The organism is Pseudomonas lini, assembly GCF_001042905.1.
In the GTDB taxonomy this organism is placed as follows: Bacteria; Pseudomonadota; Gammaproteobacteria; order Pseudomonadales; family Pseudomonadaceae; genus Aquipseudomonas; species Aquipseudomonas lini.
Window position 1 is genome coordinate 115,344 of sequence record NZ_JYLB01000008.1, and the last position, 115,343, is coordinate 230,686.

Sequence of the window (115,343 nt, forward strand, 5' to 3'; positions counted from 1 at the left end):
CGTACGGGAAGGATTCGCCCGGGATGTTGTCACCAGCCGCCGCGTACAGACCTTGCGGATCACGCTCGGCACAGACCGTCGGAGAGGCCTGGACGTAGACCGTCAGCAGACGCTCCTTGCCGATCAGGTCCTTGGCCTGTTCACGACCTTCGGCACTCGGCGCAACGAATGCAGCCAGGGTCAGCAGACCAGCTTCGTTGAACTGACGCGCAACGTGCGCCGCACGACGCCAGTTCTCGGTACGCCCGGCGCGATCCTGCGGCAGACCTTTATTGAGGTCGTGACGCAAGTTCTGGCCATCGAGTACAAACACCGCACGACCCAGGTCGAACAGCTTGCGTTCAACCGCGTAGGCCAGGGTGCTTTTGCCAGCGCCCGACAAGCCGCTGAACAACACGGTGGCCGGTTGCTGACCAAAGCGCTGGGCACGTTCTTCGGTAGCCACGTGAGCCAGTTTGCCGTGATGGGTGCTGGTGCCATGGCTCAACGGCTGGGCGATGATCATGCCGGCCGCGACCGTACCGTTGGTCAGTCGATCGATGACGATGAACGAACCGGTGGTGCGGTTGCTGTCGTAACCGTCCAGCGCGATGGCGGCGTCGAGGCTGATCTTGACCCGACCGATCTCGTTCAGCTGCAGCGAGCTCGCCGGCCCTTCGGCCAAGGTGTTCACGTCCACGCGATTGACGATGCTGGTGATCGAACCCGGCACGTAAGTCGTGGCGCGCTTGATGTCGTATTTCTTGCCCGGCAGCATCGGCTCTTCGGCCATCCACACCAGCATGGCGTCGAAGGCGTCAGTCACTTGCGGCTGGTTGTCGGCATGCACCAGCAAGTCGCCGCGGGAGATGTCGATTTCGTCTTCCATGGTCAGCGTCACCGCTTGACCAGGACCTGCATGCTCCAGCTCACCTTCGAAGGTGACAATGGATTTCACACGGCTGCTCTTGCCCGACGGCAACACAACGACTTCGTCGCCCTTGTGCACGATGCCGCTGGCCAGGGTGCCGGCAAAACCACGGAAGTTCAGGTTCGGACGGTTGACGTACTGCACCGGGAAACGCAAATCGGTGTAGTTACGGTCATTGGCGATTTCGACGGTTTCGAGGATTTCCATCAGCGACTGGCCGGTGTACCACGGCGAGCGCTCGGACTTGTTCACGACGTTGTCGCCCTTGAGAGCGGACATCGGCACGAACGCCATGGTGGTCGGCTTGAACGCGATGCCTTCGGCGAACTTCAGGTAATCGGCCTTGATCGACTCGAACACGCTTTCGTCGAAGCCGTTGAGGTCCATCTTGTTGATGGCGACAACGATGTGCTTGATGCCCAGCAACGAGGCGATAAAGCTGTGGCGACGGGTCTGGGTCTGCACGCCGTAACGGGCGTCGACCAGAATGATCGCCAGGTCACAGGTGGATGCACCGGTGGCCATGTTGCGTGTGTACTGCTCATGGCCGGGGGTGTCGGCGATGATGAATTTGCGCTTGGCGGTGGAGAAATAGCGGTAGGCGACATCAATGGTGATGCCCTGCTCACGCTCGGCCTGCAAGCCGTCGACCAGCAACGCCAGGTCGATATCTTCACCGGTGGTGCCGACTTTTTTCGAGTCGCGGGTGATGGCTTCCAGATGATCTTCGTAGATCATTTTGGAGTCGTGCAGCAGGCGCCCGATCAGGGTGCTCTTGCCGTCGTCGACGTTGCCACAGGTAAGAAAGCGCAGCATTTCCTTGCGTTCGTGCTGGCCCAGATAGGCGAGGATGTCCTCGCTGATCAAATCAGATGCGTGCGACATGACAACCCCTTAGAAATAACCCTGACGTTTCTTTTCTTCCATCGAACCTGCGCCATCGTGATCGATGACTCGGCCCTGGCGTTCGGAAGTTCGCGTCAGGAGCATTTCCTGAATGATGTCGGTCAGGCTGGTGGCCTCGGACTCGACCGCACCGGTCAACGGGTAGTCGCCCAGCGTACGGAAACGGACCTTTTTCTTGACGATGCGCGCCTTGTCTTCGTCGCTCAAGTGATTGAGCAGGCGTTCGTCGTCGATCATGATCCAGGTGCCATTCATCTCGATAACGTCGCGCTCAGCGGCGAAATACAGCGGCACGATCGGGATACCTTCGAGGTAGATGTACTGCCAGATGTCCAGCTCGGTCCAGTTCGACAACGGGAATACGCGGATCGATTCGCCCTTGTTGACCTTGCCGTTGTAGACGTTCCACAACTCGGGACGCTGGTTTTTCGGATCCCAGCGGTGCTTGGTATCACGGAAGGAATACACGCGCTCTTTGGCCCGGGATTTCTCTTCGTCGCGACGGGCACCACCGAATGCCGCATCGAAGCCGTACTTGTCGAGGGCCTGTTTAAGGCCTTCGGTCTTCATGATGTCGGTGTGCTTGGCACTGCCGTGGGTGAGCGGGTTGATACCCTGCGCAACACCCTCGGGATTCACGTGCACCAGCAGGTCCAGGCCGAGCTCTTCGACCATGCGGTCGCGGAACGCGTACATTTCCTTGAACTTCCACTGGGTGTCGACGTGCATCACCGGAAACGGAAGTTTGCCCGGGAAGAATGCTTTGCGCGCGAGGTGCAACATCACGGCGGAGTCTTTACCGACGGAGTACAGCATCACCGGGTTATCGAACTCGGCGGCGACCTCGCGGATGATGTGGATGCTTTCGGCCTCCAGCTGTTTCAGATGCGTCAGTTTGTCGACCATGGCTACTCACGAAAACGATCTTATGGACGGCCTGCGGGCCGTGTTCGAGCGGGGAATCCTAGCACAGCGCCCCCTTCTAATCAGGACGCTGGCTAGATCGAAAGGGTATATGAATATACCCCCTCGTTTGGGGCTCTCCAGATTGGAAACCCACCCTGTGTAGGAGCTGCCGAAGGCTGCGATCTTTTGATCTTGATCTTTAAAATCAAAAGATCGCAGCCTTCGGCAGCTCCTACAGAGGTGACCGCATTGCAGTCCGAAATCAGATGGGGTTCGGGCAATCGATGAAGATGTGCTCGAGGGCGAAACGTCGCGCCAGGTAATCGCCCAAAGCCTGCACACCGTAACGCTCGGTGGCGTGGTGACCGGCGGCGATGAAGCTGATGTCGTTTTCCCGGGCGCTGTGGAACGTCTGCTCGGAGGCCTCGCCGCTGAGGTACAGATCGACGCCAGCCAGCACCGCCTGATCAATGTAACCCTGGCCGCCACCGGTGCACCAGCCGACCCGACGAATCATCTCGCTGCCTTCGATCAACAATGGCTCGCGCCCCATGACTTCCTGCACGCGACGGGCGAAATCGCGCGGGGTCATCGGTTCGCTCAACGAACCGACCAGACCAACGATTTTCAGATTGTCCGGGTCCAGCGGGCCTTCAACCGTGATATCCAGTTGCCGGGCAAGCTGCACGTTGTTACCGACTTCCGGGTGCAGATCCAGCGGCAAGTGATAGGACAGCAGGCTGATATCGTGCTTGAGCAGGGTTTTCAACCGGCGCTGCTTCATGCCGGTGATGCACGGGTTTTCGCCTTTCCAGAAATAGCCGTGATGCACCAGCACCAGATCGGCCTGGGCCTCTACCGCGGCGTCCAGCAACGCCTGGCTGGCGGTGACGCCGCTAACGATGCGCATCACTTGTGGCCGGCCTTCGACCTGCAAACCATTGGGGCAGTAATCGGCGATCTTCGCACTTGCCAGGTAGCGGTCGGCTTCTTCGACCAGGGTGCTCAGGGCAACGGCCATAAAAGACTCCTAAATATCCCGTTCAGAGGCACGCGCGGCCTCGTATAATGCGCGACATTATGGGCGGTCTCACACCGCCTGCAACCTCTGTAGGACTTGCTTAATGCTCAAGGCGCTGCGTTTTTCCGGCTGGCCGCTGTTGGCCGGTGTGCTTATCGCTCTATTGATTATGCAGCGTTACCCGGAATGGGTCGGGCTACCGAACCTGGACGTCAATCTGCAGCAAGCCCCGCAAACCCTCGGTCTGCAGCAGGGCCCGGTGTCCTATGCCGACGCGGTGACCACGGCCGCGCCGTCGGTGGTCAACCTGTACACCACCAAAGTGGTCAACAAGCCCAGCCATCCGCTGTTCGAAGATCCGCAGTTCCGCCGCTTCTTCGGCGACAACTCGCCCAAGCAGAAGCGCATGGAGTCGAGCCTCGGTTCGGGCGTGATCATGAGCCCGGAAGGTTACCTGCTGACCAACAACCATGTGACCAGCGGTGCCGACCAGATCGTGGTGGCGCTCAAGGATGGCCGTGAAACCCTGGCCCGAGTCATCGGCAGCGACCCGGAAACCGACCTCGCGGTATTGAAGATTGACCTGAAAAACCTGCCGTCGATCACCGTCGGCCGTTCCGACAATATCCGCATCGGCGACGTGGCCCTGGCCATCGGCAACCCCTTCGGCGTCGGCCAGACCGTGACCATGGGCATCATCAGCGCCACCGGGCGCAATCAGCTCGGGCTGAACAACTACGAAGACTTCATCCAGACCGACGCTGCGATCAACCCCGGCAACTCCGGCGGTGCGCTGGTCGACGCCAACGGCAACCTGACCGGCATCAACACGGCGATCTTCTCCAAGTCCGGCGGTTCTCAGGGCATCGGTTTCGCGATCCCGGTGAAGCTGGCGATGGAAGTGATGAAGTCGATCATCGAACACGGCCAGGTGATTCGCGGCTGGCTCGGCATCGAAGTACAACCGTTGAGTCAGGAACTGGCGGAATCGTTTGGTCTGTCCGGACGTCCGGGGATTGTGGTCGCGGGGATTTTCCGTGACGGTCCGGCGCAGAAGGCCGGCCTGCAATTGGGCGACGTGATCCTCAGCATCGACGGTGAACCGGCCGGCGACGGTCGCCGTTCGATGAACCAGGTGGCGCGGATCAAGCCAACCGACAAGGTCACCATTCAGGTGATGCGCAACGGTAAAGAGCTCAAGCTCACGGCAGAAATCGGTTTGCGCCCGCCACCCGCGCCGATCAAGGAAAAAGAAGAGTAGGAGCTGCCGAAGGTTGCGATCTTGACGCCCTCGGCCGCTCCACAACTCCGAAATCGTTAACAGTATATATTCTCATTAGCCATGTTATATTGTTTCAATATCACTATTGGAACAACATAACATGTCGTCTCGAACAATGGCTTCCCTCGCAGGCCTGGCCCTCGGTTTACTGGGGGATCCGGTCTTCGCCGAAGAGTCGCAAACCGTTGAACTGGACGCCATCAGCGTCACCTCCGAGTACGAATCCCCCACCGGCCCGGTCAAGGGTTACCGCGCCACGCGCTCTGCCAGCGCAACCAAGACCGACACGGCCATTCGCGATATCCCGCAATCGATCAGTGTGATTCCCGTCAGTGTGCTCAAGGATCTGGGCAGCACCAGCGTCGAGCGCGCGCTGGATTTTGCCGGTGGCGTGTCGAAGCAGAACAACTTCGGCGGCTTGACGCTCTACGAATACAGCGTGCGCGGCTTCACCACGTCGGAGTTCTACAAGGACGGCTTCAGTGCCAACCGCGGCTATCCAAGCACGCCGGACGTGGCCAACATCGAACGCATCGAAGTGCTCAAAGGCCCAGCCGCCAGCCTTTATGGTCGTGGCGATCCAGGCGGTACGGTGAACATCGTCACCAAGAAACCCCAGCCGGAAGCCTTCACCACACTGCAAACCAGCGCCGGCAGCTGGGATCGCTACCGCACCGCCGTGGACGTCAACACGCCGCTGGATGATGACGGTAACGTTCTGTCCCGGGTGAACCTGGCGGTAGAGGACAACCACAGCTTCCGCGATCACGTCGACAGTCAGCGAGTGTTCGTTGCGCCTTCGTTCAGCTGGCAACTGAACCCGGACACCAGCCTGTTGGTGGAGAGCGAGTTCGTGCGCCACAGCTCGACCTTCGATCGCGGTGTCGTCGCGCCGAACAATAAATGGAGCGGCGTCTCCCGTTCGACCTTCCTTGGCGAACCCAACGACGGCAACATCGACAACCACAACAATCTGCTGCAAGCCGCCCTCGAACATCAACTCAACGATAGCTGGAAACTGCGCCTCGCCAGTCATTACAAGGAAGGCAAACTCTGGGGCTTCGCCTCCGAAAATCGTCCCTTGAATGCCGACGGCCATACCGTCAACCGTCGCTATCGCGAGCGCGATACCAACTGGCACGACAGCATCACCCAACTCGAACTGCGCGGTTTGTTCGACATCGGCAGTTGGCAACACGAACTGCTGATCGGCAGCGAATACGAGAATTTCCGTAAGAACGAACGGGTCACGACCATTGCCGGCGGCCCGTACGCCATCGATATCTATCGGCCGATTTACGGCCAGCCGAAACCCAATGGCGCACGCTCCGGGACCGACTTCTTCGAGCACGTCGAAAGCCAGGCGCTGAACCTTCAGGACCAGATCGTTTTCACCGACAAACTACGCGGCATGCTCGGTGCGCGCTTCGAACATTTCGAACAAAGCATCGACGATCACAGCCGCAACGCGACCAGCCGCCAGCGCCACGACGCACTGACTCAGCGAGCCGGCCTGCTCTACCAACTGACGCCTGAAGTGGGGTTATTCGCCAACGCCTCCACCTCGTTCAAACCGAACAACGGGCTGGACGCCGCCGGCAAATCCTTCGACCCGGAAGAAGGCGTCGGTTATGAAGTCGGGATCAAGAGCGAGCTGTTCGACGACCGCTTGAGCACCACCCTCGCCGCCTTCCATATCGAAAAGGAAAACGTCCTGGCGCTCGATCCGAGCATCGATTCCAGCCGCACCATGGGCAAGGCCCGCAGCCAGGGTGTCGACCTGCAAGTCACCGGGCAAGTGACCGATGCCGTGCGAGTGATCGGTGCTTTCGCTTACATCGACGCTGAAGTCACCCAAGGCGACAAAGTGATCCCCACTGGCAGCCGAATTCTCGGCGTGGCCAAACGCAGCGGCAGTCTGTTGGGTGTTTATGAATTTCAGGATGGCCATTTACGCGGTTCGGACCTTGGTGCAGCGATCACCTATGTCGGCGATCGCTCGGGTGAAGCCGGCAGCGATTTCGAACTGCCGGCCTACCACACCGTCGATCTGCTGGCGCATTATAAAGCCAGCGAAAACGTCACCCTCGGCCTGAACCTGAACAACCTGTTCGACGAGAAATATTTCGAGCGTTCCTACAGCAACTACTGGGTCAATCCCGGTGAGCCGCGCAATTTCACTGTCAGCCTGACACTCAATCTGTAAAAGGAAAAATCTCCATGCAACAAGGCAAATCACTGGCTCTGCTGGGTCTGTTCGGCGCGATGTTCGCCACCCACGTTTCGGCCCATGGCCTATGGACCGAACAACGTCGCGGCAATATCGAAGCCATCTACGGTGATGGCGCTGAGGACAATGCTTTCAAGGCGCAGAAAATCAGCGGCGCCTGGGCCTACGACACCGAAGGAAAAATGATCCCGGTTACCGTGGAACGCTTGGCCGACCATGCGCGTCTGCAACCACTCAAACCGCCCGCGGCGCTAGCAGTCGCGCTGGACAATGGCATGTGGTCGCTGACCGCCGACAAAAAGTGGATCAACGAAGGACGCAGTAAGGTGCCAGGATCGATCGAGTCGACCGAGACGTTCAAATACAGCCTGGCCATTTACCAGCCGGGGGCGAAGTTGCCGAAGCTCGATCAGATGAAACTGGTGATTTTGCCGGAAGTCGATCCGCTGACGGTCGGGCCGGGCAAGTCGTTGCCGGTTCGAGTGCTATTGGACGGCAAGCCGGCGGCGGGCGTGAAGTTGGTGGGCGACTATCGCAGCGCGCCGAGTACCATGAGCACCGAAACCGATGCAGACGGCCGGGCGCAGGTTCTGGTGCGCAATGAAGGGTTGAACGTGATTGCGGCGCAGGTGGAAGTGCCTGTGAAAAATAGCCCGGATGTGAGCACTCGCGGACTGTTCACGTCACTGACCTTCCTTGGCGAACCGCATCACGAGTAACACACAGAACCTTGTGGGAGCGTGGCTTGCCCGCGATGGGGACACCGCGGTGCAACAGGTAGACCGCGTTATCGTTTATCGCGGGCAAGCCACGCTCCCACAGGATCGGGGAAGCCTTACAGGTCGCCGAGGCCGTCGATCAGCGCCTGATTCTGCTCCGGCGCGCCGATGGAAATACGCAGGAACTGGGCAATCCGCTCTTGCTTGAAGTGCCGAACGATCACGCCCTGTTCGCGCAACTTCGCCGCCAGCCCTGCAGCATCGTGCTGCGGGTGACGGGCGAAAATGAAGTTTGCTGCCGACGGCAACACCTCAAACCCCTTCGCCTCCAGCTGCGCGACCACCTTCTCGCGACTCTCGATGACCAACCGGCAGGTCTTGTCGAAATACTCGCGATCCTCGAACGCCGCCGCAGCCCCCACAATCGCCAAGCGATCCAGCGGGTAGGAGTTGAAGCTGTTCTTGATCCGCTCCAGCGCCTCGATCAGGTCCGGATGCCCCACCGCCAGGCCAACCCGCAGGCCTGCCAGCGAACGGGACTTGGACAGGGTCTGAGTCACCAGCAGGTTCGGATAACGGTCCACCAGCGTGATCGCCGTTTCACCGCCAAAATCAATGTAAGCCTCATCCACCACGACCACCGAATCCGGGCAGGCCTTGAGGATTTGCTCAACCGCGTCCAGCGCCAGGAGGCAGCCGGTCGGCGCGTTCGGGTTAGGGAAAATAATCCCGCCGTTCGGCTTGGTGTAGTCCGCCGGGTTGATCTGGAATTGCTCATCCAGCGGCACCGCGTCGAATGCGATGCCATACAACCCGCAGTAAACCGGGTAGAAGCTGTAGCTGATATCCGGGAACAACAACGGCTGATCGTGTTGCAGCAAACCGTGGAAAATGTGTGCCAGGACTTCATCGGAACCGTTGCCGAGGAACACCTGATTGCCCTGCACGCCGTAGTACTTGGCAACAGCCTGCTTGAGCAGGTCGCTGTTCGGGTCCGGGTACAGACGCAGGTTATCGTTCAGTTCGGTTTGCATCGCAGCCAAAGCTTTAGGCGATGGACCGTACGGGTTTTCGTTGGTGTTGAGTTTCACCAGTTTCGCCAGCTTCGGCTGCTCGCCCGGCACGTAAGGCACCAGGCTTTTGACGAAGGGACTCCAGAATTTACTCATGCTTAGTTCCCCTGCCCTTCATTAAAGAGCTCGTCAACGATGCGGTATTCGGCGCTGCGGGCGTGAGCGGTCAGCGACTCGCCACGGGCCAGCACGGAAGCGGTTTTGCCCAGTTCGGAGGCACCCTGCTCGGAGCAGAAGATGATCGACGAGCGTTTCTGGAAGTCGTAAACACCCAGCGGCGAAGAGAAGCGCGCAGTGCCGGACGTCGGCAACACGTGGTTTGGACCAGCGCAATAGTCGCCCAGGGCTTCGGACGTATGACGGCCCATGAAGATCGCGCCGGCGTGGCGGATCTGCGGCAACCAGGCCTGCGGATCGGCGACCGACAACTCCAGGTGTTCTGGCGCAATACGGTTGGCGACTTCGATGGCTTGTTCCATGTCGCGAACCTTGATCAGCGCACCGCGACCATTAATCGAGGTTTCGATGATTTCGGCGCGTTCCATGGTCGGCAGCAATTTGGCGATGCTGGCGGCGACCTTGTCGAGGAACTCGGCATCCGGGCTGACCAGAATCGCCTGGGCGTCTTCGTCGTGCTCGGCCTGGGAGAACAGGTCCATGGCAATCCAGTCCGGATCGGTCTGGCCGTCACACACGACGAGGATCTCCGACGGCCCGGCGATCATGTCGATGCCGACCTGACCGAACACGTGGCGCTTGGCGGTAGCGACATAGATGTTGCCAGGGCCAACAACCTTATCGACCTTCGGCACGCTTTCGGTGCCGTAAGCCAGCGCCGCAACGGCCTGGGCGCCGCCGATGGTGAACACCCGGTCAACGCCGGCAATGCAGGCTGCGGCCAGCACCAGTTCGTTGATTTCGCCGCGCGGCGTCGGCACGACCATGACCACTTCGGTCACGCCGGCAACCTTGGCCGGAATTGCGTTCATCAGCACCGAGGACGGGTACGACGCCTTGCCGCCTGGCACATACAGACCGGCGCGATCCAGCGGCGTGACCTTCTGGCCCAGCACCGTGCCGTCGGCTTCGGTGTAGCTCCAAGAATCCTGTTTCTGTTTTTCGTGGTAGCTGCGCACGCGGGCCGCGGCTTTTTCCAGGGCTTCGCGCTGAGGCACGGTGATGCGGGTCAAGGCCAGTTCCAGACGTTCGCGCGGCAAAATCAGGTCTGCCATGGAGGCGACTTGCAGGCCGTCGAACTTCTGGGTGAATTCCACCAGCGCCGCGTCGCCACGCTCGCGCACAGCCTTGATGATGTCCAGCACCCGCTGATTGACCGAGTCGTCAGACACACTTTCCCAGCTCAGCAGATGATCCAGATGATGTGCGAAATCCGGATCAGCAGCGTTGAGTCGGCGAATTGCAGTCGGTGCGGTCATAGCGAGAGCCTCATAGGAATGGCAAAAACTCAGGCGCCCGAAGCTAACATTCGATCCGCTTGGGCACCTGAGAATTCTGGCTATGAGGCGGATAGACGGCGCGACTCAAGGTCGCGCAGGTAAATCAGCCGCGGTGTCGAGACTCCACTGCCTTGCGCAGGGTGTCGATCAACGCCTGGATACGGGCGTGCTGCATTTTCATCGACGCTTTGTTGACGATCAGCCGCGAGCTGATGTCGGCAATGAAGTCCTGGGGTTCCAGGCCATTGGCACGCAGAGTGTTACCGGTGTCGACCACGTCGATGATCTTGTCCGCCAGACCGATCAGCGGCGCCAGCTCCATCGAGCCGTAGAGCTTGATGATGTCGACCTGACGACCCTGCTCGGCGTAGTAACGCTTGGCGACGTTGACGAATTTGGTCGCCACCCGCAGACGGCCCTTGGGCTCGACATCGCCGACACGGCCGGCGGTCATCAGCTTGCAGAGGGCAATTCGCAGATCCAGAGGCTCGTACAGACCCTGGCCGCCATATTCCATCAGCACATCTTTACCGGCGACGCCCAGGTCCGCGGCACCATGCTCGACATAAGTCGGCACATCGGTGGCGCGCACGATCAGCAGGCGCACATCGGCCTGGGTCGTGGGGATGATCAGCTTGCGGCTCTTGTCCGGATTCTCGGTCGGCACGATGCCCGCTTCAGCCAGAAGCGGCAGGGTGTCGTCAAGGATGCGGCCCTTGGACAGTGCGATGGTCAACATGGGAAACGTCAGTCCTTATCAAGGTACTCATGCCCGGTCGCAAATGGCGCCGGACACACATCGAGGGTGTCACCACCCTCGATTCATAACAAACTCAGTAGGCGCGTCCTTGCGCCCATATGGCAACTACTAGCCCGGAACGCGACGGATCTTGGCGCCGAGCATCTGCAGTTTCTCTTCGATGCACTCGTAACCACGGTCGATGTGGTAGATGCGGTCGATCAGGGTATCGCCTTCAGCGATCAGCGCCGAGATCACCAGACTGGCCGAAGCACGCAGGTCGGTGGCCATTACTGGCGCGCCCTTGAGCTTCTCGATGCCGGTGACGATGGCGGTGTTACCTTCGACCTGGATATGAGCGCCCATGCGGTGCAGTTCGTATACGTGCATGAAGCGGTTTTCGAAGATCGTCTCGATCACCGCACCCGTGCCTTCGGCAATGGCGTTGAGGGAGATGAACTGCGCCTGCATGTCGGTCGGGAACGCCGGGTATGGAGCGGTCCGCACGTTAACGGCTTTTGGCCGCTTGCCGTGCATGTTCAGCTCGATCCAGTCTTCGCCGCAGGTGATTTCAGCACCCGATTCGCGGAGTTTTTCCAGAACGGCTTCGAGGATGGTCGGATCAGTGTCCTTGACCTTCACACGCCCGCCAGTTACCGCTGCCGCCACCAGGTAGGTGCCGGTCTCGATACGGTCAGGCATCACCTTGTAAGTGGTCGGGTGCAGACGCTCGACGCCATCGATGGTGATGGTGTCGGTGCCGGCGCCAGTGATCTTGGCGCCCATGGCGTTCAGGAAGTTCGCCAGGTCGATGACTTCAGGCTCGCGAGCGGCGTTCGCCAGCACGCTACGGCCCTTGGCCAGAGCGGCCGCCATCATGATGTTCTCGGTACCGGTCACACTGACGGTGTCGAAGAAGAAGTGCGCACCGCGCAGGCCGCCCTCAGGGGCCTTGGCCTTGATGTAGCCGCCTTCAACGTCGATGACCGCGCCCATGGCTTCGAGGCCACGGATGTGCAGGTCGACCGGACGCGAACCGATGGCGCAACCGCCAGGCAGTGCGACTTCGGCTTCGCCGAAACGGGCAACCATCGGGCCCAGCACCAGGATCGAGGCACGCATGGTTTTCACCAGTTCGTACGGCGCGATCAGGGTCTTGATGGTGCGCGGGTCGATTTCGACGCTGAGCTTCTCGTCGATCACCGGCTCGATGCCCATGCGACCGAACAGCTCGATCATGGTGGTGATGTCGTGCAGGTGCGGCAGGTTGGCAACGGTAACCGGGCCATCGCACAGCAGGGTTGCAGCCAGGATCGGCAGGGCAGAGTTCTTTGCCCCGGAGATGCGGATTTCGCCATCAAGACGAACGCCACCGGTAATAATCAATTTATCCATAAGAATCTCGACGCCCTTGGGCTCAGGTGCGCTCGGCCCAGGCCGCGCTGCTGAAAAATTTCATAGTGACCGCATGGATGCTGCCATCGGTGATCCATGGGTTCAAATGGGCATAGATCTGCTGCTGACGCTTCACCGGGCTCAACGCCGCCAGTTCATCGCTAATCACGTTCAGCTGAAAGTTGCAGCCTTCGCCCTCAACTTCTACCTGCACTTGTGACAGAGAATCGGACAGCTTTCCTTCAAGGAAGCTCTTTACTTCGTTGGCCTGCATGCTCAACCTCAATCGGCGCCCTGTGCGCGCGGGTCGGACATCATACAAAAAAGCCCCGCGCCTGCGAACCCCGCGAAGCAGGACTCTGACGGGGGGCTTCTTTATAGATGCGGTTCAGGGATGCGCCAATAGCTCGGTCAATTCGCTGACCTGAGCGATTTCACGCATATCTTCGGGTATCGCACGAATGCTCAGGGCCTTGCCGGCCGCCTGAGCATCGCGCATGAAGCACAGCAACAGCGACAAGCCGACGCTGCTGGACTTCTCCACCGAGGAGCAATCAATCACCAGCATAGCCGCGTTACTGGACTTGATCAGCGCCTGCCCCTGCTTGCGCAGGTTCGGGCCTGTCCGGTAATCCAGCACGCCACTGAGCAGCAGTTCGCCGGATTCGCTCATGCGAATAGCCGACTCACTCATTGGGTTTGGTTCTCGGTAGATTGTTCGGTGGCTTCCTTGGCTTTGGCGACTTCCCCGGCCCAACCGTTGATGGTTTTGTCCAGGTCGTTGCCATTGCGCTGCATCGCATCAGCGAACTGATCGCGGAACAGCTTGCCGATATTGATGCCATTGATGATCACGTTGCGCAGCTTCCACTCGCCATTGATCTTTTCGAGTGTGTAAGACACAGGATAGATTGCGCCGCTGCTGCTTTTGACCGTCATGCCAACGCTGGTACGGTCTCCCGACTCATCCTTGGCGGGATCGACGACGATGCCCTGGTTGTCGTACTCAAGCAAAGCATTGCCATAGAACTGGAACAGGCCTTTTTTGAAGTTCTCGACAAACTTCTGCATCTGCTCGGGGGTGGCCTTGCGTGAATACTTGACCGTCATGATGCTCTTGGAAATACCTTCGGCATCCACCACAGGACCGACGATGGTATTCAGCGCCGTATAAAAGTCCTGTGGGTCCTGCTTGTACTTTTCTTTGTTGGCGGCAAGATCCGCCAACAACCGGGTGGTGGTGTCCTGTACCAGATCGTGCGCGGAAGGCCCCGCCACGGCGTTAGCCATCAACGGCAAGGCCGCAAGTATCACCAACAGGCCACGTCGCAAGATAGAGATCATTCAAAAGCTCCTCATTTGGCGTCTTTGCTAACGGTATTGAGCAGAAATTTACCGATCAGGTCCTCGAGTACCAGTGACGACTGCGTGTCGTGGATGGTTCCACCCTCCTTGAGCAGGGTTTCCTCCCCGCCCACACTGATACCGATGTATTTCTCACCCAACAGGCCAGCGGTCAGGATAGATGCAGTGGAGTCAGTCGGCAGATTATCTACGCGCTTTTCCAGTTGCATGGTCACCCGACCGGTGAAGCTGTCGCGGTCCAGATCGATCGCCGTGACCTTGCCGATGGTCACACCGGCCATGGTCACTTTAGCTCTGACCGTCAAACCGGCGATATTGTCGAAATACGCATAAAGTTTATAAGTTTCGGTGGTTGCGCTCGGGGACAGACCACTGACCCGCAACGCAAGCAACAGCAAAGCCAGGATGCCAGCCAGCAAGAAAAGGCCGACACCGATTTCCAGGGTGCGGTTTTGCATCAGAAATCTCCAAACATCAAGGCGGTCAAAATAAAGTCCAGGCCGAGTACTGCCAAAGAGGCATACACCACGGTCTTGGTAGTGGCACGACTGATCCCCTCGGAAGTGGGCTCGCAGTCATAGCCTTGGAATACGGCGATCCAGGTCACGACGAAGGCAAAAACGATGCTTTTGATGATGCCGTTGAGCACATCGTCGACAAACGTCACGCTGTTTTGCATGTTCGACCAGTAGGAGCCGTCATAGACACCCAGCCAGTCGACGGCCACCCACGAACCGCCCCAGATACCCACCACGCTGAAAATCATCGTCAGCACCGGCAGGGAAATGAAGCCGGCCCACAGGCGCGGGGCAATGATGTACTTGAGCGGGTCGACCCCGATCATTTCGAGGCTGGACAATTGCTCGGTGGACTTCATGTTGCCGATTTCAGCGGTCAGGGCCGAACCCGCGCGACCGGCGAACAGCAAGGCCGTGACTACCGGGCCCAGTTCACGCAACAGCGTCAGCGCAACCATCTGCCCGACGGCCTGCTCCGAACCGTAGCTGGACAGAATATTAAAGCCCTGCAGCGCCAGCACCATGCCGATGAATACCCCGGAGACCACGATGATCACCAGGGACATCACGCCCACCGAATGCAGTTGCTTGACCAGCAGGCCAAAACCGCCGCCGATGCCGCCACGACCGAGCAAGGCATGATAAAGGAACAGAGCCGAACGCCCGAATACCGCCAGCACATCGATGCCGGCGAAGCCGAAGCGGCGTACTCTTTCTATTAATGAAATCTTGCGCATCAGCGCTTCCCCAGAAGATCTGCGCGGTAATCCGGCGCTGGAAAGTGGTATGCGACCGGGCCGTCGGGTTCGCCAGTCAAGAATTGACGAATACGTGGCTCATCCGATTTCATCAAATCCTTGGGTGTGCCCTGGCCCAACACTTGCCCGTCGCCCACCACAATGAGGTGGTCAGCGATGCTCGCTGTCTCGGCCAGGTCGTGGGAAACCACGATGCTGGTGATGCCCAGCGCATCGTTGAGCAGGCGGATCAGGCGCACCAGTACGCCCATGGCGATCGGGTCCTGGCCGACAAAGGGCTCGTCATACATGAGGATTCGCGGATCGAGCGCAATTGCCCGGGCCAGCGCGACGCGACGTTTCATGCCGCCGGACAATTCGTCAGGCATCAGGTCGATGGCGCCACGCAAGCCCACGGCCTGCAATTTGAGCAAGACAATGTCGCGAATCATTTCTTCCGGCAGCTCGGTATGAACACGCAGCGGAAAGGCAACGTTCTCGAACACATCAAGATCGGTAAACAACGCGCCGCTCTGAAACAACACACCCATGTGCTTGCGCGCATCGAACAGATCGCTGCGCGACAACGTTGGCAGGTTCTGGCCGTTGACCCAGACTTCGCCGCTGGTAGGACGCAATTGTGCGCCTATCAGCCGCAACAGCGTGGTCTTGCCACACCCGGAAGGCCCCATGATGCCGGTGACCTTGCCGCGCGGTATGCGGATATCGACGTTATTGAAAATGCTGCGCGTACCGCGCTTGAAGGTCAGTCCCTTCAGCTCGACCGCGTAGGCGTTATCGGCACTCATCTAAACTCCTTGCGATGCAGCCTCTCACTCGGACGCCTGGCTTTCTGGCGAAAGCACATACCTCCCCCGGGCAGGCCGAACTGGCGGCGAACTATATCACTGCAAAGCTCAAGCGCCCAAGGCCCAAGCCGGGCATGTTCAGCAACATGACCGCCTGAAATCATCTATTTAGAGAGATTCGGTAACAAGGAATGACAAACCGCAACGAACTTGCGTGAGGGTTTTGATCATTACCGTTATAATCGCCGCCTTTTCATCAGGCTATTCGATTTCCGACATGAACCAATCAAGCGACCTGATTCAATCAGCACAACGTACCATCCGCCTCGAACTGGAAGCCGTACAAGGCTTGCTGCCCCATATCGATGCAGATTTCGTACGTGCTTGCGAGATGATTCTGGCCAGCAAAGGCCGAGTGGTCGTGGTCGGCATGGGCAAATCGGGGCACATCGGCAACAAGATTGCCGCCACCCTCGCCAGCACCGGCACCACGGCGTTCTTCGTGCACCCGGCCGAGGCCAGCCATGGCGACATGGGCATGATCACCCGTGATGACATCATTCTGGCGCTGTCGAACTCCGGCTCCACCAATGAAATCGTCACCTTGCTGCCGCTGATCAAGCGCCAGGGCATTCAGATGATCAGCCTGACCGGCAACCCCGAGTCGCCGTTGGCCAAGGCTGCGGAAGTCAACCTCAATGTAAGCGTCGAACACGAAGCCTGTCCGCTGAACCTGGCGCCCACCTCTTCGACCACCGCGGCACTGGTCATGGGCGACGCTCTCGCCGTTGCCTTGCTTGAAGCTCGCGGTTTTACCGCTGAAGATTTCGCTTTTTCCCACCCGGGTGGCGCCCTTGGCCGCCGTTTGTTGCTGAAAGTGGAAAATGTCATGCATGCCGGCACCGAATTGCCGCAAGTGATGTGCGGTACGCTGCTCAAGGATGCCTTGATGGAAATGACCCGCAAGGGGTTGGGCATGACCGTTGTACTGAACACAGATGGAAAGCTCGCCGGGATCTTCACCGACGGCGATCTGCGCCGCACGCTGGACCGCACCATCGATATCCACAGCACGACCATTGATGAAGTGATGACCGCCCACGGCAAGACCGCCCGCGCCGAGATGCTCGCCGCCGAGGCGCTGAAAATCATGGAAGACCACAAGATCAACGCGCTGGTAGTGGTCGACAGCGAAGACCGCCCGGTCGGCGCCTTGAACATGCACGATTTGCTGCGTGCGGGAGTAATGTAATGAGCACGGACCTGCTGCAACGCGGCAAACAGATCAAACTGGCGGTATTCGACGTCGACGGCGTACTGACCGATGGGCGCCTGTACTTCCTCGAAGACGGCAGCGAATTCAAGACTTTCAACACCCTCGACGGCCAGGGCATCAAGATGTTGATGGCAGCCGGAGTGCAGACCGCTATCATCAGCGGCCGCAAGACCCCGGTGGTCGAACGGCGCGCGAAGAACCTCGGTATTCCACACCTTTACCAGGGTCGCGAAGACAAACTGGTGGTACTCGACGAACTTCTTGCCCAGCTAAACCTGAGCTATGAACAAGTGGCCTATCTTGGCGACGACCTGCCAGACCTGCCGGTGATTCGCCGTGTCGGTCTTGGCATGGCGGTAGCCAGCGCTGCCAGTTTCGTGCGCGAACACGCCCACGGCATCACCCTGGCCCGTGGTGGCGAGGGTGCCGCTCGCGAATTCTGCGAATTGATCCTGCGCGCCCAGGGCCGCCTCGATGCGGCCAACGCCGCGTACCTGTGAGCCCATCATGCTGAGCAAAAAGATTCGCAACATCCTGGTGTTCGGTTGCATCGCAGCGATTTTTGCAGCGGTCGGCTACTGGAACATCAGCCCGGAAAGCTTCCTCGACAAGCCAGTGGTGAAGGTCGATGAAAGCGCGATCGACTATTACGCAATCAACGCCCATAGCGTGCAGTACCTGCCCGACGGCAAACTGCAATACGAAATGACGTCGGACAAGGTCGAACACCTGAAAGCGACCGAGGTGACGTTGCTGACCAACCCCGACCTGAACATGTTCCGTGGCACCGAATTCCCCTGGCACGTCCAGAGCGAGCGCGGCGAAGTCAACCCGGACGGCACTCAGGTCGAGCTGATTGATTCGGTACGTATCACGCGTTTCGACGAAAAGAACCGCAAAACCCTGATTACCACCACCCGTATGACAGTGTTCCCGCAGCAGCAATATGCGCAGACCGATCAACCCGTTAGAATCGACGGCGCTGGCGGTGTATCGACAGGCAACGGAATGAAAGCGTACTTGAAAGAAAGCAGGATACACCTGCTATCGAACGTAAGAGGACAGTATGAGGCTCGTTAAAACCCTCCCTATTTTGCTCAGTCTGGGCGCAGCACTGGGAAGCGTGAGCGCCTGGGCTCTGCCGAACGATCAAGAGCAGCCCATCCGCATTCAGGCCGACGATGCCCAACTGGACGACAAGAACGGCGTTGCTACCTATAAAGGCGATGTGATCATTACGCAGGGCTCGATGAAGGTCACCGGCAATACCGTGACCATCACCCGCACCCCGGCCGGCGACATCGACGTGGTGACCTCGGTGGGCAACCTCGCCTACTTCGAGCAACTGCAAACGGCGGGCGATACCAAGCCGGTTCAGGGCTACGGCGTAACTATTCAGTACCACGCCTCGCAGAACCGCGTCGTGTTGATCGATCGCGCCAAAGTCATCGATAAAGACAACAACGTCACCCAAGGCGAGAAAATCGTCTACGACACCGTCAAAAAGCTTGCGAGCGCCGGTCGTGCCACGGGCAACAAGGTCACCGAGTCGCGCCCTCGCATCGACATGGTGATCCAGCCGAAGAAGAAAACCGACGAGCAAAAGGCCCAGTAATGGCAACTCTGAAAGCTCAGCATCTGGCCAAGAGCTACAAGAGCCGTCAGGTCGTGCGCGACGTCAGCCTGTCCATCGACAGCGGTCAGATCGTCGGCCTGCTTGGCCCTAACGGTGCCGGTAAAACCACCTGCTTCTACATGATTGTCGGCCTGGTACAGGCCGATCAGGGTCGCGTGCTGATCGATGACCTGGACGTCAGCCACCAGCCGATGCACGGTCGTGCGAAGGCGGGTATCGGTTATCTTCCGCAAGAAGCGTCGATCTTCCGCAAACTGTCGGTGGCCGACAACATCATGGCGATCCTCGAGACTCGCAAGGAACTCGACAAGGCCGGTCGTCGCAAAGAGCTGGAAAGCCTGCTGCAGGAATTTCACATCCACCACATCCGCGACAACCTCGGCATGAGCCTGTCCGGTGGTGAACGCCGCCGCGTGGAAATCGCCCGGGCACTGGCCACCAATCCGAAATTCATCCTCCTCGACGAACCCTTCGCCGGCGTAGACCCGATTTCGGTGGGCGACATCAAGCAGATCATTCATCATCTCAAGGCCAAAGGCATTGGTGTGCTGATCACGGACCACAACGTCCGCGAAACCCTGGATATCTGCGAAACCGCCTACATCGTCAACGATGGCCAACTGATTGCTGAAGGTGACTCCGCCACCATCCTGGCCAATGAACTGGTCAAGGAAGTGTATCTGGGTCATGAGTTCCGCCTGTAAGCACTGAGGTGCCCGGGTCGCCGAGAGAGCGCTCGCTTCAATAAAAAAATCAATAAGTTTTTATTGTTACAGCGCTCTAGGCAAACACTCCAGTTTCAGGCATATAATTTGCTTATGTTTGGCGCTTCGGCGCCCTGTAGTGGATGGCGCATGTGCGCCGGCGAATAAGGTGTTAAGCCCCTGCCATGAAACCATCGCTAGTCTTGAGAATGGGCCAGCAGCTGACGATGACACCGCAGCTGCAACAGGCCATCCGCCTGCTCCAATTGTCGACCCTGGACCTGCAACAGGAAATCCAGGAGGCCCTGGAGTCCAATCCGATGCTCGAACGCCAGGAAGAAGGCGACGACTTCGATAACGCCGACCCCTTGGCCGATAGCGCCGAACAGAAACCCAACGCCGACATTCAGGAACCCTCCTACCAGGAAACCGCCCCAACGGTGGATAACCTCGAGGAAGGCGACTGGAACGAGCGTATTCCCAACGAATTGCCCGTCGACACTGCCTGGGAGGACGTCTACCAGACCAGCGCCAGCAGCCTGCCGAGCAACGATGACGACGAGTGGGATTTCACCACCCGCACATCGGTCGGTGAAAGCCTGCAAAGCCATTTGCTCTGGCAACTGAACCTGGCACCGATGTCCGACACCGATCGCTTGATCGCCGTGACCCTGATCGACTGCATCAACAATCAGGGCTACCTGGACGAAACCCTCGAGGAAATCCTCGAAGCCTTCGACCCGGAACTGGACATCGAACTGGACGAAATCGAAGCCGTCCTGCACCGCATCCAGCAATTCGAACCCGCTGGCATCGGCGCCCGCAACCTCGGCGAATGCCTGCTGCTGCAACTGCGCCAGCTGCCCGCCAAGACCCCTTGGCTGGCCGAGGCCAAGCGCCTGGTCACCGATTACATCGACCTGCTCGGCAGCCGCGACTACAGCCAGCTGATGCGCCGCATGAAGCTCAAGGAAGATGAACTGCGTCAGGTCATCGAATTGGTCCAGAGCCTCAACCCGCGCCCGGGTTCACAAATCGAGTCCGCCGAAGCCGAATACGTCGTTCCCGACGTGATCGTGCGCAAGGACAACGAGCGCTGGCTGGTGGAGCTGAATCAGGAATCGGTGCCACGCCTGCGGGTCAACGCCCAGTACGCCGGTTTCGTGCGTCGCGCCGATACCAGCGCTGATAACACCTTCATGCGTAATCAGTTGCAGGAAGCTCGCTGGTTCATCAAGAGCCTGCAAAGCCGCAATGAAACCCTGATGAAAGTCGCCACCCAGATCGTCGAGCATCAGCGCGGCTTTCTTGAATACGGTGACGAAGCCATGAAACCGTTGGTGCTGCATGACATCGCCGAAGCGGTGGGCATGCACGAATCGACGATTTCACGGGTGACCACGCAAAAATTCATGCATACCCCACGGGGCATCTATGAACTGAAATACTTTTTTTCCAGCCACGTCAGTACCTCCGAAGGCGGTGAATGCTCGTCCACGGCGATCCGCGCGATCATCAAAAAACTGGTTGCCGCGGAAAATCAGAAAAAGCCGTTGAGTGACAGCAAGATCGCTGGTTTACTGGAGGCACAAGGCATTCAGGTAGCCCGTCGCACCGTCGCCAAGTACCGCGAATCCCTGGGGATCGCGCCTTCCAGCGAACGGAAGCGGTTGATGTAGCCGCCGGGCTCGCCACAGCGTTCCAGTGGCAGGCATTTCTGCCTGCCGCTTTATGCACTGGCAACGAAGGAGAAGCTGTATGCAAGTCAACATCAGTGGACACCAACTGGAAGTGACCGAACCCCTGCGCACCTATATCGGCGAAAAACTCGACCGATTAGAGAGGCATTTCGACAAGATCACCAATGTACAAGTCACGATGAACGTCGAAAAACTGCTGCAGAAGATCGAAGCCACGCTGCATATTCCCGGCGGAGAAGTGGTCGCCAATGCCGAGCATACGGACATGTATGCCGCCATCGACCTGCTGACCGACAAGCTGGATCGCCAACTCAAAAAGCATAAGGAAAAGACCCAGAGCCTCCTCCAGGGCGCAACCGGTCGTTAACCCCCCCAATCCATGATCCGACTAGAAACCATCCTGACCCCCGGCCGTTCTCAAGTGAACGCGCCGGGTGGCAGTAAAAAGAAAGCCCTCGAGCAAATTGCCAACCTTATCCACCGCGAAGTACCGGATCTGGAAATGCAGGACGTCTTCGAGGCCCTGATTGCCCGTGAGAAACTCGGTTCTACCGGTTTCGGCAACGGCATCGCCATCCCCCACTGCCGGCTCAAAGGCTGCACCTCGCCAATCAGTGCGCTGCTGCACCTGGAAGCCCCTATCGATTTCGACGCCATTGATGGCGCCCCGGTTGACCTGCTGTTTGTGCTGCTGGTCCCGGAAGCCGCCACCGATGCACACCTGGAATTGCTCCGCCAGATCGCCAGCATGCTTGATCGCAAGGAGGTGCGTGAAAAACTGCGCAGCGCCCCGAGCAATGAAGCGTTGTATCAGGTTGTCCTGGACGAGCAGAACGGTCACTAATCATGCGCCTGATCATCGTCAGCGGCCGCTCCGGCTCAGGTAAAAGCACCGCCCTCGATGTTCTCGAGGACAACGGCTACTACTGCATCGACAACCTGCCTGCCGGCTTGCTGCCGGAACTGGCCGAACGCGCGCTGATTCACACCGAGTTGGCACAACCGTTGGTGGCCGTGTCCATCGATGCGCGTAACTTGCCAAGCCACCTGTCACGGTTCCCCGAATTGCTGGAAGAGGTCCGCAGCCGGCATATCCAGTGCGATGTGCTGTACCTGGACGCCGACGAAGAAACCTTGCTCAAACGCTTTTCGGAAACCCGCCGTCGTCACCCGCTGAGCAGCGCCAATCGCTCGCTGGCGGAAGCGATAGAGGACGAAACCAATCTGCTGGGGCCTATCGCCGATCTGGCCGACCTCAAGGTCAATACCACCAATCTGAACCTGTATCAGCTACGCGATACCATCAAGCTGCGCCTGCTGAATCAGCCGGAGCCCGGTACTGCGTTCCTGGTGGAGTCTTTCGGGTTCAAGCGTGGCATGCCGGTGGACGCCGATCTGGTGTTCGACGTGCGCTGCCTGCCCAACCCTTATTGGAAGCCGGAGCTACGGGCACAGTCCGGGCTCGATCAACCGGTGGCCGAATACCTGGCGGCACAGCCTGACGTCGAAGAGATGTTCCAGGACATTTCCTCCTACCTGCTCAAGTGGCTGCCCCGCTTCGCCGCCAGCAACCGCGCCTATGTCACCATTGCCATTGGCTGCACCGGCGGGCATCACCGCTCTGTCTACCTGACCGAACGTCTGGGTCAGGTCCTGCAAAAAACCCTGAAGAACGTCCAGGTCCGCCACCGCGACCTCAGCTAAAGGATTCACATCGCGATGCCTGCTCTGGAAATCGAAATCATCAACAAGCTGGGCCTGCATGCCCGCGCGTCTGCAAAATTCGTTGGGGTCGCCGGTCAGTTCAAGGATTGCACGATCAGGGTAGGACGCACGCCAGAATCCGTGGTAGACGGTAAAAGCATCATGGCGATGATGATGCTGGCCGCTGGCAAGGGCACAAAAATCCACCTGAGTACCGAAGGCGAGCAGGAGCAGGAAGCGCTGGATGCACTGGTGGCGCTGATCAACAACTACTTCGACGAAGGCGAATAAAAGCCAAAAGATCGCAGCCTCGTTCCACTCGACAGCTCCTACAGGATCGGCGTAGGAGCTGTCGAGTGGAACGAGGCTGCGATCTTTTGATCTTGTTTTTCAAGCCAACGCCGTATCCATCACCATCATCAGACAAAACCCGATCAGCAGCCCTAGACTGGCCAGTTTGTCGTGACCATGGCGACGCGATTCAGGGATGACTTCGTGAGTCACCACCAGCAGCATCGCACCGGCTGCCAGTGCCAGCCCCAAAGGCAACAGTAGTTCGGCCAGGCTCACCAGCCAGGCGCACAACAGTGCAAAGACCGGCTCGACCAATCCTGACGCAGCACCGATCAGGAACGCCTTGACCCGCGACATCCCTGCTCCGGCCAACACCAACGCAATCACCAGCCCTTCCGGCACATCCTGCAAGGCGATGCCCATGGCCAGGCTGTCGGCGTCAGGCATGCCACCGCCGGCCGAGACGCCGACCGCCATGCCTTCGGGGATGTTGTGGGCGATGATGGCAAACACAAACAACCAGATTCGCGGTGGAATCACCGGTCGCGCCAACGTTCCCACGAGCATTTCAGGCGTAGCGCCGGACACCTTGCGATCCACCAGAAACAACCCGAATGCGCCCAACAGGATACCGAAGCTGATCAGGCCGCTGGCCGCCCAAGGCGTCAGGCCGAGGTTTTCGGCCGCGGCAATGCCCGGCACAATCAGCGAAAACGCCGTCGCCGCGAGCATCACTCCGGCCCCGAAACCGAGCAATATATCGCTGACTATCTGAGGTATCTGCCGAATCACCAGCACCGGCACCGCGCCCAAAGCTGTACCCAAGGCACAAATCGCCCCGCCTTGCAGGGCACGCTGCAGTTTCGGTTCGAGGTCCAGCCAGCTCAGCCCTTGGGCAGCCAATAACGTCATGCCCGCCAGCAGTAACAGCGATCCCAGTGCGTAACGAAACATCCGTCCACTTCCGACCGCCAGTGTTTCAGTGCCCATAGTCAGCCCTGGATTGTTTTATAGAGACTTAGGGGGCGTTCTCAACTAGTTCCCCCTCCGCGTTGTCGCCTTAAAGCGGGCCAGGCAAGGCGCAGGCCGCTGGGAATGGTTGTTCCCTTTCCAAGGCCTGCAACGCAGCCTGGCCCGCTTTAAGGCACAACCCGAAGGGCCGGGCCTGCTGTTGTGCAGGGCTGCGTTGCTCGAAGCTTATTTGGAATGACCAAACCACGCTTCTCGCGCCTTGCCCTGCACAACAGCAGACCCGGCGCGGAGGGGAAACTAGTTGAGAACGCCCCCTAAACCAGCGCAGCCTGATAACGCGCGGCGACTTCGGGCCAATTGATCACGTTGTAGAACGCATTGATGTATTCCGGACGGCGGTTCTGATAACGCAGGTAATAAGCGTGCTCCCAAACGTCCAGGCCGAGAATCGGCGTATTGCCGTTCATCAATGGGCTGTCCTGATTGCCGCTGCTTTCAACGATCAAGGTCTTTTGCGACGTCACGCTCAACCAGGCCCAACCGCTGCCGAAACGGGTCAACGCGGCTTTGGTGAAGGCCTCCTTGAAGTTTTCGAGACCACCCAGCTGTTCGTCGATCGCCCTCGCCAGCACACCTTCAGGCTGGCCACCGCCGTTGGGCACCATGACTTCCCAGAACAACGAATGGTTGGCATGCCCACCGCCCTGATTGATCACCGCCGCGCGAAGTTTTTCCGGCAATTGCTGGACAGCCGCCACCAGTTTTTCCACCGGCCATTCAGCAAATTCAGTGCCTTCGACTGCAGCGTTGAGGTTGTTGATGTAGGTCTGGTGGTGTTTGGTGTAGTGAATTTCCATGGTCTGCGCATCGATGTGCGGTTCCAGGGCGTCGTAGGCGTACGGCAAGGCAGGCAAGGTAAAAGCCATTTCAATGAACTCCATGTTGTAAGGGCGCAGGCTGATGCGAGGGCGAAGCGGTGTCGGTGTGCAACAAACGATGGGTGCGCGGATACTCGCCGTGATCGCTGATGAAATTCAGCAGCTCGACATAGGTTTTGCTGCTCTGGCGCAGCGCGGCTTCACGCAAGGCCGGCGCCAGTCGCGGGTCCTGCATGGTCCGCAACAGTCGTTGATGGATCGCGCACAGGTACTCGGCGCTCTCCTCCGGCTGGTTCAGGCGCAAGTGCAGGTCCGCCAGGTTATGGTGGGAAATCACGCAAGCCGCCACCGCTTCGTCGGCATCCGCCCAGCGCTCGAACAACACCTGAGCCAAGGCCAATGCCTGCAAATAAGCCTCGCGGGCATCAACGAGTTCGCCCAGCATGAAATGGCGGTTGGCCCTTTCGATCGTGCGTTTCCAGTGCTCCATGGTGAGCCTCCAAAGCGGTAGCAATGATTACACGCCGCCTGCGGTGAGCTTCTCTGGGTTGAGCAATTCTTCCAGTTGGCTGCGCGTCAGGTCGGTGTGTTCCAGGGCGACGTCGATCACCGGTCGGCCCTGCTGATAAGCCTTCTTGGCAATCTCAGCGGCTTTTTGGTAACCAATGATCGGGTTGAGTGCAGTGACCAGAATCGGATTGCGCGACAACGCTTCCTTGAGCCGGGCCTCGTTGACCTTGAAGCTGGCGATAGCCTTGTCGCCCAGCAGACGGCTGGCGTTGGCCAGCAACTCGATACTGCTCAGCAGGTTCTGGGCGATGATCGGCAGCATGACGTTTAGCTCGAAGTTGCCCGACTGACCGGCGACGGTAATCACCGTGTCGTTGCCGATCACTTGAGCAGCGACCATCGCGGTAGCTTCCGGGATCACCGGGTTGACCTTGCCGGGCATGATCGACGAGCCCGGCTGCAAGGCTTCGAGTTCGATTTCACCGAGACCGGCCAACGGGCCGGAATTCATCCAGCGCAGATCGTTGGCGATTTTCATCAAGGAAACCGCCGTGGCCTTGAGCTGCCCTGAAACGCTGACCGCCGTGTCCTGCGAGCCGATCAGCGCAAACAGGTCCTTGCCCGGTGTGAACTGCACTTGGGTCAGTTGGCTGAGTTGTTGGCTGAAACGCGCCGCAAATTCCGGATGGGCATTGATCCCGGTGCCCACCGCCGTGCCGCCCTGTGCCAGGGATTGCAGGCTAGGCAGCAGATCCTGCAGGTGACCGATATTGGCCTTGAGTTGTTGCGCCCAACCATTGAGCACCTGGCTCATGCGCACGGGCATGGCGTCCATCAAATGAGTACGCCCGGTTTTGACGAACGGATGAACCTGCTCGGCCTTGCGCTCGATCACCTGCACCAGATGCACCAGCGCCGGCAGCAACTGCTCATGCAAGCTCAATGCGGCGCTGACATGAATGGTGGTCGGGATGATGTCATTGCTGCTTTGGCCGCAATTGACGTGATCGTTGGGATTCACCGGCTCGCCCAGCAAGCGGCTGGCCAGGGTGGCGATCACTTCGTTGGCGTTCATGTTGGAGCTGGTGCCGGAACCGGTCTGGAAGATATCCACCGGGAAGTGCTGCATGAAGTCGCCTTCGAGCAGGCCTTGAGCCGCATCGACGATCGCCTTGCCTTGGGATTCGCTGATCTGTTTGAGCTCGACGTTGGCTCGGGCGGCAGCAGCCTTGGCCAGAATCAGCGCGCGGATGAACTGCACGGGCATCGGTTTGCCGCTGATCGGGAAGTTATCCACCGCGCGTTGGGTTTGCGCGCCGTAAAGGGCGTCCACCGGGACCTGAAGTTCGCCCATGCTGTCGCGTTCGATACGTGTGTTACTCATCGGGAGATCCTTGCACCAGTTCTATGAGAGAAATCGAAGGTTCCAACTCGCAAGTCGCCAGTTGCCAAGCGTAGCTTTGCCAACGTTTGAGGCGGCAGTCGCAGAGTGATTGCCGTTCGAGATCGCGTAGCGGTCGCCAGGCCTGGTCGAGACACAGGCTGCGCCAGTGCCAGGGCAGCGCGACGTCGGCGGCAGTGTCGAGCAATAAACGGAAGGAAGTTTCGGCGATGGTCCAGGGTGAGGTGGCCGTGCAACAGCCCAGATACCGGCCTTCAGCCAGATAATGTTCGATCAGGCGTGGCTCGTCAGGGTCCATGGCGCAACGGATCTGGCGACTCATCCAGCGCCAGCTTTCGAGGTAAGGCTGCTCGTGCAAGGCAGAACTCATGATCCGGGCTCATTCGGTAATGAGATTTATTATTAGATGATAATGAGAACCAAAACAAGCATGTAAATAAAGATCAAAAGATCGCAGCCTTCGGCAGCTCCTACATGGGCTCGGAGTGCATCTTGTAGGAGCTGCCGAAGGCTGCGATCTTTTGATCCACAAAAAAGGCGCACCACCTCATGGGTGGCGCGCCTTTTTGGTGCCGCAGTCGGAGGTTAGCTACCCGCCACTGTCATTCGTTCAATCAACACCGAACCGGTGCGAATGTTGCTGCGCAATTCCAGGTCATTACCGACCGCAATGATCTGCTTGAACATGTCGCGCATGTTGCCGGCGATGGTCACTTCCTGGACCGCGAACTGGATTTCGCCGTTCTCGACCCAGAAACCCGCCGCGCCACGGGAGTAATCGCCAGTGACCATGTTCAGGCCCTGCCCCATCAGTTCGGTGACCAGCAGGCCACGGCCCATACGGCGCAGCAAGGCGGCCTGATCTTCATCGCCATGGGTAACGAACAGGTTGTGCACGCCGCCGGCGTTGGCGGTGCTCGGCATGCCCAGCTTGCGGCCGGAGTAGGTGCCGAGTATGTAGGACACCAACTCGCCCTTCTCCACGAACGGCTTGGCGTAGGTCGCCAAGCCATCGCCGTCGAAGGCCGAACTGCCCAAGGCGCGCATCAGATGTGGACGTTCATCAATGGTCAACCATTCCGGGAACAGCTTCTGCCCCAGCGTGCCTTCGAGGAACGACGATTTGCGGTACAGACTGCCGCCGGAAATCGCCGACAGGAAACTGCCGAACAAACCACCGGCCAATTCCGCGGAAAACAGCACCGGCACTTCACAGGTCGGCACCGGACGCGCGCCCAGACGGCTCGCCGCCCGTTGCGCGGCACGTTGGCCGATGCTCTCCGCAGAGGCCAGCAAATTGCCCTGACGGTTCACGTCGTACCAGTAATCGCGCTGCATCTGGCCATCGGCTTCGGCGATCATCACGCAGCTGAGGCTGTGACGAGTCGAAGCGTAACCACCGATAAAACCGTGGCTGTTGCCGTAAACCCGGCAGCCCTGGTGAGTGCTGAGGGTGGTGCCGTCGGCATTCTTGATCCGGCTGTCGGTGGCAAACGCCGCCGCTTCACAGGCCAGCGCCTGCTCGATGGCTTGCTCCGGGGTAATGTCCCATTGATGGAACAGGTCGAAATCCTGCAGATCCTTGGCCATCAACGCGGCATCCGCCAAGCCCGAGGCTTCGTCTTCGGAGGTGTGCTTGGCAATGGCCAGCGCGGCGGCGACGGTTTCGCGAATTGCTTCCGGACCACTGGCCGAGGTGCTAGCCGAGCCTTTGCGCTGCCCCACATACAAGGTGATGCCAAAGCCCTGATCGCGATTGAACTCAACGGTTTCGACTTCCCGCTGACGCACCGTGGTCGACAGGCCCTGCTCCAGCGACACGGCCACTTCACAGGCACTGGCGCCCTGGCGCTTGGCTTCAGCGATGATCTGCTCGACTTGTTCTTGCAGTGCCGGCAACGCTTGTGGGCCGACGCTTTCAACTGCACTCATGCTGTTCTCCACTCAAATTCTGCTTTCGGCTAGGGCCTTCGAGCGACCGGGCCGGACAAGCGGCCCCCGACTGGTTATCATGGCGGCGTTTCTTTGCGGACGGCCACCATGGTTGATTCTTACGACGACTCCCTCGATACGGGAGAAAAAAGCAAATCCCAGGTTAAACGCGAGCTTCATGCTCTGGTTGACCTCGGCGAGCGCCTTACAACGCTCAAGCCTGACTTGCTGGCAAAACTGCCGTTGACCGACGCTATGCGCCGGGCCCTGGCCGATGCGCCGAAGCACACCGCGAATATCGCGCGTAAACGGCACCTTATGTTCATCGGCAAACTGATGCGCGATCAGGACACTGACGCCATTCTGACTCTGCTCGATCAACTGGATGCCTCCACTCGGCAGTACAACGAACGTTTCCATGGACTGGAACGCTGGCGCGATCGCTTGATCGCGGGCGACGATGCAGTCCTGGAGAAGTTCGTGCTCGACTACCCGGAAGCTGATCGTCAGCAATTGCGCTCCCTGATCCGTCAGGCCCAGCACGAACTGGCGACCAACAAGCCACCGGCCTCGAGCCGTAAAATCTTCAAGTACATCCGTGAGCTGGACGAGACTCAACGCGGTCTGCGTTAAGTCCCGAATCGGGTGAGTTGCCAAGCGGCTCACCCGAAGCTCCATCCCTTCTTACGATCCTGTACCACCTACAGTGATCGCATCGATTTTCAGCGTTGGCTGGCCGACACCCACCGGCACCGACTGCCCATCCTTGCCACACGTTCCCACACCGCTGTCCAGCGCCAGATCGTTACCGACCATCGACACCTTGCTCATGGCTTCCGGCCCGTTGCCGATCAACGTCGCGCCTTTGACCGGGGCAGTAATCTTGCCGTCTTCGATCAGGTACGCCTCGCTGGTGGAGAACACGAACTTGCCGCTGGTGATGTCCACCTGACCGCCGCCGAGGTTCGCGCAGTAGATGCCCTTTTTCACCGAGGCGATGATTTCCGCCGGGTCGCTTTCGCCAGCCAGCATGTAGGTGTTGGTCATGCGCGGCATCGGCAAGTGCGCGTAGGATTCGCGACGACCGTTGCCGGTGCGGGCTACGCCCATCAGGCGCGCATTGAGCTTGTCCTGCATATAACCTTTGAGCACGCCGTTTTCGATCAGTGTGGTGCACTCGGTCGGCGTGCCTTCGTCGTCGACGCTCAGCGAACCACGACGCCCGGCAAGGGTGCCGTCATCGACGATGGTGCAGAGCTTCGAAGCAACCATCTCGCCCATGCGCCCGCTGTAGGCCGAACTGCCCTTGCGGTTGAAATCGCCTTCCAGGCCATGGCCGACGGCTTCGTGCAGCAACACGCCGGACCAACCCGAGCCCAACACCACCGGCAACGTACCGGCCGGGGCCGGAATCGCTTCCAGATTCACCAGCGCCTGACGCAACGCTTCGCGGGCATAGCCCATGGCGCGGTCATCGCTGAGGAAATAGCGGTAATCGGTGCGACCGCCACCGCCATGACCACCGCGCTCACGACGGCCATTTTGCTCGACGATCACGCTGACGTTAAAACGCACCAGCGGCCGCACATCCGCCGCCAGGCCGCCGTCGGTGGAAGCAATCAAGATCCGTTCCCAGACTCCGGCCATGCTCACGGTGACTTGCTGGATACGCGGGTCCAGGGCACGAGTCGCCACATCGATACGCTTGAGCAGCTCGACTTTTTCGGCACGACTCATCACTTCCAGCGGGTTATCCGGCCCGTACAACTGGGCGACATCCTGAGTCGTGAAGGCTTGCACCGTGCCGTTCTGCCCAGCGCGGGAGATCGAACGTGCCGCACGGGCTGCGGCGCCGAGGGCTTCGAGGGTAATGGCATTGCTGTAGGCAAAACCGGTTTTCTCACCCGATTGCGCACGCACGCCGACACCCTGGTCGAGATTGAAGCTGCCTTCCTTGACGATCCCGTCTTCCAGTGCCCAGGACTCGGAAATCTGCCCCTGGAAATACAGGTCGGCGGCATCGATGCCCGGGCCGGCCAGATCGCCGAGCACACCTTGCAGGCTCTCGATCGTTACGCCGCCGGGCGCCAGGAGGTGTTCACTGACGGAGGACAACAACTCGCTCATATGCTTTACGCCTTAAATTCGTCGTTCTGATGCAGGTCGCTGAGCGCCCTGCGAGAAAAAGCGCCGGTGAGTGGACACCGGCATCCGCGCCCTGATGGACGCCTGTTCGCTGCTGTCGCGTTCGGCCAGCAGCACGGCCTCGCCCTGATCCTGTTGTGCCAGCACCCGCCCCCATGGGTCAACGATGGCGGCATGACCAAAGGTTTCTCGTGGCCCCGGATGCGTCCCACCCTGGGCGGCCGCGAGCATGTAACACTGAGTCTCGATGGCCCGCGCGCGAATCAGCACGTCCCAATGAGCCGCGCCGGTCACCGCGGTAAAGGCCGACGGCGCGGTAATCAACTCCGCGCCGGCCGCACGCAATTCACTGTAGAGCTCCGGAAATCTTAAGTCGTAACAGACGGTCAGACCGACTCGACCGACGGGCGTGTCGGCAACCACCACACCACTGCCAAAAGCATAGTCATCGGATTCGCGATAACGCCCGCGATTGTCCGCCACGTCTACGTCGAACAGATGCAGCTTGTCGTACCGCGCCACGGTTTCACCCTGGTCATCGACCAGCAACGAGCATGCATGCACTTTGGCCGTCGGTTGATCCACCGGCGGCAACGGCAATGTGCCGGCCACTATCCATAACTTGAGGTCGCGGGAGGTGTGTTTCAACCATGGCAGGATCGGGCCTTCGCCCAAGGCTTCGGCGCGGCCGATGTCGGCAATGTCGCGACGGCCCATGGCAGCGAAATTTTCCGGCAGCACGGCAAGCCGCGCGCCACCGGTCGCCGCCTGCTCAAGCAGACGACGGGCCTGGGCCAGATTGGCCAGCACGTCGCTCTGGCTGACCATTTGAATCACCGCTACAGACATGGCCTATTCCCTATGTGAAATCTACGCATACCTGTAGGAGCTGCAGAGTGAAACGAGGCTGCGATCTTTTGACCTTGATTTTTAAAGTCAAAAGATCGCAGCCTGCGACAGCTCCTACAGGGGTAAGCGGCGCCGCATAAAAACATGCTACTCCATAGGTGCGCAGGATGGCTTTTCAAAAAGGCTTGTCGAAGGTGATTTTCGGTTCTTTCCATGGGCCTTTGACGGTGTATTTGACGCTGGCAAAGCGCGCCACGCGGTCACCGATCAGCTTATCGATCAGGAACAGCGCCCCGCCGACGGCCGGTGCACCGACGATCAGCGCGGCAATCGGCAGGTTGTTAGTCACCGGTAAAGTCACCAACAACTTGGCATCGACCTGATCACCCACCAGGTCCAGTGTGCCGTTGAGCTCCACATTGCTCGACGGACCGGTCAGCAGAATCGGTTCACGGGTCACGTAGACCCCGTTACTGGCGACCAGCAGGCCTTTGACCCGGTCATAGCTCAAGCCTTTGCCGAACAGGTCGGAAAAGTCCAGGCGCAAGCGGCGGCCGATGGAGTTGAAGTTGAGCAGACCAAATACCCGCAGCGCCTGAGCGCTGCCCTCGACTTCAACAAACTGACCTTTATTGAGTGACGCATCAAGACTGCCGGAGAAGCGCTTGGTCGCCAGCCACGCCGGTGACCCAGGCCAGCGACCGTCGACATCCATATGAAACTCTTCACTGGTGACGCTCGGCGCAAACCCCCAGCCCTTGAGCACGTCGGCAAGGTTCCTGCCACTGACTCGGCCCTTGTACCAACTGCCGGAATTACCCGGCGTGCCTTCCCAGCCACCGCTGCCCCGCAAGAGGATGCCCTTGAGGCCCAGATCAAGGGCATTGAAGGCGACACCCTTGGCGGTCGGTCGAACTTTCAGGTGCCACGCGCCCACCAGATCCGGGCCCTGGAACAGCTGATTGATGGTGACATCCAGCGCCGGGATCTTCGTCGGGTCCACCGTGGCCAGCGGATCCGGCGAATTCTCGTCAGCCAGCGCCGTAGGGTCTCGTGCCGGCAAACGTACGTATTGCAGATTGACCGCAATCGGTGCAGCTTTCGCATCGGGAATTGCGACGCTGCCCTTGGCCTGCTGACTATCGAGTTGCAGGGCCCACGCGGCCGGTTTGCGCGCCAACTGCACCGACGCCTGATCCAGGGTGGTGCCAAAACCGCTGAGCTTGCCAATCTTCAAATCCGCGCCACTGAGCAACTGCTTGGCACTGCCGCCCGGATCCTGGCCAGCATATTTGGTCACCAGATCCTGCCAAGGGGCGACATCCAGCTCGGACAGTACGCCACGCACGCGCAAACCTTTGGCGCCAGGCAACACCGCACTGCCGCCACCGAGAAACAACTCGCCGCGACCGTCGGCGAAATCGCCGGTCGGTGCCGCAAACGTGAAGCTTGCCAGTTCACCATAGGTGGCCCAGTAACGGCGCTCGGCTCCTTGCAGGGTCATGCGGAACACGGTATCGCGCCCGACATCGGCGGCCATGCCGAACGGCGCCGGCAAATCCACCGCCACGCCTTTGAGGTTGGAGCTGACCATCAATTGACTGTCGGCGCCATCAAGGTTTAGCTGCAGCTGATAAGGGATCATCCCCGTCACCGGCAATGGCTGAGTGACATTCAGCCATTCGGTGAGTTTCTTGACCTCGACCTCACCCGATGCGGCAACCCGAGTGTTGAGCTTGCCCGGGCTGCCTTCGGCGAAGATCTGTGCTGTCACCGGCTTGTCGAAGGCTCGCGCCGTGATCTTTTGCCCGCTCAGACCCTTGGTGCTGTCGAAACGGAAATCGCCCTTGAGTTGTGTCAGTTCCAGGGTGGGCTCACTGAGCTTCAAACGGGCCTTGGCGGTCTTGAAGTCGACGAGGATTTTCGGCTGCTCGCCTTTGACCAGCGGGATATCGAGCTTGAGCTTGCCTTGCAGTTCGCCTTCGCCCTCCCAACCGGCGAACGTTTCGGCAGTGCCGATCGGCGCTTCCTGCAAAATCTTCAGGCCATCGCCCAACCCGCCATCAAAGGCGCCGTCGAGGAACAGATGACTGCTCTGCCCAGGGGGCACACGGGGAATATTGACGTAGACATCACGGACCTGAGTGTCGAGCAATTGGCCCTTGCTCGCGAGAATCCGCACACCGCTGTCTTCGATGAACACATCGCCGCTGACCTTGCTGACATGCGGCCAGCCCGGCTGAAACGCCAGCTCGGCATCGTGGACCTTGAAAAACAGGCTGATGCTGCGAGCCGTTTCGGCGGCGCCGTGGTTGAGCGAACCCTGGTACTGGAAGAAACCTTCATCCACCGCGCCTTTGAGAATCGCGGTGCGCAGCCATTCGTCCAGGCCCGGGCTGAGAACCGTTGGCAGGTATTTGGCGGTGTAGCGACCGTCGCCGTCGACCAGGCCGACCCGCAGGTCCATGTAGTCTTCCTGGGTGTGATCGAAATGCAGGCGGATCAGGAAGTCGCCGGCAATCTTGCCCTCCTCGCCCAGCACCTTCAGGTACGGCGAGATCAGGGTGAAACGTTCTTTGTCGAGTTTCCAGGTCAACCGGGCATTGGCCTGAATGTATTGCCATGGCTTGGCGAAAATCGGGTCCAGGTGCAGGGAGAAATCCTTGCTGTCCATGCGCAGCTCACCTTGCCCGAGATCGCCGCTGATGCTGCCACTGACATTTCGCACCGCTGGTGCACCGCGATAAGCGTCGAAGCCGACCTTTTCCAGATTGGCGGCAAAGCTGAATTTGCTGTCATCGGTAGCGGCTGGGCGGAAGTCGATCAGCACGTTGCGCAAAACTCCGGTGACCTTGAGCCGCTCGACCGCCGTGGCGACACCTTCGGGCAGTGGGCCCAGTGCGTTCAGCAGCGGAGTGAGCGGTGTGAGATCGAGACGGTCGGCTTGCAGATGCAAGAGCTCTGGCACCTTGTCTGTCGCGGCAGTTTGTTGAAATTGCAGTTTCGATTCCCAGCGGGTGTCACCCAGGCTCATCGCCAGAGAATCCAGGGTCACCAGAACGCCTGTGGAACTGCGCTGGAAATACCCGTTGAGCGCCAGATTGTTGATCTGGATCGGATTGCGCTCGGCATAGGCGCCCTTGAGTTGCGGCGCGTTCAAACGAATCGCGGCGCGTTGCAGGGTGCCCTTGCTCCAGTTCACCCAGAGCTCGCCACCGGCCTTGATCTCGGAGAAGTTCCATTGCTGGGTCAGGCGCTCGGGCAACCATTTCGACCAATCACTCTGCGGCAGGCTCAGGTAAGCGTCCGCTTCGCCGTCCTTCCATTGAGCAGCGTGCAAACGGGTGCGCAGGCTCATCGCCACCGGCTGGCCGTCGGGCAGGGTCAAACGGGCATCGAGCCGCTGGCGGGATGGACCGGTTTTCAGATTCAGGCCGACGTACGTCAGGGTCAGCGGCGACTCCCCCAGCGGCTGCAAGGTGATCTGGCTGTCGAGTACCGACAGCTGCTGGACCCTCTGCATGCGATTGAGCAACTGCTCCGGGTCCAGCGGCTGGTCTTGCTGCACCGGCAACCCTTCCAGCGCCCAATGACCGTCTTCGCCTTCCTTGAGGCTGATCTTCAGGCCGTTGAGTTCCAGGTGTGCGATGCGCACTTCGCGCGCCAGCAGGCTGGCCCAGAGATCCGGCACCGCGCGCACCTGATCCAGGCGCAAGGCATTGGAACCCTCGCCGACCATCACGTCATGGGCCAGCAGAACCGGAGCGAGGCCGCTCCAGTTGCCTTCCAGCTTGCCGATCTGCAGGGGCATGCCCAAGGCAACGCTGGCGTTGTCTTCGACGTCGGCACGGTACTCGGCCACCAGCGGCGTCAGCTCCCGGCCGAGGCTGACAAACAGCGCCATCAGCACCAAAACCAACGCACACAGGCCCAGACCCCAGCGGGTCAGTGCGGCCAAAATGCGTGTCAGACGGTCCATGTCAGTTGGCTCCCATGGCAAAAATACTGCAAAAAGCTGAGGCCAGCCGTTCTAGTGGAGTTGAAACACAACGATTCAGAGCAACACCACGTCGTATTGTTCCTGGGAATACATGGTTTCCACCTGGAACCGAATAGTGCGTCCGATAAAGCCTTCGAGCTCGGCGACGTTGCCCGACTCTTCGTCGAGCAAACGGTCGACCACTTTCTGATTCGCCAGCACCCGGTAGCCTTCGGCCTGATAAGCCCGGGCCTCACGCAGGATTTCGCGGAAGATCTCGTAGCACACGGTTTCCGGAGTCTTGAGTTTGCCGCGACCCTGGCAGCTGCTGCACGGTTCGCACAGCACTTGCTCAAGACTTTCGCGGGTGCGCTTGCGGGTCATCTGTACCAGGCCCAACTCGGTGATGCCGATGATGTTGGTCTTGGCGTGATCGCGTTCCAGTTGCTTCTCGAGCGTGCGCAACACCTGACGCTGATGCTCTTCATCTTCCATATCGATGAAGTCGATGATGATGATCCCGCCCAGGTTACGCAGGCGCAGCTGACGGGCAATGGCGGTGGCGGCTTCGAGGTTGGTCTTGAAGATGGTTTCTTCGAGGTTGCGATGACCGACGAAGGCCCCGGTATTGACGTCGATGGTGCTCATGGCTTCCGCCGGATCGACCACCAGATAACCGCCGGATTTGAGCGGCACCTTGCGTTCCAGGGCTTTCTGGATTTCGTCTTCGACGCCATATAAGTCGAAGATCGGCCGTTCACCTGGGTAATGCTCCAGACGGTCGGCGATTTCCGGCATCAGTTCGGCGACGAACTGCGTGGTTTTCTGGAAAGTTTCCCGCGAATCGATGCGGATCTTCTCGATCTTCGGGCTCACCAGATCGCGCAAGGTACGCAGCGCGAGGCCGAGGTCTTCGTAGATCACACTCGGCGCGCTGATGGTCTTGATCTGTTCGTTGATCTGGTCCCAGAGCCTGCGCAGGTAGCGGATGTCCATGAGGATTTCATCGGCCCCGGCCCCTTCGGCAGCAGTGCGCAGAATAAAACCGCCGGCTTCCTTGATGCCTTCTTTGGCCACGCAGTCGGTGACCACTTGCTTGAGGCGTTCACGCTCGGCTTCGTCCTCGATCTTCAGGGAAATACCAACGTGGGCGGTGCGCGGCATGTACACCAGATAGCGCGACGGAATCGACAGTTGCGTGGTAAGGCGTGCGCCTTTGGAGCCGATCGGGTCCTTGGTGACTTGCACCACCAGGCTTTGACCTTCATGAACCAGCGCGCTGATGCTTTCCACCGTCGGGCCTTCGCGAAGGGAAATCTCCGAGGCATGAATGAACGCTGCGCGATCCAGCCCGATATCGACGAAGGCCGCCTGCATGCCCGGCAATACCCGCACGACCTTGCCTTTATAGATGTTGCCGACGATCCCGCGCTTTTGCGTGCGCTCGACGTGGACCTCTTGCAGGACACCGTTTTCGACCACCGCCACGCGCGATTCCATCGGCGTGATGTTGATCAGGATCTCTTCACTCATGGCAGGGTCTCGTTCAGGCATGTTCACGATAATGGCCGCATCTTGTCAGTACGACGCTCAGCGCGCGTTAAGGGTTTGCCAACAGGGTATGCCGAAATGGCCGAGCAGCTCGCAGGTTTCGCACAGCGGCAATCCGACCACCGCCGAATAACTGCCGTTGAGCCCGGCGACGAACACCGCGCCCAGCCCTTGAATCCCGTAGCCGCCAGCCTTGTCCCGAGGTTCGCCGCTGGCCCAGTAGGCCGCCGCTTCGTCGCGGTCGATATTGCGAAAACGCACCAGGCTGCGCACCACCAAAGACTCGCAGCGCTCGCCATCGCGCACCGCAATCGCTGTCAGCACTTCATGTTCGCGCCCGGACAACAGCATAAGCATGGCGCATGCGTCGGCTTCGTCCACCGGCTTGCCGAGAATTTTCCCGTCCAGCACTACGGCGGTGTCGGCACCCAGCACGCAGAAATCGGCGTCGGACACGACCGTCCCGTGCCCGGCCTCGGCCTTGCCGCGCGCCAGACGCTCGACATAGGCCGATGGGCATTCTTCAGGTAAAGGGGTTTCATCGATGTCCGCGCTGATGACGGAGAACGACACGCCGATCTGCGTGAGCAGTTCACGCCGACGCGGCGAGCCTGAGGCGAGGTACAGCTGCTTCATCAAGACATCTCCCTGCTAGTGCCCTGTCTCACAAATACTGTTCCTTTTTGGCGAGACAGGGCACCGGCGCGAGCACATGCCTGACCGAATTAATTGATTTTGTAGCGTCGACGCAAACCGCGCAAACCGTAGCTGATCCATGGCCAGAGCAACGCGCTGACCAGTGCCGGCAACACCAGCGCGAGGGTCGGCTGACGATTGCCGGTCAGGGCGCTCAGCCACAACTGAACCAGTTGGGCGAGGCCGAAGATCACCAGGATCACCAGGCTCTGTTGCCACATCGGGAACATGCGCAGGCGCTGTTGCAGCGACAGCACCAGGAAGGTAATGAGCGTGAGGATCAACGCGTTCTGGCCCAGCAACGTGCCATACAGCACGTCTTCGGCCAGCCCCAGGCACCAGGCGGTCACCATGCCGACTTTCTGCGGCAGGGCCAACGCCCAGAAGGCCAACAGCAAGGCCAGCCACAGAGGACGCAGGATTTCCATGAACTGCGGCAATGGCGAAACGCTGAGCAGCATGCCAATGGCGAAGGTCAACCAGACCATCCAGCCGTTTCGGGAGGAAGTTGCACCGCCCATTATTCTCTTCCCCCAGTGGTAGCCGGCGCGGAGACAGGCGGTTTGGCAGCAGGCTTCACGGCAGCGGGCTGAGCCGCCGGTGGTTTGGCGGCGGCTGGTGCCGACGCGGGTGGCTTGCTGGCAGCATGGGCAGCGGCCGGTTTTGCCGGGGTCGCGGCAGCAGGTGCGACAGCAGGCGCAGCGGCCGGAACAGCCGGAGCAGCGACCGCAGCCGGTATCACCGACACGGCAGGTTTGGGCACGGTTGCTGGAATGATCGGCCCACCGCCGTGCTGGTCTAGCGCTTCCTGAGCCTGGGCGGCTTCGTTGGCGCGTTCCTCAGGCGTGCGGCCATCACTGAACACCAACAGCAGATAACGGCTGCGGTTCAACGCGGCGGTCGGCACCGCACGAACGATGGCAAATGGCTGACCGGAATCGTGAATCACTTCCTTGACCGTCGCCACCGGGTAACCCGCAGGGAAACGCTGGCCAAGACCGGAGCTGACCAGCAGATCGCCTTCCTTAATGTCGGCGGTATCAGCCACATGCCGCAGCTCAAGGCGTTCCGGGTTGCCGGTGCCGCTGGCAATCGCCCGCAGACCGTTACGGTTCACCTGCACTGGGATGCTGTGGGTGGTGTCAGTCAGCAACAGTACGCGAGAGGTGTACGGCATCAACTCCACCACCTGCCCCATCAGGCCGCGGGCATCGAGCACCGGCTGACCGAGGACCACGCCGTCGCGCTCACCTTTATTGATGATGATGCGATGGGTAAAGGGGTTGGGGTCCATGCCGATCAACTCGGCCACTTCGACCTTTTCGTTGACCAGCGCGGAAGAGTTGAGCAACTCGCGCAGCCGAACGTTCTGCTCGGTGAGGGCGGCCAGCTTTTGCATGCGCCCCTGCAACAGCAGGTTTTCGGTTTTGAGTTTTTCGTTTTCGGCGACCAGTTCGGTCCGGCTGCCGAATTGGCTGGCCACACCTTGCCATAGCCGCTGCGGTAGATCGGTGATCCAGTAAGACTGCATCAGCACCAGCGACATTTGGCTACGCACTGGCTTGAGCAGTGTGAAGCGGGCATCGACCACCATCAGCGCGACCGATAGCACGGCCAGCACCAACAAGCGCACGCCCAGTGAGGGGCCTTTGGTGAAAAGCGGTTTAATAAGCCGCTCCTCCCAGGCAAATGTTCTCTTTATTCATACGGCATCAAACCGGCCTGGATGCAGACTGACAGAAGATAAACGCCAACAGGCAGCACTGCAAAGTGCTGCCTGTGCGCTCAACAGCATAGAGGCGATCCGGCGACTTATTCGCTGGAAAGCAGATCCATGGTGTGTTTATCCATCATTTCCAATGCACGACCACCGCCGCGAGCAACGCAGGTCAGCGGGTCTTCGGCGACGATCACCGGCAGACCGGTTTCCTGGGCCAGTAACTTGTCGAGGTCGCGCAGCAAGGCGCCACCACCGGTCAGTACCAGGCCACGTTCGGCGATATCCGACGCCAGCTCCGGAGGCGATTGCTCCAATGCACTTTTCACAGCCTGAACGATGGTGGCCAGGGACTCTTGCAGAGCTTCCAGCACTTCATTGGAGTTCAGGGTGAATGCGCGTGGAACGCCTTCGGCCAGGTTACGGCCGCGAACATCGACTTCACGAACTTCGCCGCCCGGGTAGGCCGTACCGATTTCCTGTTTGATACGCTCGGCGGTGGATTCGCCGATCAGGCTGCCGTAGTTGCGACGCACATAGGTGATGATCGCTTCGTCGAAGCGGTCGCCGCCAACCCGTACGGATTCGGCATAAACCACACCGTTGAGGGAGATCAGCGCGATTTCAGTGGTACCGCCACCGATATCGACAACCATCGAACCGCGAGCCTCTTCAACCGGCAGGCCAGCACCGATCGCAGCAGCCATCGGCTCTTCGATCAGGAATACTTCACGGGCACCGGCACCAAGGGCCGATTCACGGATGGCACGACGCTCAACCTGGGTCGATTTGCATGGAACGCAGATCAGCACACGAGGGCTAGGCTGCAGAAAGCTGTTTTCGTGAACCTTGTTGATAAAGTACTGCAGCATTTTTTCGCAGACGCTGAAGTCGGCGATCACACCGTCCTTCATCGGACGAATGGCAGCAATGTTGCCCGGCGTACGGCCGAGCATGCGCTTGGCCTCGGTGCCGACAGCAACGACACTTTTCTGGTTACCGTGTGTCCGAATAGCCACAACGGAGGGCTCATTCAGGACGATACCGCGCTCGCGCACGTAAATAAGGGTGTTGGCAGTGCCCAGGTCAATGGAAAGATCGCTGGAAAACATGCCACGCAGTTTCTTGAACATGGGAAAGGGACCCTAGGCAACGCGTGGGTAAAAAAGTGCGGCAAACTCTAACAACGACAGGGATTTTGGGCAAGGCGCCAATATGTTAAATTGGCCGCTTTTCTGTGCACCAAGCACCACAATCGCGGCCCTGAGACCGTAGATATGCGGTAGTGTTCCGACAATCTAACACACGGACGCGGTCCGTTTTGTTTTCCACTGGAGAATCCCATGGCGCTTGAACGCTCCGACGTGGAAAAAATCGCTCATTTGGCCTGCCTTGGCCTCAATGATGCCGATCTTCCACACATCACTTCGGCCCTGAACAGCATTCTCGGGCTGGTCGACGAAATGCAAGCGGTCAATACCGACGGTATCGAGCCGCTGGCCCACCCACTGGAAGCCAGCCAGCGCCTGCGTGCAGACGTCGTGACCGAAACCAATCATCGCGAGGCCTATCAGTCCATCGCACCAGCGGTCGAAAACGGCCTGTATCTGGTTCCGAAAGTCATCGACTAAAGGGAAAGAGCCTGCAATGCATCAATTGACTCTGGCCGAGATCGCCCGCGGACTCGCCGATAAAAAGTTTTCTTCCGAAGAGCTGACCAAAGTCCTGCTGGCGCGTATCGCCCAGCTCGACCCGCAGCTCAACAGTTTCATCAGCCTCACCGAAGACCTGGCGCTCCAGCAGGCGAAAGCCGCTGACGCTCGTCGGGCCAATGGTGAGAGCGGCGCCCTGCTCGGCGCGCCTATCGCCCACAAAGACCTGTTCTGCACCCAGGGCATCCGCACCAGCTGCGGCTCGAAGATGCTCGACAACTTCAAAGCACCGTACGACGCCACCGTGGTCGCCAAACTGGCTGCTGCCGGGGCCGTGACCCTGGGCAAGACCAACATGGACGAATTCGCCATGGGGTCGGCCAACGAGTCGAGCTACTACGGCGCGGTGAAAAACCCGTGGAACCTGGAACACGTTCCGGGCGGCTCGTCTGGCGGTTCGGCTGCTGCGGTTGCCGCTCGTCTGTTGCCAGCGGCGACGGGCACCGACACTGGCGGTTCGATTCGTCAGCCCGCCGCGCTGACCAACCTCACCGGCCTGAAACCGACGTACGGTCGCGTTTCGCGCTGGGGCATGATCGCCTACGCGTCCAGCCTCGATCAGGGTGGCCCATTGGCCCGCACCGCCGAAGACTGCGCGATCCTGCTGCAAGGCATGGCCGGTTTCGACCCGCAGGACTCCACCAGCATCGATGAGCCCGTGCCTGATTACAGCGCCGGCCTCAACGGTTCGCTGCAAGGCCTGCGCATCGGCGTGCCGAAGGAATACTTCAGCGCCGGTCTGGACCCACGTATCGCCGACCTGGTCATGGCCAGCGTTGAAGAGCTGAAAAAGCTCGGCGCCGTGGTCAAGGAAATCAGCCTGCCGAACATGCAGCACGCCATCCCTGCGTACTACGTGATCGCCCCGGCGGAAGCGTCTTCCAACCTGTCGCGTTTCGACGGCGTGCGTTTCGGCTATCGCTGCGAAGACCCGAAAAACCTGGAAGACCTGTACAAGCGTTCCCGTGGCGAAGGTTTCGGCCCGGAAGTGCAGCGCCGGATCATGGTCGGTGCCTACGCGCTGTCGGCCGGTTACTACGACGCCTACTACCTGAAGGCGCAGAAAATCCGTCGCCTGATCAAGAACGACTTCATGGCTGCCTTTAATGAGGTCGACATCATCCTCGGCCCAACCACGCCGAACCCGGCCTGGAAGCTCGGCGCCAAGAACAGCGACCCGGTCGCTGCGTACCTGGAAGACGTCTACACCATCACCGCCAACCTCGCCGGTCTGCCGGGCTTGTCCATGCCAGCAGGTTTTGTCGATGGGCTGCCGGTCGGCGTGCAGTTACTCGCTCCGTATTTCCAGGAAGGCCGCCTGTTGAACGTTGCCCATCAGTATCAGTTAAACACTGACTGGCACACCCGCACCCCAACCGGCTTCTGAGGAGAAACACATGCAATGGGAAGTCGTGATCGGGCTGGAGATTCATACCCAGCTCACCACCCGGTCGAAAATCTTTTCCGGTAGTTCCACCACCTTCGGTTCCGAGCCGAACACCCAGGCCAGCCTGGTAGACCTCGGCATGCCCGGCGTATTGCCGGTGCTGAACCAGGAAGCGGTGCGCATGGCGGTGATGTTCGGCCTGGCCATCGATGCCGAGATCGGTCAGCACAACGTGTTCGCCCGTAAAAACTATTTCTACCCGGACCTGCCCAAGGGCTACCAGATCAGCCAGATGGAATTGCCGATCGTCGGCAAGGGCCACCTGGACATCGCCATGGAAGACGGCACGATCAAACGTGTCGGCGTGACCCGTGCGCACCTGGAAGAAGACGCCGGCAAAAGCCTGCACGAAGAGTTCAACGGTGCCACCGGCATCGACCTGAACCGTGCCGGTACGCCGCTGCTGGAAATCGTTTCCGAGCCGGACATGCGCAGCGCCAAGGAAGCCGTGGCCTACGTCAAAACGATCCATGCGCTGGTGCGTTACCTCGGCATCTGCGACGGCAACATGGCCGAAGGTTCGCTGCGTTGCGACTGCAACGTGTCGATCCGTCCAAAGGGCCAGGTTGAGTTCGGTACGCGCTGCGAGATCAAGAACGTCAACTCGTTCCGCTTCATCGAGAAGGCAATCAACACCGAAGTGCAGCGTCAGATCGAGCTGATCGAAGACGGCGGCAAGGTGATCCAGCAGACCCGTCTGTACGATCCGAACAAAGACGAAACCCGTCCGATGCGCAGCAAAGAGGAAGCCAACGACTACCGTTACTTCCCCGATCCGGACCTGCTGCCGGTGGTCATCGAGGACTCGTTCCTCAACGACGTGCGCGCCACCCTGCCGGAACTGCCACCGCAGAAGCGCGAGCGTTTCCAGGAACAGTTCGGTCTATCGGTCTACGACGCCAGCGTCCTGGCCACCAGCCGCGAGCAAGCCGATTACTTCGAGAAAGTCGCGAGCATCGGCGGCGACGCCAAACTGGCGGCCAACTGGGTGATGGTTGAACTGGGCAGCCTGTTGAACAAGCAAGGCCTGGACATCGACCAGTCGCCGGTTTCGGCCGAGCAACTGGGCGGCATGCTGCTACGCATCAAGGACAACACCATCTCCGGCAAGATTGCCAAAGTGGTCTTTGAAGCCATGGCCAACGGCGAAGGCAGCGCGGACGAGATCATCGACAAGCGCGGCCTCAAGCAAGTAACCGACACCGGCGCGATCTCGGCGGTGCTGGACGAAATGCTCGCGGCCAACGCCGAGCAGGTCGAACAATACCGCGCGGCAGACGAAGCCAAACGCGGCAAGATGTTCGGCTTCTTCGTCGGCCAGGCCATGAAAGCCTCCAAAGGCAAGGCCAACCCGCAACAGGTCAACGAACTGCTTAAAAGCAAGCTCGAAGGCTGATGAGAATGGAGCCAGCATTCAAACCTGGCTCCATTCCCTGTGGGAGCGGGCTTGCTCGCGAATGCTGTTCGGCACTCAATACAAGGTTGACTGTCAGAATGCATTCGCGAGCAAGCCCGCTCCCACATTTGTTTCCGGGATACCTTTTATGAAGCGTCTGCTCAGTGCCTGTGCCCTGCTCTCTTTGCTGGCTGGTTGCGCCAGCACGGATGTTGTTGATCCACACGGCTACGACAAGACCGGCGTAGCTTCGTATTACGGCGCCAAACACCATGGCAAACGCACCGCCAGCGGCGAGCGTTTCAACCAGCACGGCCTGACCGCCGCCCATCGCCAGTTGCCGTTCGGCACCCGGGTGAAGATTACCAACCTGAATAACGACAGGTCCTGCGTGGTGCGTGTCAACGACCGCGGGCCATACTCTCGTGGGCGCCTGATCGACGTGTCACGTGAAGCGGCCGAACAGTTGGGCATGCTGCGCAGTGGCACCGCGAAAGTTCGCGTGCAAGCCCTCGACGATTGATTAGACGGAGCGCTGACTATTTTCGGACTTGCCGATTTACCCCTGATCAGCGTGATTGAATTGTTCAGCGGTCTGTTTTTACTGATCGCCGGTGCCGAACTGATGGTGCGCGCCGCCGTGCGCCTGGCCGCGCGACTGCATGTGCGGCCGCTGATCATCGGCCTGACCATCGTGGCCCTCGGCAGCAGCGCACCGCAGATGGCGGTCAGCTTGCAAGCCACCTTGGCGCAAAACGCCGATATCGCCGTCGGCAGCGTGATCGGCAGCAGCATCTTCAACATCCTCGTCACCCTTGGGCTTTCGGCACTGATTATTCCGCTGCGGGTTTCGCGGCAATTGGTGCGCCTGGATATTCCACTGATGATCGGCGCCAGCCTGCTGGTGTTCGTACTGGCGTGGAACGAAGAACTGAACCGCACAGACGGCATTATTCTGCTGGGTGCGCTGGTGCTGTACCTGGGCTTGCTGCTGCGCCAGTCGCGGCACTCGGCCCGTCCGCCATCGAGCGCTCATGATGCACCGCAGGCACCGTGGTTGAGCAGCCTGCTGATGATTGTCTCCGGGCTGGCGATGCTGGTGTTCGCCGGGCACTTGCTGCTCGGCGCCGCGGTGGCGGTCGCGACCGACCTCGGCTTGTCGGAGCGGATCATCGGCCTGACCATCGTCGCTGTCAGCACGTCCTTGCCGGAGCTGGCCACTTCGTTGATCGCCGCGTTGCGCGGTCAGCGGGACATCGCGGTGGGCAACGTGATCGGCAGCAACCTGCTCAACCTCTTGGGCGTGCTCGGGCTCACTGCATTGATCGCGCCGTCGCCGTTGTCGGTCTCGCCCAACGCTCTGGATTTCGACCTGCCGGTGATGCTCGGTGTCGCGGTGCTGTGCCTGCCAGTGTTCTATTCCGGCTACCGGGTGACTCGCGCCGAAGGCCTGCTCTTCTTGGGTTTGTACCTGGCCTATGGGCTGCACGTGGTGTCGTTCACCACCGGCATGCCACTGGCCGGCAAGCTTGAACACCTGATGCTGTTTTTCGTCCTGCCGGCGCTGGGGGCGTTTTTGCTGTTCACGTCGCTGCGCGCCTGGCGTCGCCAACACCACAAGAGGGAACTGCCATGAGCACTGATAAAAAGGCTGGGGTTGAAGTCCGCCGCCAAGTGATGGGCGACGCCTTCGTCGACCGCGCCTTGGGCAACGCCACCGAGTTCACTCAGCCGCTGCAGGACTTCGTCAATGAACACGCCTGGGGCGGGGTCTGGAATCGCGAAGGTCTGCCGCTGAAAACCCGCAGCCTGATCACCCTCGCCGCGCTGACCGCGTTGAAGTGCCCGCAAGAATTGAAAGGCCATGTGCGTGGCGCGCTGAACAACGGCTGCACCGTGGAAGAGATTCGCGAGGCGCTGCTGCATTGCGCGGTGTATGCCGGCGTGCCGGCGGCGATCGATGCGTTCCGGGCGGCGCAGGAAGTGATTGATACGTACCAGAAGCCGGAATAATCGTCGGAATTTGTATTGATTGTTCTGCCGTCATCGCGGGCAAGCCCGCTCCCACATTTGATCAATGTCGAACACAAAAATTGTGCACGGCGAAAATTCACTGTGGGAGCGGGCTTGCTCGCGAATGGATCAAAAAAACACCGCAAAACCTGCGGTTAAATCCACCCACCCCACTGCAACAAAAAGATCCCGACGTTGGTGGTGACCGCCGCCATCAGCGTGGTAATCACGATGATCGCCGCCGCCAGTTCATGATTGCCGTTGGCCTGCCGGGCCATGACAAAACTGGCCGCTGCGGTCGGGCTGCCGAAGTACAGAAACAGAATCCCCAGCTCCGCCCCACGAAAGCCCCAGAGCCAGGCACCCAGCGTCGCCAGCACCGGCAAGCCGATCATCTTCACCAGGCTTGAACTGAGCGCCATCGTGCCGCTTTTGCGCATCGCCGCCAGCGACAACGTGCCACCGATGCAGATCAACGCCAACGGCAAGGTGGTTTGTGCCAGGTACTGGCCGGACGTTTCCAGCCACCCCGGCAAACCGATTTCGAACCAGGCAAATGGCGCCGCCGCACACACGCTGATGATCAGCGGGTTGACCATCACGCTTTTGCAGATGCTCCACGGATCAGACTTGATCACCGGACTGTAGACCGCCAGTACGATGGTCGAAAGCGTGTTGTAGAACAGGATCACCAACGCCGCGAGAATGGCCCCGAGGGAAATCCCGTAGTCGCCGTACATGCTCGCCGCCAGTGCCAGACCGATTACGCCGTTGTTGCCGCGAAACGCGCCTTGGGTGTAGATGCCCCGGTCTTCCCGCGGACATTTCCAGATCGCCCAGCCCCAGGCAATCGCAAAACACAGCAGCGTCGCGATCGAGAAGTAGATCAGCAGCGCCGGTTGCAACGCCGCGTGCAGGTCGGCATGCAAGATGCCCAGAAACAGCAACGCCGGCATGGTGACGTTGAACACCAGGGCCGACGCGGTATGAATGAAATTGTCGTTGATCCAGTCGATGCGCTTGAGCAGCGCCCCCAGAAACAGCATGGCAAACACCGGCGCGGTGATGTTCAGGGTTTCGAGGAAAATAGCCAGCATGCCGGGAGAACCTTGGGTGGGCGTCGTTAGGGGGCTAATGATAAGCCACTTTCACCCGGATCGTTCCCACGCTCTGCGTGGGAATGCCTCTTGTGACGCTCTGCGTCACGCTTTTGGGACGCAGAGCGTCCCGGGCTGCATTCCCACGCAGAGCGTGGGAACGATCATTAGGTGATCGGCGCAGGGTTGAACAAGGTAATGTCGTTATGCAGCTTATGCTGCTCCGCCCACGTCTGTTTCTTGCCGCTGGCCACGTCCAGGTAGTAGTGGAACAACTCCCAGCCAAGCTCTTCAATCGACGCCCGCCCGGTCGCAATCCGCCCAGCATCGATGTCGATCAGGTCCGGCCAGCGCTGCGCCAGTTCTGTGCGGGTCGACACCTTCACCACCGGCGCCATCGCCAACCCATAAGGCGTACCCCGCCCGGTGGTGAACACATGCAGGTTCATCCCCGCCGCCAACTGCAACGTCCCGCAGACAAAATCACTGGCCGGGGTCGCGCAGAAAATCAGCCCTTTGCGCTTGAACCGCTCGCCAGGGCCAAGCACTCCGTTGATCGCGCTGCTGCCGGATTTGACGATCGAGCCCAGTGACTTCTCGACAATGTTCGACAACCCGCCCTTCTTGTTCCCCGGCGTGGTGTTGGCACTGCGATCCGCTTCGCCCTTGGCCAGGTAGCGGTCGTACCAGTCCATTTCCCGCACCAGTTCCTGAGCGACTTCTTCGGTTTCCGCACGGGAAGTCAGCAGGTAAATCGCATCACGCACTTCGGTGACTTCGGAAAACATCACCGTCGCCCCAGCCCGCAACAACAGGTCCGAGGCATAGCCGAGCGCCGGGTTGGCGGTGATGCCAGAGAACGCATCGCTGCCGCCGCACTGCATGCCGAGGATTAGCTCGGACGCCGGCACGGTTTCCCGACGACGCAGGTCGAGCTTCTTCAAGCGGGTTTCGGCCAGCGCCATGATCTGCTCGATCATCTCGGTGAAACCATGGCTGGAATCCTGCAAGCGGTACAACCACGGATCGCTCAAATCCACCGAGCTATCGTTCTCGTGCATCACCTGCCCGGCCTGCAATTTCTCGCAGCCCAGGCTGATCACCAGCGCTTCGCCCCCCAGGTTCGGATTGCGCGCCAAGTTGCGCACGGTGCGAATCGGGATGTACGCGTCGGTGGCGGTGATCGCCACGCCGCAACCGTAACTGTGGGTCAGCGCCACCACGTCGTCGACGTTCGGGTACTTGGGCAGCAACTCGTCCTTGATGCGCTTCACCGCATGATCCAGCACGCCGGTAACGCACTGCACGGTGGTGGTGATGCCGAGAATGTTGCGCGTGCCGACGGTGCCGTCGGCGTTGCGATAACCCTCGAAGGTGAAGCCTTCCAGCGGTGCCTGCGCGGCCGGCACTTCGGTGGACAGCGGCAGGCTGTCCAGCGGTGGCGCGGTCGGCATGCGCAGTTGATCTTCCTTGACCCAGCTGCCGCGAGGAATCGGCTGCAACGCGTAGCCAATGGTCTGGCCGTAACGAATCACTTGGCCGCCTTCGGGAATGTCCTCGAGCGTGACCTTGTGGCTCTGCGGCACGAAATCCACGGTGACCAGGCCATCGGGGAATTCCGTGCCGGCCGGCACGCCCTGATCGTTGACCACGATCACCACATTGTCCCGCTCGTGCAGGCGGATGTAGCGCGGCGAGTCGGAATGTTCAATCAACTGCATGACGCCGCTCCTCAGGAATGCGCTTCAGATAACTTATTGTTGGTTTCAGGACCGCTGACTGGCGGCTCTTTGAGCACCACACGCTTGATCGGGCCAACGATCACCAGATAGCTGAAGACGGCTACCAGCGCGTTGCAACCGACGAACACCAGCGCCCATTTGAACGAGCCGGTGGAGCTGATGATGTAACCGATTACGATCGGCGTGGTGATCGACGCGATGTTGCCGAAGGTGTTGAACAGGCCACCGCTGAGACCGGCGATCTGTTTCGGCGAGGTGTCGGACACCACCGCCCAGCCCAACGCACCGACGCCTTTGCCAAAGAATGCCAAGGCCATGAAGCCGACGACCATCCATTCAACGTCTACATAGTTGCAAGCCACGATGCTACTGGAAACCAGCAAGCCAGCGATGATCGGCGCCTTGCGGGCGAAGGTCAGCGAATGGCCTTTACGCAGCAGGTAATCGGAAATCACCCCGCCGAGCACCCCACCGATAAACCCGCAGATCGCCGGCAGCGAGGCAATGAAACCGGCCTTGAGGATGGTCATGCCGCGCTCCTGCACCAGATACACCGGGAACCAGGTCAGGAAGAAGTAGGTGATGCCGTTGATGCAGTACTGGCCCAGGTACACGCCGAGCATCATGCGGTTGGTCAGCAGCTGGCGGATGTAGTCCCACTTCGGACCGTCGCCCTTTTTGCCTTTGTCCTGGTCCATGTCGACCATGCCGCCGTTGTCGGCGATGTGCTTGAACTCGGCATCGTTGATCATCGGGTGTTGGCGAGGGCTGTAGATCACCTTCAGCCAGATGCCCGAGAAGACGATGCCGATCACGCCCATGACGATGAACACGTGCTGCCAACCGAAGCTGTAGACGATCCAGCCCATCAGCGGCGCGAACAACACGGTGGCAAAGTATTGCGCCGAGTTGAAGATCGCCGAGGCGGTACCGCGTTCAGCAGTCGGAAACCAGGCCGCTACGATGCGTGCGTTGCCGGGGAAGGATGGCGCTTCGGCCAGGCCCACCAAAAAACGCAGCATGAACAGCGCAACCACGGCCGTGGACATGCCGAACTCACCGACATAGCCCTGCAGCACAGTGAACAGCGACCAGGTGAAAATGCTCAGCGCGTAGATTTTTTTCGAACCGAAACGGTCCAGCAGCCAGCCACCGGGAATTTGCCCGGCCACGTAGGCCCAACCGAAGGCGGAAAAGATATAGCCGAGGGTTACCGCGTCAATGCCGAGGTCTTTTTGCAGGCTGGAGCCGGCGATTGCGATGGTGGCCCGGTCGGCGTAGTTGATCGTGGTCACCAGAAACAGCATGAGCAGGATCAAATAGCGGACGTGAGTCGGCTTGGTCGATTGCATTGTAGATGTACTCCCACTGATTATTTTTATGCGCGGGTGAAGCTGTTTTTGTCCGTGCGTAGGAGCTGCCGAAGGCTGCGATCTTTTGATCTTTAGCGTCCTTGAGGGCACCAAAATCAAGATCAAAAGATCGCAGCCTTCGGCAGCTCCTACGCCGGTTTGCGGTATCGGCACCACCGGGGAGGCATCAGATACCGCGGTGTTTCCTGTCAGGAGCCGATGTAGCTGGTCTTCACGACCGTATAAAACTCTTGCGCATAGCGACCTTGCTCACGTGATCCATAGGATGAACCTTTACGCCCACCGAACGGAACGTGGTAATCCACGCCGGCGGTCGGCAGGTTGACCATCACCATCCCGGCCTGGGAGTGGCGTTTGAAGTGGTTGGCGTACTTCAGCGACGTGGTAGCGATGCCCGCCGACAGACCGAATTCGGTGTCGTTGGCCATGGCCAGCGCCGCCTCGTAATCGGCGACGCGAACGATATTGGCCACCGGTCCGAAGATCTCTTCGCGGCTGATACGCATCGCAGCTTCACTGTCGGCAAACAGCGTCGGCGCGAGGAAATAGCCCTCGGTATCGCACGTCACCAGACCACCGCCGCTGACCAGACGCGCACCTTCGGACTGGCCGATGTCGATGTACTTCATGTCTTGTTCAAGCTGAGCCTGCGAGACGACCGGACCGATATCGGTGCCGGTTTTCAGCGCGTGACCGACCTTGATCGACTTCATGCGCTCGGCCATGGCTTCGACGAATTTGTCGTGAATCCCGGCGGTGACGATGAAGCGGCTCGAGGCAGTGCAACGCTGGCCGGTGGAGTAGAACGCGCTCTGTACCGACAGCTCGACCGCTTGCTTGAGGTCGGCGTCATCGAGAATGATCTGCGGGTTCTTGCCGCCCATTTCCAGCTGAACCTTGGCTTGGCGCGAGACGCAACTGACAGCGATCTGGCGACCCACGCCCACGGAACCGGTGAAGCTGATGCCGTCGACTTTCGGGCTCTGCACCAGCGCATCGCCGACCACGCGACCGCTGCCCATCACCAGGTTGAACACACCGGCCGGGAAGCCTGCGCGGGAGATGATTTCCGCCAGCGCCCAGGCACAGCCCGGCACCAGATCAGCAGGCTTCAGCACGACGCAGTTGCCGTAAGCCAGGGCCGGAGCGATTTTCCACGCCGGGATCGCAATCGGGAAGTTCCACGGGGTGATCAGGCCGACCACACCCAACGCTTCACGGGTCACTTCAACGTTGACGCCCGGACGCACCGACGGCAAATAGTCGCCGGACAGGCGCAGGCATTCACCGGCGAAGAACTTGAAGATGTTGCCGGCGCGAGTCACTTCGCCGATGGCTTCGGGCAGAGTCTTGCCCTCTTCCCGGGCCAGTAAAGTGCCGAGCTCTTCGCGACGGGCGAGGATCTCGCTACCGACTTTATCCAGTGAATCGTGACGTGCCTGAATGCCCGAAGTGGACCAGGCCGGGAACGCGGCGCGAGCGGCGTCGATGGCGGCGTGGACCTGAGCCAGATCGGCCTTGGCGTAATCGCCGATGGTGTCGGTCAGCTCGGACGGGTTGATGTTGGCGCAGTAATCACTGCCCGCCACCCATTCGCCGTTGATGTAGTTGTTGAAACGCTTTGAATCAGCCACGGGCTGCTCCTTTAAAAGAAGTCCTCACGCAAAAAGCCGCTGATTGCTCAGCGGCCCTGGTTTTTGTGGGGTGTTACTGAGCACCTTGCTTGTCGATCAGCGCGGCGAGCATTTCGTACTCTTCGCCCGTCAGATCGGTCAGCGGCGCACGCACAGGACCTGCGTCATAACCGGCAATTTTTGCCCCGGCCTTGACGATGCTCACGGCGTAACCGGCCTTGCGGTTACGGATGTCCAGGTACGGCAGGAAGAAGTCGTCGATGATCTTGCCAACCGTGGCGTGATCTTCGCGAGCAATGGCGTGGTAGAAATCCATCGCGGTTTTCGGAATGAAGTTGAACACCGCCGAGGAGTAAACCGGCACGCCCAGCGCCTTGTAGGCCGCGGCGTAGACTTCAGCGGTCGGCAAACCACCCAGGTAGCTGAAACGATCACCGAGGCGGCGACGGATCGACACCATCAACTCGATATCGCCCAGGCCATCCTTGTAACCGATCAGGTTCGGGCAGCGCTCGGCCAGACGTTCCAGCAAAGGAGCAGTCAGGCGGCAGACGTTGCGGTTGTAAACCACCACGCCGATTTTTACCGATTTGCATACCGCTTCAACGTGGTCGGCAACACCGTCCTGGCTGGCTTCGGTCAGGTAGTGCGGCAGCAGCAACAGGCCTTTGGCGCCCAGACGCTCGGCTTCCTGAGCGTATTCGATGGCTTGACGAGTCGAACCGCCGACACCGGCCAGGATCGGCACGCTGGTAGCGCAGGTGTCGACGGCAGTCTTGATGATTTCCGAATATTCGCTGGCCGCCAGAGAGAAAAACTCACCGGTGCCGCCCGCGGCGAACAATGCCGAGGCGCCGTATGGGGCCAGCCATTCGAGACGTTTGATATAGCCCGCGCGATGGAAATCGCCCTGAGCATTGAAGTCGGTGACCGGGAACGACAGCAGGCCGGAAGAGAGGATGGACTTCAGTTCTTGTGGATTCATTATTCGAACACCCTGGGTAGCAACGTTGTGTGAGAAAACCGTTCAGCCTTCGCCGAAGTTGTAGGTCATCGTACAACTTAAAATACAACCGTCAACTGCATTTCATCGCGAGCCGCAAAATTTGCGTCGGAAAAAGTAATTCCTTGACGTAGGAAAGTTCTCATCTATGATCCATACAACTGTATATACATACAGTTAATTTGGATTCTACCTACGACATATCAAGGAGCTAGAAATGTCAGGTCTACACGCACAACCGAAGGAAAATACCCGACAGGTCATTGCCGATCTGGATGATCTTTTTACCACGCACGGCATCGCTATTTCTGGCGACGGCGACACGCTTAAACTCACCGCCTGCAGCCATCACGGCCTCAAACATCAGCGCCAAGGCCTGCTGCAGTCGCCACCGAAAAAATCGCTGCAAGGCTTGCCCCGGCTGAGGTTCGAGGGTGCAGAACATACCGCGATCGGCGACAGCACCTTGCTGCGCTTCGTCAAGGATGCACCTGCCATACCGGCCTCGCAGGTGGAGTTGCACCTGCCCAATGGCTTGGCATTGACCTATGGACAAGTGATTGCACTGGGAGGGGATTTTTATGGAATTCCCGACCAACCGATCTGCGAGGGCGCAACAGCGGCGGACCGAATCCAGCGCTTTACCAACGCCTTCAACTCCCTGGCGGTACTGCCAGCCTCAAACGCCGAGGCGAAGTTGATCCTCGGCGTCATGCAGAAGGAAATCGCCGCCATCAATCAAGCGATCAGGGACGGCAAACAGCCTCACGAAGCTTATGACGCCCTCGGTGATACGTTGTCGGAAGAGTGGAACAAGATCACCGGCGGCGGCAGTTTCGTCTCGGCACTGTTCCCTTTGGGGCGTTATCTGAAGCTGGCCGCCAACAATGCCGACCACTTTGCCGAATGGGCGTTGCTGGCCTACATCGCCGGGCACACGGCGGCGCTGCAACAAGCAGTGCTGGCCCACAACAGCGGCGATGAAAAGCAGTTGGAGCTGGCCTATGCGATGAACGCTTTTGCCGATCACTACCTGACCGACCTGTATTCCGCCGGCCACCTGCGAGTACCGCGCAAACAATTGGCGGCGGTGGTTACGCCCAGCGATCTCGGTTCGCTGATCACCCGCTTCATGCACGATGAAGACAGCAAGTTCGGCCTCAATGTGAGCAACGGCAACGGCGATCGCTGGCACGCCTACGGCGACAAGCGCTACTTCGACGCCATCGACAGCGCCAATCGCACCCAAGTCAATCAAGCGGTTCAGGTGTCTGCGGATGAAGTGTTCGCGGCGTACCTCAGTGGCATCACCCCGTCGGCCGGCAGCTTCGCTGCTTTGAAAAGGCTGCCCGACCTGCAAGCGGTACTGAACCCGGCCGGCAATTTTTCGCCACTGTTCAAGGTCGAGGGCAACAAGGTGTTGCGGCGCAAGGACGTCAACAACTTGAACGACACTGCCACCGTGGACGACTGGTGGGGTTGGAGCACTTATTTGCTGCTCAAGGACTACCAACCGACCGGCGTGCTGAATTCAGCGGCCAATGCCTGATAAGGAGATCACTGATGACTATCAAATTGAAACTGGAACTGGCTTCTGGCCAATCGCTGAAAGGTGCGCCGCTGGAGTTGCTGTCCAAAGGCGTGCCGATTGCCCGGGCGCTTGTGGATGAACGCGGGCATGCGGTTTTCGATGCCAAACCAGGGGCTGCTGAGTTGGCGGTGAGGGTGGATCGGGGAATTTTGAAGACAATCTGAAAGATTAATTGAAGGCTACTGGCCCCATCGCGGGCAAGCCCGGCTCCCACAGGTTCTGTATGTGTTCACACTATTGTGATCGACACAAAACCTGTGGGAGCCGGGCTTGCCCGCGATGGCGTCCTTTCTGGCGACGCTCAGCCCCGCTGTGCCTGCGCCTCTTCATGCGCCTGGCGCAGCCGCTCGCGGCTATTCGTCAGGTGCAACCGCATGGCCGCCCGCGCCGCATCGGAATCCTGGCGGGCAATCGCGTCGTAAATCTCTTCGTGCTCGCGGCTCAGGCGACTCATGTAGTGCTGCTGATCATCATGGGCCAGGCGCGCGGAGTTCAGGCGCGTGCGCGGAATGATGCTGGTGCCCAGGTGGGTCATGATGTCGGTGAAGTAGCGGTTGCCGGTGGCCAGGGCAATTTGCAGGTGGAACTGGAAGTCCGAAGCCACCGCATCGCTGGCGTGGGAGGCGCTTTCATTCAGCGCGTCCAGCGCCGCTCGCATCAACGCCAACTGCTCAGCGCTGCGACGTTGCGCGGCAAGGCCGGCGGATTCCACTTCCAGGCTGATGCGCAATTCCAGAATTGCCAATACGTCGCGCAAGGTCACCACGGTGGCCGGGTCGATACGGAAACCGCTCGGGCTCGGGGTATCGAGCACGAAGGTGCCTATGCCGTGACGGGTTTCAACCTGGCCTGCGGCCTGCAAACGGGAAATCGCTTCGCGCACCACGGTGCGGCTGACGCCATGGGCATCCATGATCGCCGACTCGGTGGGCAATTTGTCGCCACGTTTGAGATGACCGTCGCGGATCTGCTCGGACAGCACCGTCACCAGTTCCTGAGCGAGGCTGCGGCGCTTGCGAGGGAGGCGAGGTGCGTCGATCGGGTTTTCCATGGTGAACGTCTTTTCTCGAAAGTTACGGCTGAAACCGCATCATAGCTCAACACGGTTGTACGATCACCGTCAGCATCCACTATCCCCTGTGGGAGCGGGCTTGCTCGCGAAGGCGGTGTGTCAGACACCTCAATGTTGGATGCCAGACCGCTTTCGCGAGCAAGCCCGCTCCCACAAGGGGATTGCGGTGTTCAGGCGGTGACTGTTTGATCCACCAGATGGCCATTCTCGATACGCACATGCCGTGGATGGAAACGCTTCAGGCTGCTGCGATGCCCGACGCTGACGATGCTCAGCCCCGGCAACTCATCGATCAATGCCTGATACAGCGACGCTTCATCCTCTTCGTCCATCGCCGAAGTGGCTTCGTCCATGTACAGCCATTGCGGTGCATAGAGCAGCGCTCGGGCGAAGGCCAGTCGTTGCTGCTCACCCGGCGAGAGCATGCGCTGCCAGTGATTGGCTTCATCCAGACGCGAAACCAGGTGCGGCAAGCGGCAGGTTTCCAGCACGTGGACGTAGCGCTCGTGCGGGTAGGTATCGCCCGGCTGTGGATAACTCAGCGCCTCGCGCAGGCTGCCAATCGGCAGATAGGGTTTTTGCGGCAGGAACAGGTAACGCCCCGTCGGCAGACGGATGCTGCCGTGGCCAGCCGGCCAAAGATGCCCCATCGCCCGCAGCAACGTCGATTTACCGCTGCCGGAACGACCGCTGAGCATGACGCGCTCGCCCTCCTCCACCGTCATGTCGGCGTTGGTCAGCAGATGACGACCGTCAGCGAGGTCGAGGCCAAGGTTATGCACCTTCAACGCCGTGCCCTGATTCTGCACGTCGATGGCCGGTGCGCGGTCTTCGTTGTCGGTCATGGCCTGGCGGAAACTCAACAGTCGATCACAGGTGGCGCGCCAGGAGGCAAGGCTCTGGTACGCACTGATAAACCAACTGAAACTTTCCTGCACGTTGCCGAACGCCGAACTGATTTGCATCAGTTCACCGAGTTCGATCTTGCCGGACAAGTAACGCGGCGAAGCGACGATGAACGGAAAGATGATGGCAGCCTGATTGTAACCGGCGGTGAAGAAAGTCAGTCGTTTGGACACCTTCATGATGTCCCAGAAGTTATGCCAGACCATCCCGAAGCGACTGTTCAAGCGACGATTTTCATTGGGTTCGCCGTTGTACAGCGCAATGCTTTCGGCATTCTCGCGAATCCGCACCATCGAGAAACGCAGGTCGGCTTCGAAACGTTGTTGCTGGTTATTCAGACCGATCAAACGGCGGCCTATCAGATGCGTCAACCAGCTACCGATCACGGCATAGACCAGCACACACCAGAACATGTAGCCGGGAATGGTAAAGCCGTACACTTCGATACTGCCCGACACACCCCACAGAATGATCGAAAACGATACCAGGCTGACAATGTTGCGAAGCAAACCAATGCCCAGCTCCAGCGTGTTCGAGGTGAAGTTGTTGAGGTCTTCGGAGATCCGCTGGTCCGGGTTATCGGTATAACCGCCCTGCTCCATCTGGTAGTAATTCTTGTTGCCGAGCCAGCGGGCGAAATGTTTTTCCGTCAGCCAGGCACGCCAGCGAATGGTCAGCATCTGGGTCAGGTAGAGCCGGTACACCGCACCGACAATCGCGACGGCTGCGATCCCGCAGAAATACAGAATCAACCGCCAGAACGCCGCTTCGTCCTTTTGTTGCAGGGCGTTGTAAAAATCCTTGTACCAGGTGTTGAACCACACCGAAATTCCTACGCTGACCAGTGACAGCGCAATGACCGCGATCAGCAACGTCCAGGCCTTGCCCTTCTCTTCACTGCGCCAGTAAGGCGTAATCATCGCCCAGACTTTGCGAAAAAACTGCCCGCGCACAGCATCGTTGACCGCGGAATATTCAGCGTTCTGATTCATGGATAAGGCTCGATAAAGAAAAGAACACACACGAGCCGATCATAAATGATCGGTTCGTGTTATCGCGAGGGCTGGCGATAATCGTTCAGCATCCGTTCAGCGACGGACCGGGCGCTTCTGCAGTTTGCGCTGCAGCGTGCGGCGGTGCATGCCCAAGGCGCGGGCAGTAGCGGAGATGTTGCCTTCGTGCTCGGTCAGTACGCGCTGAATGTGCTCCCACTGCAGGCGGTCCACGGACATCGGGTTTTCCGGCACCAGCGTGTCGAGGTCGGCGTGCTCGGAGAGCAACGCGGCCAACACGTCATCGGCGTCCGCCGGTTTGCACAGGTAATTGCAGGCGCCGCGCTTGATTGCCTCGACGGCGGTGGCAATGCTCGAGTAGCCGGTAAGGATCACCACGCGCATTTCCGGGTCGAGTTCGAGCAACTTGGGCAGCAACACCAAGCCCGAATCGCCGTCCATTTTCAGATCAAGGGCGGCGTAATCCGGAATGTCAGCCTGGGCGATGGTCAGGCCTTCTTCGGCGGAACCTGCTGTGCTGACGCGAAAACCGCGGCGGGCCATGGCGCGGGCCATCACCCGGGTGAAGGTTGCGTCGTCATCTACCAGCAGCAAATGCGGCAGTTCTTCGCCTTCGACTTGGATCTCGTCACTCATGTTCGTCTCCTCGGGCGACACGGGGCAGGCGCAGCTCGGTCAGCGTGCCACCTTCCTCATGACTGTAGAGTTTCACTGAGCCGCCGGCGCGTGTCACGCTGGCCTTGCTCAAAAACAGGCCCAGGCCGAAACCTTTGCCCTTGGTGGTAAAAAACGGTTTGCCAATCTGCTCGGCAATAGCCAGTGGTACGCCGGCGCCATGGTCACGAATGCTGATGGTCAAGTCCTCGGCATTCCAGTCCAGGGTTACTTGCAAGCCTTCGGGGCACGCATCGGCGGCATTGTTCAGCAAATTCAGCAGGGCTTGGGTCAGGTCCGGCGGCGGCGCCATGCGCGGCACGGTCCCCTGGCCCAGGCGCTGGAAGCGGTAACTGGCTTCCGGGCGCATCAGGTGCCAGCGGTTCAGGGCTTCGTCGAGCCAGTCGGTGACGTCCTGCATCTCCACCGCCAGACGACGATTGGCTTCCGCCGCCCGAACCAACTGCTGCAAGGTCTCTTTGCAGAGTTTGACCTGATCCTGCAGCACGCTCAAATCGTCCTGCAACAGCGGGTCGGGATGGTCCTGACGCATTTCCTTGAGCAACACGCTCATGGTCGCCAGCGGTGTGCCCAATTCATGGGCGGCGCCGGCAGCCTGGGTCGCGACGGCCAGCAATTGCTGATCGCGCAGGCCTTCTTCGCGACGAATGGCGCGCAATTCTTCCTGACGACGCAGCTCTTCGGCCATGCGGGCGGCGAAGAATGTGATGACCGCCGCCGCCAGGGCGAAGCTCAGCCACATGCCGTAGATCTGAAGGTTCTCCCGGGCGATCGGGAACGTTTCCAGCGGGTAGAACCGCGCCAGCAGCAACGTATAAAGCGCCAATGCGATACCCGACAGAATCACCGAATAGCGCCACGGCAGTGTCACGGCAGCGATAGTCAGCGGCACCAGGTAATAAGAAACGAACGGGTTGGTCGAACCGCCGGAGAAGTACAGCAAGGCACTGTGGATAAACAGGTCGCAGGCCAGTTGCAGTGCATATTCAAGCTCGGTGACTGGCCAGGAGGTACGCAAGCGTACGGCGGTGAACACGCAGAGCAGAATCGAGCAACCGAGGGTCATTGCCAGTTGCACCCACGGCAACGGCAGCAGGTCGAACCAGTAGGCCAAACCTACGGAACCGGCCTGAGCGGCCAGCACCAACGTGCGGATGAACGTGAGCCGCCAGAGGTTCTGGCGAGTGGCGGAAGTGATTTGAACGGGGGCGAGCATGAGCTCTCCTGATGAGCGCTCCAGGCGGATCGCACGGAGTATAACCAAGCCACGGGCCTGAGAGGCGAAAGTGCGGCAAACGACCACAGCCACCAAGCAATGTATCTGTGAAGAAGTAACCCTGTGGCGAGGGGGCTTGCCCCCGTTCGGCTGCGCAGCAGTCGCAGATCGGCTGACGCGGTTTGTCTTATAAAACACGGTGGCAGGTTTTGGGACTGCTTCGCAGTCCAACGGGGGCAAGCCCCCTCGCCACAGGGTCACCAGCATTCCATCTGTATAGAAGTTGTAACTGTGCGAACCGGATCATTGAAGCTAGAGTCTGATGGTTTCACGCAGGTTCGGACCTTAACCCCTGCGCATCGTCCAAGGAGCTTTTCATGCACACATTGCGCCGCAGCGCCGCCCTTCTTGCCTTAAGCGTTGGCACCGTCGTCAGCCTCCCGGCCCTGGCCGTCGACGAACTGCATTACAACCAGATCTCCCTGCGCGCCGAAGTCAGCCAGGAAGTGGCCCGCGACCTGATGATCGTGACCCTCTACACTGAAGAGCAAAACACCGACCCGGCCAAACTCGCCGCCGACGTCAGCACCACCATGAACAAAGCACTGGCCCAGGCTAAAGAAGTCAAAGACATCACCCTGCGCCAGGGCAGCCGCAACAGCTACCCGATCTACGACACCAAAGGTCAGAAAATCACCGGCTGGCGTGAACGCGCTGAACTGCGCCTGGAAAGCTCGGACTTCGCCGCCCTCTCCAAACTCACCGGCGAACTGCTCACCGACCTGAAAATGGGCGGCATGGACTTCGCCATCGCCACCCCAACCCGCAAGGCCAGCGAAGACGCCCTGCTCAAAGAAGCCGTGACCGCCTTCAAGTCCCGCGCCCAACTGGCCACCGACGCCTTGGGTGGCAAGAGCTACAAAATCGTCAACCTGAACCTCAACAGCAACGGTTATCCACAACCGTACATGCGCGGGCCGATGATGATGAAAGCTGCCGGCATGGATTCCGCGCCGGTGACGCCCGAGGTTGAAGCGGGCACCAGCCAGGTCAGCATGACGGCGGATGGGGCGATTGAAGTGTTGATGCAGTGATTCGATAAGTCTGTACAAAAAAACGGCGATCACCGAAGTGATCGCCGTTTTTTATTGCCTGCCCGAAACCACGCCCCTGTAGGAGCTGCCGAAGGCTGCGATCTTGGCATTATCTCTGGCACCGAAGTCATTGCGCGAAGGAAGATCAAAAGATCGTCCGAACGCGGCCCGAGCCTTCGGCAGCTCCTGCAGTCAGCCCTGCGAATCGACCTTGCTCAACGCACGATTAACCGACAACCTGGTGAATGTCAGTGAATGGCGACCCTGATTGAGCATCAACCCTGGATAGATTTACGGGAAGCTCTGATGGCATCAATCGCGTCTTGAGTGAGCGCCATAACTGTCGTTGTACTTACTTCAATCCGACTGATGATGTCTGCTCTCGGACCTTGCTTCCAGTCAGTGCTTGAGTAAAAAAGATCTTGAGAGGCGTGCCGATGGCTCTCGCTCTCATAGGAGCGAATCAAGTGATAGCTGTCATCGTCATGCAAAGAGCCGCCATAAGAAACGACATCCATGCCAGCCTTCAAGTGAAGCGGAACGCTTACTTCCCGCATTATTCGATGGAAATCCAATCCTGATCCCGGTTTCAAGGTGTACATCAGGATTTCAACAATTCGAGTCATTCCAAATTTTCCATGTGGGATTTCAAGTTCCTGCCTAAGGATTTGTGCTGGCTGATCTGCCGCCTTCGCGGGCAAGCCTCGTTCCTACGGGGAACGGGATGAACACAAATGCTGCGTACAACCAAATCCCGTAGGAGCGAGGCTTGCCCGCGAAGAACGATAACGCGGTCTACGCCGGATCGACGTTATCCAACGCTCGGTTCACCGCCAATTCCGCCAACATGATGATCTGTTGAATTGCCAACGCCGTATGACGCTGCGGACCGATCAGATTGTTGGCGAAATCGGTGGCCAGGACACTCGCTGAGGCCAACGATTCGTAGGCGTGGGCCAGCAGGCTTTCGGTGCCGGCACCCGGGGCGACCATGAACATGGTGCTGGGGCGGCGCGGTTTTTCTGTGTATTGCGTGGGGGGATCGAGGTAGTAGTCGAGGGCGCGTTTTATGGCTTCGCGGTCTTTGAGTAATTCTTCGGTGCGCGAAGCTTCGGCGTTGGGGGTGGTGGTGTTGAAGGGTGGATCCGGGATTAACTTATCCATATAAAAACTCCTACTTGCGAGTGGGAGCCATCCATTTGTCGTTTCCACACGACAAAAAGGTGGCAGCTGTACGCAGGGTGGAAAACCGGTAAGTAGGCACCCGGCCAGACCGAAGTCTGCCCACGCACAGCCGCCATAACGCAGTTTGCAGACGAAAGAAGACATCGGCAACGATTACGGTGGTGATGCAATGCAACTACTTAAGGGTCAGGTTTCCACACCTGCTCGCTGGTTTTGCAGCGACAGCCAAAGATTAGAAGGCCCACGTCCGACCGACAACCTGAAAATCGCGTGGGAAAGTTCCATGTTTTGACACATCCATTAAACATTCAAAAGCGGAACCCGGAGCGTGCCTGGCGGCATTCCCACGCGGGAGAGTGGGAGCGATAAATCCCACGTCTGACACCGAATTATCGTCTGACACGGATTACTTGTAGGAGCTGTCGAGTGAAACGAGGCTGCGATCTTTTGATCTTAAAAAACAACGTCAAAAGATCGCAGCCTTCGGCAGCTCCTACATGGGGTTGTGTACACCCGCGATAGATTGTTCGGCTGTCAGGCCGTCTTCGCGGGCAAGCCTCGCTCCTACAGTGGAGCGGTGTGCCCCGACCCTCGCCACTCGTTGCAAGCCAAGGTGTCCACGGACAAACAGCAGCGGGTCAACCTGTATCAACAGGCACAGCAAATCCTTAAGCAACAGGTGCCAATTACACCGATTGCGAATTCGACAGTGTTCCAGCCACTGCGCAAGGAAGTGACCGACTTCAAGATCAGCCCGTTCGGCCTCACACCCTTCTATGGCGTGGGTATACATAAGTAACACCAAGCTCCAACCGGGTGCGCCAAACACCCCGGCCGCCCCTTGTCGGTGCGCGATTTGCACCGTAAAAAACCTGCGCAAACGGTCAAATACACCAGTATTTATACATATGCGACATTAAGGTACGTTCGTTCCACTGTTTAAGGTTTGTAGCCATTCAGGATCTTGCATTGGGTATGGCCCCTGCATAAGTATCCGCAGGTCGACTCACGAGGTCGTCCTCTAATTCCAAAAATGACAACAAATCATGAGGCCACCATGCTTAAACACGCGGTCATTCCGTTTTTAGTCGGCGCAAGCTTATTAGCCAGCGCACCTTTCGCCGTCGCTGCGACTAACCTGGTGTTTTGCTCCGAAGGAAGCCCGGCCGGTTTCGATCCTGGTCAGTACACCACCGGAACCGACTTCGACGCCTCTGCAGAAACCATGTTCAACCGCCTGACCCAGTTCGAGCGCGGCGGCACCGCCGTTATTCCTGGCCTGGCGACCAAGTGGGACATTTCCGATGACGGCCTGACTTACACCTTCCACCTGCGTGAAGGCGTCAAGTTCCACACCACTCCGTACTTCAAGCCAACTCGTGAGTTCAACGCCGACGACGTGCTGTTCACCTTTAATCGCATGGTCAACAAGGATGACCCGTTCCGTAAGGCGTACCCGACTGAATTCCCGTACTTCACCGACATGGGGATGGACACCAACATCACCAAGATCGATAAAGTCGACGACCACACCGTCAAGTTCACCCTCAAAGAGGTTGATGCCGCGTTCATTCAGAACATGGCCATGAGTTTCGCCTCGGTCCAGTCCGCCGAGTACGCTGCCCAGCTGCTCAAGGAAGGCAAACCTGCCGACATCAACCAGAAGCCGGTCGGCACTGGCCCGTTCGTGTTCAAGAGCTACCAGAAAGACTCCAACATCCGTTACACCGGGAACAAGGACTACTGGAAGCCTGACCACGTGAAGATCGACAACCTGATCTTCGCCATCACCACCGACCCGTCAGTACGTATTCAGAAGCTGAAGAAGAACGAGTGTCAGATCACTCTGTTCCCACGTCCGGCCGACCTGAAGGCGCTGAAGGAAGACAAGACTCTGAAAGTGCCTGACCAGGCCGGTTTCAACCTGGGCTACATCGCTTACAACGTGATGGACAAGGTCAAGGGCAGCAACGAGCCAAACCCGCTGGCCGACCTGCGAGTTCGTCAGGCGCTGGACATGGCAGTCAACAAGCCGCAGATCATCGACTCGGTTTATCAGGGCGCGGGCCAACTGGCCGTCAACGCCATGCCACCAACCCAGTGGTCTTACGACACCACTATCAAGGATGCGCCGTACAACCCTGAGAAAGCCAAGGAGCTGCTCAAGGAAGCCGGCGTCAAGGAAGGCACCGAAATCGTTCTGTGGGCGATGCCGGTACAGCGTCCGTACAACCCGAACGCCAAACTGATGGCTGAAATGCTGCAGTCCGATTGGAAGAAGATCGGCCTGAACGTCAAGATCACCAGCTACGAATGGGGCGAGTACATCAAACGCTCCAAAGGCGGCGAGAACCAGGCGATGATCATCGGCTGGAGCGGCGACAATGGTGACCCGGATAACTGGCTCAACGTGCTGTTCGGTTGCGACTCGTTGCAGGGCAACAACTTCTCCAAGTGGTGCGACAAGAAATTCGACGGCATCGTTAAAGAAGCCAAGCGCACTACCGATCAGGCCAAGCGCACCGAACTGTACAAACAGGCGCAACACGTCCTCAAAGACGCCGTTCCAATGACACCTATCGCTCACTCGACGGTGTTCCAACCCATGCGCGACAACGTGCAGGACTTCAAGATCAGCCCGTTTGGCTTGAACTCCTTCTACGGCGTCAGCGTCAGCAAATAAGGTTTGGCAACGGCGACGTCATTAACGTCGCCGTTGCTTTATCTGCCGAGAAAGTAGGAATTCACTGACAGCCAAATCCACTGCGCACCACAGCAGAGGCTTAGGACGCGTCGCCTTTTCCTACGAGTTTTTCAGGCGTTTACGCATTTACTGCCAGACCCACGGCTCATACCGTCGGGATCTGACCAGTTCATGCGTGGGCTCTCGGTTTGCTGCATGCAATGGTTTGAGAGCAATGAAGCCCCACGTCCCCGGACGGGACAACGGCTCATTGCACAACACTAAAAAGAGGGAGCGTCATGCGCCATACCTTGGTTTTATCCGCATTGCTGGGCACCGGCCTGCTGGCCGTCACTTCCATTAGCCAGGCCGCCAATAACAGCCTGGTGTTCTGCTCCGAAGGCAGCCCGGCGGGCTTCGACACCGCGCAATACACCACGGCGACCGATAACGATGCCGCCGAGCCGCTGTACAACCGATTGGCAGAGTTTGAAAAAGGCGCCACCAACGTCGTACCTGGCCTGGCCACTAGCTGGGATATTTCCGAGGACGGCCTCAAGTACACTTTTCACCTGCGCGAAGGGGTGAAATTTCACACGACCAAATACTTCACACCGACTCGCGATTTCAACGCCGATGACGTGCTGTTTACCTTCAATCGCATGCTCGATCCGCAGCAACCCTTTCGTAAGGCTTATCCAACCGAGTTCCCGTATTTCAACGGGATGAGCCTGAACAAGAACATCGCCAAGGTCGAGAAGACCGGGCCGCTGACCGTGGTGATGACGCTCAACAGCGTCGACGCCGCGTTCATCCAGAACATCGCCATGAGTTTCGCCGCGATCCTTTCCGCCGAATACGCCGACCAGTTGCTGGCCTCCGGCAAGCCGAGCGACATCAACCAGAAGCCGATCGGCACTGGCCCGTTCGTGTTCAAGAGCTACCAGAAAGATTCCAACATCCGTTACAGCGGCAACAAGCAGTACTGGGACCCGAGCCGGGTCAAGCTCGACAACCTGGTTTTCGCCATCAACACCGACGCCTCGGTGCGCGTGCAGAAGCTCAAGGCCAACGAATGCCAGATCACCCTGCACCCGCGCCCGGCCGACGTGACCGCGCTGAAAAACGATCCGAAACTGCAACTGATCGAGAAGCCCGGCTTCAACCTCGGTTACATCGCCTATAACGTGCGGCACAAACCGTTCGATCAGCTCGAAGTGCGCCAGGCGCTGGACATGGCGGTGAACAAGCAAGGCATTCTCAACGCCGTCTATCAAGGCGCCGGTCAACTGGCGCAAAACGCCATGCCACCGACCCAATGGTCCTACGACGAGACGATTAAAGACGCCGCCTACAACCCGGAAAAAGCCAAGGAACTGCTCAAGGCTGCCGGTGTGAAGGAAGGCACCGAAATCACCCTCTGGGCCATGCCGGTCCAGCGTCCGTATAACCCCAACGCCAAGCTGATGGCCGAAATGCTCCAGGCGGATTGGGCGAAGATCGGCCTCAAGGTCAAGATCGTCAGCTACGAATGGGGCGAGTACATCAAGCGCACCAAGAACGGCGAGCACGACATCAGCCTGATCGGCTGGACCGGTGACAATGGTGATCCGGACAACTGGCTCGGCACGCTTTACAGCTGCGATGCCATTGGCGGCAACAACTACTCCATGTGGTGTGATCCGGCTTACGACAAGCTGATCAAGCAGGCCAAGGTCGTGACCGACCGCGACCAGCGCACCGTGCTCTACAAACAGGCGCAGCAGTACCTCAAGCAGCAGGTGCCGATCACGCCGGTCGCCCACTCGACGGTCAACCAGCCGTTGAGCGCCAAAGTCGAAGGATTCAAGGTGAGTCCTTTCGGTCGCAATGTGTTCTCGGGCGTCAGTATCGACCAATAACCGATTAGCCAGAACGCTGGGGGCGGATTCCGCCCTCACGCAAGCGTATTGCCGTAATTCGCCAATCTGGTCTATAGCAAACGTTTGCGATGCCTGTATGAGTTGCAAAACCAAATAGCCGGATCACCAAAAAAGACCGGCATTAAAAAAAAGAAAGTAAGGAGCTTCACCCATGAAACTGAGCAGCACCGCGTTATTGGCCTTGGCCATCAGCAGCGTGACCGCTACGGCGTACGCTGAATCCCAGAGTCAGGCTTTCACCCCGGTTACCGTGAAAGAGAAAAGTGCTCAGAGTGAAGCCACAGGCTTTGTCGAAGGCCAATCGATCACAGGGAGCACGCGTAACTGGTATGCCAACGAGCAACTGAAACGTGGTTCCAAGTTCAGCTACCAAAAAAACGGTTCACCGACCCCAACTGATCGTCGTATCAACTGGGTCCAGGGCACCATCATCAAGTACAACTCGGGGTTCACTGAAGGCACTGTTGGTTTCAGCACCGAAGTAGCTGCCTACAATGCTATTGCCCTGGACCGTGATCGCAAAGACCTGGCGTCCGCAAACGGCGGTGCTCCAGAACCAGGTCGTGGTGGCCGCGGCAACAACCGTACGCTGACCAAAAATGGCGGCGACGCAGTAGGCCAGTGGAGCAAACTGGGCCTGGCCAACGTCAAGGCCCGTGTCTCCAACACCACCCTGACCGCCGGCCGCCAGAACTTCAGCAGCCCACAGGTCGACGTCATCGGTAACCGTCCTCTGCCGTCGAGCTTCGAAGGTGTGAGCCTGCACAGCGAAGAGCTGGAAAACCTGTCTTTTGACATCGGCACCTTCGACCGCAACTCTCCTCGTACGGAACAAAGCCAGCGCAAGTTCCGCTCCGAATACGGTAACGGCGAGGCCGAAGCCGACCACATCTACACTGCGGGTCTCACTTATCAGCCATTCGCCAGCCTGACCACCAGCCTCTGGGGCACCCAGGCTGAAGACCTGTGGGACCAGTACTACTTCGGCGCCAGCCATGTGTTGGGTGACAGTTCGGTACTGAGCCTGACCACCGGCTTGAACTACTACAAAACGGTCGATTCGGGTTCGGCCAAACTGGGTGAAATCGACAACGACACTTACTCCCTGTCGCTCGGCCTGACCCACCAGGCCCACAGCCTGACCTTCTCGTACCAGGAAGTGAACGGTAACGAGTACTTCGACTACCTGCACGAAACCAACGGCATCTACCTGGCCAACTCCCTGCTGTCGGACTTCAACGGCCCGAACGAGAAGTCCTTCCAGATCGCTTACGGTCTGAACATGGCTGAATACGGCGTTCCAGGCCTGAAATTCAACATCTACCAGGCTCGCGGCTGGGGTATCGACGGTACTCACTACAATGGCAACAAAGGCGTGGCCGACAAAGGTTACGACGGCATCCAGATTCAAGATGGCGAACACCATTACGAATACGGCATCGGCGCTTCGTACGCCGTGCAGAGCGGTCCACTCAAGGCCACCGCTATTCGCGCCACCTACACCGCTCACCGCGCCAGCGAAAACCAGTCTGATGGCAGCATCAACGAGTTCCGTCTCGTGACCACCATTCCGTTCAACATTTTGTAAAACGCACGCCTGCGGCTGACTCATGATGAGTCGGCCGTCTGGCTTTTCTGTTCAACCGATTGCAGAGGGCTCTAGATGAAAATGCTTCCCCTACGAGCGGCCATCGCTGCCGCGTTGCTGAGTGTCGCCGTCGGCGCCTCGGCCAAACCCTTGGTGGTCTGTACCGAAGCCAGTCCGGAAGGCTTCGATATGGTCCAGTACACGACTGCAGTCACCGGCGATGCGGTGTCCGAAACCATTTTCAATCGTCTGGTGGGCTTCAAGCCAGGCACCACTGAAGTAATTCCGGCATTGGCCGACTCGTGGGACATCAGCGAGGACGGTCTGACCTACACGTTCCACCTGCGCAAAGGCGTCAAGTTTCACACCACCGATTATTTCAAGCCGACCCGCGACATGAACGCCGACGACGTGGTCTGGAGCTTCCAGCGTCAACTGGACCCGAAACACCCATGGCACAAACTGTCGAGCGTGGGCTTCCCGTACTTTGAAAGCATGGGCTTCAAAGAGCTGCTCAAAAGCGTCGAGAAGGTCGACGACAACACGGTCAAATTCACCCTGACCCGCCGTGAAGCGCCGTTCCTGGCCGACATCGCCATGGCCTTCTCCTCGATCTACTCCGCCGAGTACGCCGATCAGTTGCTCAAAGCCAACAAGGCCGGCGACCTGAACAGCAAGCCAATCGGCACCGGCCCGTTCGTCTTCCAGCGTTACGCCAAGGACGCTCAGGTCCGCTTCAAGGCCAACCCGGATTACTTCGGTGGCAAGCCCCCGGCTGATCCGCTCATATTCGCGATCACCATCGACAACAACGTGCGCCTGCAAAAACTGAAGGCCGACGAATGCCAGATCGCGTTGTATCCCAAACCCGATGATGTCCCTAGTATCAAAGCCGACCAGAACCTGAAGGTCGACGAACTGGCCGCAATGACCACCAGCTACACCGCGATGAATACCACTCGCAAATACATGAGCGATGTACGCGTACGCAAGGCGATAAACATTGCATTCGACAAGCCGACTTACGTCACTAGTTTGTACGGCAAGGGCAACGCCGTCATTGGTACCGTTCCCTATCCTCCGACCCTGCTAGGCTTCAACGACAAACTGAAAAACCCACCGCGCGACCTTGATAAGGCCCGTGAACTTCTCAAGGAAGCGGGTGTACCGGAAGGTACCGTGCTGACGCTGTTTACCCGCAACGGCGGCGGCCCCACCAACCCGAATCCACTTCTGGGCGCGCAAATGATGCAGTCGGATCTGGCACAGATCGGGCTCAAGCTCGACATCCGGGTCATGGAATGGGGAGAGATGCTCAAGCGTGCCAAGAATGGCGAGCACGACTTGGTATCGGCAGGCTGGGCCGGCGATAACGGCGACCCGGATAACTTTCTTACGCCGAACCTGAGTTGCGACGCAGCGAAAAACGGCGAAAACTACGCCCGGTGGTGCAACAAGGAATTCCAGGACTTGATCGACAAGGCTCGCGGCGGCACTGACCCGGCTGCCAGGGCGGCGCTCTACGAACAAGCGCAGGAAGTTTTCGACAAGGACCAGCCATGGATTCCCATGGCCTATCCGAAAATGTTCACGGCAATGCGCAAAAACGTCGAGGGCTACCACCAGAGTCCTCTCACAACCAATAACTTCGCCACCACCCAGGTGAAGTAGATAAGAAACGCCCGGCATCGCTGACCCCAGCACTGCCGGGCACGCCTAACCGGCTGATGAGGTACCACACAAGATGTTTAGTTTTATTGCCCGCCGATTGGGGTTACTGATCCCCACGTTCTTCGGCATCACCTTGCTGACTTTCGCGTTGATTCGCATGATTCCAGGCGACCCCGTGGAGGTAATGATGGGCGAACGCAGAGTCGACCCCGAAATGCATGCTCAGGCAATGGAACGCCTAGGTCTGAACAAACCCCTGTATGCCCAATATCTGGATTACATCGGCAAGTTGGCCCACGGCGATCTCGGCGAATCCCTGCGTACCCGTGAAAGCGTCTGGACCGAGTTCAGCTCTCTATTCCCCGCGACCCTGGAGCTGTCCATGGCCGCCCTGTTGTTCGCCGGCATCCTGGGCCTTCTGGCCGGGGTGATCGCGGCACTCAAGCGAGGATCCCTGTTCGACCATGGGGTGATGGGCATCTCCCTGGCGGGATACTCGATGCCGATCTTCTGGTGGGGCCTGATCCTGATCATGTTCTTCTCGGTGAGCCTGGGCTGGACCCCGGTGTCCGGGCGGATCGACCTGCTCTACGACATCGAGCCGCGCACTGGCTTCATGCTGATCGATACGCTGCTGGCCGATGACGTCGGGGCGTTCTTCGATGCCCTGCATCACCTGATCCTGCCGGCCATCGTGCTCGGCACCATCCCGCTGGCGGTGATCGCGCGGATGACCCGTTCGTCGATGCTCGAAGTGCTGCGTGAAGACTACATCCGTACCGCACGCGCCAAAGGCCTGTCGCCCTCGCGCGTGGTGTTCGTTCACGGCCTGCGTAACGCACTGATTCCGGTACTGACCGTCGTCGGCCTGCAAGTCGGCACACTGCTGGCCGGTGCGGTCTTGACCGAAACTATTTTCTCTTGGCCCGGCATCGGCAAATGGCTGATCGAAGCCATTGGCGCACGGGACTATCCCGTGGTGCAGAACGGCATCCTGTTAATCGCCTGCCTGGTGATTCTGGTCAACTTCGTAGTGGACGTCCTCTACGGCTTTGCCAACCCACGCATCCGTCATCAGCGCTGAGATCAAGACCATGACCACTCTCACTACACCGGTAGCAGTCGATCAAAGCCTGCTGTACCCGTCTCCGTACAAAGAATTCTGGCAAGCGTTCTCCAAGAACAAAGGCGCCGTCGCCGGCCTGATGTTCATGCTGCTGGTGATTTTCTGCGCGATCTTCGCTCCATGGGTCGCACCGCATAACCCGAGCGAGCAGTACCGCGACTTCCTGCTGACCCCGCCGTCCTGGCTGGAAGGTGGGCAAATCCAGTTCCTGCTCGGCACCGATGAACTGGGTCGCGACCTGCTGTCGCGACTGATCCACGGTTCGCGCCTGTCCCTGCTGATCGGCTTGTCGTCGGTGGTGATGTCGCTGATTCCGGGCATCCTTTTGGGTCTGTTCGCCGGGTTCTTTCCGCGCGTGCTCGGCCCGACCATCATGCGTCTGATGGACATCATGCTGGCCCTGCCGTCCCTGCTGCTGGCCGTGGCGATTGTCGCCATCCTCGGCCCTGGCCTGATCAACACCATTATTGCCATCGCCGTGGTTTCGTTGCCGTCCTATGTTCGTCTGACCCGCGCCGCGGTCATGGGCGAATTGAACCGCGACTACGTGACGGCCGCGCGCCTGGCCGGTGCCGGTCTGCCACGCCTGATGTTCGTCACCGTGCTGCCCAACTGCATGGCGCCGCTGATCGTTCAGGCCACCCTGAGTTTCTCCTCGGCGATTCTCGATGCCGCGGCACTGGGCTTCCTCGGCCTTGGCGTACAACCGCCAACGCCTGAATGGGGCACCATGCTGGCTTCGGCTCGTGACTACATCGAACGTGCCTGGTGGGTGGTGAGCTTGCCTGGTTTGACCATTTTGCTCAGCGTGCTGGCAATCAACTTGATGGGCGACGGCCTGCGCGATGCGCTGGACCCGAAACTCAAGAACGCCGCCTGAGGAGATTAAAATGTCACTGTTAGAAATCAAGAATCTCAACGTTCGCTTCGGCGACGCCAACGCCGTTCCGGTGGTCGACGGTCTCGACATTACCGTGGAGAAAGGCGAAGTGCTGGCCATCGTTGGCGAATCGGGTTCCGGCAAGTCCGTGACCATGATGGCGCTGATGGGCCTGATCGAGCATCCAGGGATCGTCACTGCCGACGCCCTGAATTTCGACGGCAAGAACATGCTCAAGCTCAGCAACCGTCAACGTCGGCAAATCGTCGGCAAAGACCTGGCCATGGTGTTTCAGGACCCGATGACCGCGCTGAACCCGAGCTACACCGTCGGTTTCCAGATTGAAGAAGTGCTGCGCCTGCACCTGAAAATGTCCAGCAAACAAGCCCGCAAGCGTGCCATCGAACTGCTGGAAAAAGTGGAAATCCCGGGCGCCGCCAGCCGTATGGATGCCTATCCGCATCAACTGTCCGGCGGTATGAGCCAGCGTGTTGCAATCGCCATGGCAATTGCCGGCGAACCGAAACTGCTGATCGCCGACGAACCGACCACCGCGCTGGACGTAACGATTCAGGCGCAAATCATGGACCTGCTGTTGGCCCTGCAAAAAGAGCAGGACATGGGCCTGGTGCTGATCACCCACGACCTCGCGGTCGTGGCCGAAACCGCCCAGCGCGTGTGCGTGATGTACGCCGGCCAAGCGGTGGAAGTCGGTCAGGTGCCACAACTGTTCGACATTCCGGCGCACCCGTACAGCGAAGCACTGCTCAAGGCCATTCCGGAACACAGCCTGGGTGCCGCGCGCCTGTCGACACTGCCGGGCATCGTTCCCGGTCGCTACGACCGCCCGCAAGGCTGCCTGTTGTCGCCGCGCTGCCCCTACGTGCAGGACAACTGCCGTACCCAGCGTCCGACCCTTGACCCGAAAAGCAACAGCCTCGCCCGCTGCTTCTACCCGTTGAATCAGGAGGTGGCGTAATGGCCGTCGTACTTACCGCCCGCGACCTGACCCGTCATTACGAAGTGTCCCGTGGCCTGTTCAAGGGGCATGCGACCGTGCGCGCCCTCAACGGTGTGTCGTTCGAACTGGAAGCCGGCAAGACCCTCGCCGTTGTGGGCGAATCGGGTTGCGGCAAATCCACCCTCGCCCGTGCCCTGACGCTGATCGAAGAGCCCTCCTCCGGTTCCTTGAAAATCGCCGGGCAGGAAGTCGCCGGCGCCGACAAGGCTCAGCGCAAGCAACTGCGCAAAGACGTGCAGATGGTGTTCCAGAGCCCGTACGCGTCGCTGAACCCACGGCAGAAGATCGGTGATCAGCTTGCAGAGCCTTTATTGATCAACACCAACCTCAGCGCCTCGGAACGTCGCGACAAAGTCCAGGCGATGATGAAACAGGTGGGCTTGCGCCCCGAGCACTACCAGCGCTATCCGCACATGTTTTCCGGCGGTCAGCGCCAGCGGATCGCCTTGGCCCGCGCGATGATGCTGCAACCGAAAGTGCTGGTGGCGGACGAACCAACCTCGGCGCTGGACGTATCAATTCAGGCGCAGGTACTCAACCTGTTCATGGATTTGCAGCAAGAGTTCAACACCGCCTACGTGTTCATCTCCCACAACCTGGCCGTGGTGCGTCACGTCGCCGATCATGTGATGGTGATGTACCTCGGTCGCCCGGTGGAAATGGGCCCGAAAGAGGATATCTACACCCGCCCTCTGCACCCGTACACCCAGGCACTGTTGTCGGCCACTCCGACCATCCACCCGGATCCGGACAAGCCGAAAATCAAGATCGTCGGTGAATTGCCCAACCCGCTGAACCCGCCGTCCGGCTGCGCCTTCCACAAGCGCTGCCCGTACGCGACCGAGCGCTGCAGCGTTGAAGAGCCGGCCCTGCGCCTGCTCGACACCCGCCAGGTGGCTTGTCACTACGCCGAGCAATTCCTCGACGGCGCGGCATAAAATGTGGGAGCGGGCTTGCTCGCGAAAGCGGTCTGTCAGTCGACATTGATATTGACTGGCATGACGCCTTCGCGAGCAAGCCCGCTCCCACAGAGATACTTGACCTGTTCACCAACCCCTTTTATTCCGATTGCGCATCAGTCGGGGAGAGGGGTTTTTCTTTTGTCCGTCATTTACGTTTGCGTGTCTTCCTCATCCTCTTCCTCATCGACGTCTGGGTCGTCCTCATCTGCTTCGGTCGCAGCGATCATCAGCTCGCTGTGCACGCCTTGCCCGTTCAAGGCCTGTTTTTCATGGTTCTCACATTCCGCCCACGCCACCGCCGACGTGCCGAGGGACAGCATCACCAAAACCTTAAGCAACAACACAATTCGTTGATAAATACTCATAGTCGATTCCATCCTTTCTTGAGTGACGCGTGGATGCCTGAAAGGTACTGAGTGAAATTTAGTTCCGATTGACCGGGTTCTCCAGACAGGACGCTACCGGGTAGCAGAAAATCCCGCTGGCGAAGAGATTGGTTTGGAATAGGAGTTATGCCGAAAAGATCAAACACCAAATCAAAAGATCGCAGCCTTCGGCAGCTCCACACGGAATCGAGTACACCTGTAGGAGCTGCCGAAGGCTGCGATCTTTTGATCTTTTCCATAAAAAAGGCGAAGCCCGAAAGCTTCGCCTTTTATGTACCAACCACCTTTACCGCTTAGTGATGCTCACGCGTCGCACGGAATTTCACATCCGGCCAACGCTCTTCCATCAGCGCCAGGTTGACCCGCGTCGGAGCCAGGTAGGTCAGGTGACCACCGCCATCGACCGCAAGGTTTTCCACGGCCTTGACCCGGAATTCCTCAAGCTTCTTCTTATCGTCGCAATCAATCCAGCGCGCGGAATAAACAGTGATCGGCTCATACGAGCACTCGACCTTGTATTCCTCTTTCAAACGGCTGGCGACCACATCGAACTGCAGCACACCAACGGCGCCGAGGATGATGTCGTTGCTGCGCTCGGGGAAGAACACCTGAGTGGCGCCTTCTTCGGCCAGTTGCTGCAAGCCCTGACGCAGTTGCTTGGATTTCAGCGGATCACGCAGGCGCACGCGACGGAACAGTTCCGGGGCGAAGTGCGGAATGCCGGTGAAGCCCAGGACTTCGCCTTCGGTGAAGGTGTCGCCGATCTGGATGGTGCCGTGGTTGTGCAGGCCGATAATGTCGCCAGCGAAGGCTTCTTCCAGTTGCTCACGCTCGGAAGAGAAGAACGTCAGCGCATCGCCGATCCGCACGTCTTTGCCGGTGCGCACGTGGCGCATTTTCATGCCTTTTTCGTACTTACCGGAGCAGATCCGCATGAAGGCGATGCGGTCGCGGTGTTTCGGGTCCATGTTCGCCTGGATCTTGAACACGAAGCCGGCGAATTTCTCTTCAACCGGTTCCACGGTGCGTTCGTTGGCGACACGGGCCAGCGGTTTCGGCGCCCAGTTGACCACGGCGTCAAGCACGTGATCGACACCGAAGTTACCCAGTGCGGTACCGAAGAATACCGGGGTCAGTTGGCCGTCGAGGAATTCCTGTTGATTGAATTCGTGGCAGGCGCCCTGCACCAGTTCCAACTGATCAACGAAGCGATCGTACTCGTCGCCCAAGTGCGCGCGGGCTTCATCGGAGTCGAGCTTCTCGATGATTTTCACATCGGTGCGCTCGTGGCCGTGGCCAGCGGTGTAGACGATGATGTAATCGTCGGCGAGGTGGTAAACACCTTTGAAATCGCGGTAGCAACCGATCGGCCAGGTGATCGGCGCAGCCTTGATCTTCAGGACCGCTTCGATTTCGTCGAGCAGTTCGATCGGGTCACGAATGTCACGGTCGAGTTTGTTGATGAAGCTGACGATCGGCGTGTCACGCAGACGGCAGACGTCCATCAGCGCGATGGTCCGTGGCTCTACACCCTTACCGCCGTCGAGGACCATCAATGCCGAGTCCACTGCCGTCAGAGTGCGGTAGGTATCTTCGGAGAAGTCTTCGTGGCCCGGGGTGTCGAGCAGGTTGATCATGTGTTCGCGATACGGGAATTGCATGACCGACGTGGTAATCGAGATACCACGCTGCTTTTCCATTTCCATCCAGTCGGAGGTGGCATGGCGGTCGGATTTTCGAGATTTCACCGTGCCAGCAATCGCAATCGCCTTGCCCATCAGCAAGAGCTTCTCGGTGATGGTGGTTTTACCGGCATCGGGGTGGGAAATAATGGCGAAAGTGCGGCGTTTCGCGACTTCGGCGGCCTGTTTGGTCATGGGAAATCGCCTGGCAGGTGATTCAAAAAAGGGCGGCGAGTATAGCGCAAACCGTGCCCTACGGACCACCGTCCGTAGGGCTTCCCTACCACCGCATTCCCTGTAGGAGCTGCCGAAGGCTGCGATCTTTTGATCTTGTTTTTTTTCAAGACCACCGAAGATCAAGATCAAAAGATCGCAGCCTTCGGCAGCTCCTACGGTGGCTAAATGCTGTTAATTATGGAACCTTTTAAAAGGTGCAGACGTCCACTCCCCTGTTACGGCACTCGTACCAGGGGCTGAAAAATCAGCAAGTTAGCCTGACGAGGCTGCGCTTATGGCTCGATTTCATGCCGTTTTACCGGCACTGATAGAGCTGCTTTTCGCGAACACCGACTTCGGCAGCCAGGAATGGCATTGCCACACGAAGCGGTGTCCGCCGACTGAAAAAAGGAGTCCGCCTGTGGCTATTCGCTATGGCAAAGGGCTGATAGGAGGTGCGGTTGTCGTCGCCCTTCTGGCCCTGCTGGTCCACTGGATTGGCATCAACACGATCGAACAGTACCGCGACGATTTGTTGTTTTACCTGCAAGCTCATCTGATTCTCGTCCTCGTTTCCATGCTGGCCGCCCTTGTAGTGGGCATACCCGCCGGCATCTTCCTCAGCCGCCCGAACATGGTGGGCCGCGCTGAACGCTTCATGCAGATCTTCAACATCGGCAACACCGTGCCGCCTCTAGCCGTACTGGCCATCGCCCTGGGTATCCTCGGCATCGGCAGCGGCCCTGCGATCTTCGCTTTGTTCCTCGCCTCACTGTTGCCGATTGTGCGCAACACCTATGAAGGGCTGAAAAACGTTCAGGGTTCACTCAAGGAAGCGGCCGTTGGCATCGGCATGACACCGACTCAGGTGCTGTGGCGGGTCGAGCTGCCGAACGCCGTGCCGATCATCATTGGCGGCGTGCGCGTGGCGTTGGCGATCAACGTCGGTACCGCACCGCTGGCGTTCCTGATCGGCGCTAACAGTCTGGGTAGCCTGATTTTCCCCGGCATCGCCCTGAACAATCAGCCGCAACTGCTGCTCGGGGCGGCCTGCACCGCCCTGCTGGCCTTGCTGCTCGACGGACTGGTGACACTCGCCAGCCGCCTCTGGCTCGAACGCGGCTTGCGCCCGTCTTAAGCCTCGGCAAAGGAATAAACATGAAGACATTTAGCTTTTTACTAGGCTGCGCCCTGCTGTTCGCAGGATTTGCCCAAGCCGCTGAAAAACCCGTGATTCGCATTGGCGCCCGGGTGTTCACCGAACAAACCCTGCTGGCAGAAATCACTTCCCAATACCTGCGCACCAAGGGGTACGAAACCCAGGTGACCGGCGGTCTGGGCAGCAACCTGGCTCGCAGCGCCCACGAAAGTGGTCAGCTGGATTTGATGTGGGAATACACCGGCGTGTCGCTGGTGGCTTACAACCACGTCACCGACAAGCTCGACAGCGCTCAGTCCTACGCCCGGGTGAAAGAACTCGACGCGAAAAAAGGCCTGGTCTGGCTCACCCCGTCGAAGTTCAGCAACACCTACGCCCTGGCCCTGCCGGAAAACACCGCAAAAGCCTATCCGCAGATCAACACCATCAGCGAGCTGAACACGGTGCTGCAGGCTGAGGCGAAGACCCATCACCTCGTCGCCCTGGACACCGAGTTCGCCAACCGTTCCGACGGTCTCGATGGCATGGTGGATCTCTACGGCATGAACCTGACGCGTAAAAACATCCGTCAGATGGATGCCGGGTTGGTCTACACCGCGCTGCGTAATGGCCAGGTGTTTGCCGGTCTGGTCTACACCACCGACGGTCGTTTGAACGCCTTCAAACTCAAGTTGCTGGAAGACGACAAGCATTACTTCCCCGACTACACCGCCGCCCCAGTGGTGCGTCAGGTTTACCTCGACGCCTACCCGAAACTCGCCGAAGAGCTCAAGCCACTGGCCGAACTGTTCGACGACGCAACCATGCGCCAGCTCAACGCGCGGGTCGATGTCGATCACGAAAGCCCTTCATCCGTTGCCGCTGATTTCCTGCGCCAACACCCCATCAACTGAGGAGGAAAAGACATGGAATTTCTGAACGCCTTTTCCCATCTCGATTGGCCGCAGGTTTTGCACCTGACCGGGCAGCACATCACTCTGGTCGGCATCGCCGTGACCCTGGCGATTCTGGTCGGCGTGCCGCTGGGCATCCTGATGACCCGTTTCCCGACACTGGCTGGCCCGTTGCAAGCCAGCGCTACGGTGTTGCTGACCGTGCCGTCGATTGCGCTGTTCGGCCTGCTGCTGCCGTTCTACTCCAAGTTCGGCCAGGGCCTCGGCCCGATGCCGGCGATCACCGCAGTGTTTCTGTACTCGCTGCTGCCGATCATGCGTAACACCTATTTGGCGCTGACCGGCGTCGAACCGGGCATTCGCGAAGCAGCGCGTGGCATCGGCATGACCTTCGGCCAGCGCCTGCGCATGGTCGAACTGCCCATCGCGGTGCCAGTGATCCTCGCCGGTGTGCGCACCGCCGTGGTCATGAACATTGGTGTGATGACCATCGCTGCGACCATCGGCGCCGGTGGCCTCGGTGTACTCATTCTCGCTTCCATCAGCCGCAGCGACATGTCGATGCTGATCGTCGGCGCCGTGCTGGTCAGTCTCCTGGCCATCTTCGCCGACCTGCTTCTGCAATGGCTGCAACGCACGCTGACTCCAAAAGGATTGCTCAAATGATCGAACTTCAAAACCTCAGCAAGACCTTCCAAAGCAACGGCAAAGATGTGAAAGCCGTGGACTCGGTAAGCCTGACCGTCAATGAAGGCGAAATCTGTGTGTTCCTGGGGCCATCGGGCTGCGGTAAAAGCACCACGCTGAAGATGATCAACCGCCTGATCAAGCCAACCTCCGGCAAGATCCTGATCAACGGCGAAGACACCACCGACCTCGACGCCGTGACCCTGCGTCGCAACATCGGTTATGTGATCCAGCAGATCGGTCTGTTCCCGAACATGACCATCGAGGAAAACATCACCATCGTTCCGCGTCTGCTCGGCTGGGACAAACAGAAATGCCACGACCGCGCCCGCGAGTTGATGAGCATGATCAAGCTCGAACCCAAGCAGTATCTGACTCGCTATCCCCGTGAGTTGTCCGGTGGCCAGCAGCAGCGGATCGGCGTGATTCGCGCACTGGCGGCGGATGCGCCGCTGTTGTTGATGGACGAACCGTTCGGCGCGGTCGACCCGATCAACCGCGAGATGATTCAGAACGAATTCTTCGAAATGCAACGGGCGCTGAACAAGACCGTGATCATGGTCAGCCACGACATCGACGAAGCGATCAAGCTGGGCGACAAGATCGCGATTTTCCGCGCGGGCAAACTGCTGCAGATCGACCACCCGGACACCCTGCTCGCGCACCCGGCGGATGACTTTGTCAGCAACTTCGTCGGCCAGGACAGCACGCTCAAGCGTCTGTTGCTGGTGAAAGCCGAAGACGCGGCGGACAACGCACCCTCGGTGAGCCCGGAAACGCCGGTGGCCGATGCGCTGGAATTGATGGACGAACACGACCGTCGCTACGTGGTGGTTACCTGCGCCGAGAACAAGGCCTTGGGCTACGTGCGCCGTCGCGACCTGCACCGCCAGACCGGCACCTGTGCGCAATACCTGCGCGAGTTCAACGCCACCGCGGCCTACGACGAGCATTTGCGCATCCTGCTGTCGCGCATGTACGAGTTCAACCGCTCGTGGCTGCCGGTGATGGATGCGGAGCGGGTGTTCCTGGGTGAGGTGACTCAGGAATCGATTGCCGAGTATTTGAGCTCCGGTAAATCTCGTGGGGGCAAGACCAGTATTGTTTCGCCGGCCGAGACTGCTGTCGCCTGATCTGACAGGCCGTCGCTGATATCAGTATTTCAGCGGCGGTTTTGCTATTTACTGGGCAAAATAATCATAAAAGAAAGCTGCTTATTCCAAATTGTGATTGAAACCTGTTACATCTGTCAGGTTCTTTTCTCCGCATAACTCCTTTAAATATAGACGGACAGCTGATCAACCATTCACGTCGATCAACTGACAATAAGGCGTCCGCCTTATTCGACTATATCCGCTTTAGGAGCAATCAATGGATGATGCCAGCTTGACCTCACCACCGAGTGATACTCCCGTCGACGTCGGCCCCCCTGTCAGAATTCGATTCAGCGGTGCTGGCAATCCGAACAGAGTTCGCCGGGGAGGCAACCTTGAAAAACTCCCGGCCGGTGATGCACTGGATGCACAAGGCAACGTAGTACCCGGCGTGACAGGAAGCTGGAGATTAGTCAATCCCCTTCCTGGTGTATCGGTGTTTGGCCGGGGAGGCTTGGACGGAAGAGTTGTAGCAACAAACGTGCAGCAAAACATGACCATCAGCGCTGTAGTCACCACGCAAACCAGTCCGTCTATTTCGGGGAACTATAACGTGGTAGTAGAAGTATTCGACTGATTCGGTTATTCCAAGCAGTGCTCCCTGTTACCTCGCTCTCCCTCCCCGAAACACTCAAGCTTCCCCCTTCGGGGGGAACATCAATCCGTCATCACGGTCAGCTACACAGGTAGCTGTCCGGGACCGCACGACGGAAGCGTGCAAAAACGCGACATTTTTTGTTGATCTCGAGCTCCTCACGCCCTAAAGTTCGCGCCGAACGTCCATGCTGGAAACGATCCATCCGGCTCAAGTACTGACGACGAGACAGCAAGGCCAAGGGAAAGCACCGCTTCCCATGGCCTTTTTGCTTTCGGCGACATGCCTTGGGAAGTAGGCGAACCAAAGTGGGGATACGGAGGACGTTCATTTGCACCCATTGTTAATTTCAGTTTGCCAGTAGGAGTTCCCAGCATGTCGATCAACGTCGAAGACTATTTCGCGCGCGATACCTTCCAGAAAATGAAGGCCTTCGCCGACAAACAAGAAACCCCGTTCGTGGTGATCGACACCGCGATGATCAGCCAGGCCTATGACGACCTGCGCGCCGGTTTCGAATTCGCCAAGGTCTACTACGCAGTCAAGGCCAACCCGGCCGTTGAAATCATCGACCTGCTCAAAGAGAAAGGCTCGAACTTCGACATCGCCTCGATCTACGAGCTCGACAAAGTGATGAACCAGGGCGTCGGTCCGGATCGCATCAGCTACGGCAACACCATCAAGAAATCCAAAGACATTCGCTACTTCTACGAGAAGGGCGTGCGTCTGTATGCCACCGACTCCGAAGCCGACCTGCGCAACATCGCCAAGGCAGCTCCAGGCTCGAAAGTCTACGTGCGCATCCTGACTGAAGGCTCGACCACCGCCGACTGGCCACTGTCGCGTAAATTCGGCTGCCAGACCGACATGGCCATGGACCTGCTGATCCTCGCTCGCGACCTGGGCCTGGTGCCTTACGGCATCTCGTTCCACGTCGGCTCGCAGCAGCGCGACATCAGCGTCTGGGACGCAGCGATCGCCAAGGTCAAAGTGATCTTCGAACGCCTGAAAGAAGAAGACGGCATCGTCCTCAAGCTGATCAACATGGGCGGTGGCTTCCCGGCCAACTACATCACCCGCACCAACAGCCTGGAAACCTACGCTGAAGAAATCATCCGTTTCCTCAAGGAAGACTTCGGTGACGACCTGCCGGAAATCATTCTGGAACCAGGCCGTTCGCTGATCGCCAACGCCGGTATTCTGGTCAGCGAAGTGGTGCTGGTCGCCCGTAAATCCCGTACTGCCGTAGAGCGATGGGTGTACACGGATGTGGGCAAATTCTCTGGCCTGATCGAAACCATGGACGAAGCCATCAAGTTCCCGATCTGGACCGAGAAGAAAGGCGAGATGGAAGAAGTGGTTATCGCCGGTCCAACCTGCGATAGCGCTGACATCATGTACGAAAATTACAAGTACGGCCTGCCGCTGAACCTGGCGATCGGTGACCGTTTGTACTGGTTGTCGACCGGTGCGTACACCACCAGCTACAGCGCCGTTGAGTTCAATGGCTTCCCGCCGCTGAAGTCGTTCTACGTGTAAAAACCACACGCAGAAATCAAAAAGCCCATGACGTGTCATGGGCTTTTTTGTGTCTGACGCTCCACGCTGTCGCTCCATCGGGTTTTTGTGTGTAAAAAAGAATGCTTCTCGACAACTCACGGCATAATGCGCACCGTGATGATGACTTTTGAACGAACAAGGCGAGCGACGTGTTGAAGAAATCCCTGTTCCAGTTGCACTGGTTTTTCGGCATCAGCGCCGGACTGGTCCTGGCCCTGATGGGCATCACCGGGGCGGCGGTATCGTTCCAGGATGAAATCCTGCGAGCGTTGAACCCTTCTGTGCTGCACGTCGAGAAGCAGATTGCCGGCGTACTGCCGCCTGTCGAGCTGGTGGAAAAAATCGAAGGCGCTTCGGGTAAAAAAGTCTCGATGCTCTGGGTCGAGACCGACAGCGGCAACGCCGCGCGGGTGATCTTCACGGCGCCACCCGGTGAACGTCGCGGGCCGATGCGTTACTTCGACCCGTACACCGGCGAGTTCATGGGTGACGTCACGGGCCAGGATTTCTTTGGCCTGATGCTGCAACTGCACCGGATCCTGGCCATGGGCGATATCGGCCGGCAGATCACCGGCGCCTGTACGCTGATTCTGGTGTTCTTCTGTTTGTCCGGCCTGTATATGCGCTGGCCGCGTCAGTGGAAAAACTGGCGCGCCTGGCTGACCCTCGACTGGAACAAAAAGGGCCGCAGCTTCAACTGGGATTTGCACTCGGTGGCCGGTACCTGGTGCCTGATGTTCTATCTTTTGGCGGCGCTGACCGGGCTGACCTGGTCGTACGAGTGGTACAACAAGGGCCTGACGCGGCTGCTTTCCGATTCGCCACAGAACGAACGAGTACGCAGTGGTCGTGGGCCTGCGCCAAGCGGCCCAGCCCCCACTGCCGACTACGCGGCGATATGGAGCAGCATCTACAGCGCCGCGGGCCCCGGGCTTTCGTCCTACAACGTGCGTATGCCGCCCGTGGCCGGACAACCGGCAACGGTGTTCTACCTGCTGAAGAACTCACCCCACGACATGGCACGGAACCAGCTCACCCTCGATCCGGCGACCGGCATCGTCAGCCGTCATGACCGCTACAGCGACAAGAGCCTCAAGGCGCAGTTGCTGACCAGTGTCTACGCGCTGCACGTCGGCAGTTATTTCGGGATTATCGGGCGGATTATCGTGACGATCGCCGCACTGGCCATGCCGCTGTTTTTCATCACCGGCTGGTTGCTGTACCTGGACCGTCGACGCAAGAAACGTCAGATCAAGGACGCCCGCAAAGGCCTCGCGCAACCGGGCAGCGACGCGCCGGCATGGCTGATCGGCTTCGCCAGCCAGAGCGGGTTCGCCGAACAACTGGCTTGGCAGACCGCCGGGCAATTGCAGGCCGCCGGGTTGCCGGTGAAGGTCCAACCGTTGGCCAATGTCAGCGAACAGGATCTGCAGGATTCCAGCAACGCGCTGTTTGTGGTCAGCACCTTCGGCGACGGTGAAGCGCCGGACAGCGCCCGAGGATTCGAACGCAAAGTACTGGGTCGTGCACTGAGCTTCGACAGCCTTAACTATGCCGTGCTCGGCCTCGGTGACCGTCAGTATCAACACTTCTGCGGCTTCGCCCGCCGCTTGCACACCTGGCTGGGCGAGCACGGCGGCAAGACCTTGTTCGCCCCGGTGGAAGTCGACAGCGGCGACCCCTACGCCCTGCGCCACTGGCAACAGCAACTCGGCCTGCTGACCGGACAGGCGCCGGTAGATACCTGGCAAGCGCCAAGCTACGACAACTGGACCCTGACCCGCCGCGAATTGATGAACCCGGACAGCAGCGGTTCGCCTGTGTATTTGCTGGGCCTCAGCGCCCCCACCACCAGCAGCTGGCTGGCCGGTGATCTGGTGGAAGTACTGCCGCGCAATTGCCCGTGGGCCATCGAGCATTTCCTCGACGGCCTGGGGATCGACGGTCGGGCCACGGTTGAGTTCGATGGCCTGTCGCAAACGCTGGAGCAAGCCCTGGCCAGCCGCCAACTGCCCGAGAGCCGCGCCCATCTGGTCGGCCTGCACGCGCAAGCGCTGGCGGACGCCCTGGTGCCGTTGGCCATGCGCGAATACTCCATCGCCTCGATCGCCGCCGACGGCGTGCTGGAATTGATCGTGCGTCAGGAATTGCACGCCGACGGCAGCCTTGGCGTCGGTTCCGGCTGGTTGACCGAACACGCTCCCGTGGGTAGCAGCATCAGTTTGCGGGTACGACGTAACAGTGGTTTCCATCTACCGAACGAACCGGTGCCGATGATCCTGCTAGGCAACGGCACCGGGCTGGCCGGGTTGCGCAGTTTGCTCAAGGCGCGGATTGCCGATGGGCAGCAGCGTCACTGGCTGCTGTTCGGTGAGCGTAATCGAGAACACGATTACCTGTGCCGCAATGAGCTTGAGGAATGGTTGACTGCCGGGGATCTGGAACGACTGGACCTGGCGTTCTCCCGAGATCAGGCCGAGAAGATCTATGTGCAAGATCGGCTGCGCGAGTCGGCCGATGAGTTGAAAAAATGGCTGGCCGATGGCGCCGTGATTTACATCTGCGGCAGTTTGCAGGGGATGGCTTCAGGGGTGGATCACGCGCTTAACGAATTGCTTGGCATTGAAGAAGTCGACCGCCTGATCGAACAAGGCCGCTACCGCCGCGACGTGTACTGACACGCACGCGCCTGTTCTGATCGTTCCCACGCTCTGCGTGGGAATGCAGCCCGGGACGCTCCGCGTCCCTTTCAAGCCGAACGCGGGGCGTCCGTTGAGGCATTCCCACGCAGAGCGTGGGAACGATCGTGCAGCCCCTCAAACCGGCTGCAACTTGCGCTCAAACACCCCCACCCCATCCAGATCCCGCAGCACCACACTCAACTCCCCCGTCTGCCCGTCGATATTCACCTCGCCAAAAAACTGAAACCCGGCAAACGGCGAGGTGTTCTGCGCCGCTGGGGCTTTCTCGAACACCACTTCGGGGCCGAAGGTTTTATCCAGCGCATTCGGCCCGAAGCTCCCCGCATTCAGCGGCCCGGCGACAAATTCCCAGAACGGTTCAAAGTCCTGAAACGCCGCGCGATCCGGGTGGTAATGGTGCGCCGCGCAGTAATGCACATCCGCCGTGAGAAATACGAAATTACGCACCTGCTGCGCCCGCAGAAAACCGAGCAATTCAGCGATTTCCACTTCACGGCCCTGAGCCGGACCAGGGTCACCATTGGCCACCGCTTCCCACCGCGCCACACCGGGGCGGACTTCACCGTCGGGTACGCCGAGGCCGATGGGCATGTCGGCGGCGATAACTTTCCATTGGGCCTGGGAGCCTTTCAATTCGCGTTTGAGCCAGTCCAATTGTTCGCGACCGAGAAACGGTTTGGCGGCACCCAGGTTGTCGTCATTGGCTTCGCGATAGCTGCGCATGTCGAGCACGAACACATCAAGCATCGGCCCATAACTCAGCTTGCGATAAATCCTCCCGCCGTCATCGGCACTCTGCAAGCGCATCGGCGCATATTCCAGCCAGGCCTGGCGCGCACGGCCCACCAGGCTGTGGATATCTTTGCTCTTGTAGCGCTCATCCAGTTGTTTGCCCGGCGACCAGTTGTTCACCACTTCGTGGTCATCCCACTGCCAGATCTGGGGGACTTCGGCATTGAAACGGCGGATGTTTTCGTCCATCAGGTTGTAGCGGTAATTGCCGCGATAATCGTCGAGGGTTTCGGCGACTTTGCTCTTGGCTTCGCTGGTGAGGTTGCGCCACACCCGGCCGCTCTCTGTTGTGAGCTGCGCAGGTACGGGACCGTCGGCGTAGATGGTGTCGCCACTGTGGATAAAAAAATCCGGCAGGCGCAAACGCATGGCTTCGTAGATGCGCATGCCGCCGATGTCCGGATTGATGCCGAAGCCCTGGCCGACCGTGTCGCCACTCCAGACGAACCGAATATCCCGCCGAGCGGTTGGCACACTGCGCAGATGACCGAACCAGGGTTCACTGGCAACGCCGCTTTGGGCGTCTTCGAAAGTCACACGGTAGAAAATCGCCTGATCGGCGGGCAGGCCAGTGAGCTCGACCCGGGCGGTGAAGTCGATGCGGGCATCGGCCAATGGAGAGACGAATCGACGAGGGTTACTGAACAGGCTGCGCGTGTCCCATTCCACCACCATCCGCGCCGCACGATCGCTACGGCTCCAGATCATCGCCCGGTCGCCCAACAGGTCGCCGGACTGCACGCCATCGGTGAGTTGCGGCCGATCCTTGACCGAAGCAATCACCGCCGGCGCCAGGCCAGGCATCAACAGCCCAGCGCCAACGACCTGCATGACACGACGACGGCTGAGGTCGAATTCGCTCATGGTGTTCTCCCTGAAAAAGGAAAACTTAAGCATGGCTGTATGAATCAGGTATGACACAAAAAGATCGCAGCCTTCGGCAGCTCCTACAGGTGTACACATAACCCAATGTAGGAGCTGCCGAAGGCTGCGATCTTTTGCTTTTAAGCCTTGGCCGGCTCCAGCGCCAACTCCACCGTCTCAGGCCGTTTGAGCACCGAATACGTCACCGCCGTCAGCAAACTCCCGGCCACGATCGCCAGCAGATACAACAGCGCATGGTTGATCGCATTCGGGATCAGCATCACGAACAACCCACCGTGCGGCGCCATGAGTTTGCAGCCGAAGTACATCGACATCGCGCCGGTCAGCGCGCCGCCGGCGATGCTCGCCGGAATCACCCGCAGCGGGTCTTTGGCCGCGAACGGAATCGCCCCTTCGGAGATAAAGCACAGCCCCAACACCAGCGCCGCTTTACCGGCCTCGCGTTCAGTCTGGGCGAACTTGCGTCGGGCAATGAACGTAGCGATGCCCAAGCCAATCGGCGGCACCATACCGGCGGCCATGGTCGCGGCCATCGGTGCATAACTTTGCGACGCCAGCAGCCCCACCGAAAACGCATAAGCCGCTTTGTTGATCGGCCCGCCGAGGTCGACGCACATCATGCCGCCCAACAGCACACCGAGCAGAATGGCGTTGGTGGTGCCCATACTGTCGAGGAAGTGCGTGAGCCCCGCGAGCATCCCGGCCACCGGTTTGCCGACCACGTAGATCATCACCAGACCGGTGAACAGGCTCGCCAGCAACGGGATGATCAGGATCGGTTTCAGCGCCTCAAGGCTCTGCGGCAAACGCGCATAACGGTTGATCGCCTGGGCCGCATAACCGGCGATGAAACCGGCAATGATCCCGCCGATGAAACCGGCGCCCAGGGTGCTCGCCAGCAAACCACCGATCATCCCCGGCGCCAGGCCCGGGCGGTCAGCGATCGAGTAGGCGATGTAGCCCGCCAGGAGCGGCACCATCAGCTTGAACGCGGTCTCGCCGCCGATCTGCATCAGCGCAGCCGCCAGCGTGCCTTCCTCCTTGAACGCGGTGATGCCGAACACGAAGGACAAGGCGATCATCAGACCGCCCGCCACCACCATCGGCAACATGTACGACACACCGGTCAGCAGGTGTTTGTAGATGCCGGTCTTCTCTTGCTTGGCCGGGCCTTTGGCGCCGGTCGAAGCGCTTTCCTGCTTGCCTTCGGCCAGGGCTTTGTTCAGCGTCGCTTCGGCTTGTTTCAGCGCAATGCCGGTGCCGCAGCGGTAGATTTTCTTGCCGGCGAACCGCTCGGTGGCGACTTCGATGTCTGCCGCCAACAGCACCACGTCGGCATCGGCAATCGCCTCTGCGCTGAGTGGATTGCGCGCGCCGACCGAGCCCTGGGTTTCCACTTGCAGATCGTAGCCCAGACGCTTGGCCGCTTGCTGCAAGGCTTCGGCGGCCATGAAGGTATGGGCGACGCCGGTCGGGCACGCGGTGACAGCCACCAGGCGTGGCGCGTTTTTAACCACGGCAACCGGCTCGGCGGCAGCTTCGGGCGCGACGTAGACCTCGGCCTCCTCCACCCCGCGACGCAGCACCGCTTCGACATCTTGCAGGGCCTGGGCCGGAGTGCTCTGGAACACTCGTTTACCGACGAACCGCGACATATCCACCGGCGCGCTGGTGACCAGCAACACCCACTCGGCGGCTTCAATGGTCGCGGCCGACAGCTGACGTTCCGGATGGGCCGCATCAACGACTTCGACACTGGTGCTCCAACCCTGACGCTGGGCCGCTGCATCAAGCAGACGAGCGCACAGCACACTGGTGACCATGCCGTTCGGGCAGGCCGTAACAATGGCTAACTTCATTGCAAACCCTCTTATTGTTCTGTCAGGGGGCGCAGGCGCACGCCCTGTTCGAGGTGCGCCAGTTGCGCGGTGTCGCCGATACCAAAACCGATCTGGGTAACGGCCATGGCGGCAATTGCGGTGGCGGTGCGCAAGGTTTGCTCGGGCGTATCGGCACTGAGCAAACCGTGCAGCATGCCCGCCAGCAACGAATCCCCCGCGCCGACAGTGCTGACCACGCTGACCTTGGGTGGCGTGGCGTGCATGGCCGAGCCGACACTGAACCAGTTCACCCCGTCGGCACCGTCGGAAATCACCACGTGCTCGATACCATGCGCATGCAAGCGGCTCGCCGCCTCCGCTTGGGCGCCCACGGAAACCACCTCGCAATCCAGCGCTTGCGCCAGTTCTTCGGTGTTGGGTTTGATCAGCCACGGGCCGGCAGCCAAGCCAGCGCGCAAGGCTTCACCGCTGGTGTCGAGCGCCACTTTCAAACCGCGTTTTTTCAAGCGCTGGATCAACTCCCGCAACCACTGAGGATTCACGCCACGGGGCAAACTACCGGCCACGACGACCGCGTCATGCCCAGGAGCAATCTGATCGAGTCGATCGAGCAAGGCCTGCTGCGCCGCTTCACTGACCCTGGGCCCCGGGCCGTTGATGTCGGTGATGCGCCCATCGCTTTCTGCCAGTTTGATGTTGCTGCGGGTCTCGCCGGGGACACGGACAAACGCGTCGGTAAAACCGCGTTTGGCAAACAGGGTTTCGAACGCCTGGAGGTTGTCTTCCCCGAGAAAACCGCTGACGGTCAGCTGATGCCCGAGGTCGGCCAGCACCTGCGCCACATTCACGCCTTTGCCGGCGGCGTGGGTGTGCATTTCGTCGCTGCGATTGACCTGACCGGGGGTAAGTAGCGGTAATTGGACGGTGAGGTCCAGCGCCGGGTTAAGGGTCAGGGTTAAGATCTTGGCCATTACAGGGCCTCCACTAATGCACGAACTTCGTTCGCGCTGCCCACGGCCAAGGCCTGTTGGGCAAGGGTTTGAGTCTGGGTCAGGCTGAGTTCACGAATGCGCGCCTTGACCTCGGCAATGCTGCGGCCCGACACGCTCAACTCATCCACACCCAGGCCCACCAGCACCGGTACCGCCAGCGGATCGGCCGCCAGTTCACCGCACACGCCGACCCACTTGCCATGAGCATGAGCCGCACGCACGGTGATGTCGATCAGTTGCAGCACCGCCGGATGCAAGCCATCAGCCTGAGCCGACAAGGTCGGATGACCACGGTCGATGGCCAGGGTGTATTGCGTCAGGTCGTTGGTGCCGACGCTGAAAAAGTCCACTTCCTTGGCCAGCACCGGCGCCAGCAAAGCGGCCGACGGCACTTCGATCATGATCCCCAGTTGCAGGTCCGCAACCGGGATTTCCAGACGCAGACGTTCGGTCATGTCCCGAGCCTGACGCCACTCATCGACGCTGCCGACCATCGGGAACATGATCCGCAATGGACGGTTGTCAGCCGCTCGCAGCAAGGCGCGCAATTGCGCTTCCATGACCTGCGGACGTTGCAGGGTCAGGCGAATGCCACGCACGCCGAGGAACGGGTTTTCTTCTTTCGCGATCGGCCAGTACGGCAGCGGTTTGTCACCACCGACGTCAAGGGTGCGCACCACCAGCGGTCGACCGGCCAGGCCATCGAGCACACGACGGTATTCGACTTCCTGAGTCGCCTCGTCCGGTGCCTGGGAGTGGGCCATGAAAATCAGTTCGGTACGCAGCAGGCCAATGCCTTCGGCGCCCTGCTCCACCGCACTGGTGACGCCGGCGCTTTCACCGATATTGGCGAACACTTCCACCGCGTGGCCGTCAGTCGTCAACGCCGGTTGATGGCGTTGTTCAGCGGCGGCTTTCAAGCGCAGTTCACGGGTGTCGCGCTCTTCAGTGGCGCGCTGCAAGGTCGCGGCATCGGCGTCCACATGCAGGCGACCACGTTGACCATCGATCAACAGCGGCGTGCCCGGCTTCAACAGCAACACCGCAGCACCGGCGCCCACCAGCGCGGGAATACCGAGGGCACGCGCGACGATGGCGCTGTGGGCAGTGGCGCCACCGCGAGCGGTGAGGATACCGGCGACGCGCGTTGGATCGAGACGTGCCACGTCGGATGGGCCGACTTCGTCCATCACCAGAATGTACGGCTGCTCCGGCTCGGCTGGCGTTTCGACGCCACTCAATTGCGCCAGCACCCGACGGCCAATGTCGCGCAAGTCGGCGGCACGTTCGGCGAGCAAGGCGTCCTGCAGCGATTCCTGTTGTTTGGCAGCCGCTTCAATCACCGCCATCCACGCCGCTTCGGCGCTTTCGCCTTGCTTGAGGCGGGTGTCGACTTCGTCGGTCAGTTCCGGGTCGTCGAGCATTTCCTGGTGGGTGATGAAAATCTCGCGAATCGCTTTGGCCTTGCTGCGCTCGATCAGGCCTTCGATGTCGCGACGCACATCCGCCAACGCATGCTTGAGACGTTCGCGCTCGATGGCGGCAGACTCACCGCGCAGCGGGTAATCAATGACTTGCAGCACTTGGATATGCGCCGGGCCGATGGCGATCCCTGGCGCGGCAGCAATCGCCTGAATCAAACTGCCGGAGACCGGTGCGAGCAGCACTTCGGCAACATCGGCGATCACTTCGCGCTGTTGGCTCACTGCCGGCAGCGGCTCGACTTCTTCACCGAGGCCTTCTTCGATGGCCGCCAGCAAGGCCGGCAAGGCGTCGGCGGCGATGGTTGGTTCGGCGATGAATTCCAGCACCTGACCGCGACGGGCGCCGAGACTGAGCAGTTTGCTCAAACTCTTCACCGACACCGCGCTGTCGTGGCCATCGACGATACGCACGCGGATTTCGCCTTCAAAACTTTTCGCCAGCTGCGCGAGAATCTTCGCCGGGCGCGCATGCAGACCGTGGGCGTTGGCCAGGGCAATGCGTGCGCTTGGCCAATCCGCCGGCACTTCACCGCCGAGGACTTCCAGCACCGCGCGGCTGCTGGTGGCACGGCCCAATTCATGACCACGGCCTTCGATCAGCAACGCGCAAAGGCGTTCGAGCAATGCCTGATGGGCTTCACCAAGGCTGGCCAAACAGAACAGCCCGCTCAACGGCTGACCGAGGTAGCGCATGGGTTTGTCCGGGGTAACGAACGCCAGGCCCGGACGCTTCACCGTTTGTTCGCTGTGCAACCACCACAGGCCATCGCCCAGCGGCAGCGCGTCGACCTGCTGCAAGACGCCGGCAAAACCATTGCTCACGCAATCGGCCTGACGCAGCAAGCGGGCACCGCGCCAGACCAGTTCTTCGAAGTCATCAGCGGAAACACCGAGGCCGATCATCTGTGCGTCCAACGCCAATTCTTGCGGCGCGCCTTGCAGCAGTTTCAACAAGGCTTCGGCGGAACTGGCGCGGCGCAGGGCCTGGCCCAGATCGGTTTCACCGAGGGCGCGGGTCAGCAGTTGCAACAGGCGCAGGTGTTCATCGGATTTGGCGGCGATACCAATCGCCAGATAAACGATCTGGCCATCGCCCCAGTCCACGCCGTCAGGAAACTGCATCAACCGCACGCCGGTGGAAAACACCAGATCGCGGGTTTCCGGGGTGCCGTGTGGGATGGCAATACCTTGGCCGAGAAAGGTCGAGCCCTGGACTTCCCGGGCCTGCAAGCCCGCGAGGTAACCATCGGCCACCAGGCCATCGGTCACGAGTCGGTCAGCGAGTAATTGCAGGGCGGTGGCTTTATCCACAGCCGACTGGCCCATGGATATCTGCTCTATGGTGAGCTCGAGCATGCTTTCTCCTTTTTGGCGCCGTGTGACGCCAGGTATTGTTTTGATTGATTCAGCTTAGGCCCTTGAGAGCGCCTTTTCAGGGGCAGTTTTGGCGGTTTCGCGGCAGAACCGTCCAAAGCGACCTGTAACGTAGAAAATACGCCTGCTGAAACGTTTAATCTAGAATGTTAGGCACGTTACTCGATAATGTCTCATCCTTGAAGTCCAATTGTCGGATGTGCTGCGACAATGGTCGCCTGCCCGAATCGGGTAGGATTGGCGAAAATGTCGGGCAAGCTCGAACAAATAAGGAAAACCCGGGTTGAAACTCAGTGATATTGCACAGTTGGCCGGCGTCTCCGTGACTACCGCCAGTTATGTCATCAATGGCAAGGCTGAACAGCAACGGATCAGCAGCGCCACCGTCGAACGTGTGCGCGCAGTGGTCGAACAACATGGCTTCACACCCAACCCTCAGGCCGCCGGGTTGCGCAGTCGGCACACCCGCACCTTGGGCTTCATTCTGCCGGACCTGGAAAACCCCAGTTACGCGCGAATCGCCAAACTGCTGGAACAAGGCGCCCGGGCTCGCGGCTATCAGCTACTGATCGCCAGCTCCGACGATGCGCCGGACAGCGAACGGCAATTGCTGCAACTGTTCCGCGCCCGACGTTGCGATGCGCTGATCGTCGCCAGTTGCCTGCCGGCCGGCGATGACAGCTACCGTCAGTTGCAGGCCAAAGGCATTCCGATCATCGCCATCGACCGGGTGATGGAGCCTGAGCACTTTTGCTCGGTGATCAGTGACGACCGCGAAGCCAGTCTGCAGCTTACCCGCAGCCTGCTGGACCCGTTGCCCAAGCAGATCGCGCTGATCGGTGCCCGTCCCGAATTGAGTATCAGCCAGGAACGGGCGGCAGGTTTCAAGCAAGCGCTGAACGGCTTCAAAGGCGAGGCGCTGATCGAACACGGCGAGTCGTTCAGTCGAGAGTGCGGCAAACAATTGATGGAAGAGTTGCTTCAGCGCCTGGGCCATTTGCCGGATGCGTTGGTGACTACATCCTACGTGCTGCTTCAGGGCGTGTTCGATGCCTTGCACGACTTCCCGCTGAAGTCCCGCCCGCTACGCTTGGGCACCTTCGGTGATACGCAGTTGCTGGACTTCCTGCCACTGCCGGTCAACGCCATGTCCCAGCAGCATCAGCTGATCGCCGACAAGGCTTTGCAACTGGCGTTGGCGGCCATTGAACAGGCCGATTACCAACCCGGCGTGCAGGCCATCGCGCGGACCTTCAAGCAGCGTATTCATCAGGACTGAGCCGTGGAACTGATCGACACCCACACTCATCTGGATTTCCCGGATTTCGACGTGGATCGTCAGGCGCTGCTGGCCGAGAGCCGCGCCCTCGGCGTGCGACGGATGGTGGTGCTGGGGGTTTATCAGGCCAATTGGCAGCGGGTCTGGGATCTGGTGCAAAGCGATCCCGATCTGCATGCGGCGTTCGGTTTGCACCCGGTGTATCTGGATGACCATCGCCCTGAGGACTTGACCGAACTCGGTGACTGGTTGACGCGTCTGGCGGGCCATCGACAGTTATGCGCGGTGGGTGAGATCGGTCTGGATTACTTCATCGAAACTTTGGATCGTGAACGCCAGCAAGCGCTGTTCGACGCCCAACTGCAATTGGCGGCGGACTTCAATCTGCCGGCGCTGATTCACGTGCGACGCAGCCATGCAGCGGTGATTGCCACGCTCAAACGGTTTCGCTTGAAACGCGCGGGGATCATTCATGCCTTCGCCGGTAGCCAGGAAGAGGCCCGCGAATACATCAAGCTGGGTTTCAAACTCGGCCTCGGCGGCGCCGCGACCTGGCCGCAGGCCCTGCGCATGCACCGCGTGCTCGCCGGTTTACCCGTTGAATCGGTGGTACTGGAAACCGACTCACCGGACATGGCCCCCGCCATGTTCCCCGGTCAACGCAACAGCCCGGCGCATTTGCCGGCGATCTGCGAGGCACTGGCCGCCCTCATGGCGATCAGCCCCGAACAACTGGCTGCCACCAGCACGGCCAATGCGTGTGAGTTGTTTAACTGGTAATCCACTGATTCACACAATACCTGTGGGAGCGGGCTTGCTCGCGAAAGCGGTTTATCAGTCACATCAATGTTGAATGTGACGACCTCTTCGCGAGCAAGCCCGCTCCCACATTTGTTCCGGGGTGCTTTTTAAACCCGGAACGCGCTGATCAATTGTTTGAGTTCAACCACCTGCGCCGACAACGCACGACTGGCATCTTCAGTCTGGTGCGCGCCCTCGGCGGTGCGCTCACCGGCGCGGTTGATCTCGACGATGTTCTGGTCAATATCGTGAGCCACGGCGGTCTGCTGCTCTACCGCAGCGGCGATCTGCTGGTTCTGGTCGACGATCATGCCGACGGCGCCGAGGATGTTTTCTAGCGCCTGCTGAACCTTTTCCGACTGCCCGACCGTGCCGTTGGCCATCTGATGGCTGGTGCCCATCGCCTTGACCGCCGCCCCGACACCGCTGTGCAGTTTGGCAATCATCTGCTCGATTTCTTCGGTCGATTGCTGGGTGCGTTTGGCCAGGGTCCGGACCTCGTCCGCCACCACCGCAAAACCACGACCCTGCTCGCCCGCGCGCGCGGCTTCGATGGCCGCGTTGAGCGCCAGCAGGTTGGTCTGTTCGGCGATGCTTTTGATCACTTCCAGCACACGACTGATGGACTGGCTGTCACTGGCCAGTTGGTTGATCACCCGCACCGACTGATCGATTTCACTGGCCAGTGCAGCGATGCTGCCCTGCTGGGACTCCACCAACCCGCGCCCGCTGATGGTTTCGTCGTTGACGCTGTGGGCGCTGCTGACGGCCGCCGCGGCACTGCGCGCCACTTCCAGAGACGTGGCTGACATCTGATTCATCGCCGTGGCGACTTGCTCGATCTGCGTACGCTGCCCCGCGCATGCCTGATTGCTCTGGGCGGACACGTTCTCGACCTGGCCGGCCTGACGCTCGACCTCACTGACGGTTTGGCCCACCCGTTCGATCAGGTCATGGATTTTCTTCACGGTGCCGGTGAATACCTCGCCCAACTCGCCCAGTTCATCGCGACTGTTGGCGCTGAAGGTCACGGTCATATCCCCGGCCGCCACCTTGTCCATCACCGCGCCAAGACGCTTGAGGGTGGTGCGGGTCGAGGCGTAGAAACCGCCATAGAGGTAAAAAATCAACACAAACACCAGCGCCAGCGCCACTGCCTGCAGGATCATGTGGGTGCGGTGCTGCTCCAGCCGCTGCTGCAACTGGGTACCGAGAAACTTCAGGGTGGCTTCATTGAGTTGGTAAGTCTGGTCGATCAGGCCCGTGACCTGATCGTAAAAGGCCTGCCACGGTGCATCGAGTGTGTCAGCCATCACCACCTGTTCTTCGAACAGTTCACTGGCCTTTTTCAGGGAGGCCTTGCTGCTTTCGGCCTGAGCGGCCAAGGTTTCGTGCGCTGCTTTACTGGAGCCCAGAGCATCCTGCAATTTCAGACCGTATTCGGCCTGCAGCTTTTCGATCTGCACCAGCAATTCATCGAAACGGGTGCTCGAGGCCGAATTGAGAAAGCCCTGCCCCAACGAGTAAGAACCCATCGCCCGGCCTTCGCCGAGCGTCTGGGTGACGGCTGGCGTGACGTTGGTAATGAGCTCGCTCAACTGACGCATGTCGCTCTGGCTGTCGCGGCTCAGGCCGGCCTGACTGGCGATGATCTGGCTGAAAATCTGCGCGTTGCCGAGCAACTTGCCGATCAGCGCACTTTTACTTTGCAGGGAGGTTTCCGTTTGCTGGGCCTTGAACGCGGCAATCATTTCATCGCGCTTACCATCGAAAAAGGTGATTTGCTCCGGGTCAGTGGTCATCGCCGCCAGCCCTTGCAAACGGGTCAGAACGCTTTGCTCCAGAGCACTGATATTCGACTCGACATGACCCGCCTTGCCGGACTGGCCAAGGATGACGTTGATCTGCACCAGGTTGTTCAGGGTTTCCAGATCCCGGCGCAGGCTCAGGCCGCTGCCCAACAGGTCGAGGCTTTGCAGCTCGACCCGTGTGCCCTGGAATTCGCGATAGGAATCGCGCACCAGATAGAAGTTGGTCACCAGCATCGGCACGAGGAACAGCACGCTGATCAGGCTGAACTTCATGCCGAAACTCAGGCGGTTCATCAGCGCGACGGCGGGATAGAGCAAGCTCATCACTGTGAAGTCTCCCTTTGAATTCTTATTTTTATGGCAGGCGCGCAGAGACAGCAGATAGCCACTATTGGCGCTATCTCTGTATAGCTTAAATCGGAGGAAGGTTTTGTAACTTAAGGTTAACGAAAAAGATCGCAGCCTTCGGCAGCTCCTACAGATTCACACGATTCCTGTGGAGCTGCCGAAGGCTGCGATCTTTTTGATTCAAAGCAGAAATCAGGACAAAACAGTCCACAACGCAAACCCGGCATACCAAAGCACTGCCGCGCGCAGCAGCAGTTCCCAGATCCGGTCGAGGCTGTTGATGCCGTCCGGCCCGACCACCGGCGCCGGAATTTCACCGGCCACCAACCCGACCTTCTCGATCAGTTGGGCGGCGCTGATGTTCCAGTTCAGTAGCTCGTGCAGCATCACCCGGCCGACTGCGACAAAGTTGCCGACCAGCGCAAAACTTGCCGCCAGCAGTCGCACCGGTACCCAATCGAACGCATGACGCAGCTGTGCTGCTCGCTCGACCACGGCCGGGTTCTGCCCGTGCTCCTCGGCCAGCGCCAGCAGTCGATAACTCAACGCAGCAACCGGGCCCAGCAGGAAGTACCAGAAGATCACCGCGAAAAAGCTCTGATAGGCCTGCCACAGCAGATGCCCTTCAACTCGCTCCAGCAGTTGCTCGCCGCTGTCCGCGCAAATATTCAGGTCGCGCTTGGCCACATGGGCGGCGGCTTGCAGGTCTTCCCGGCGCCAGGCATCGCGGAACGGCCCGAGGTCGGCCAGCAGATCACCACGGCCCAGACTGTAAATCACCACCAGCAGGTGCACCGGTAACGCCAGCAAACCGTAGGCTACCGGCTCCAGCACCACCAACAGCAAACCCAACAGCGCCACCGGCAACAACACCAGCACCACCAGTATCAGCCACGGACGGTTTGTCATGCGTGGGTTGGCTTCAAGCTTGTGCAGCTCACGCACCCAACCGCCATCACGTTGAACCCGATGGCGAAGGGCCGAGAATTTCTCGATCCACACCGCCAACAGCAGCACCAGAAAACTCATTGTTACTCCTTTTTTTCCAGAGCAGCTTTTGCCAGAGCCACGCGATAGCGTGCCCAGTCAAATGCCGGTCCCGGATCAGTCTTGCGCCCGGGTGCGATGTCGCTATGCCCGCAGATGCGTTGCGCGGTGATACCCGTGAAGGCGCTTTGCAGCTGTCGCGTCAGGTCCGTCAACACTTGATATTGGGCGTCGGTGAACGGCAGATCATCCGTGCCTTCAAGCTCGATGCCCACGGAAAAATCGTTACAGGTTTCCCGTCCTTCGAAACACGAGACGCCAGCGTGCCAGGCACGCTCAAGACAAGAGACAAACTGAGTGACGGTGCCGTCACGTTCAATCAGAAAATGCGCAGACACCCGCAGGTCGGCTATTCCTGCAAAGTAGGGATGTTCCGTGACATCCAGACGATTCTGGAAAAACTCCTGCACCTTGCCGGTCAGAAACTGCGCTGGCGGCAAACTGATGTTGTGGATCACCAGCAGGGAAATTTCGCCCTCGGGGCGCGCATTGAAGTTGGGCGAGGGGCATATGCGCACGCCCTGACACCAACCGCTCGCGGGGTCCAACTGCATACAGGTTCCTTCAACGACGACTGTGTTGGTGCCCAGTATGCCGCGATAGACCCTCGGCGCGCGATCACTTGCCGTGATTGAGACGCCGCAGGTTGCCCAGCACCGACTCCAGCGCCCGGTCGAACAGCAAGGTGTCGTCCAGCGTTCGCACCGCGCCACGCCGGAACTCCAGGGCCAGACCGGTACGGCTGTGCTCCAGCACTTTCATCCCGGTACGGTTGACGAAGATGTATTTGTCGGTGGCTTCAATGATCGCCGCCAGCTTGCAGCGCAGGGTGTTTTCCTCGTCTTCCTGAAACTCGACCCAGCAGCCCAGGTGCAACTGATCGACCTGAAGCAGAGCAACATCGTCCTCCGGCAAACGCATCGATGCCGTTTCGACCGGACCTTCGTCAGCGGTGCGAAGCACGACTTGCTGCTGCACGTCGACCATCATCAGTGCGTCAACGACCGTGTTTTTCCGGCCTGGCCGTTCGAACAGCTGAACGTGCAAGGCTTCCAGCTCACTGAAAAACTCACTGGTGGCGAATGGGTCGAATGCCGAGCTGCTCAACCCATCGCGCAACGACTTGAGCAACCCCGGCACCAGCGACAACAAGCGCAGGCTCGCGTCAGGTTCGTCATGGTGCTGCACGCTCCAGATCAATTGCGCCATGGTCTGCACATCGGCGTGCCATTCGGCGGATTGATCACCGTGCTTGAGGCAGGTCAGCAACAACACCTTGCTCCAGGCTCCCTGGACAAACGCCACCACGCTGTGCGGCAGCACCTTGCCCACCAACGCCTGGTTCAGCGCCTGCTCGACGCGCTGACGCGCCAGTTCGGTCCTGGCGCGGCCTTCTTCGGCGTCACGGGTGCGTTGCTCGAGTAATTCGCTGCGACGGCGTTCGTCACTGGTGAAGGCAAGAAAATCCGCCAGCAATTCGGAAAAGATCGCCGGGTCATCGACAAAGTCGTTCAGCAAACGCTGCACCACTTGCTCGATGCGCAGGTACAGGCTGTCGCGCTCATGGTCATCGCACTCGCCCCAGCCCATGGCCGCAGCGGCGATTTCGTTGAGCAAACGCCGGGCGGGATGGCTGCTGCGGCTGAAAAAACTTTTGTCGAGCACCGCGACTTTCAGCATCGGAATCTGCAAACGGCCGATCAGCGCCTTCAGGGAGTCCGGCAGGTTACGGTCATCGAGGATGCATTCGAAGAGCATGGCGATCAGGTTGATCACGTCTTCGTCGGCCACCCCCACCACGCGCGACTTGCCGCTTTTGACGCTAACGCGGGTCAGCAGTTGTTCGAGCTGGTTACGCAGATCGAAATCGTCCTGAGCCGCCAGCGCCGGCACGTATTGCTGCAAGTGCGAGAGCAGGCGCAGCAGGTCGCGGGTTGAAATGGGCTGGGTCTGGGCACTGACTTCCAGGGTCGGCGCAACGCTGCCACGCACATGGAACAGCAACTCCTGCAATGCGGCGAAGACTTCCTGCACGTCCTCGTCGATCTGCGTATTGCCAGCCCGCACGCCTGTCTCAGCGGGGTCAGCACGAACACTCGCAGCCGCCCGATCGGTGGCACGCCGCGCCGGGGCGGGCTTGAGGTCCGGCAGCACGCCGGTGGCGATCAGCAGTTGATTGGCTTCGGCGTAAAGCTGATCAGCATTGCTGAGCACATAGCGCTCGAACAGCTTGAGGATGATCAGCTTGACCTTGATCTCCATGCCCAGGTTGCGCCCGGCCTGCAAGAAATACTCGCAGAGCAGCGTCGGCCCCAAGGGGTTGTGCTGCTCGACCAGCGTCTTGCTCAGCAGTGTGCTGAGCCGGGCGGTGAGCTGGTCGAGGGCGAAACCGTCGCGATTCAGCACTTTGCCGACCATGGCCTCCACCGCCACGTTGCGTTCCATGTCGTCGCTGGGCACCGACGTCGAGGCATCGAAAACCAATGTCCGGGGCAAGGCAGTTTGAGAAATGTCGTACTGCGCGAGGCTGACGAAGGCCTCGAAGAATTGCTCGAGAAATCCGCGCTCGATGCTTTTGCGCTTGAGGCGCAAATCGCGCATGGCCTCGAAGAAGATGTTTTGCTCGACATTGTTTCGGGCTCGGTCGGCCATTTCGAACAGGGTGTCGTCGGCGTTATCGAACAGCTCCTGCAAACCTTGCTTGAGCTGTTGAGCAGCCTTGTCGCGAACCTGAAGCAGAATCACGGGCAGGCGGGCGAGCGGCGAGTGAGTCGCCTGGTCGGTAGCGGCCTTGTGCAAAGGCACTACATTCCCGTCGTTGTGCATCCAAGCCTCCTGAAACGGTGATTCTTCGGTTCGGTTCGGTGAGAAAGATCGAGCACGCAGGCCACACAGCCGGCGCTCAACGGGGACAGTCGCCACCCGTTGTCATTCAATAATAAGGAATCCAGAGTTACGTCAAAGCTATGACGTCAAATGCAAGGCGAATTATCTGCAAAAGACTCTCCTTGTGCCAGCAGACTCTGCCCTTCCCCAAGAAATAGACGTTTATGAGGGCCCCTTGCTTAGCGACGGTTGCTCGCGCCAATCGACCAAATGCAGGTTGGCAAGCGATGGAATAGCCGTTGATGCCTTGGGTTGCCTCGCAGCATGGCCCTATAATCGGACCACTTTGTTTGTGGAGCCCGTTATGCCGAATCTACGTCTCGCCGATTTGACCGCCGAAATCGAAGCCAACGTGCGCCGTGCGTTGCTCGAGGACATCGGCAGCGGCGACATCACCGCGCAACTGATCCCGGCTGAACGCCTGGCCAAAGCCACCATCATCACTCGCGATGCCGCCGTCATTAGCGGCACCGCTTGGGTCGATGCCGTGTTTCGGCAGCTGGATCCGCGGGTTGCGGTGCACTGGCAGGTAGCCGATGGTGAACGGGTGAAACCCAATCAGGTGCTATTCCATCTCGAAGGCCCGGCACGCTCGCTGCTGACGGGTGAACGCAGCGCTCTTAATTTCCTGCAATTGCTGTCCGGCGTGGCCACTCGCGCGCAGTACCTGGCCGATTTCGTCGCCGAGACTCAGGTGAAGTTGCTCGACACCCGCAAAACCCTGCCGGGGCTGCGCCTGGCCCAGAAATACGCCGTGACTTGCGGCGGTTGCCATAACCACCGCATCGGCCTGTATGACGCCTTCCTGATCAAGGAAAACCATATCGCCGCCTGCGGTGGCATTCCTGAGGCTATCGCGGCCGCGCACAAGATCGCCCCGGGCAAACCGGTGGAGATTGAAGTGGAGAGTCTGGAGGAGCTGAAGGAAGCACTGGCGGCGGGTGCCGACATCATCATGCTCGATGAACTGAGCCTGGATGACATGCGTGAAGCCGTGCGCCTGAACGCCGGCAAGGCAAAACTGGAGGCCAGCGGTGGTATCAACGAAAGTACGTTGCTGCCAATCGCCGAAACCGGGGTGGATTATATTTCGATTGGTGCGATGACCAAGGATGTGAAGGCTGTGGATCTGTCGATGCGACTGAGTCTCTGATCACGCCTTTGATATAAAAAATGCCAGCCTGATGAAGGCTGGCATTTTTTTTAGACCACCAGATTGTTCATCTCGCAGTACTCTTCCCACTCGACGCCCAATACCTCGGCCGCCTCCTTGTGCAGCGCCAGGCGCGCGGCCTCGAACTCTTCGGGGGTTGTGGTGTATTTGAGCGTCAGTTCCCACGGCTGCAAGCCCTGAGCTTCCGCCTCATCCTCGAACGCCCACTGGATCTGGTCTTTCTGATCGTCGGCGGGCAAGTCCTTGATCTCTTCCAGCAACTGGGGCGCGTCCAGCACGTATTTTTTCAGGGCTTCTTCGTGTCTGGCTTCTTGGGTCAATTCTTTAACGGTCATGGCGTTCTCGCTGATCTGGGGAATGGAAGATGGATCTGGATCATCAAGGATCTCTCTGACGCAAAAAACCGTTTGAAGCCCGGTTTGTCTGGCCTTCAGAACCATTCGGGATCATCTGAAAACTGCTGGGCGATGCTCATGCAGACAACGAATATAGGACGTTTTGTCGATGAATTACACGGGTCTTTACATAAAAAACCACCTGAAAGAAGCCGTGGGAACATAAGTCGAAATCCCAAGTCATAGCGATGTGCCACATCGGCACTTCACAAGGAACCCCAGTGATGCGCATTTTTTCGAAGCTTTTGTCTACCCAGCTTGCCACCGCTACCCTCCTGCTTGGCAGTCTGACATTGGCCAGCGCGGCTCAAGCGGCTGTCGAAGTCACCTCTGACCCTTCGCTGTACTCCGACAAAATCTCCGCCCTCCACAATTCATTCGGCAAGGACACACTCGTCAGAACCAGCGTCAGCATCGATGACCTGGAAAACCTGCAAAAAACCGTGAAGGCCAACGCCAGCGAACTGGAAAGCCAGAAGCGCACCATCAGCGAGCAGGCCCGTCAGATCGAAGAACTCAAACGCAACAGCGGTTCCAGCTCAAACTCCAGCAGCAAAGAGATTGACGATCTCAAGCGCACGGTCAATGAGCAGGAGCGCGATCTGAACAACCTTGGCAAGCAAGTGGAAGAGCTAAAGCGCAACAACGGCTCCAGCTCAAGCTCGAACAGCAGCGAAATCTCCAGTCTCAAACGGGAGATCAGCGATCAGGATCGCGTGATGGATCAACTCAAGCGCACCGTCGAGGATCTGAGCAGAAAGGTGAAATGAAGAAGAGAATGGTGCCCGAGACAGGAATCGAACCTGCGACCTTCGCGTTACGAGTGCGCTGCTCTACCGGCTGAGCTACACGGGCTGTGGGCTAAACCTAGCACTGGCTTCGGGGTCCGGCAACTTGGCGCACCGCAAAATCAAAAGATCGCAGCCTTCGGCAGCTCCTACATTGGGCTTGTGTAGGAGCTGCCGAAGGCTGCGATCTTTTGATCTTTCTGCACATAAAAAAATGCCCCGCCGTTTTCACGGCGGGGCATTTTTATAACGTTGAAGCGGTCAGGCGAAGGGGGTGATTAAACGCCCGAAGCCTTGGCTGCTGCTACGTCTTTGATGGACAGCTTGATACGGCCGCGGTTGTCCACGTCCAGTACCAGTACTTCCACTTCCTGGCCTTCTTTCAGGATGTCGGTCACTTTCTCAACGCGAGCATCGCTCAGCATCGAGATGTGAACCAGACCGTCCTTGCCCGGCAGGATGTTGACGAATGCGCCGAAGTCGACGATGCGCTCAACCTTACCAACGTAGATCTTGCCGATTTCAGCTTCTGCGGTGATGCCCAGAACGCGCTGACGTGCCGCTTCAGCCGCTTCCTTGGTTTCGCCGAAGATCTTGATCGAACCGTCGTCTTCGATGTCGATCGAAGCCTTGGTTTCTTCACAGATCGCACGAATGGTCGCGCCGCCTTTACCGATGACATCACGGATTTTGTCGGTGTCGATTTTCATCGCGATCATGGTCGGAGCGTTTTCCGACAGCTCGGTACGGGACTGAGCAATGATCTGGTTCATCTGACCGAGGATGTTCTGGCGCGCTTCCAGGGCTTGGCCCAGAGCGATTTCCATGATTTCTTCGGTGATGCCTTTGATCTTGATGTCCATCTGCAGCGCGGTAACGCCTTTGGCAGTACCCGCTACTTTGAAGTCCATGTCGCCGAGGTGGTCTTCGTCACCCAGGATGTCGGTCAGGACGGCGAATTTCTCGCCTTCTTTAACCAGACCCATGGCGATGCCGGCAACCGGTGCCTTCATCGGAACGCCGGCATCCATCAGCGCCAGGGAAGCGCCGCAGACCGAAGCCATGGAGCTCGAACCGTTGGACTCGGTGATTTCCGACACAACACGGATGGTGTACGGGAACACGTCGGCAGCAGGCAGCATGGCCTGAATCGAACGACGGGCCAGACGGCCGTGACCGATTTCACGACGACCAGCGCCACCCATGCGACCACACTCACCTACCGAGAACGGAGGGAAGTTGTAGTGCAGCATGAACGGGTCTTTTTTCTCGCCTTCCAGGGTGTCCAGCAGTTGTGCGTCACGGGCGGTGCCCAGAGTGGCAACAACAAGAGCCTGGGTTTCGCCACGGGTGAACAGAGCCGAACCGTGAGTCTTTGGCAGGACACCGACTTCGATGTTCAGCGGACGTACAGTCTTGGTGTCGCGACCATCGATACGCGGCTTGCCGTTTACGATGTTTTCGCGAACGGTGCGGTATTCGATTTCGCCGAAAGCAGCTTTGACTTCAGCGGAAGTCGGCTGACCTTCTTCACCGGACAGGTTGGCAACCACCTGGTCTTTCAGTTCGCCCAGACGAGCGTAACGGTCGGCCTTGATGGTGATGGTGTAAGCCTGGGAGATCGCGTCGCCGAACTCGGCACGGATAGCGCCCAGCAGAGCGGTAGCTTCTGGTTGTGGAGCCCAGGCCCAAGTCGGCTTGGCAGCTTCGGCAGCCAGTTCTTTAACAGCGTTGATCACAACCTGGAATTCGTCTTGAGCAAACAGTACCGCGCCCAGCATCTGGTCTTCAGTCAGCTCTTTAGCTTCCGATTCAACCATCAGAACGGCATCCGAAGTACCGGCAACGACCATGTCCAGGCTCGAAGCTTTCAGTTGCTCGTAAGTCGGGTTCAGCAGGTAACCGGTGCTTTCATGGAACGCAACGCGGGCAGCGCCGATCGGGCCATCGAAAGGAATGCCGGAGATGGCCAGGGCAGCCGAGGTACCGATCATCGCAGCGATGTCCGGATCGGTCTTCTTGCTGGTGGAAACGACGGTGCAGACAACCTGCACTTCGTTCATGAAGCCTTCTGGGAACAGCGGACGGATCGGACGGTCGATCAGTCGGGAAGTCAGGGTTTCTTTCTCGGAAGGACGGCCTTCACGCTTGAAGAAACCGCCAGGGATCTTACCGGCAGCGTAAGTCTTTTCCTGGTAGTGAACGGACAGAGGGAAGAAGCCCTTGCCTGGATCGGCTTGTTTGGCACCAACGACGGTCACCAATACGCTGACGTCGTCGTCAACGGTGACCAATACTGCGCCGGAGGCCTGACGGGCGATACGGCCAGTCTCGAGGGTAACGGTCGACTGACCGAACTGGAATTTTTTGATTACCGGGTTCACGGTGTCCTACCTTCTTTTGTGGCTCTTGGGGAACTTGTCTTCTTGCGAAATTCTTGGGCAATGTCGGGAATCGGCCCAACACCTGTCCAGGGTAAAACGTGTATCCAGATAAAACTTGAGGCTGGGAGCCTGCCATGCGCCAGCGGGAAACCCACTGACGCACGACAGACAACCAACCTCTAGCGCAATCGCTTATTAGCGACGCAGACCCAGGCGACCGATCAGAGTCTGATAACGACCCAGATCCTTGCCTTTCAGGTAGTCCAGCAGCTTACGGCGCTGGTTTACCATGCGGATCAGGCCACGACGGGAGTGGTGATCTTTACCGTTGGCCTTGAAGTGACCTTGCAGCTTGTTGATGTTGTGGGTCAGCAGTGCAACTTGCACTTCTGGCGAACCAGTGTCACCAACAGCTTGCTGGTAGTCAGCTACGATTTGAGCTTTTTCTTGAACGTCGAGAGCCATGAGGCAATCCTTTTATCAGGAAACTGTTTCAAAGAAACAGCTTCAACAGGCCAGGGACAAATCCCTGTATCTATAAATGAGTAGTGACCATGCCTGTTAACAGCCACACTCGCCGGCCTGCTGTTACACAGGCCGGTTTCGGTCATTCTGACCGAATCAGTCGACGCGGCGCGATGCGCCCGTCTTCGCTCACTTCACCGATACCGATGAAGCGACCGTTGTGATCCTGTACCCGTACCATGCCGAACTTCGGTGCATCCGGGGCGCGTACCGGTTGGCCGTTAAGCCAGTAGAACGCGCTGTGCTCCGAAAAATGCAACAGTGGCCAGTCCAGCAGGCCGCTGTCCGATGGCATCAGGAAGCGGTCGACCGCCTCGTTGCCGCCTTCGGCATGTACCGCTTCCAACTCTTCAAGCGTGACAGTCTGCGCCAGCGTGAAAGGCCCGGCCTGGGTACGTCGCAATTCTGCAACGTAAGCGCCGCAACCGAGTTGCTCACCGATATCCTCCACCAGGGTGCGGATATAGGTGCCTTTGCTGCAATCCACCGCAAGCCGCGCAGTATCACCCTCAAAGGCCAGCAATTCCAAGCGCGCAATAGTAACAGAACGCGGTTCGCGCTCCACTACTTCGCCCGCACGGGCCAGCTTGTACAGCGGCTGGCCATCACGCTTGAGCGCCGAGTACATTGGCGGTATCTGACTGATTTGCCCACGAAAATTCGGCAGCACAGCTTCGATATCGGCGCGACCAACGGTCACCGGGCGTTCCAGCAAAACTTCACCTTCGGCATCGGCCGTGGTGGTGGTCTTGCCCAGTTGCGCCAGGGTTTCATAAGCCTTGTCGGAATCGAGCAGGTATTGCGAGAACTTGGTGGCCTCGCCGAAGCACAACGGCAGCACGCCGGTGGCCAGCGGGTCAAGACTGCCGGTGTGCCCGGCCTTCTCGGCGTTGAGCAACCAGCGGACCTTCTGCAATGCCGCGTTAGAGGTGAACCCCAGCGGCTTGTCGAGCAGGATGATGCCGCTGACGTTACGACGGATACGTTTGACCTGAGCCACCGATTACTCCTTGGCGTCTTCGGGTTCAGCCGCAACCGGGTGCTGATTGTCTTCAGCCACCGCACGCTCGATCAGGGCCGACAGATGCGCGCCACGCACGACGCTTTCGTCGTAATGGAAGTGCAACTGCGGAACGCTGCGCAACTTCATTTCGCGAGCCAACTGCATGCGCAGGAAACCGGCGGCGGAGTTGAGCACCTTGATGCTTTGCGCGATGTCTTCAGCGCTGTCCTGGCCCATCACGGTGATGAAGATCTTGGCGTGACCGACGTCACGGCTGACTTCAACAGCGGTAATGGTGACCAGGCCGACGCGCGGGTCTTTGACTTCACGACGGATCAGCTGTGCCAGCTCACGCTGCATCTGATCGCCGATACGTTGGGTACGGCTGTATTCTTTTGCCATGTCTTGTTACCTGTTACTGCCCCACGGTGAAACCCGAGGGGTCTGAAAGCGGCAAACGCCCGGCCTGACAAAAGCCAGACCGGGCGTTGCGTTTAGAGTCCGGACGTTGCGCCGCGCATCTGCATGCAGCGGCTCATCGTGGCCCTTGAAGTGCGCGAGTTAGAGGCTGCGAGCAACCTGAACCTTCTCGAAGACTTCGATCTTGTCGCCGACTTTGACGTCGTTGTAGCTCTTCACGCCGATACCGCATTCCATGCCGGCACGTACTTCGGAAGCGTCATCCTTGAAGCGGCGCAGGGATTCCAGCTCGCCTTCGAAGATAACGATGTCTTCACGCAGTACACGGATTGGACGGTTACGGTGAACAACACCTTCGATAACCATGCAACCGGCGATCGCGCCAAACTTCGGCGAACGGAACACGTCACGCACTTCAGCGGTACCCAGGATGTTCTCGCGAACATCGCTGCCCAGCATACCGGTGAGGGCTTTCTTGACGTCTTCGATGATGTCGTAGATCACGTTGTAGTAACGCATATCCAGACCTTCCTGCTCGACGATCTTGCGAGCGCCAGCATCGGCACGCACGTTGAAGCCGAACAGTACAGCGTTGGAGGCCAATGCCAGGTTGGCGTCGGATTCGGTGATACCACCGACACCGCCACCAACTACACGCACTTGCACTTCGTCGTTACCCAGGCCGTTCAAGGCACCGTTCAACGCTTCCAGCGAACCACGGACGTCGGATTTGAGGACGATGTTGAGCGTCTTCTTCTCTGCCTGGCCCATGTTTTCGAAGATGTTTTCCAGCTTGCCGGCGTGAGCACGGGCCAGCTTGACTTCGCGGAACTTGCCTTGACGGAACAGAGCCACTTCACGGGCTTTCTTCTCGTCGGACAGCACGCTCATCTCATCGCCAGCGTCCGGGGTACCGTCCAGGCCGAGGATCTCGACAGGGATGGAAGGACCGGCTTCTTTGATCGGCTTGCCGTTCTCGTCGAGCATGGCGCGAACGCGGCCATAGTTCGAACCGACCAGCACCATGTCGCCTTGGCGCAGGGTACCGTCTTGAACCAGAACGGTTGCAACCGGGCCACGACCTTTGTCGAGACGCGATTCAACCACGACGCCACGGCCAGGAGCCGAAGGGGTCGCTTTCAGTTCGAGAACTTCAGCTTGCAGCAGAACAGCTTCGAGCAACTCGTCCACGCCAGTACCGACTTTCGCCGAAACCGATACGAACGGGGTGTCGCCGCCCCACTCTTCCGAAGTCACGCCGTGAACCGACAGTTCGCTACGGATGCGATCGAGATCGGCGCCCGGCTTGTCGATTTTGTTCACAGCAACGACCAGTGGAACACCGGCAGCCTTGGCGTGCTGGACAGCTTCAATGGTCTGCGGCATTACGCCGTCGTCCGCTGCAACTACCAGGATCACGATGTCAGTTGCCTTGGCACCACGAGCACGCATGGCGGTAAACGCGGCGTGACCCGGGGTATCGAGGAAAGTGACCATGCCGCGATCAGTTTCAACGTGGTACGCACCGATGTGCTGGGTGATACCGCCGGCTTCGCCAGCAGCTACCTTGGCACGACGGATGTAGTCGAGCAGCGAGGTTTTACCGTGGTCAACGTGGCCCATTACGGTCACAACCGGTGCACGGGAGAACGTCTCACCTTCAAACTTCAGGGACTCAGCCAGGGAATCTTCCAGGGCGGTGTCGCTGACCAGGGTCACTTTGTGGCCCAGTTCTTCGGCTACCAGCTGAGCAGTTTCCTGATCAAGCACCTGGTTGATGGTCGCTGGAGTACCCAGTTTGAACATGAACTTGATGATTTCAGCAGCCTTGACCGACATCTGATTGGCGAGATCGCCAACGGTGATGGTCTCGCCAATCTGCACATCACGCACGACAGGGCCGGTTGGGCTCTGGAAACCGTGGGCGTTGCGTTTCTTCAGCTTGGCCTTGCCGCGACCACCACGACGGAAGCCATCGCTTTCTTCGTCGGTAGTACGTGGCGCAACACGTGGCGCAGGCGCTTTCTCTTTGACCGAAGCACGATGCGGAGCGTTTTTGCGCTCGCCATCGCCACCGCCGCTGCGACGATTGTTATCGTCGGCACGTGGTTTGTCCGGACGGCGCTGTTCGTTCTGCTTGTTGCGAACATCAGCAGACGGTGCTGGTGCAGCAGCCACAACCGGCGCGCTTTCACGCACGGGCTCGGCAACGGCAGCAGGCGCTGCAACAGCGTCGGTAGTACCGTTTTGCGCAGCAGCAGGCTGGCGACGCGCTTCTTCTTCGGCGCGACGCTTGGCTTCTTCTTCAGCCTTCTGACGTGCAGCATTTTCTACTGCGCGGCGTTCTTCCAGTTCGCGTTTGCGCTCGGCTTCGATTTCTTCCGGGCTGCGTTGTACGAAGACTTTCTTCTTGCGTACTTCAACGCTGATGCTCTTGCTACCAGCAACACGCAGGGTGCTGGTGGTTTTGCGCTGCAATGTAATCTTGCGCGGTTCTTCCACTTTCGCCTTGTGGCTGCTCTTCAAGTGAGTCAGCAAAGACTGCTTCTCACTATCGCTCACACCTTCATCGGCGGCGGTGTGCGGCAGACCTGCCTCACGCATCTGCTGCAACAGGCGCTCTACCGGTGTTTTGACCTCATCGGCCAGTTGTTTCACCGTGACTTGCGTCATGCACTTCTCTCCTCAGGCCGCGCCTAATTACTCGAACCAATGGGCTCGGGCGGCCATGATCAACTTGCCGGCACGATCATCGTCAATGCCGTCGATGTCGAGCAGGTCGTCAATAGACTGCTCGGCCAGGTCTTCGCGGGTAATTACGCCGCGCACCGCCAGTTCCATCGCCAAATCCTTGTCCATACCCTCAAGCGAGAGCAGGTCTTCGGCCGGATGGGCGTCTGCCAGCTTTTCCTCAGTAGCGATGGCTTTAGTCAACAAACGATCCTTGGCGCGAGCGCGAAGCTCGTTGACGGTTTCTTCGTCAAAGCCGTCGATGTTGAGCATTTCTTCCAACGGTACGTAGGCAATCTCTTCCAGGCTGGTAAAGCCTTCATCTACCAGCACCTGTGCCAGGTCTTCGTCGACTTCCAGCTCGTCGATGAAGTTGCGCAGGATGTCGCCGGTTTCTGCTTGCTGCTTAGCCTGGATGTCCGATTCGGTCATCACGTTCAGGGTCCAGCCAGTCAACTGGCTAGCCAGACGCACGTTCTGACCACCGCGACCGATGGCCTGAGCAAGATTGTCTGCGCCAACGGCGATGTCCATTGCATGGGCATCTTCGTCAACGATAATTGCCGCCACTTCAGCCGGCGACATTGCATTGATCACGAACTGAGCCGGGTTATCGTCCCACAGAACGATATCCACACGCTCACCGCCCAATTCGCCCGACACTGCCTGGACGCGCGAACCGCGCATACCGATGCAAGCGCCTTGCGGATCAATGCGTTTGTCCTTGGAGCGGACCGCGATCTTGGCGCGCGAACCCGGGTCGCGGGACGCAGCCATTACTTCGATCAGGCCTTCAGCGATTTCCGGCACTTCGATGCGGAACAACTCGATCAGCATTTCCGGCGCGGTACGCGACAGGATCAACTGAGGGCCGCGGTTCTCGGTGCGGATTTCCTTGAGCAGCGCACGCAGACGCACGCCAACCCGGAAGGTTTCGCGAGAAATGATGTCTTCACGGGCCAGCAACGCTTCAGCGTTATTGCCCAGATCGACGATCACGTTGTCGCGGGTGACTTTCTTCACGGTGCCGGAGATGATTTCTCCCAGGCGCTCGCGATAGGCGTCAACGACTTGAGCACGCTCGGCTTCGCGAACTTTCTGCACGATGACCTGCTTGGCGGTCTGTGCAGCAATGCGGCCGAACTCGATGGATTCGATCTTTTCTTCGACAACATCGCCGACCTTGGCACCAGGATGCGTTTCTGCAACCTTGCTCGGCCAGGTTTCGATGGCCGGATCGTCCAGGTCTGCTTCTTCGACGACCGTCCAGCGACGGAATGTCTCGTAAGCACCGGTGTGGCGATTGATTTCCACACGCAGATCGACTTCGTCCTCGAAACGCTTTTTGGTAGCAGTGGCCAGGGCCAGCTCCAGCGCTTCAAAAATTACGTTTGCCGGTACGCCCTTTTCATTGGATACCGACTCAACAACCAGCAGTACTTCTTTGCTCATCGTACGCCTCGCCTTTCGCAAGCCATTGGATCCGCGGGATCCGCGTCTCAGTCAAAACTGGGAATAATGTTGGCCTTGTCGATCATATCGATCGGCAACAGGAACTCATGGTCTTCAACCTGCACCACGACGTCCTGCTCTTCTACACCGCGCAGAAGGCCCTGAAAGTTGCGCCGACCTTCAAAAGGCGAGCGCAGCTTGATCTTCACTTGTTCACCGGCAAATTTTGCAAACTGCTCAATAGTGAACAGTGGGCGTTCCATGCCAGGCGAGGAAACTTCAAGGGTGTATTCAACGGCGATCGGATCTTCAACATCCAGTACACCGCTGATCTGACGGCTGACGATGGCACAATCGTCCACCAGCACGCCGCCCTCTTTATCAATATAAACGCGCAACATTGAGTGGCGACCTTGAGCCGAAAACTCAATACCCCAGCATTCATAGCCTAGGGCCACGACCACCGGGGCCAGCAAGGCCTGCAACTCTTCTAGCTTGCTCGACACCTGAACCCCCTCGTGCATGTATGTGCATGCTGTGCAAAATAAAAAAATGGGCGAAACGCCCATCCTTGAAACGCCGTTGAACAGCGGCGTTGAAAGTGTCCAGCTAACAAAAAGCCCCTGAAAAGGGGCTCCTTAAACTGGTTGCGGGGGCCGGATTTGAACCGACGACCTTCGGGTTATGAGCCCGACGAGCTACCAGACTGCTCCACCCCGCGACAAAGCTGGGGCGGAAGTATACGACCGATCCCTGACAGGGTCAATGTAACCTTCCACCTACAAGAAAGCCCGCAACAGCGGGCTCTCCTGATAATTGGTACCGAGAAGGGGACTCGAACCCCTACACCCTATGGGCACAACCACCTCAAGGTTGCGTGTCTACCAATTCCACCACCTCGGCAATACTACGTTTGAAACCCTTCTTACTTTTGCTCTTGAGCTGGAGGCACGTCAGTCGCTGGAGTAGCCGACTTTTGCTCTTGAAGCACCGGGACATCATCAGAAGCCGGTTGTTGCTTTGGAACTTCCAACACTGCTGGATTTGGCAAACCTACTTGAGTCAGCTCATGAGCCTTCTCTTTAGCAAAGTAACCTAACCCCAAGCTGGTTATGAAGAAACCGGCGGCAAGTATAGCAGTAAACTTACTAAGAAAGGTAGAGGAACCTTGGCTTCCGAACACAGTATTTGAAGCACCTGCTCCGAAAGACGCGCCAGCATCCGCACCTTTACCCTGCTGCAGCAAAACCAGAGCAACTACGCCCAATGCACCCAGCAGATGAAAAACGACTACGACTGTTTCCAGCATTTTTTCAGTTTCCCGCGGCGCGACAAATCGCACCGAACTCATCTGCATTCAGGGAAGCTCCACCAATGAGCCCCCCATCGATATCCGGCATGCCGAACAGTTCGACCGCATTGGCCGCCTTCACGCTGCCGCCGTATAGAAGCCGCACACCTTGCGCGACTTCAGAATTCTCTGCCGCCAACTGAGCGCGAATGGCTGCATGCACATCCTGCGCCTGCTGCGGCGAAGCAGTCAGCCCGGTGCCTATGGCCCAGACCGGCTCGTAAGCGATTACTGCCTTTGCAAAGACACCTACACCCAGCTCCTCAATGATACTGCCAAGCTGACGCCCGACAACCTCAAGAGTTTTTCCAGCTTCGCGCTCTTCGAGGGTCTCCCCTACGCACAACACCGGAATCAAGCCACATGCCTGCGCCGCTGCGAACTTGCGAATCAGCATTCCATCCTGCTCGCCCATTATCTGACGGCGTTCGGAGTGCCCAACAAGCACCAGGGAACAACCTGCATCCACCAACTGACTCGGCGCAATTTCACCGGTCAATGCACCTTGCATGGATTCCACTGCAGAATTCTGCGCGCCGACCGAAATCGACTTGCCTTTCAAGCCATCAATCACTTGATTGATATGCAAGCAAGGCGGGAATACCGCGACATCAACACCGCTTGGCAAGGCCAGATGACTAAGGCCATTGATCAGCTCAGCGACGCTGGCGCGGGTACCGTGCATCTTCCAGTTACCAGCTACCATAGGGCGACGCATGCTGTACCTCGTCGGTCAAAGTGGGCGCAGATGTTACCCAACACAATCATGGCTGGCAAGCCGAAATCAGGCAGAAACTTCAGTTACCAGTTTTGCCAGCTCTTCGGCGTAACCGCGAACCTGCATTTCGTCCTCGCCTTCGACCATGACCCGCACCAGCGGCTCTGTCCCGGACTTGCGCAACAGCACGCGCCCACGACCGGCCATCGCTTGGGTAACACGGTCACTCGCTTCCTTGACTTTCGGATGTTCGAGCGGACTCGCACCACCGCCAAACCGGACATTGATCAGCACCTGAGGACACTTGCGCAGCGCCTGACGGGACTGAGCCAGGCTTTCTACGCGCCTCTTCAGCGCCATCAACACCTGCAACGCGGCAATGATTGCATCACCGGTGGTGGTGTGACTGAAGCAGACAATGTGCCCCGAGTTTTCTCCACCCACCTGCCAATCGCGCTCCAGCAACTCGGAGATCACGTAACGGTCGCCTACGTTGGCGCGCACAAAAGGAATCGCCAGATCCGCCAGGGCCAACTCCAACCCCAGGTTACTCATCAGCGTACCGACCACACCGCCCTGCAACTTGCCGCGCTCTTGCAGATCGCGAGCAATGATAAACAACAACTCGTCGCCGTCGACGACAGTGCCAGTGTGATCGACCATCTGGACCCGATCACCATCACCGTCAAAGGCAATACCCAAATCGGCGTGCTCGGCCAATACGGCAGCTTGCAGCGGTTCCATATGGGTCGAACCGCAATTCTCATTGATGTTCAGGCCATTGGGATGAGCAGAAAGCACAACGACATCGGCCCCCAGCTCACGGAACACACTAGGCGCCACTTTATAGGTCGCACCATGGGCACAGTCGATCACGATCTTCAGCCCTGCGAAACTGGTGCCGGTCGGAACGCTGCTCTTGCAGAATTCGATATAACGGCCCGAGGCATCGTTGATTCGCGATACTTTGCCGATCTTGCTCGACTCAACCACGGTCATCGGGGTGTCGAGCAACTCTTCAATCATCAATTCGACTTCATCCGGAAGCTTGGTGCCCTTCCCGGAGAAAAACTTGATGCCGTTGTCGTCATGAGGGTTGTGCGAAGCGCTGATCACGATGCCGGCTTCAGCATGAAAGGTACGTGTCAGATAGGCGATGGCCGGCGTCGGCATCGGCCCCAGGAGCATCACATCAGCACCTGCCGAGGTCAGCCCGGCCTCAAGCGCCGATTCGAACATGTAACCGGAGATCCGGGTGTCCTTGCCCACGAGCACCTTGCAGGCACCCATGCTGCGAAATGCCATGCCTGCCGCCCAGCCAAGCTTGAGCATGAAATCAGGAGTAATCGGGTATTCACCGACCCGACCACGAATGCCGTCGGTGCCAAAGTATTTTTTGCTCATAAGTACTCCATCATTCTTATTCGGCTGATTCTACTGCGGCAATCATTCGCACTACGTCGACCGTTTCAGCCACATCATGGACGCGCAATATACGCGCCCCCTTGATTGAAGCCAGTGCCGCGAGCGCTAAACCGCCATGCAGGCGCTCTCCCACCGGCCGATTCAAGGCATGCCCGATCATGCTCTTTCGCGAAACCCCGACCAACAGGGGCCGCCCCAAGGCATGCAAGGCCTCCATATGCTTAAACAAGCTCAAGTTGTGCTGCAAGGTTTTCGCGAAGCCGAAGCCCGGATCGAGGATGATCCGCTCGGCGGGAATGCCTACCGACGCACACTGGAGCATCCGCTCGGCGAGAAACTCGCCAACCTCTTTCGTCACATCCTGGTACTG

General features: G+C 59.2%; 102 protein-coding genes, 3 tRNA genes and 2 pseudogenes (2 of these 107 cut by a window edge). 43 read left to right on the forward strand and 64 right to left on the reverse strand.

The window, feature by feature from the left end:
- The 3 genes from cysN to TU81_RS22550 form a co-directional block, all read right to left on the reverse strand.
- Positions 1 to 1,795 carry the 5' portion of a sulfate adenylyltransferase subunit CysN gene (gene cysN / locus TU81_RS22540; protein WP_048396559.1) on the reverse strand. It extends 104 nt beyond the left edge of the window, so only the first 1,795 of its 1,899 coding nucleotides appear in the window; the start codon lies at positions 1,793 to 1,795; its stop codon lies beyond the left edge, outside the window.
- 9 nt (positions 1,796 to 1,804) lie between these two features.
- Positions 1,805 to 2,722, reverse strand: coding sequence for a sulfate adenylyltransferase subunit CysD (gene cysD, locus TU81_RS22545; RefSeq protein WP_008008639.1), 918 nt, complete (start codon positions 2,720 to 2,722; stop codon positions 1,805 to 1,807).
- A gap of 262 nt (positions 2,723 to 2,984) precedes the next feature.
- A complete protein-coding gene (locus tag TU81_RS22550; protein WP_018927191.1) occupies positions 2,985 to 3,743 on the reverse strand; it encodes a Nif3-like dinuclear metal center hexameric protein in 759 nt (252 codons plus the stop codon).
- A gap of 103 nt (positions 3,744 to 3,846) precedes the next feature.
- Between TU81_RS22550 and algW the strand changes: the two genes are divergently transcribed.
- From algW to TU81_RS22565, 3 genes are all read left to right on the forward strand, one after another.
- The gene (gene algW / locus TU81_RS22555) at positions 3,847 to 5,004 is read left to right on the forward strand and encodes a Do family serine endopeptidase AlgW (RefSeq protein ID WP_038978981.1); all 1,158 of its coding nucleotides are present in this window, start codon (positions 3,847 to 3,849) and stop codon (positions 5,002 to 5,004) included.
- A gap of 121 nt (positions 5,005 to 5,125) precedes the next feature.
- Positions 5,126 to 7,231: a TonB-dependent siderophore receptor gene (locus TU81_RS22560; protein ID WP_048396561.1), complete on the forward strand. Its 2,106-nt coding sequence runs from the start codon at positions 5,126 to 5,128 to the stop codon at positions 7,229 to 7,231.
- 14 nt (positions 7,232 to 7,245) lie between these two features.
- The gene (locus tag TU81_RS22565) at positions 7,246 to 7,974 is read left to right on the forward strand and encodes a DUF4198 domain-containing protein (RefSeq protein ID WP_038978979.1); all 729 of its coding nucleotides are present in this window, start codon (positions 7,246 to 7,248) and stop codon (positions 7,972 to 7,974) included.
- A 116-nt stretch (positions 7,975 to 8,090) separates the two neighbouring features.
- Here TU81_RS22565 and hisC read toward each other — a convergent pair whose 3' ends face one another.
- The 10 genes from hisC to TU81_RS22615 form a co-directional block, all read right to left on the reverse strand.
- A complete protein-coding gene (hisC, locus tag TU81_RS22570) occupies positions 8,091 to 9,143 on the reverse strand; it encodes a histidinol-phosphate transaminase (protein ID WP_048396563.1) in 1,053 nt (350 codons plus the stop codon).
- 2 nt (positions 9,144 to 9,145) lie between these two features.
- Positions 9,146 to 10,483 carry a histidinol dehydrogenase gene (gene hisD / locus TU81_RS22575; RefSeq protein WP_048396565.1) on the reverse strand — a complete coding sequence of 446 codons (1,338 nt, stop codon included), beginning with the start codon at positions 10,481 to 10,483 and terminating at the stop codon, positions 9,146 to 9,148.
- 124 nt (positions 10,484 to 10,607) lie between these two features.
- Positions 10,608 to 11,243, reverse strand: a complete 636-nt coding sequence (gene hisG / locus TU81_RS22580; RefSeq protein ID WP_007901570.1) for an ATP phosphoribosyltransferase — start codon at positions 11,241 to 11,243, stop codon at positions 10,608 to 10,610.
- A gap of 129 nt (positions 11,244 to 11,372) precedes the next feature.
- Entirely contained in the window at positions 11,373 to 12,638 is a 1,266-nt protein-coding gene (gene murA, locus TU81_RS22585; RefSeq protein WP_007901567.1) for a UDP-N-acetylglucosamine 1-carboxyvinyltransferase, read from the reverse strand.
- A 22-nt stretch (positions 12,639 to 12,660) separates the two neighbouring features.
- Positions 12,661 to 12,912, reverse strand: a complete 252-nt coding sequence (locus TU81_RS22590) for a BolA family protein (RefSeq protein ID WP_038978976.1) — start codon at positions 12,910 to 12,912, stop codon at positions 12,661 to 12,663.
- A gap of 114 nt (positions 12,913 to 13,026) precedes the next feature.
- Entirely contained in the window at positions 13,027 to 13,332 is a 306-nt protein-coding gene (locus TU81_RS22595) for an STAS domain-containing protein (RefSeq protein ID WP_038978975.1), read from the reverse strand.
- On the reverse strand, positions 13,329 to 13,982 hold the full coding sequence (locus TU81_RS22600) for an MlaC/ttg2D family ABC transporter substrate-binding protein (protein WP_038978974.1): 654 nt from the start codon (positions 13,980 to 13,982) through the stop codon (positions 13,329 to 13,331). The genes TU81_RS22595 and TU81_RS22600 overlap by 4 nt, the downstream gene beginning before the upstream one ends.
- A gap of 11 nt (positions 13,983 to 13,993) precedes the next feature.
- Positions 13,994 to 14,461, reverse strand: coding sequence for an outer membrane lipid asymmetry maintenance protein MlaD (gene mlaD / locus TU81_RS22605; protein ID WP_007901560.1), 468 nt, complete (start codon positions 14,459 to 14,461; stop codon positions 13,994 to 13,996).
- A complete protein-coding gene (gene mlaE / locus TU81_RS22610) occupies positions 14,461 to 15,258 on the reverse strand; it encodes a lipid asymmetry maintenance ABC transporter permease subunit MlaE (protein WP_038978973.1) in 798 nt (265 codons plus the stop codon). The genes mlaD and mlaE overlap by 1 nt, the downstream gene beginning before the upstream one ends.
- Positions 15,258 to 16,067, reverse strand: coding sequence for an ATP-binding cassette domain-containing protein (locus TU81_RS22615; protein ID WP_038978972.1), 810 nt, complete (start codon positions 16,065 to 16,067; stop codon positions 15,258 to 15,260). Before TU81_RS22615 ends, mlaE begins: the two co-directional genes overlap by 1 nt.
- A gap of 277 nt (positions 16,068 to 16,344) precedes the next feature.
- On the opposite strand from TU81_RS22615, the gene TU81_RS22620 reads away from it, so the two are divergent.
- From TU81_RS22620 to TU81_RS22665, 10 genes are all read left to right on the forward strand, one after another.
- Positions 16,345 to 17,319: a KpsF/GutQ family sugar-phosphate isomerase gene (locus TU81_RS22620; RefSeq protein ID WP_038978971.1), complete on the forward strand. Its 975-nt coding sequence runs from the start codon at positions 16,345 to 16,347 to the stop codon at positions 17,317 to 17,319.
- A complete protein-coding gene (locus TU81_RS22625) occupies positions 17,319 to 17,843 on the forward strand; it encodes a KdsC family phosphatase (protein WP_038978970.1) in 525 nt (174 codons plus the stop codon). The genes TU81_RS22620 and TU81_RS22625 overlap by 1 nt, the downstream gene beginning before the upstream one ends.
- A 7-nt stretch (positions 17,844 to 17,850) precedes the next feature.
- Positions 17,851 to 18,423: an LPS export ABC transporter periplasmic protein LptC gene (gene lptC / locus TU81_RS22630; RefSeq protein ID WP_038978969.1), complete on the forward strand. Its 573-nt coding sequence runs from the start codon at positions 17,851 to 17,853 to the stop codon at positions 18,421 to 18,423.
- Entirely contained in the window at positions 18,410 to 18,958 is a 549-nt protein-coding gene (lptA, locus tag TU81_RS22635; protein WP_038978968.1) for a lipopolysaccharide transport periplasmic protein LptA, read from the forward strand. The genes lptC and lptA overlap by 14 nt, the downstream gene beginning before the upstream one ends.
- Positions 18,958 to 19,683: an LPS export ABC transporter ATP-binding protein gene (gene lptB / locus TU81_RS22640; RefSeq protein ID WP_007901537.1), complete on the forward strand. Its 726-nt coding sequence runs from the start codon at positions 18,958 to 18,960 to the stop codon at positions 19,681 to 19,683. Before lptA ends, lptB begins: the two co-directional genes overlap by 1 nt.
- Before the next feature lie 185 nt (positions 19,684 to 19,868).
- Positions 19,869 to 21,362: an RNA polymerase factor sigma-54 gene (locus tag TU81_RS22645; protein ID WP_038978967.1), complete on the forward strand. Its 1,494-nt coding sequence runs from the start codon at positions 19,869 to 19,871 to the stop codon at positions 21,360 to 21,362.
- A gap of 79 nt (positions 21,363 to 21,441) precedes the next feature.
- Positions 21,442 to 21,750: a ribosome hibernation-promoting factor, HPF/YfiA family gene (gene hpf / locus TU81_RS22650; protein ID WP_003178005.1), complete on the forward strand. Its 309-nt coding sequence runs from the start codon at positions 21,442 to 21,444 to the stop codon at positions 21,748 to 21,750.
- Positions 21,751 to 21,762: 12 nt separating this feature from the next.
- On the forward strand, positions 21,763 to 22,227 hold the full coding sequence (gene ptsN / locus TU81_RS22655) for a PTS IIA-like nitrogen regulatory protein PtsN (protein ID WP_007901530.1): 465 nt from the start codon (positions 21,763 to 21,765) through the stop codon (positions 22,225 to 22,227).
- Between the two features lie 2 nt (positions 22,228 to 22,229).
- Positions 22,230 to 23,087 carry an RNase adapter RapZ gene (gene rapZ / locus TU81_RS22660; protein WP_008008622.1) on the forward strand — a complete coding sequence of 286 codons (858 nt, stop codon included), beginning with the start codon at positions 22,230 to 22,232 and terminating at the stop codon, positions 23,085 to 23,087.
- Positions 23,088 to 23,102: 15 nt separating this feature from the next.
- The gene (locus TU81_RS22665) at positions 23,103 to 23,378 is read left to right on the forward strand and encodes an HPr family phosphocarrier protein (RefSeq protein ID WP_030128014.1); all 276 of its coding nucleotides are present in this window, start codon (positions 23,103 to 23,105) and stop codon (positions 23,376 to 23,378) included.
- A 99-nt stretch (positions 23,379 to 23,477) separates the two neighbouring features.
- Here TU81_RS22665 and TU81_RS22670 read toward each other — a convergent pair whose 3' ends face one another.
- The 6 genes from TU81_RS22670 to pmbA all read right to left on the reverse strand — a co-directional run bounded on the left by TU81_RS22670 (position 23,478) and on the right by pmbA (position 29,075).
- Positions 23,478 to 24,371, reverse strand: coding sequence for a ZIP family metal transporter (locus TU81_RS22670; RefSeq protein ID WP_038978966.1), 894 nt, complete (start codon positions 24,369 to 24,371; stop codon positions 23,478 to 23,480).
- 296 nt (positions 24,372 to 24,667) lie between these two features.
- Positions 24,668 to 25,279: a superoxide dismutase gene (locus tag TU81_RS22675; protein ID WP_038978965.1), complete on the reverse strand. Its 612-nt coding sequence runs from the start codon at positions 25,277 to 25,279 to the stop codon at positions 24,668 to 24,670.
- A gap of 1 nt (position 25,280) precedes the next feature.
- Positions 25,281 to 25,721, reverse strand: a complete 441-nt coding sequence (locus TU81_RS22680; protein WP_038978964.1) for a hypothetical protein — start codon at positions 25,719 to 25,721, stop codon at positions 25,281 to 25,283.
- A gap of 27 nt (positions 25,722 to 25,748) precedes the next feature.
- Positions 25,749 to 27,125: a class II fumarate hydratase gene (locus TU81_RS22685; RefSeq protein WP_048396568.1), complete on the reverse strand. Its 1,377-nt coding sequence runs from the start codon at positions 27,123 to 27,125 to the stop codon at positions 25,749 to 25,751.
- Positions 27,118 to 27,513, reverse strand: a complete 396-nt coding sequence (locus TU81_RS22690; RefSeq protein ID WP_038978962.1) for a hypothetical protein — start codon at positions 27,511 to 27,513, stop codon at positions 27,118 to 27,120. The genes TU81_RS22685 and TU81_RS22690 overlap by 8 nt, the downstream gene beginning before the upstream one ends.
- Positions 27,514 to 27,728: 215 nt before the next feature.
- Positions 27,729 to 29,075, reverse strand: a complete 1,347-nt coding sequence (pmbA, locus tag TU81_RS22695; RefSeq protein ID WP_038978961.1) for a metalloprotease PmbA — start codon at positions 29,073 to 29,075, stop codon at positions 27,729 to 27,731.
- A gap of 108 nt (positions 29,076 to 29,183) precedes the next feature.
- Here pmbA and yjgA point away from each other — a divergent pair, with 108 nt between their 5' ends.
- On the forward strand, positions 29,184 to 29,708 hold the full coding sequence (gene yjgA / locus TU81_RS22700) for a ribosome biogenesis factor YjgA (protein WP_007901505.1): 525 nt from the start codon (positions 29,184 to 29,186) through the stop codon (positions 29,706 to 29,708).
- 51 nt (positions 29,709 to 29,759) lie between these two features.
- Here the strand turns inward: yjgA and tldD are convergent, their stop codons facing one another.
- The 8 genes from tldD to mreB form a co-directional block, all read right to left on the reverse strand.
- On the reverse strand, positions 29,760 to 31,202 hold the full coding sequence (gene tldD, locus TU81_RS22705; protein WP_038978960.1) for a metalloprotease TldD: 1,443 nt from the start codon (positions 31,200 to 31,202) through the stop codon (positions 29,760 to 29,762).
- Positions 31,203 to 31,214: 12 nt separating this feature from the next.
- The gene (locus TU81_RS22710) at positions 31,215 to 32,069 is read right to left on the reverse strand and encodes a carbon-nitrogen hydrolase family protein (protein ID WP_048396570.1); all 855 of its coding nucleotides are present in this window, start codon (positions 32,067 to 32,069) and stop codon (positions 31,215 to 31,217) included.
- 175 nt (positions 32,070 to 32,244) lie between these two features.
- A complete protein-coding gene (locus tag TU81_RS22715; protein ID WP_048396572.1) occupies positions 32,245 to 36,048 on the reverse strand; it encodes a YhdP family protein in 3,804 nt (1,267 codons plus the stop codon).
- A gap of 75 nt (positions 36,049 to 36,123) precedes the next feature.
- Positions 36,124 to 37,581, reverse strand: a complete 1,458-nt coding sequence (gene rng / locus TU81_RS22720; protein ID WP_008067330.1) for a ribonuclease G — start codon at positions 37,579 to 37,581, stop codon at positions 36,124 to 36,126.
- Between the two features lie 57 nt (positions 37,582 to 37,638).
- Positions 37,639 to 38,235: a Maf family protein gene (locus tag TU81_RS22725; RefSeq protein WP_038978957.1), complete on the reverse strand. Its 597-nt coding sequence runs from the start codon at positions 38,233 to 38,235 to the stop codon at positions 37,639 to 37,641.
- An 89-nt stretch (positions 38,236 to 38,324) separates the two neighbouring features.
- Positions 38,325 to 38,816, reverse strand: coding sequence for a rod shape-determining protein MreD (gene mreD / locus TU81_RS22730; protein WP_038978956.1), 492 nt, complete (start codon positions 38,814 to 38,816; stop codon positions 38,325 to 38,327).
- Positions 38,816 to 39,964, reverse strand: coding sequence for a rod shape-determining protein MreC (mreC, locus tag TU81_RS22735; protein WP_082157868.1), 1,149 nt, complete (start codon positions 39,962 to 39,964; stop codon positions 38,816 to 38,818). The genes mreD and mreC overlap by 1 nt, the downstream gene beginning before the upstream one ends.
- Positions 39,965 to 40,107: 143 nt before the next feature.
- Positions 40,108 to 41,145, reverse strand: a complete 1,038-nt coding sequence (gene mreB / locus TU81_RS22740) for a rod shape-determining protein MreB (RefSeq protein WP_002555108.1) — start codon at positions 41,143 to 41,145, stop codon at positions 40,108 to 40,110.
- 210 nt (positions 41,146 to 41,355) lie between these two features.
- Between mreB and gatC the strand changes: the two genes are divergently transcribed.
- The 6 genes from gatC (at position 41,356) to TU81_RS22770 (ending at position 46,580) form a co-directional block, all read left to right on the forward strand.
- Complete coding sequence (gene gatC, locus TU81_RS22745; protein ID WP_007901429.1) at positions 41,356 to 41,643, forward strand: Asp-tRNA(Asn)/Glu-tRNA(Gln) amidotransferase subunit GatC; 288 nt, start codon at positions 41,356 to 41,358, stop codon at positions 41,641 to 41,643.
- Between the two features lie 16 nt (positions 41,644 to 41,659).
- Positions 41,660 to 43,111, forward strand: coding sequence for an Asp-tRNA(Asn)/Glu-tRNA(Gln) amidotransferase subunit GatA (gatA, locus tag TU81_RS22750; protein WP_038978954.1), 1,452 nt, complete (start codon positions 41,660 to 41,662; stop codon positions 43,109 to 43,111).
- 10 nt (positions 43,112 to 43,121) lie between these two features.
- A complete protein-coding gene (gene gatB / locus TU81_RS22755; protein ID WP_048396576.1) occupies positions 43,122 to 44,567 on the forward strand; it encodes an Asp-tRNA(Asn)/Glu-tRNA(Gln) amidotransferase subunit GatB in 1,446 nt (481 codons plus the stop codon).
- Between the two features lie 148 nt (positions 44,568 to 44,715).
- A complete protein-coding gene (locus TU81_RS22760) occupies positions 44,716 to 45,090 on the forward strand; it encodes a septal ring lytic transglycosylase RlpA family protein (RefSeq protein ID WP_048396578.1) in 375 nt (124 codons plus the stop codon).
- Between the two features lie 51 nt (positions 45,091 to 45,141).
- Entirely contained in the window at positions 45,142 to 46,203 is a 1,062-nt protein-coding gene (locus TU81_RS22765) for a calcium/sodium antiporter (RefSeq protein WP_038978952.1), read from the forward strand.
- Entirely contained in the window at positions 46,200 to 46,580 is a 381-nt protein-coding gene (locus TU81_RS22770) for a carboxymuconolactone decarboxylase family protein (RefSeq protein WP_048396581.1), read from the forward strand. The genes TU81_RS22765 and TU81_RS22770 overlap by 4 nt, the downstream gene beginning before the upstream one ends.
- Positions 46,581 to 46,735: 155 nt before the next feature.
- On the opposite strand, the gene TU81_RS22775 is transcribed toward TU81_RS22770, so the two are convergent.
- The 5 genes from TU81_RS22775 to kdgD form a co-directional block, all read right to left on the reverse strand.
- A complete protein-coding gene (locus tag TU81_RS22775; protein WP_038978950.1) occupies positions 46,736 to 47,677 on the reverse strand; it encodes an AEC family transporter in 942 nt (313 codons plus the stop codon).
- Between the two features lie 167 nt (positions 47,678 to 47,844).
- Entirely contained in the window at positions 47,845 to 49,398 is a 1,554-nt protein-coding gene (garD, locus tag TU81_RS22780) for a galactarate dehydratase (protein WP_038978949.1), read from the reverse strand.
- 11 nt (positions 49,399 to 49,409) lie between these two features.
- Positions 49,410 to 50,771: an MFS transporter gene (locus TU81_RS22785; protein WP_038978948.1), complete on the reverse strand. Its 1,362-nt coding sequence runs from the start codon at positions 50,769 to 50,771 to the stop codon at positions 49,410 to 49,412.
- A gap of 209 nt (positions 50,772 to 50,980) precedes the next feature.
- Positions 50,981 to 52,426 (reverse strand): aldehyde dehydrogenase family protein, encoded by a 1,446-nt coding sequence (locus TU81_RS22790; protein ID WP_038978947.1) that lies wholly within the window; start codon positions 52,424 to 52,426, stop codon positions 50,981 to 50,983.
- A 73-nt stretch (positions 52,427 to 52,499) separates the two neighbouring features.
- Positions 52,500 to 53,411 (reverse strand): 5-dehydro-4-deoxyglucarate dehydratase, encoded by a 912-nt coding sequence (gene kdgD, locus TU81_RS22795; protein ID WP_048396583.1) that lies wholly within the window; start codon positions 53,409 to 53,411, stop codon positions 52,500 to 52,502.
- A gap of 235 nt (positions 53,412 to 53,646) precedes the next feature.
- Between kdgD and TU81_RS22800 the strand changes: the two genes are divergently transcribed.
- Positions 53,647 to 54,978, forward strand: coding sequence for a hypothetical protein (locus TU81_RS22800; RefSeq protein WP_048396585.1), 1,332 nt, complete (start codon positions 53,647 to 53,649; stop codon positions 54,976 to 54,978).
- Between the two features lie 14 nt (positions 54,979 to 54,992).
- Positions 54,993 to 55,184 carry a hypothetical protein gene (locus TU81_RS22805; protein ID WP_038978944.1) on the forward strand — a complete coding sequence of 64 codons (192 nt, stop codon included), beginning with the start codon at positions 54,993 to 54,995 and terminating at the stop codon, positions 55,182 to 55,184.
- Between the two features lie 137 nt (positions 55,185 to 55,321).
- On the opposite strand, the gene TU81_RS22810 is transcribed toward TU81_RS22805, so the two are convergent.
- From TU81_RS22810 to TU81_RS22825, 4 genes are all read right to left on the reverse strand, one after another.
- Entirely contained in the window at positions 55,322 to 56,071 is a 750-nt protein-coding gene (locus tag TU81_RS22810) for a FadR/GntR family transcriptional regulator (RefSeq protein ID WP_038978943.1), read from the reverse strand.
- 191 nt (positions 56,072 to 56,262) lie between these two features.
- On the reverse strand, positions 56,263 to 57,990 hold the full coding sequence (locus TU81_RS22815; RefSeq protein WP_038978942.1) for an ABC transporter ATP-binding protein/permease: 1,728 nt from the start codon (positions 57,988 to 57,990) through the stop codon (positions 56,263 to 56,265).
- Positions 57,991 to 58,086: 96 nt separating this feature from the next.
- Positions 58,087 to 58,647: a response regulator transcription factor gene (locus tag TU81_RS22820; RefSeq protein WP_007901386.1), complete on the reverse strand. Its 561-nt coding sequence runs from the start codon at positions 58,645 to 58,647 to the stop codon at positions 58,087 to 58,089.
- Positions 58,640 to 59,902, reverse strand: coding sequence for an ATP-binding protein (locus TU81_RS22825; RefSeq protein WP_030128039.1), 1,263 nt, complete (start codon positions 59,900 to 59,902; stop codon positions 58,640 to 58,642). Before TU81_RS22825 ends, TU81_RS22820 begins: the two co-directional genes overlap by 8 nt.
- 377 nt (positions 59,903 to 60,279) lie before the next feature.
- Here TU81_RS22825 and TU81_RS22830 point away from each other — a divergent pair, with 377 nt between their 5' ends.
- On the forward strand, positions 60,280 to 60,996 hold the full coding sequence (locus TU81_RS22830; RefSeq protein WP_038978941.1) for an SIMPL domain-containing protein: 717 nt from the start codon (positions 60,280 to 60,282) through the stop codon (positions 60,994 to 60,996).
- Positions 60,997 to 61,271: 275 nt separating this feature from the next.
- Here the strand turns inward: TU81_RS22830 and TU81_RS22835 are convergent, their stop codons facing one another.
- Positions 61,272 to 61,697 (reverse strand): NIPSNAP family protein, encoded by a 426-nt coding sequence (locus TU81_RS22835; RefSeq protein WP_231669679.1) that lies wholly within the window; start codon positions 61,695 to 61,697, stop codon positions 61,272 to 61,274.
- 94 nt (positions 61,698 to 61,791) lie between these two features.
- Positions 61,792 to 62,160: a DUF6124 family protein gene (locus TU81_RS22840; RefSeq protein ID WP_038978939.1), complete on the reverse strand. Its 369-nt coding sequence runs from the start codon at positions 62,158 to 62,160 to the stop codon at positions 61,792 to 61,794.
- A 544-nt stretch (positions 62,161 to 62,704) separates the two neighbouring features.
- On the opposite strand from TU81_RS22840, the pseudogene TU81_RS22845 reads away from it, so the two are divergent.
- The 9 genes and pseudogenes from TU81_RS22845 to TU81_RS22885 all read left to right on the forward strand — a co-directional run.
- Positions 62,705 to 62,980, forward strand: a pseudogene (locus TU81_RS22845) (ABC transporter substrate-binding protein); the annotation flags it as partial.
- Between the two features lie 258 nt (positions 62,981 to 63,238).
- Positions 63,239 to 64,864 (forward strand): ABC transporter substrate-binding protein, encoded by a 1,626-nt coding sequence (locus tag TU81_RS22850; protein WP_048396589.1) that lies wholly within the window; start codon positions 63,239 to 63,241, stop codon positions 64,862 to 64,864.
- Positions 64,865 to 65,163: 299 nt separating this feature from the next.
- On the forward strand, positions 65,164 to 66,765 hold the full coding sequence (locus tag TU81_RS22855; protein WP_048396591.1) for an ABC transporter substrate-binding protein: 1,602 nt from the start codon (positions 65,164 to 65,166) through the stop codon (positions 66,763 to 66,765).
- Between the two features lie 172 nt (positions 66,766 to 66,937).
- Positions 66,938 to 68,374 (forward strand): OprD family porin, encoded by a 1,437-nt coding sequence (locus TU81_RS22860; protein WP_038978935.1) that lies wholly within the window; start codon positions 66,938 to 66,940, stop codon positions 68,372 to 68,374.
- Between the two features lie 75 nt (positions 68,375 to 68,449).
- The gene (locus TU81_RS22865; protein WP_048396594.1) at positions 68,450 to 70,045 is read left to right on the forward strand and encodes an ABC transporter substrate-binding protein; all 1,596 of its coding nucleotides are present in this window, start codon (positions 68,450 to 68,452) and stop codon (positions 70,043 to 70,045) included.
- A gap of 73 nt (positions 70,046 to 70,118) precedes the next feature.
- Entirely contained in the window at positions 70,119 to 71,129 is a 1,011-nt protein-coding gene (locus tag TU81_RS22870; protein ID WP_038978933.1) for an ABC transporter permease subunit, read from the forward strand.
- 10 nt (positions 71,130 to 71,139) lie between these two features.
- Positions 71,140 to 72,051, forward strand: coding sequence for an ABC transporter permease subunit (locus TU81_RS22875; RefSeq protein ID WP_038978932.1), 912 nt, complete (start codon positions 71,140 to 71,142; stop codon positions 72,049 to 72,051).
- Positions 72,052 to 72,061: 10 nt separating this feature from the next.
- On the forward strand, positions 72,062 to 73,030 hold the full coding sequence (locus TU81_RS22880; RefSeq protein WP_038978931.1) for an ABC transporter ATP-binding protein: 969 nt from the start codon (positions 72,062 to 72,064) through the stop codon (positions 73,028 to 73,030).
- On the forward strand, positions 73,030 to 74,010 hold the full coding sequence (locus tag TU81_RS22885; RefSeq protein WP_038978930.1) for a peptide ABC transporter ATP-binding protein: 981 nt from the start codon (positions 73,030 to 73,032) through the stop codon (positions 74,008 to 74,010). Before TU81_RS22880 ends, TU81_RS22885 begins: the two co-directional genes overlap by 1 nt.
- 173 nt (positions 74,011 to 74,183) lie before the next feature.
- Here TU81_RS22885 and TU81_RS22890 read toward each other — a convergent pair whose 3' ends face one another.
- Together TU81_RS22890 and TU81_RS22895 are read right to left on the reverse strand one after the other, a co-directional pair.
- Entirely contained in the window at positions 74,184 to 74,399 is a 216-nt protein-coding gene (locus TU81_RS22890; RefSeq protein WP_038978929.1) for a hypothetical protein, read from the reverse strand.
- Positions 74,400 to 74,713: 314 nt separating this feature from the next.
- A complete protein-coding gene (locus tag TU81_RS22895; protein WP_038978928.1) occupies positions 74,714 to 76,297 on the reverse strand; it encodes a peptide chain release factor 3 in 1,584 nt (527 codons plus the stop codon).
- A 442-nt stretch (positions 76,298 to 76,739) separates the two neighbouring features.
- On the opposite strand from TU81_RS22895, the gene TU81_RS22900 reads away from it, so the two are divergent.
- From TU81_RS22900 to TU81_RS22925, 7 genes are all read left to right on the forward strand, one after another.
- Positions 76,740 to 77,456, forward strand: coding sequence for an ABC transporter permease (locus tag TU81_RS22900; RefSeq protein ID WP_048396599.1), 717 nt, complete (start codon positions 76,740 to 76,742; stop codon positions 77,454 to 77,456).
- 20 nt (positions 77,457 to 77,476) lie between these two features.
- Positions 77,477 to 78,370, forward strand: coding sequence for a glycine betaine ABC transporter substrate-binding protein (locus TU81_RS22905; RefSeq protein WP_048396601.1), 894 nt, complete (start codon positions 77,477 to 77,479; stop codon positions 78,368 to 78,370).
- 12 nt (positions 78,371 to 78,382) lie between these two features.
- Positions 78,383 to 79,036 (forward strand): ABC transporter permease, encoded by a 654-nt coding sequence (locus tag TU81_RS22910; protein ID WP_038978925.1) that lies wholly within the window; start codon positions 78,383 to 78,385, stop codon positions 79,034 to 79,036.
- Complete coding sequence (locus tag TU81_RS22915; protein ID WP_038978924.1) at positions 79,033 to 80,190, forward strand: osmoprotectant ABC transporter ATP-binding protein OsmV; 1,158 nt, start codon at positions 79,033 to 79,035, stop codon at positions 80,188 to 80,190. The genes TU81_RS22910 and TU81_RS22915 overlap by 4 nt, the downstream gene beginning before the upstream one ends.
- Before the next feature lie 238 nt (positions 80,191 to 80,428).
- Positions 80,429 to 80,788: a hypothetical protein gene (locus tag TU81_RS30355; RefSeq protein WP_151152252.1), complete on the forward strand. Its 360-nt coding sequence runs from the start codon at positions 80,429 to 80,431 to the stop codon at positions 80,786 to 80,788.
- 393 nt (positions 80,789 to 81,181) lie between these two features.
- Entirely contained in the window at positions 81,182 to 82,345 is a 1,164-nt protein-coding gene (locus TU81_RS22920) for a type III PLP-dependent enzyme (RefSeq protein WP_038978923.1), read from the forward strand.
- A 170-nt stretch (positions 82,346 to 82,515) separates the two neighbouring features.
- On the forward strand, positions 82,516 to 85,044 hold the full coding sequence (locus TU81_RS22925; protein WP_038978922.1) for a PepSY domain-containing protein: 2,529 nt from the start codon (positions 82,516 to 82,518) through the stop codon (positions 85,042 to 85,044).
- A 138-nt stretch (positions 85,045 to 85,182) separates the two neighbouring features.
- On the opposite strand, the gene TU81_RS22930 is transcribed toward TU81_RS22925, so the two are convergent.
- The 4 genes from TU81_RS22930 to ptsP form a co-directional block, all read right to left on the reverse strand.
- Positions 85,183 to 86,724, reverse strand: coding sequence for an alkaline phosphatase D family protein (locus tag TU81_RS22930; protein ID WP_048396603.1), 1,542 nt, complete (start codon positions 86,722 to 86,724; stop codon positions 85,183 to 85,185).
- A 140-nt stretch (positions 86,725 to 86,864) separates the two neighbouring features.
- Positions 86,865 to 88,604: a PTS fructose-like transporter subunit IIB gene (locus TU81_RS22935; RefSeq protein ID WP_048396605.1), complete on the reverse strand. Its 1,740-nt coding sequence runs from the start codon at positions 88,602 to 88,604 to the stop codon at positions 86,865 to 86,867.
- An 11-nt stretch (positions 88,605 to 88,615) separates the two neighbouring features.
- Complete coding sequence (pfkB, locus tag TU81_RS22940; protein WP_048396608.1) at positions 88,616 to 89,557, reverse strand: 1-phosphofructokinase; 942 nt, start codon at positions 89,555 to 89,557, stop codon at positions 88,616 to 88,618.
- Positions 89,557 to 92,418, reverse strand: coding sequence for a phosphoenolpyruvate--protein phosphotransferase (gene ptsP, locus TU81_RS22945; protein WP_048396610.1), 2,862 nt, complete (start codon positions 92,416 to 92,418; stop codon positions 89,557 to 89,559). The genes pfkB and ptsP overlap by 1 nt, the downstream gene beginning before the upstream one ends.
- Before the next feature lie 301 nt (positions 92,419 to 92,719).
- Between ptsP and cra the strand changes: the two genes are divergently transcribed.
- Both cra and TU81_RS22955 read left to right on the forward strand, forming a co-directional pair.
- The gene (gene cra, locus TU81_RS22950) at positions 92,720 to 93,715 is read left to right on the forward strand and encodes a catabolite repressor/activator (protein WP_048396612.1); all 996 of its coding nucleotides are present in this window, start codon (positions 92,720 to 92,722) and stop codon (positions 93,713 to 93,715) included.
- A gap of 3 nt (positions 93,716 to 93,718) precedes the next feature.
- Positions 93,719 to 94,495 (forward strand): TatD family hydrolase, encoded by a 777-nt coding sequence (locus TU81_RS22955; protein WP_048396614.1) that lies wholly within the window; start codon positions 93,719 to 93,721, stop codon positions 94,493 to 94,495.
- A gap of 128 nt (positions 94,496 to 94,623) precedes the next feature.
- Here the strand turns inward: TU81_RS22955 and TU81_RS31195 are convergent, their stop codons facing one another.
- From TU81_RS31195 to TU81_RS22975, 5 genes and pseudogenes are all read right to left on the reverse strand, one after another.
- Positions 94,624 to 95,337, reverse strand: a complete 714-nt coding sequence (locus TU81_RS31195; protein ID WP_390176102.1) for a methyl-accepting chemotaxis protein — start codon at positions 95,335 to 95,337, stop codon at positions 94,624 to 94,626.
- A 144-nt stretch (positions 95,338 to 95,481) separates the two neighbouring features.
- Positions 95,482 to 96,651 (reverse strand): annotated as a pseudogene (locus TU81_RS31200) (HAMP domain-containing protein); the annotation flags it as partial.
- 216 nt (positions 96,652 to 96,867) lie between these two features.
- Entirely contained in the window at positions 96,868 to 97,704 is an 837-nt protein-coding gene (gene ampE, locus TU81_RS22965; protein WP_038978914.1) for a regulatory signaling modulator protein AmpE, read from the reverse strand.
- Between the two features lie 2 nt (positions 97,705 to 97,706).
- Positions 97,707 to 98,276 (reverse strand): 1,6-anhydro-N-acetylmuramyl-L-alanine amidase AmpD, encoded by a 570-nt coding sequence (ampD, locus tag TU81_RS22970; RefSeq protein ID WP_038978913.1) that lies wholly within the window; start codon positions 98,274 to 98,276, stop codon positions 97,707 to 97,709.
- A 64-nt stretch (positions 98,277 to 98,340) separates the two neighbouring features.
- The gene (locus TU81_RS22975; protein ID WP_048396618.1) at positions 98,341 to 100,548 is read right to left on the reverse strand and encodes a DUF1631 domain-containing protein; all 2,208 of its coding nucleotides are present in this window, start codon (positions 100,546 to 100,548) and stop codon (positions 98,341 to 98,343) included.
- Between the two features lie 364 nt (positions 100,549 to 100,912).
- Here TU81_RS22975 and nadC point away from each other — a divergent pair, with 364 nt between their 5' ends.
- Positions 100,913 to 101,761: a carboxylating nicotinate-nucleotide diphosphorylase gene (gene nadC, locus TU81_RS22980; protein ID WP_048396619.1), complete on the forward strand. Its 849-nt coding sequence runs from the start codon at positions 100,913 to 100,915 to the stop codon at positions 101,759 to 101,761.
- A 50-nt stretch (positions 101,762 to 101,811) separates the two neighbouring features.
- On the opposite strand, the gene TU81_RS22985 is transcribed toward nadC, so the two are convergent.
- Positions 101,812 to 102,117: a DUF6388 family protein gene (locus TU81_RS22985; RefSeq protein ID WP_030128074.1), complete on the reverse strand. Its 306-nt coding sequence runs from the start codon at positions 102,115 to 102,117 to the stop codon at positions 101,812 to 101,814.
- Between the two features lie 284 nt (positions 102,118 to 102,401).
- Between TU81_RS22985 and TU81_RS22990 the strand changes: the two genes are divergently transcribed.
- Positions 102,402 to 102,947 (forward strand): hypothetical protein, encoded by a 546-nt coding sequence (locus tag TU81_RS22990; RefSeq protein ID WP_048396621.1) that lies wholly within the window; start codon positions 102,402 to 102,404, stop codon positions 102,945 to 102,947.
- A 9-nt stretch (positions 102,948 to 102,956) separates the two neighbouring features.
- On the opposite strand, the gene TU81_RS22995 is transcribed toward TU81_RS22990, so the two are convergent.
- The 14 genes from TU81_RS22995 to folP all read right to left on the reverse strand — a co-directional run.
- Positions 102,957 to 103,032, reverse strand: a tRNA-Thr gene (locus TU81_RS22995).
- 211 nt (positions 103,033 to 103,243) lie between these two features.
- A complete protein-coding gene (gene pnp, locus TU81_RS23000) occupies positions 103,244 to 105,349 on the reverse strand; it encodes a polyribonucleotide nucleotidyltransferase (RefSeq protein WP_038978909.1) in 2,106 nt (701 codons plus the stop codon).
- Between the two features lie 195 nt (positions 105,350 to 105,544).
- Positions 105,545 to 105,814 carry a 30S ribosomal protein S15 gene (gene rpsO / locus TU81_RS23005; RefSeq protein ID WP_003177875.1) on the reverse strand — a complete coding sequence of 90 codons (270 nt, stop codon included), beginning with the start codon at positions 105,812 to 105,814 and terminating at the stop codon, positions 105,545 to 105,547.
- A gap of 142 nt (positions 105,815 to 105,956) precedes the next feature.
- The gene (gene truB / locus TU81_RS23010) at positions 105,957 to 106,874 is read right to left on the reverse strand and encodes a tRNA pseudouridine(55) synthase TruB (protein WP_038978908.1); all 918 of its coding nucleotides are present in this window, start codon (positions 106,872 to 106,874) and stop codon (positions 105,957 to 105,959) included.
- 3 nt (positions 106,875 to 106,877) lie between these two features.
- On the reverse strand, positions 106,878 to 107,279 hold the full coding sequence (gene rbfA, locus TU81_RS23015; RefSeq protein WP_030128077.1) for a 30S ribosome-binding factor RbfA: 402 nt from the start codon (positions 107,277 to 107,279) through the stop codon (positions 106,878 to 106,880).
- 159 nt (positions 107,280 to 107,438) lie between these two features.
- Positions 107,439 to 109,970: a translation initiation factor IF-2 gene (infB, locus tag TU81_RS23020; RefSeq protein ID WP_038978907.1), complete on the reverse strand. Its 2,532-nt coding sequence runs from the start codon at positions 109,968 to 109,970 to the stop codon at positions 107,439 to 107,441.
- 27 nt (positions 109,971 to 109,997) lie between these two features.
- Positions 109,998 to 111,479 carry a transcription termination factor NusA gene (gene nusA, locus TU81_RS23025; RefSeq protein ID WP_007900474.1) on the reverse strand — a complete coding sequence of 494 codons (1,482 nt, stop codon included), beginning with the start codon at positions 111,477 to 111,479 and terminating at the stop codon, positions 109,998 to 110,000.
- 47 nt (positions 111,480 to 111,526) lie between these two features.
- Entirely contained in the window at positions 111,527 to 111,985 is a 459-nt protein-coding gene (gene rimP / locus TU81_RS23030; protein ID WP_010463487.1) for a ribosome maturation factor RimP, read from the reverse strand.
- Between the two features lie 138 nt (positions 111,986 to 112,123).
- Positions 112,124 to 112,200 (reverse strand) — tRNA-Met (locus tag TU81_RS23035).
- A 96-nt stretch (positions 112,201 to 112,296) separates the two neighbouring features.
- A tRNA-Leu gene (locus tag TU81_RS23040) sits at positions 112,297 to 112,382 on the reverse strand.
- Positions 112,383 to 112,404: 22 nt separating this feature from the next.
- The gene (gene secG, locus TU81_RS23045; RefSeq protein WP_030128079.1) at positions 112,405 to 112,788 is read right to left on the reverse strand and encodes a preprotein translocase subunit SecG; all 384 of its coding nucleotides are present in this window, start codon (positions 112,786 to 112,788) and stop codon (positions 112,405 to 112,407) included.
- Positions 112,789 to 112,792: 4 nt separating this feature from the next.
- Positions 112,793 to 113,548 carry a triose-phosphate isomerase gene (gene tpiA, locus TU81_RS23050; protein ID WP_038978906.1) on the reverse strand — a complete coding sequence of 252 codons (756 nt, stop codon included), beginning with the start codon at positions 113,546 to 113,548 and terminating at the stop codon, positions 112,793 to 112,795.
- A gap of 66 nt (positions 113,549 to 113,614) precedes the next feature.
- Positions 113,615 to 114,952: a phosphoglucosamine mutase gene (gene glmM, locus TU81_RS23055; RefSeq protein WP_048396624.1), complete on the reverse strand. Its 1,338-nt coding sequence runs from the start codon at positions 114,950 to 114,952 to the stop codon at positions 113,615 to 113,617.
- Between the two features lie 16 nt (positions 114,953 to 114,968).
- A protein-coding gene (gene folP, locus TU81_RS23060) for a dihydropteroate synthase (protein WP_048396626.1) crosses the window boundary here: on the reverse strand, positions 114,969 to 115,343 show its end. The gene runs 477 nt beyond the window's last position; 375 of the gene's 852 nt are visible here — the last part of the coding sequence; the start codon falls outside the window, past its right edge; the stop codon is at positions 114,969 to 114,971.

Coding starts and splice junctions, on each gene's coding strand:
- cysD (WP_008008639.1), bottom strand. CDS start 2,722: ATGGTCGACAAACTGACGCATCTGAAACAGCTGGAGGCCGAAAGCATC.
- TU81_RS22550 (WP_018927191.1), bottom strand. CDS start 3,743: ATGGCCGTTGCCCTGAGCACCCTGGTCGAAGAAGCCGACCGCTACCTG.
- algW (WP_038978981.1), top strand. CDS start 3,847: ATGCTCAAGGCGCTGCGTTTTTCCGGCTGGCCGCTGTTGGCCGGTGTG.
- TU81_RS22560 (WP_048396561.1), top strand. CDS start 5,126: ATGTCGTCTCGAACAATGGCTTCCCTCGCAGGCCTGGCCCTCGGTTTA.
- TU81_RS22565 (WP_038978979.1), top strand. CDS start 7,246: ATGCAACAAGGCAAATCACTGGCTCTGCTGGGTCTGTTCGGCGCGATG.
- hisC (WP_048396563.1), bottom strand. CDS start 9,143: ATGAGTAAATTCTGGAGTCCCTTCGTCAAAAGCCTGGTGCCTTACGTG.
- hisD (WP_048396565.1), bottom strand. CDS start 10,483: ATGACCGCACCGACTGCAATTCGCCGACTCAACGCTGCTGATCCGGAT.
- hisG (WP_007901570.1), bottom strand. CDS start 11,243: ATGTTGACCATCGCACTGTCCAAGGGCCGCATCCTTGACGACACCCTG.
- murA (WP_007901567.1), bottom strand. CDS start 12,638: ATGGATAAATTGATTATTACCGGTGGCGTTCGTCTTGATGGCGAAATC.
- TU81_RS22590 (WP_038978976.1), bottom strand. CDS start 12,912: ATGCAGGCCAACGAAGTAAAGAGCTTCCTTGAAGGAAAGCTGTCCGAT.
- TU81_RS22595 (WP_038978975.1), bottom strand. CDS start 13,332: ATGAGTGAGTCGGCTATTCGCATGAGCGAATCCGGCGAACTGCTGCTC.
- TU81_RS22600 (WP_038978974.1), bottom strand. CDS start 13,982: ATGATCTCTATCTTGCGACGTGGCCTGTTGGTGATACTTGCGGCCTTG.
- mlaD (WP_007901560.1), bottom strand. CDS start 14,461: ATGCAAAACCGCACCCTGGAAATCGGTGTCGGCCTTTTCTTGCTGGCT.
- mlaE (WP_038978973.1), bottom strand. CDS start 15,258: ATGCGCAAGATTTCATTAATAGAAAGAGTACGCCGCTTCGGCTTCGCC.
- TU81_RS22615 (WP_038978972.1), bottom strand. CDS start 16,067: ATGAGTGCCGATAACGCCTACGCGGTCGAGCTGAAGGGACTGACCTTC.
- TU81_RS22620 (WP_038978971.1), top strand. CDS start 16,345: ATGAACCAATCAAGCGACCTGATTCAATCAGCACAACGTACCATCCGC.
- TU81_RS22625 (WP_038978970.1), top strand. CDS start 17,319: ATGAGCACGGACCTGCTGCAACGCGGCAAACAGATCAAACTGGCGGTA.
- lptC (WP_038978969.1), top strand. CDS start 17,851: ATGCTGAGCAAAAAGATTCGCAACATCCTGGTGTTCGGTTGCATCGCA.
- lptA (WP_038978968.1), top strand. CDS start 18,410: ATGAGGCTCGTTAAAACCCTCCCTATTTTGCTCAGTCTGGGCGCAGCA.
- lptB (WP_007901537.1), top strand. CDS start 18,958: ATGGCAACTCTGAAAGCTCAGCATCTGGCCAAGAGCTACAAGAGCCGT.
- TU81_RS22645 (WP_038978967.1), top strand. CDS start 19,869: ATGAAACCATCGCTAGTCTTGAGAATGGGCCAGCAGCTGACGATGACA.
- hpf (WP_003178005.1), top strand. CDS start 21,442: ATGCAAGTCAACATCAGTGGACACCAACTGGAAGTGACCGAACCCCTG.
- ptsN (WP_007901530.1), top strand. CDS start 21,763: ATGATCCGACTAGAAACCATCCTGACCCCCGGCCGTTCTCAAGTGAAC.
- rapZ (WP_008008622.1), top strand. CDS start 22,230: ATGCGCCTGATCATCGTCAGCGGCCGCTCCGGCTCAGGTAAAAGCACC.
- TU81_RS22665 (WP_030128014.1), top strand. CDS start 23,103: ATGCCTGCTCTGGAAATCGAAATCATCAACAAGCTGGGCCTGCATGCC.
- TU81_RS22670 (WP_038978966.1), bottom strand. CDS start 24,371: ATGGGCACTGAAACACTGGCGGTCGGAAGTGGACGGATGTTTCGTTAC.
- TU81_RS22675 (WP_038978965.1), bottom strand. CDS start 25,279: ATGGCTTTTACCTTGCCTGCCTTGCCGTACGCCTACGACGCCCTGGAA.
- TU81_RS22680 (WP_038978964.1), bottom strand. CDS start 25,721: ATGGAGCACTGGAAACGCACGATCGAAAGGGCCAACCGCCATTTCATG.
- TU81_RS22685 (WP_048396568.1), bottom strand. CDS start 27,125: ATGAGTAACACACGTATCGAACGCGACAGCATGGGCGAACTTCAGGTC.
- TU81_RS22690 (WP_038978962.1), bottom strand. CDS start 27,513: ATGAGTTCTGCCTTGCACGAGCAGCCTTACCTCGAAAGCTGGCGCTGG.
- pmbA (WP_038978961.1), bottom strand. CDS start 29,075: ATGAGTGCAGTTGAAAGCGTCGGCCCACAAGCGTTGCCGGCACTGCAA.
- yjgA (WP_007901505.1), top strand. CDS start 29,184: ATGGTTGATTCTTACGACGACTCCCTCGATACGGGAGAAAAAAGCAAA.
- tldD (WP_038978960.1), bottom strand. CDS start 31,202: ATGAGCGAGTTGTTGTCCTCCGTCAGTGAACACCTCCTGGCGCCCGGC.
- TU81_RS22710 (WP_048396570.1), bottom strand. CDS start 32,069: ATGTCTGTAGCGGTGATTCAAATGGTCAGCCAGAGCGACGTGCTGGCC.
- TU81_RS22715 (WP_048396572.1), bottom strand. CDS start 36,048: ATGGACCGTCTGACACGCATTTTGGCCGCACTGACCCGCTGGGGTCTG.
- rng (WP_008067330.1), bottom strand. CDS start 37,581: ATGAGTGAAGAGATCCTGATCAACATCACGCCGATGGAATCGCGCGTG.
- TU81_RS22725 (WP_038978957.1), bottom strand. CDS start 38,235: ATGAAGCAGCTGTACCTCGCCTCAGGCTCGCCGCGTCGGCGTGAACTG.
- mreD (WP_038978956.1), bottom strand. CDS start 38,816: ATGGGCGGTGCAACTTCCTCCCGAAACGGCTGGATGGTCTGGTTGACC.
- mreB (WP_002555108.1), bottom strand. CDS start 41,145: ATGTTCAAGAAACTGCGTGGCATGTTTTCCAGCGATCTTTCCATTGAC.
- gatC (WP_007901429.1), top strand. CDS start 41,356: ATGGCGCTTGAACGCTCCGACGTGGAAAAAATCGCTCATTTGGCCTGC.
- gatA (WP_038978954.1), top strand. CDS start 41,660: ATGCATCAATTGACTCTGGCCGAGATCGCCCGCGGACTCGCCGATAAA.
- gatB (WP_048396576.1), top strand. CDS start 43,122: ATGCAATGGGAAGTCGTGATCGGGCTGGAGATTCATACCCAGCTCACC.
- TU81_RS22760 (WP_048396578.1), top strand. CDS start 44,716: ATGAAGCGTCTGCTCAGTGCCTGTGCCCTGCTCTCTTTGCTGGCTGGT.
- TU81_RS22770 (WP_048396581.1), top strand. CDS start 46,200: ATGAGCACTGATAAAAAGGCTGGGGTTGAAGTCCGCCGCCAAGTGATG.
- TU81_RS22775 (WP_038978950.1), bottom strand. CDS start 47,677: ATGCTGGCTATTTTCCTCGAAACCCTGAACATCACCGCGCCGGTGTTT.
- garD (WP_038978949.1), bottom strand. CDS start 49,398: ATGCAGTTGATTGAACATTCCGACTCGCCGCGCTACATCCGCCTGCAC.
- TU81_RS22785 (WP_038978948.1), bottom strand. CDS start 50,771: ATGCAATCGACCAAGCCGACTCACGTCCGCTATTTGATCCTGCTCATG.
- kdgD (WP_048396583.1), bottom strand. CDS start 53,411: ATGAATCCACAAGAACTGAAGTCCATCCTCTCTTCCGGCCTGCTGTCG.
- TU81_RS22800 (WP_048396585.1), top strand. CDS start 53,647: ATGTCAGGTCTACACGCACAACCGAAGGAAAATACCCGACAGGTCATT.
- TU81_RS22805 (WP_038978944.1), top strand. CDS start 54,993: ATGACTATCAAATTGAAACTGGAACTGGCTTCTGGCCAATCGCTGAAA.
- TU81_RS22810 (WP_038978943.1), bottom strand. CDS start 56,071: ATGGAAAACCCGATCGACGCACCTCGCCTCCCTCGCAAGCGCCGCAGC.
- TU81_RS22815 (WP_038978942.1), bottom strand. CDS start 57,990: ATGAATCAGAACGCTGAATATTCCGCGGTCAACGATGCTGTGCGCGGG.
- TU81_RS22820 (WP_007901386.1), bottom strand. CDS start 58,647: ATGAGTGACGAGATCCAAGTCGAAGGCGAAGAACTGCCGCATTTGCTG.
- TU81_RS22825 (WP_030128039.1), bottom strand. CDS start 59,902: ATGCTCGCCCCCGTTCAAATCACTTCCGCCACTCGCCAGAACCTCTGG.
- TU81_RS22830 (WP_038978941.1), top strand. CDS start 60,280: ATGCACACATTGCGCCGCAGCGCCGCCCTTCTTGCCTTAAGCGTTGGC.
- TU81_RS22840 (WP_038978939.1), bottom strand. CDS start 62,160: ATGGATAAGTTAATCCCGGATCCACCCTTCAACACCACCACCCCCAAC.
- TU81_RS22850 (WP_048396589.1), top strand. CDS start 63,239: ATGCTTAAACACGCGGTCATTCCGTTTTTAGTCGGCGCAAGCTTATTA.
- TU81_RS22855 (WP_048396591.1), top strand. CDS start 65,164: ATGCGCCATACCTTGGTTTTATCCGCATTGCTGGGCACCGGCCTGCTG.
- TU81_RS22860 (WP_038978935.1), top strand. CDS start 66,938: ATGAAACTGAGCAGCACCGCGTTATTGGCCTTGGCCATCAGCAGCGTG.
- TU81_RS22865 (WP_048396594.1), top strand. CDS start 68,450: ATGAAAATGCTTCCCCTACGAGCGGCCATCGCTGCCGCGTTGCTGAGT.
- TU81_RS22870 (WP_038978933.1), top strand. CDS start 70,119: ATGTTTAGTTTTATTGCCCGCCGATTGGGGTTACTGATCCCCACGTTC.
- TU81_RS22875 (WP_038978932.1), top strand. CDS start 71,140: ATGACCACTCTCACTACACCGGTAGCAGTCGATCAAAGCCTGCTGTAC.
- TU81_RS22880 (WP_038978931.1), top strand. CDS start 72,062: ATGTCACTGTTAGAAATCAAGAATCTCAACGTTCGCTTCGGCGACGCC.
- TU81_RS22885 (WP_038978930.1), top strand. CDS start 73,030: ATGGCCGTCGTACTTACCGCCCGCGACCTGACCCGTCATTACGAAGTG.
- TU81_RS22890 (WP_038978929.1), bottom strand. CDS start 74,399: ATGAGTATTTATCAACGAATTGTGTTGTTGCTTAAGGTTTTGGTGATG.
- TU81_RS22895 (WP_038978928.1), bottom strand. CDS start 76,297: ATGACCAAACAGGCCGCCGAAGTCGCGAAACGCCGCACTTTCGCCATT.
- TU81_RS22905 (WP_048396601.1), top strand. CDS start 77,477: ATGAAGACATTTAGCTTTTTACTAGGCTGCGCCCTGCTGTTCGCAGGA.
- TU81_RS22910 (WP_038978925.1), top strand. CDS start 78,383: ATGGAATTTCTGAACGCCTTTTCCCATCTCGATTGGCCGCAGGTTTTG.
- TU81_RS22915 (WP_038978924.1), top strand. CDS start 79,033: ATGATCGAACTTCAAAACCTCAGCAAGACCTTCCAAAGCAACGGCAAA.
- TU81_RS30355 (WP_151152252.1), top strand. CDS start 80,429: ATGGATGATGCCAGCTTGACCTCACCACCGAGTGATACTCCCGTCGAC.
- TU81_RS22920 (WP_038978923.1), top strand. CDS start 81,182: ATGTCGATCAACGTCGAAGACTATTTCGCGCGCGATACCTTCCAGAAA.
- TU81_RS22930 (WP_048396603.1), bottom strand. CDS start 86,724: ATGAGCGAATTCGACCTCAGCCGTCGTCGTGTCATGCAGGTCGTTGGC.
- TU81_RS22935 (WP_048396605.1), bottom strand. CDS start 88,604: ATGAAGTTAGCCATTGTTACGGCCTGCCCGAACGGCATGGTCACCAGT.
- pfkB (WP_048396608.1), bottom strand. CDS start 89,557: ATGGCCAAGATCTTAACCCTGACCCTTAACCCGGCGCTGGACCTCACC.
- ptsP (WP_048396610.1), bottom strand. CDS start 92,418: ATGCTCGAGCTCACCATAGAGCAGATATCCATGGGCCAGTCGGCTGTG.
- TU81_RS31195 (WP_390176102.1), bottom strand. CDS start 95,337: ATGAATCAGATGTCAGCCACGTCTCTGGAAGTGGCGCGCAGTGCCGCG.
- ampE (WP_038978914.1), bottom strand. CDS start 97,704: ATGAGTTTTCTGGTGCTGCTGTTGGCGGTGTGGATCGAGAAATTCTCG.
- ampD (WP_038978913.1), bottom strand. CDS start 98,276: ATGCAGTTGGACCCCGCGAGCGGTTGGTGTCAGGGCGTGCGCATATGC.
- TU81_RS22975 (WP_048396618.1), bottom strand. CDS start 100,548: ATGCACAACGACGGGAATGTAGTGCCTTTGCACAAGGCCGCTACCGAC.
- nadC (WP_048396619.1), top strand. CDS start 100,913: ATGCCGAATCTACGTCTCGCCGATTTGACCGCCGAAATCGAAGCCAAC.
- TU81_RS22985 (WP_030128074.1), bottom strand. CDS start 102,117: ATGACCGTTAAAGAATTGACCCAAGAAGCCAGACACGAAGAAGCCCTG.
- TU81_RS22990 (WP_048396621.1), top strand. CDS start 102,402: ATGCGCATTTTTTCGAAGCTTTTGTCTACCCAGCTTGCCACCGCTACC.
- rpsO (WP_003177875.1), bottom strand. CDS start 105,814: ATGGCTCTCGACGTTCAAGAAAAAGCTCAAATCGTAGCTGACTACCAG.
- rbfA (WP_030128077.1), bottom strand. CDS start 107,279: ATGGCAAAAGAATACAGCCGTACCCAACGTATCGGCGATCAGATGCAG.
- infB (WP_038978907.1), bottom strand. CDS start 109,970: ATGACGCAAGTCACGGTGAAACAACTGGCCGATGAGGTCAAAACACCG.
- nusA (WP_007900474.1), bottom strand. CDS start 111,479: ATGAGCAAAGAAGTACTGCTGGTTGTTGAGTCGGTATCCAATGAAAAG.
- secG (WP_030128079.1), bottom strand. CDS start 112,788: ATGCTGGAAACAGTCGTAGTCGTTTTTCATCTGCTGGGTGCATTGGGC.
- tpiA (WP_038978906.1), bottom strand. CDS start 113,548: ATGCGTCGCCCTATGGTAGCTGGTAACTGGAAGATGCACGGTACCCGC.
- glmM (WP_048396624.1), bottom strand. CDS start 114,952: ATGAGCAAAAAATACTTTGGCACCGACGGCATTCGTGGTCGGGTCGGT.